Annotated in this window: 89 protein-coding genes and 2 tRNA genes (2 of these 91 running past the window's edge); 37 read left to right on the forward strand and 54 right to left on the reverse strand. The window is 56.2% G+C overall.

What is annotated here, in order from left to right:
* The 9 genes from CFT68_RS02355 to CFT68_RS02395 form a co-directional block, all read left to right on the forward strand.
* Positions 1–1,121 carry the 3' portion of a RagB/SusD family nutrient uptake outer membrane protein gene (locus tag CFT68_RS02355; RefSeq protein ID WP_088841819.1) on the forward strand. Its footprint begins 421 nt before the window's first position, so 1,121 of the gene's 1,542 nt are visible here — the last part of the coding sequence; its start codon lies beyond the left edge, outside the window; the stop codon is at positions 1,119–1,121.
* Between the two features lie 93 nt (positions 1,122–1,214).
* Positions 1,215–2,579, forward strand: coding sequence for a glucoamylase family protein (locus CFT68_RS02360; protein WP_088841820.1), 1,365 nt, complete (start codon positions 1,215–1,217; stop codon positions 2,577–2,579).
* A gap of 238 nt (positions 2,580–2,817) precedes the next feature.
* Positions 2,818–5,133 carry a beta-glucosidase BglX gene (gene bglX, locus CFT68_RS02365; RefSeq protein ID WP_088841821.1) on the forward strand — a complete coding sequence of 772 codons (2,316 nt, stop codon included), beginning with the start codon at positions 2,818–2,820 and terminating at the stop codon, positions 5,131–5,133.
* A gap of 976 nt (positions 5,134–6,109) precedes the next feature.
* Positions 6,110–7,999: a cellulase family glycosylhydrolase gene (locus CFT68_RS02370; protein WP_088841822.1), complete on the forward strand. Its 1,890-nt coding sequence runs from the start codon at positions 6,110–6,112 to the stop codon at positions 7,997–7,999.
* A gap of 39 nt (positions 8,000–8,038) precedes the next feature.
* Positions 8,039–10,075: a 7TM diverse intracellular signaling domain-containing protein gene (locus CFT68_RS02375; RefSeq protein WP_088841823.1), complete on the forward strand. Its 2,037-nt coding sequence runs from the start codon at positions 8,039–8,041 to the stop codon at positions 10,073–10,075.
* Between the two features lie 838 nt (positions 10,076–10,913).
* On the forward strand, positions 10,914–14,045 hold the full coding sequence (locus CFT68_RS02380) for a SusC/RagA family TonB-linked outer membrane protein (protein WP_088841824.1): 3,132 nt from the start codon (positions 10,914–10,916) through the stop codon (positions 14,043–14,045).
* Between the two features lie 27 nt (positions 14,046–14,072).
* Entirely contained in the window at positions 14,073–15,602 is a 1,530-nt protein-coding gene (locus CFT68_RS02385; RefSeq protein ID WP_088841825.1) for a RagB/SusD family nutrient uptake outer membrane protein, read from the forward strand.
* Between the two features lie 32 nt (positions 15,603–15,634).
* Positions 15,635–16,450, forward strand: coding sequence for a PKD domain-containing protein (locus CFT68_RS02390; RefSeq protein ID WP_088841826.1), 816 nt, complete (start codon positions 15,635–15,637; stop codon positions 16,448–16,450).
* 56 nt (positions 16,451–16,506) lie between these two features.
* Entirely contained in the window at positions 16,507–17,385 is an 879-nt protein-coding gene (locus CFT68_RS02395) for a glycoside hydrolase family 16 protein (RefSeq protein WP_088841827.1), read from the forward strand.
* Between the two features lie 604 nt (positions 17,386–17,989).
* Here the strand turns inward: CFT68_RS02395 and CFT68_RS02400 are convergent.
* From CFT68_RS02400 to CFT68_RS02415, 4 genes are all read right to left on the reverse strand, one after another.
* A complete protein-coding gene (locus CFT68_RS02400) occupies positions 17,990–19,258 on the reverse strand; it encodes a sugar MFS transporter (RefSeq protein WP_088841828.1) in 1,269 nt (422 codons plus the stop codon).
* A 556-nt stretch (positions 19,259–19,814) separates the two neighbouring features.
* Positions 19,815–20,159, reverse strand: coding sequence for a low molecular weight protein tyrosine phosphatase family protein (locus CFT68_RS02405; protein WP_088841829.1), 345 nt, complete (start codon positions 20,157–20,159; stop codon positions 19,815–19,817).
* Positions 20,160–20,178: 19 nt separating this feature from the next.
* Positions 20,179–21,573, reverse strand: a complete 1,395-nt coding sequence (locus tag CFT68_RS02410; RefSeq protein ID WP_088841830.1) for a DEAD/DEAH box helicase — start codon at positions 21,571–21,573, stop codon at positions 20,179–20,181.
* Positions 21,574–21,729: 156 nt separating this feature from the next.
* Entirely contained in the window at positions 21,730–22,674 is a 945-nt protein-coding gene (locus tag CFT68_RS02415) for a YihY/virulence factor BrkB family protein (RefSeq protein ID WP_088841831.1), read from the reverse strand.
* 102 nt (positions 22,675–22,776) lie between these two features.
* On the opposite strand from CFT68_RS02415, the gene CFT68_RS02420 reads away from it, so the two are divergent.
* Positions 22,777–23,301: a DUF2062 domain-containing protein gene (locus tag CFT68_RS02420; RefSeq protein ID WP_170934675.1), complete on the forward strand. Its 525-nt coding sequence runs from the start codon at positions 22,777–22,779 to the stop codon at positions 23,299–23,301.
* Positions 23,302–24,813: 1,512 nt separating this feature from the next.
* On the opposite strand, the gene CFT68_RS02430 is transcribed toward CFT68_RS02420, so the two are convergent.
* From CFT68_RS02430 to CFT68_RS21420, 9 genes are all read right to left on the reverse strand, one after another.
* Positions 24,814–25,800 (reverse strand): enhanced serine sensitivity protein SseB C-terminal domain-containing protein, encoded by a 987-nt coding sequence (locus CFT68_RS02430; protein ID WP_088841834.1) that lies wholly within the window; start codon positions 25,798–25,800, stop codon positions 24,814–24,816.
* 267 nt (positions 25,801–26,067) lie between these two features.
* Positions 26,068–26,508: a c-type cytochrome gene (locus CFT68_RS02435; RefSeq protein ID WP_088841835.1), complete on the reverse strand. Its 441-nt coding sequence runs from the start codon at positions 26,506–26,508 to the stop codon at positions 26,068–26,070.
* Complete coding sequence (locus CFT68_RS02440) at positions 26,505–27,200, reverse strand: SCO family protein (protein ID WP_088841836.1); 696 nt, start codon at positions 27,198–27,200, stop codon at positions 26,505–26,507. Before CFT68_RS02440 ends, CFT68_RS02435 begins: the two co-directional genes overlap by 4 nt.
* Complete coding sequence (locus CFT68_RS02445) at positions 27,197–27,634, reverse strand: hypothetical protein (RefSeq protein WP_088841837.1); 438 nt, start codon at positions 27,632–27,634, stop codon at positions 27,197–27,199. Before CFT68_RS02445 ends, CFT68_RS02440 begins: the two co-directional genes overlap by 4 nt.
* Before the next feature lie 84 nt (positions 27,635–27,718).
* The gene (locus CFT68_RS02450) at positions 27,719–28,207 is read right to left on the reverse strand and encodes a DUF4112 domain-containing protein (protein WP_088843642.1); all 489 of its coding nucleotides are present in this window, start codon (positions 28,205–28,207) and stop codon (positions 27,719–27,721) included.
* Between the two features lie 131 nt (positions 28,208–28,338).
* Positions 28,339–30,786 carry a hypothetical protein gene (locus tag CFT68_RS02455; RefSeq protein WP_141106403.1) on the reverse strand — a complete coding sequence of 816 codons (2,448 nt, stop codon included), beginning with the start codon at positions 30,784–30,786 and terminating at the stop codon, positions 28,339–28,341.
* Between the two features lie 35 nt (positions 30,787–30,821).
* Entirely contained in the window at positions 30,822–31,982 is a 1,161-nt protein-coding gene (locus tag CFT68_RS02460) for a DUF4249 domain-containing protein (protein ID WP_088841839.1), read from the reverse strand.
* A 7-nt stretch (positions 31,983–31,989) separates the two neighbouring features.
* Positions 31,990–34,767 (reverse strand): TonB-dependent receptor, encoded by a 2,778-nt coding sequence (locus CFT68_RS02465; RefSeq protein WP_088841840.1) that lies wholly within the window; start codon positions 34,765–34,767, stop codon positions 31,990–31,992.
* A 45-nt stretch (positions 34,768–34,812) separates the two neighbouring features.
* A complete protein-coding gene (locus CFT68_RS21420) occupies positions 34,813–35,589 on the reverse strand; it encodes a hypothetical protein (protein WP_141106404.1) in 777 nt (258 codons plus the stop codon).
* Positions 35,590–36,180: 591 nt separating this feature from the next.
* On the opposite strand from CFT68_RS21420, the gene CFT68_RS02475 reads away from it, so the two are divergent.
* The gene (locus CFT68_RS02475; RefSeq protein WP_088841842.1) at positions 36,181–37,170 is read left to right on the forward strand and encodes an aldo/keto reductase; all 990 of its coding nucleotides are present in this window, start codon (positions 36,181–36,183) and stop codon (positions 37,168–37,170) included.
* Between the two features lie 179 nt (positions 37,171–37,349).
* Here the strand turns inward: CFT68_RS02475 and CFT68_RS02480 are convergent, their stop codons facing one another.
* The gene (locus CFT68_RS02480) at positions 37,350–38,798 is read right to left on the reverse strand and encodes a diadenylate cyclase (protein ID WP_170934676.1); all 1,449 of its coding nucleotides are present in this window, start codon (positions 38,796–38,798) and stop codon (positions 37,350–37,352) included.
* Positions 38,799–38,995: 197 nt separating this feature from the next.
* On the opposite strand from CFT68_RS02480, the gene CFT68_RS02485 reads away from it, so the two are divergent.
* The gene (locus CFT68_RS02485; protein WP_088841844.1) at positions 38,996–39,295 is read left to right on the forward strand and encodes a hypothetical protein; all 300 of its coding nucleotides are present in this window, start codon (positions 38,996–38,998) and stop codon (positions 39,293–39,295) included.
* A 19-nt stretch (positions 39,296–39,314) separates the two neighbouring features.
* On the opposite strand, the gene CFT68_RS02490 is transcribed toward CFT68_RS02485, so the two are convergent.
* Positions 39,315–40,571, reverse strand: coding sequence for a BaiN/RdsA family NAD(P)/FAD-dependent oxidoreductase (locus CFT68_RS02490; RefSeq protein ID WP_088841845.1), 1,257 nt, complete (start codon positions 40,569–40,571; stop codon positions 39,315–39,317).
* Positions 40,572–40,670: 99 nt separating this feature from the next.
* Between CFT68_RS02490 and CFT68_RS02495 the strand changes: the two genes are divergently transcribed.
* On the forward strand, positions 40,671–41,861 hold the full coding sequence (locus CFT68_RS02495; protein WP_088841846.1) for a cation:proton antiporter domain-containing protein: 1,191 nt from the start codon (positions 40,671–40,673) through the stop codon (positions 41,859–41,861).
* 80 nt (positions 41,862–41,941) lie between these two features.
* On the opposite strand, the gene CFT68_RS02500 is transcribed toward CFT68_RS02495, so the two are convergent.
* The 7 genes from CFT68_RS02500 to CFT68_RS02530 all read right to left on the reverse strand — a co-directional run bounded on the left by CFT68_RS02500 (position 41,942) and on the right by CFT68_RS02530 (position 53,767).
* Complete coding sequence (locus tag CFT68_RS02500; protein ID WP_088841847.1) at positions 41,942–43,726, reverse strand: chloride channel protein; 1,785 nt, start codon at positions 43,724–43,726, stop codon at positions 41,942–41,944.
* A 223-nt stretch (positions 43,727–43,949) separates the two neighbouring features.
* On the reverse strand, positions 43,950–44,774 hold the full coding sequence (locus tag CFT68_RS02505; RefSeq protein ID WP_088841848.1) for a mechanosensitive ion channel family protein: 825 nt from the start codon (positions 44,772–44,774) through the stop codon (positions 43,950–43,952).
* Between the two features lie 107 nt (positions 44,775–44,881).
* Entirely contained in the window at positions 44,882–45,271 is a 390-nt protein-coding gene (locus CFT68_RS02510; protein ID WP_088841849.1) for a hypothetical protein, read from the reverse strand.
* Positions 45,268–45,579 carry a hypothetical protein gene (locus CFT68_RS02515; RefSeq protein ID WP_088841850.1) on the reverse strand — a complete coding sequence of 104 codons (312 nt, stop codon included), beginning with the start codon at positions 45,577–45,579 and terminating at the stop codon, positions 45,268–45,270. Before CFT68_RS02515 ends, CFT68_RS02510 begins: the two co-directional genes overlap by 4 nt.
* A gap of 55 nt (positions 45,580–45,634) precedes the next feature.
* On the reverse strand, positions 45,635–50,146 hold the full coding sequence (locus tag CFT68_RS02520) for a DUF7619 domain-containing protein (protein WP_088841851.1): 4,512 nt from the start codon (positions 50,144–50,146) through the stop codon (positions 45,635–45,637).
* A 68-nt stretch (positions 50,147–50,214) separates the two neighbouring features.
* On the reverse strand, positions 50,215–50,649 hold the full coding sequence (locus CFT68_RS02525) for a nucleoside deaminase (RefSeq protein WP_088841852.1): 435 nt from the start codon (positions 50,647–50,649) through the stop codon (positions 50,215–50,217).
* 88 nt (positions 50,650–50,737) lie between these two features.
* Positions 50,738–53,767 (reverse strand): PD-(D/E)XK nuclease family protein, encoded by a 3,030-nt coding sequence (locus tag CFT68_RS02530; protein WP_245815256.1) that lies wholly within the window; start codon positions 53,765–53,767, stop codon positions 50,738–50,740.
* Positions 53,768–53,871: 104 nt separating this feature from the next.
* Here CFT68_RS02530 and CFT68_RS02535 point away from each other — a divergent pair, with 104 nt between their 5' ends.
* Positions 53,872–54,069, forward strand: coding sequence for a GldL-related protein (locus CFT68_RS02535; protein ID WP_088841853.1), 198 nt, complete (start codon positions 53,872–53,874; stop codon positions 54,067–54,069).
* A 75-nt stretch (positions 54,070–54,144) separates the two neighbouring features.
* Complete coding sequence (locus tag CFT68_RS02540; protein ID WP_088841854.1) at positions 54,145–54,648, forward strand: vitamin K epoxide reductase family protein; 504 nt, start codon at positions 54,145–54,147, stop codon at positions 54,646–54,648.
* A 267-nt stretch (positions 54,649–54,915) separates the two neighbouring features.
* On the opposite strand, the gene CFT68_RS02545 is transcribed toward CFT68_RS02540, so the two are convergent.
* The 3 genes from CFT68_RS02545 to CFT68_RS02555 all read right to left on the reverse strand — a co-directional run bounded on the left by CFT68_RS02545 (position 54,916) and on the right by CFT68_RS02555 (position 60,654).
* Positions 54,916–55,764 (reverse strand): hypothetical protein, encoded by an 849-nt coding sequence (locus tag CFT68_RS02545; protein ID WP_088841855.1) that lies wholly within the window; start codon positions 55,762–55,764, stop codon positions 54,916–54,918.
* 55 nt (positions 55,765–55,819) lie between these two features.
* Positions 55,820–57,082 carry a TCR/Tet family MFS transporter gene (locus CFT68_RS02550; protein ID WP_088841856.1) on the reverse strand — a complete coding sequence of 421 codons (1,263 nt, stop codon included), beginning with the start codon at positions 57,080–57,082 and terminating at the stop codon, positions 55,820–55,822.
* A gap of 146 nt (positions 57,083–57,228) precedes the next feature.
* Complete coding sequence (locus CFT68_RS02555; RefSeq protein ID WP_088841857.1) at positions 57,229–60,654, reverse strand: UvrD-helicase domain-containing protein; 3,426 nt, start codon at positions 60,652–60,654, stop codon at positions 57,229–57,231.
* A gap of 108 nt (positions 60,655–60,762) precedes the next feature.
* Here CFT68_RS02555 and CFT68_RS02560 point away from each other — a divergent pair, with 108 nt between their 5' ends.
* Positions 60,763–61,359: an SMI1/KNR4 family protein gene (locus CFT68_RS02560; RefSeq protein ID WP_088841858.1), complete on the forward strand. Its 597-nt coding sequence runs from the start codon at positions 60,763–60,765 to the stop codon at positions 61,357–61,359.
* Between the two features lie 17 nt (positions 61,360–61,376).
* On the opposite strand, the gene CFT68_RS02565 is transcribed toward CFT68_RS02560, so the two are convergent.
* Positions 61,377–61,790, reverse strand: a complete 414-nt coding sequence (locus CFT68_RS02565) for an acyl-CoA thioesterase (RefSeq protein ID WP_088841859.1) — start codon at positions 61,788–61,790, stop codon at positions 61,377–61,379.
* A gap of 314 nt (positions 61,791–62,104) precedes the next feature.
* Between CFT68_RS02565 and CFT68_RS02570 the strand changes: the two genes are divergently transcribed.
* Together CFT68_RS02570 and CFT68_RS02575 are read left to right on the forward strand one after the other, a co-directional pair.
* Positions 62,105–62,296 (forward strand): cold-shock protein, encoded by a 192-nt coding sequence (locus CFT68_RS02570; RefSeq protein WP_088841860.1) that lies wholly within the window; start codon positions 62,105–62,107, stop codon positions 62,294–62,296.
* Between the two features lie 393 nt (positions 62,297–62,689).
* Positions 62,690–64,624, forward strand: a complete 1,935-nt coding sequence (locus CFT68_RS02575) for a DEAD/DEAH box helicase (protein WP_088841861.1) — start codon at positions 62,690–62,692, stop codon at positions 64,622–64,624.
* Between the two features lie 161 nt (positions 64,625–64,785).
* Here CFT68_RS02575 and CFT68_RS02580 read toward each other — a convergent pair whose 3' ends face one another.
* From CFT68_RS02580 to CFT68_RS02590, 3 genes are all read right to left on the reverse strand, one after another.
* Positions 64,786–65,232: a ferritin-like domain-containing protein gene (locus CFT68_RS02580; RefSeq protein WP_088841862.1), complete on the reverse strand. Its 447-nt coding sequence runs from the start codon at positions 65,230–65,232 to the stop codon at positions 64,786–64,788.
* Positions 65,233–65,584: 352 nt separating this feature from the next.
* Entirely contained in the window at positions 65,585–66,832 is a 1,248-nt protein-coding gene (locus CFT68_RS02585; protein ID WP_245815257.1) for a BaiN/RdsA family NAD(P)/FAD-dependent oxidoreductase, read from the reverse strand.
* A gap of 82 nt (positions 66,833–66,914) precedes the next feature.
* Positions 66,915–67,763: a Rossmann-fold NAD(P)-binding domain-containing protein gene (locus CFT68_RS02590; RefSeq protein ID WP_088841864.1), complete on the reverse strand. Its 849-nt coding sequence runs from the start codon at positions 67,761–67,763 to the stop codon at positions 66,915–66,917.
* A gap of 93 nt (positions 67,764–67,856) precedes the next feature.
* Between CFT68_RS02590 and CFT68_RS02595 the strand changes: the two genes are divergently transcribed.
* Positions 67,857–68,258 (forward strand): hypothetical protein, encoded by a 402-nt coding sequence (locus CFT68_RS02595; RefSeq protein ID WP_212590357.1) that lies wholly within the window; start codon positions 67,857–67,859, stop codon positions 68,256–68,258.
* A 44-nt stretch (positions 68,259–68,302) separates the two neighbouring features.
* The gene (locus tag CFT68_RS02600) at positions 68,303–69,184 is read left to right on the forward strand and encodes an SDR family oxidoreductase (protein WP_088841865.1); all 882 of its coding nucleotides are present in this window, start codon (positions 68,303–68,305) and stop codon (positions 69,182–69,184) included.
* A 122-nt stretch (positions 69,185–69,306) separates the two neighbouring features.
* On the opposite strand, the gene CFT68_RS02605 is transcribed toward CFT68_RS02600, so the two are convergent.
* The gene (locus tag CFT68_RS02605) at positions 69,307–70,167 is read right to left on the reverse strand and encodes a LysM peptidoglycan-binding domain-containing protein (protein WP_170934677.1); all 861 of its coding nucleotides are present in this window, start codon (positions 70,165–70,167) and stop codon (positions 69,307–69,309) included.
* A gap of 162 nt (positions 70,168–70,329) precedes the next feature.
* Complete coding sequence (locus CFT68_RS02610; protein ID WP_088841867.1) at positions 70,330–70,629, reverse strand: hypothetical protein; 300 nt, start codon at positions 70,627–70,629, stop codon at positions 70,330–70,332.
* Between the two features lie 100 nt (positions 70,630–70,729).
* Here CFT68_RS02610 and CFT68_RS02615 point away from each other — a divergent pair, with 100 nt between their 5' ends.
* Complete coding sequence (locus tag CFT68_RS02615) at positions 70,730–71,494, forward strand: glycosyltransferase family 2 protein (protein ID WP_088841868.1); 765 nt, start codon at positions 70,730–70,732, stop codon at positions 71,492–71,494.
* A 100-nt stretch (positions 71,495–71,594) separates the two neighbouring features.
* Here CFT68_RS02615 and CFT68_RS02620 read toward each other — a convergent pair whose 3' ends face one another.
* The 5 genes from CFT68_RS02620 to CFT68_RS02635 form a co-directional block, all read right to left on the reverse strand.
* Positions 71,595–72,881 carry a metal-dependent hydrolase family protein gene (locus CFT68_RS02620; RefSeq protein ID WP_088841869.1) on the reverse strand — a complete coding sequence of 429 codons (1,287 nt, stop codon included), beginning with the start codon at positions 72,879–72,881 and terminating at the stop codon, positions 71,595–71,597.
* Between the two features lie 260 nt (positions 72,882–73,141).
* Positions 73,142–73,510 carry a hypothetical protein gene (locus CFT68_RS21425; protein ID WP_141106405.1) on the reverse strand — a complete coding sequence of 123 codons (369 nt, stop codon included), beginning with the start codon at positions 73,508–73,510 and terminating at the stop codon, positions 73,142–73,144.
* A gap of 69 nt (positions 73,511–73,579) precedes the next feature.
* Positions 73,580–75,832 carry a S46 family peptidase gene (locus CFT68_RS02625; protein ID WP_088841870.1) on the reverse strand — a complete coding sequence of 751 codons (2,253 nt, stop codon included), beginning with the start codon at positions 75,830–75,832 and terminating at the stop codon, positions 73,580–73,582.
* 232 nt (positions 75,833–76,064) lie between these two features.
* Positions 76,065–76,586 (reverse strand): YkvA family protein, encoded by a 522-nt coding sequence (locus CFT68_RS02630; RefSeq protein ID WP_141106406.1) that lies wholly within the window; start codon positions 76,584–76,586, stop codon positions 76,065–76,067.
* A 259-nt stretch (positions 76,587–76,845) separates the two neighbouring features.
* The gene (locus tag CFT68_RS02635; protein WP_088841872.1) at positions 76,846–77,988 is read right to left on the reverse strand and encodes a TlpA disulfide reductase family protein; all 1,143 of its coding nucleotides are present in this window, start codon (positions 77,986–77,988) and stop codon (positions 76,846–76,848) included.
* A gap of 257 nt (positions 77,989–78,245) precedes the next feature.
* On the opposite strand from CFT68_RS02635, the gene CFT68_RS02640 reads away from it, so the two are divergent.
* Positions 78,246–78,788, forward strand: a complete 543-nt coding sequence (locus CFT68_RS02640) for a DinB family protein (protein ID WP_088841873.1) — start codon at positions 78,246–78,248, stop codon at positions 78,786–78,788.
* A gap of 274 nt (positions 78,789–79,062) precedes the next feature.
* A complete protein-coding gene (locus CFT68_RS02645) occupies positions 79,063–79,461 on the forward strand; it encodes a VOC family protein (protein WP_088841874.1) in 399 nt (132 codons plus the stop codon).
* Here CFT68_RS02645 and CFT68_RS02650 read toward each other — a convergent pair.
* From CFT68_RS02650 to CFT68_RS02660, 3 genes are all read right to left on the reverse strand, one after another.
* Positions 79,449–80,075, reverse strand: coding sequence for an AlbA family DNA-binding domain-containing protein (locus tag CFT68_RS02650; RefSeq protein WP_088841875.1), 627 nt, complete (start codon positions 80,073–80,075; stop codon positions 79,449–79,451). The two genes, CFT68_RS02645 and CFT68_RS02650, sit on opposite strands and share 13 nt — an antisense overlap.
* Positions 80,076–80,190: 115 nt before the next feature.
* A complete protein-coding gene (locus tag CFT68_RS02655; protein ID WP_088841876.1) occupies positions 80,191–81,060 on the reverse strand; it encodes an SDR family oxidoreductase in 870 nt (289 codons plus the stop codon).
* A 283-nt stretch (positions 81,061–81,343) separates the two neighbouring features.
* Positions 81,344–81,766, reverse strand: a complete 423-nt coding sequence (locus CFT68_RS02660) for a DUF3127 domain-containing protein (protein ID WP_088841877.1) — start codon at positions 81,764–81,766, stop codon at positions 81,344–81,346.
* A gap of 149 nt (positions 81,767–81,915) precedes the next feature.
* Between CFT68_RS02660 and CFT68_RS02665 the strand changes: the two genes are divergently transcribed.
* On the forward strand, positions 81,916–82,902 hold the full coding sequence (locus tag CFT68_RS02665) for an isoaspartyl peptidase/L-asparaginase family protein (RefSeq protein ID WP_088841878.1): 987 nt from the start codon (positions 81,916–81,918) through the stop codon (positions 82,900–82,902).
* A gap of 215 nt (positions 82,903–83,117) precedes the next feature.
* Here CFT68_RS02665 and CFT68_RS02670 read toward each other — a convergent pair whose 3' ends face one another.
* Both CFT68_RS02670 and CFT68_RS02675 read right to left on the reverse strand, forming a co-directional pair.
* Positions 83,118–84,059 (reverse strand): cyanophycinase, encoded by a 942-nt coding sequence (locus CFT68_RS02670; protein ID WP_088841879.1) that lies wholly within the window; start codon positions 84,057–84,059, stop codon positions 83,118–83,120.
* A gap of 192 nt (positions 84,060–84,251) precedes the next feature.
* Complete coding sequence (locus tag CFT68_RS02675) at positions 84,252–86,069, reverse strand: M1 family metallopeptidase (protein WP_088841880.1); 1,818 nt, start codon at positions 86,067–86,069, stop codon at positions 84,252–84,254.
* A gap of 337 nt (positions 86,070–86,406) precedes the next feature.
* On the opposite strand from CFT68_RS02675, the gene CFT68_RS02680 reads away from it, so the two are divergent.
* The 3 genes from CFT68_RS02680 to CFT68_RS21745 all read left to right on the forward strand — a co-directional run bounded on the left by CFT68_RS02680 (position 86,407) and on the right by CFT68_RS21745 (position 90,265).
* Positions 86,407–88,179, forward strand: coding sequence for a L,D-transpeptidase family protein (locus CFT68_RS02680; RefSeq protein ID WP_088841881.1), 1,773 nt, complete (start codon positions 86,407–86,409; stop codon positions 88,177–88,179).
* A gap of 445 nt (positions 88,180–88,624) precedes the next feature.
* On the forward strand, positions 88,625–89,296 hold the full coding sequence (locus tag CFT68_RS02685) for a helix-turn-helix domain-containing protein (protein WP_088841882.1): 672 nt from the start codon (positions 88,625–88,627) through the stop codon (positions 89,294–89,296).
* Positions 89,297–90,094: 798 nt separating this feature from the next.
* On the forward strand, positions 90,095–90,265 hold the full coding sequence (locus CFT68_RS21745) for a hypothetical protein (protein WP_170934678.1): 171 nt from the start codon (positions 90,095–90,097) through the stop codon (positions 90,263–90,265).
* 160 nt (positions 90,266–90,425) lie between these two features.
* On the opposite strand, the gene CFT68_RS02690 is transcribed toward CFT68_RS21745, so the two are convergent.
* Both CFT68_RS02690 and CFT68_RS02695 read right to left on the reverse strand, forming a co-directional pair.
* A complete protein-coding gene (locus tag CFT68_RS02690) occupies positions 90,426–90,920 on the reverse strand; it encodes a hypothetical protein (protein ID WP_088841883.1) in 495 nt (164 codons plus the stop codon).
* Positions 90,921–91,127: 207 nt separating this feature from the next.
* The gene (locus tag CFT68_RS02695) at positions 91,128–92,543 is read right to left on the reverse strand and encodes a DEAD/DEAH box helicase (RefSeq protein ID WP_088841884.1); all 1,416 of its coding nucleotides are present in this window, start codon (positions 92,541–92,543) and stop codon (positions 91,128–91,130) included.
* Between the two features lie 315 nt (positions 92,544–92,858).
* Here CFT68_RS02695 and CFT68_RS02700 point away from each other — a divergent pair, with 315 nt between their 5' ends.
* Positions 92,859–93,374, forward strand: a complete 516-nt coding sequence (locus CFT68_RS02700) for an NUDIX domain-containing protein (RefSeq protein ID WP_088841885.1) — start codon at positions 92,859–92,861, stop codon at positions 93,372–93,374.
* 133 nt (positions 93,375–93,507) lie between these two features.
* Here CFT68_RS02700 and CFT68_RS02705 read toward each other — a convergent pair whose 3' ends face one another.
* The 3 genes from CFT68_RS02705 to CFT68_RS02715 all read right to left on the reverse strand — a co-directional run bounded on the left by CFT68_RS02705 (position 93,508) and on the right by CFT68_RS02715 (position 97,973).
* Positions 93,508–94,068: a hypothetical protein gene (locus CFT68_RS02705; protein ID WP_088841886.1), complete on the reverse strand. Its 561-nt coding sequence runs from the start codon at positions 94,066–94,068 to the stop codon at positions 93,508–93,510.
* A 255-nt stretch (positions 94,069–94,323) separates the two neighbouring features.
* Positions 94,324–96,150, reverse strand: coding sequence for a cytochrome-c peroxidase (locus CFT68_RS02710; protein ID WP_170934679.1), 1,827 nt, complete (start codon positions 96,148–96,150; stop codon positions 94,324–94,326).
* 329 nt (positions 96,151–96,479) lie between these two features.
* A complete protein-coding gene (locus CFT68_RS02715) occupies positions 96,480–97,973 on the reverse strand; it encodes a PhoX family protein (protein WP_088841888.1) in 1,494 nt (497 codons plus the stop codon).
* 296 nt (positions 97,974–98,269) lie between these two features.
* On the opposite strand from CFT68_RS02715, the gene CFT68_RS02720 reads away from it, so the two are divergent.
* From CFT68_RS02720 to CFT68_RS02730, 3 genes are all read left to right on the forward strand, one after another.
* Positions 98,270–99,688, forward strand: a complete 1,419-nt coding sequence (locus tag CFT68_RS02720) for a 3' terminal RNA ribose 2'-O-methyltransferase Hen1 (RefSeq protein ID WP_088841889.1) — start codon at positions 98,270–98,272, stop codon at positions 99,686–99,688.
* Between the two features lie 117 nt (positions 99,689–99,805).
* The gene (locus CFT68_RS02725) at positions 99,806–102,406 is read left to right on the forward strand and encodes a polynucleotide kinase-phosphatase (protein WP_088841890.1); all 2,601 of its coding nucleotides are present in this window, start codon (positions 99,806–99,808) and stop codon (positions 102,404–102,406) included.
* 80 nt (positions 102,407–102,486) lie between these two features.
* The gene (locus CFT68_RS02730) at positions 102,487–103,275 is read left to right on the forward strand and encodes an NIPSNAP family protein (protein WP_088841891.1); all 789 of its coding nucleotides are present in this window, start codon (positions 102,487–102,489) and stop codon (positions 103,273–103,275) included.
* Between the two features lie 257 nt (positions 103,276–103,532).
* Here the strand turns inward: CFT68_RS02730 and CFT68_RS02735 are convergent, their stop codons facing one another.
* From CFT68_RS02735 to CFT68_RS02750, 4 genes are all read right to left on the reverse strand, one after another.
* Positions 103,533–104,573, reverse strand: a complete 1,041-nt coding sequence (locus CFT68_RS02735) for a S41 family peptidase (RefSeq protein WP_088841892.1) — start codon at positions 104,571–104,573, stop codon at positions 103,533–103,535.
* A 49-nt stretch (positions 104,574–104,622) separates the two neighbouring features.
* Positions 104,623–105,288, reverse strand: coding sequence for a HEAT repeat domain-containing protein (locus CFT68_RS02740; RefSeq protein WP_088841893.1), 666 nt, complete (start codon positions 105,286–105,288; stop codon positions 104,623–104,625).
* Positions 105,289–105,306: 18 nt separating this feature from the next.
* Entirely contained in the window at positions 105,307–107,031 is a 1,725-nt protein-coding gene (locus tag CFT68_RS02745) for a M28 family metallopeptidase (protein ID WP_212590358.1), read from the reverse strand.
* 97 nt (positions 107,032–107,128) lie between these two features.
* Positions 107,129–108,073: a gliding motility protein GldB-related protein gene (locus tag CFT68_RS02750; RefSeq protein WP_088841894.1), complete on the reverse strand. Its 945-nt coding sequence runs from the start codon at positions 108,071–108,073 to the stop codon at positions 107,129–107,131.
* 234 nt (positions 108,074–108,307) lie between these two features.
* Here CFT68_RS02750 and CFT68_RS02755 point away from each other — a divergent pair, with 234 nt between their 5' ends.
* Both CFT68_RS02755 and CFT68_RS02760 read left to right on the forward strand, forming a co-directional pair.
* Positions 108,308–109,063 carry a nucleotidyltransferase domain-containing protein gene (locus CFT68_RS02755; protein WP_088841895.1) on the forward strand — a complete coding sequence of 252 codons (756 nt, stop codon included), beginning with the start codon at positions 108,308–108,310 and terminating at the stop codon, positions 109,061–109,063.
* A gap of 84 nt (positions 109,064–109,147) precedes the next feature.
* On the forward strand, positions 109,148–110,227 hold the full coding sequence (locus CFT68_RS02760; RefSeq protein ID WP_088841896.1) for a DNA polymerase beta superfamily protein: 1,080 nt from the start codon (positions 109,148–109,150) through the stop codon (positions 110,225–110,227).
* 63 nt (positions 110,228–110,290) lie between these two features.
* Here the strand turns inward: CFT68_RS02760 and CFT68_RS02765 are convergent, their stop codons facing one another.
* The gene (locus CFT68_RS02765; protein ID WP_088841897.1) at positions 110,291–110,527 is read right to left on the reverse strand and encodes a hypothetical protein; all 237 of its coding nucleotides are present in this window, start codon (positions 110,525–110,527) and stop codon (positions 110,291–110,293) included.
* Between the two features lie 169 nt (positions 110,528–110,696).
* Positions 110,697–110,963 (reverse strand): hypothetical protein, encoded by a 267-nt coding sequence (locus CFT68_RS02770; protein ID WP_141106407.1) that lies wholly within the window; start codon positions 110,961–110,963, stop codon positions 110,697–110,699.
* Positions 110,964–111,402: 439 nt separating this feature from the next.
* On the opposite strand from CFT68_RS02770, the gene CFT68_RS02775 reads away from it, so the two are divergent.
* The gene (locus tag CFT68_RS02775; protein ID WP_245815258.1) at positions 111,403–112,335 is read left to right on the forward strand and encodes an ADP-ribosylglycohydrolase family protein; all 933 of its coding nucleotides are present in this window, start codon (positions 111,403–111,405) and stop codon (positions 112,333–112,335) included.
* 60 nt (positions 112,336–112,395) lie between these two features.
* On the opposite strand, the gene CFT68_RS02780 is transcribed toward CFT68_RS02775, so the two are convergent.
* Positions 112,396–112,469, reverse strand: a tRNA-Asp gene (locus tag CFT68_RS02780).
* Between the two features lie 374 nt (positions 112,470–112,843).
* Positions 112,844–112,917: transfer RNA gene (locus tag CFT68_RS02785), tRNA-Asp, on the reverse strand.
* A 249-nt stretch (positions 112,918–113,166) separates the two neighbouring features.
* Here CFT68_RS02785 and CFT68_RS02790 point away from each other — a divergent pair.
* The 3 genes from CFT68_RS02790 to CFT68_RS02800 all read left to right on the forward strand — a co-directional run.
* Positions 113,167–114,114: an acetyl-CoA carboxylase carboxyltransferase subunit alpha gene (locus CFT68_RS02790; RefSeq protein WP_088841900.1), complete on the forward strand. Its 948-nt coding sequence runs from the start codon at positions 113,167–113,169 to the stop codon at positions 114,112–114,114.
* A gap of 177 nt (positions 114,115–114,291) precedes the next feature.
* Entirely contained in the window at positions 114,292–115,140 is an 849-nt protein-coding gene (locus CFT68_RS02795) for an MBL fold metallo-hydrolase (protein ID WP_088841901.1), read from the forward strand.
* Between the two features lie 94 nt (positions 115,141–115,234).
* Positions 115,235–115,343, forward strand: partial view of a patatin-like phospholipase family protein gene (locus CFT68_RS02800; protein ID WP_088841902.1) — the start only. It continues 665 nt past the right edge of the window; 109 of the gene's 774 nt are visible here — the first part of the coding sequence; the start codon lies at positions 115,235–115,237; its stop codon lies beyond the right edge, outside the window.

Raw genomic sequence — 115,343 nt, forward strand, 5'->3', positions numbered from 1 at the left:
CCCCCGAGGCCACTCGTAACCGGCTACTCGGGGAGTCGCGCTTCCTGCGGGGGTACTTCTACTTCAACATGGTTCGCCTGTTTGGTGGGGTGCCGAAGCTAGATAAGGTGCAGCCTGCCTCGGAAATTAATAACCCCGCTTTGCAGCAGCGTGCTACAGCCGCTGAGATTTATCAGCTGATTATTGATGATCTGCAGTTTGCCGTAGACAATCTGCCGCTGAAAGGAGCCACAGAAACCGGCCGCGCCACCAAAGCTGCAGCCCAGGCCATGCTGGCGAAGGTGTATCTGTATCAGAAGAACTACCAACAGGCCTACGCCCTCACCAACGAAATTATTACAGGTAAGTCGGGCAGTTATGGCCTGTTCCCGAACTACGAGGGTATCTGGCGCGAAGTAGGGGCCAACAGCCAAGAGTCTATTTTTGAGGTGCAAACGGGTGTCAATGCGGCCTGCAATAACTCGGCTGTAGAGCTGTATACCGTCAGCCAGGGGCCGCGCTCTGGCGGCCGGGGCGGCTGGGCCGACTTAGGTTTTGGCTTCAATACGCCTACCCAACAGCTGGCCGATGCCTATGAACCCGGCGACAAGCGCCGGGAGGGAAGCATCATCTTCATTACCACGGCCCGTAAGGGTACGGTACTGTGGGATGGTTTCCGGATTCCCAGCAAAGACTCCGTAGAAGGTTTCCGCTACAGCTATAAGGCGTATCACAGCCGCACGCAGGAAAAAAACTGCGGCAACAACGACTTTCTGCCCAAGAACATCCGGATAATGCGCTACGCCGAGGTGCTGCTGATTAATGCGGAGGCCGCATTGCAGACTGGCAACACGGCCGCGGCGCTGACCAATCTGAACCTGGTTCGCTCCCGGGCAGGCCTACCGGCCCGCACCACCGCTACACTGGCCAACATCTGGCAGGAGCGGCGCGTGGAGCTAGCCCTGGAACACGACCGGTTCTTTGACCTGGTACGCCAGGAAAGCGTGCAACCCGGCCGCATTGTGCCGCTGTTCGCGGCGCAGGGTAAAACCTTCACGAAGGGAAAAAATGAGCTGTTTCCCATTCCGCAGGAGCAAATTGACCTGAGCGGCGGTCAGCTGACGCAAAACCCCGGTTACTAAGTGGCCTAGCAGAGAAAGAACGCCGTGTAGAGTGCCGCAACGCCTCTGCATGGCGTTCTTCTCTTCTGGCTGTCACGGATAAAACACTGCTGTATGAAAGCAAAACTTCTTCTTTTCCTGTGTCTGCTGGTGCCTGGCCTAGTGTGGTCCCAGCAAAAGCCAGCCCCCAAAAAAGCACCTGCTGCTACCGCCAAATTCGACCCGAAACAGCGGCTCAAAAACCTCTCCGATGAGCAACTGCTGGACCTGGTACAGCGCCAAACTTTCCGCTACTTCTGGGACTTTGGGCACCCGGTGTCGGGCATGGCGCGGGAGCGGAGCAATGTGGCCTACGAGTACGGCAACGAGGTAGTAACCACGGGCGGTACGGGCTTCGGCATTATGGCCATTATTGTGGCGGCGGAGCGCAAGTGGATTCCGCGCGAGGAAGCGGCGGCCCGCATCTTTAAAATCGTGAAGTTTCTGGAGAAGTCCGACTCGTTTCACGGCGTGTTTCCGCACTGGCTGAACGGCGCGACGGGCAAAGTAATCCGGTTCAGCCAGAAGGACGATGGCGGCGACCTAGTAGAAACTTCCTTTCTGTTTGAGGGGCTGATATGTGCCCGCCAATACTTCACGGGCGAAAGCAAGACCGAGAAAGATCTGCGCAACCACATTCTCTGGATGTGGGAAGGAGTAGAGTGGAACTGGCACACGCAGGGTGGCCAAAGCGTGCTCTACTGGCACTGGAGCCCCAACAACGGCTGGAGCATGAACCACCAGATTCATGGCTGGAACGAGTGCTTGATAACGTACGTACTGGCCGCTTCCTCGCCCAAATATGCCATTGATAAGAAAGTCTATGACCAAGGCTGGGCAACTGGCGACTACTTTAAAAACGGCAAAGAATTCTACAAGATCAAGCTGCCGCTGGGTTTCGACTACGGCGGGCCGCTGTTCTTCTCCCACTACACATTTCTGGGCCTCGACCCACGCGGACTTAAGGACCAATATGCCGACTACTGGCAGCAAAACCAGGCGCACACCCGCATCAACTACGCCTACTGCGTCGATAATCCTAAGAAGTACAAAGGCTATGGACCCAACAGCTGGGGCCTCACCGCCTCTGATAGCTACCAGGGCTACGCGGCTCACTCGCCCACAGAGGACTTGGGCGTGATTTCGCCTACGGCGGCGTTGTCGGCCATGCCCTACGCGCCTAAAGAGTCGATGGCGGCCATGAAGCACTTCTACAATGACCTTGGCGACAAAATCTGGAGCGAGTACGGCTTCGTGGATGGGTTTAGTGAGCACCACAACTGGTACGCCAAGTCGCACCTTGCCATTGACCAGGGCCCAATTGTGGGCATGATTGAAAACCACCGGACGGGCCTACTGTGGAAGCTGTTCATGAGCAGCACCGATGTGCAGCGTGGCCTCACCAAACTCGGCTTCGAAAGCCCCCAGATAAAAAAGTAAGTAGGTTTGCGGCAGCTGTAAGAGCCGCCTGCTGAGCAGGCGGCGCATCAGGCCAGGCGTCGAACCAGCTTTGCCTCTGGCTACTTACTGGCCTAGACCTCTGCACTGAGGCGGAAGAGTAATGGTCTACGGGCTACTTTCGGTTCTACCACGTTCACGCTCCGCATGACAGCCGGATACTGTTCCCAACCTTACCTATTGATTGCGACTACTCAACTTCTTCCTTTCCTATTCCCACATGAAACGAGTTTTCCGAACCGCCCTGCTCATGTCGTTGGGGCTGCTGACGCCGCAGCTGCAAGCCCGTATATCTGACCCTACCACTACCACTGCTCCGGCTGATGATCAGAAGATGAATAAGTTCATCAGCGACCTGATGCAGAAGATGACGCTGGAGGAGAAAATCGGCCAGTTGAACATGATAACCGTGGGCTTCGATGTGACCGGGCCGGTCGTAAGCAAGGATGTGGACGCCAACATCCGGAAAGGCAATGTGGGCTCGGTGTTAAATACCTTCACGCCCAAAGCTGCCCGCAAGCTCCAGGAAATGGCCGTAAAGGAGTCGCGCCTGCATATCCCGCTCATCTTTGGCTACGATGTTATCCATGGCCACCGCACCATTTTCCCGATTGCACTAGGCCTGGCCTCCAGCTGGGACCTGCAGGCTATGGAGCGTAGCGCCCGGATTGCGGCCGAAGAGGCTTCCGCTGATGGTATCAACTGGGTGTACTCGCCGATGGTGGATATTGCCCGCGACCCGCGTTGGGGACGGATTTCGGAAGGCTCAGGCGAAGACCCGTACCTGGGTTCCCAGATTGCCCGCGTGATGGTGCGCGGCTACCAGGGCACCGACTTAAGCAAAAACAATACGGTAATGGCCTGCGTGAAGCACTTCGCGCTGTACGGCGCCGCCGAGGCCGGCCGCGACTACAACACCACCGATATGAGCCTGGTGCGCATGTACAACGAGTACCTGCCGCCTTACAAAGCTGCTGTAGAAGCTGGCGCGGGCTCCATGATGTCGTCTTTTAATGATATCAACGGCGTGCCGGCTACCGGCAACAAATGGCTGATGACGGAGCTGCTGCGCAACCAGTGGGGCTTCAAGGGCTTCGTGGCCACCGACTACACCGCCATTAATGAGATGACCGCCCACGGGATGGGCGACGACGCACAGGTGTCGGCTCTGGCCCTGAACGCGGGTATTGATCAGGACATGGTAGGCGAGATTTTTTTGAAAAACCTGGCTCAAAACCTGAAAGATGGCACCGTAAAGCAGGAGCAGATTGACCTGGCCTGCCGCCGGATTCTGGAAGCGAAGTGGAAGCTAGGCCTATTCCAGGACCCTTATCTCTACGCCAATGAAAAGCGGGCTAAGGCGACGATGATGAAGAAGGAGTTCATCGCCGATGCCCGCGACATTGCCCGCAAAAGCATGGTGCTGCTGAAAAACAGTAACAACGCACTACCCCTGAAAAAGCAAGGAACCATTGCCCTAGTAGGCCCGCTAGCTACCCGCCAGCGCGATATGATCGGAAGCTGGAGCGGCGCCGGCGACTGGAAACAGGCCGTGTCGTTGGAGCAAGGCATCAAGAACGTAGCCGGGAGCGGCGTGAAGATTGTAACGGCCCAGGGCGCCAACTTCACCGACGACCAGCAAATGATTGACCGCCTGAACGCCCACGGCGGTGAGCTGAACGTGGACAAGCGCAGCTCGGAGGAAATGATTCGCGAAGCTGTGCAGGTTGCCCAGAGCGCCGACGTGATTGTGGCCGCCGTAGGCGAGAGCCAGGGCATGACGGGTGAAGCCGCCAGCCGCGCCGATATTGGCCTGCCGGGTCAGCAACTCGAGCTGCTGAAGGCCCTGAAGAAAACCGGAAAGCCCCTCGTGATTGTGTTGATGAGCGGCCGCCCCCTGACGCTGCCTTGGGAAGACCAAAACGCCGATGCCATTCTGGAAACCTGGTTTGCGGGCACCCAGGCCGGCAATGCCATTGCTGATGTTCTGTTCGGGGCCTACAATCCCTCGGGCAAGCTCACGGCCACTTTCCCGCAACACGTAGGCCAGGTGCCCATTTACTACAACCACAAAAACACCGGCCGCCCATACGCTGGCGTAGCGCTCGATAAGTACAAGTCGCGCTATATGGATGTAAGCAACGACCCATTGTACCCGTTCGGTTATGGCTTGAGCTACACCACGTTCGAGTACGGCAAGCCTGAGCTCAGCACTACTTCACTAGCAATGAACGGCACGCTTGATGTGAAAGTGTCTGTGAAGAATACGGGCAACTACGACGGCGAGGAGGTGGCCCAGCTCTATATCCGCGACATGGTAGGCTCCATCTCTAGGCCAGTAAAAGAGCTGAAGGGATTTCAGAAAGTGATGCTCAAAAAAGGGGAGAGCCGCACCCTCACGTTCCGCCTCACGCCCGAAGACCTGAAGTTCTACAACGCCGACCTGAAGTTCGTGGCCGAACCCGGCGACTTCCAAGTGTTCGTGGGCGGCAACTCCCGCGACGTGCAGATGACTAGCTTCAAGCTAGGCCAGTAGCAGATGTAACAACGGTTTAAGAGATACACCTTGCAAAACGGCGGACCAGTTTGGTCCGCCGTTTTGTTTTATGCCCTAGCCCGGTGGCTACACAGGACAAAATACAATCCTCAAAATACTCTCAGCAAAGGCCCGTTTTGCAGTTGTTTCTTATCCGCGTGGTGCAAGTAAGCCAGCCAGGGATATTGTGAGTTTGGTAATCGTGCCGCTTGGTTGTGCGTGTGTAGTAAGTGTATAAGATGCTTGTTGATTATCCGTAAAAATGCTTTAGGAGTCAGTAGGGTGGCTTTTGAGGCTTGCATTTTAGAAAACAAGGCCTATATATTTGGTAACAGGATGTCAGAAAAAAGCCTCGTTTAAAGCTTAATCTGACGCCCGCCCCCGTGGTTTGGCTTAAGGTGATTTCTTCCAGGCATTTACGGTGCTGTCCTGCTTACCATTCCCTGCTTGGCCTTGTTGGCTAAGAATGGTTCCGCCCCACCCGCAAACCCACCCCGTATGATCCAGCCCTACATCGGCCGTTATGGCGCGCGTTGCCCTTCAGTATAAGCGCAACCAAAAACTGATGGCCGCTGATTCACGCCTGAATACACTATAGCATGGCAACCGCACTCTAGAAGCGGCAACTCCATCTGTAAACTGCTGCCTGATGACTAGGCCAGGAAATGCCCTTACAGAGGCGCATTGCAGCTTACATCTATCCGTCTCTTGTTCCTCCAGAGATGCAGAATATATGAACGTAGCGTTCTAGGCCTGCCTGATGTGTGTGCCCTATTCATTTCCTGTCACCATTCTTTCTTCCACAGAGTGGTATGGAAAAGGTGCCAGAACAATAGCCCAGGTTGACGTTTTCAAAAGTATGCCTGCCCTGTAGTAATTGCTTGTACAACAAGCATTAGTATGGGCGGCTCATAGGCTGAGAATAGCTTTCGCTCCCTGCAGTTAGGCACCTGATTCTTCCTTTTTCTGAGAAATAATGCGCATTAACACCCGACATCGCAGGCTACCGTTGCAGCAGAATACTGCCATCCAGCGCTTAGGCTGGTCTGCTCTGCTGGTAGTAGGGTTGTTGCTAAGTTCCCTCGCCCCTAAGGCCCAAAACCTAACCTGGTTGCGCGCCAATGGCACCAAGATGGTGGATGCCAGCGGCCAGGAGGTAGTGTTGCGTGGTTTCAATGTGGGAGGGTGGCTACTGCAGGAAAGCTATATCCTCAAAACCGACTCTCTGAATAGCCAATGGCGCATCAAGCAGGCCCTGTTGCGCACGATGTCAGAAGCCCAGATGGAAAATTTTTACCGACAGTACCGGGCAAACTTCATCACCAAGGCTGATATCGATTTCATTGCTAAGCAGGGCTTTAATTGCGTACGCCTGCCTTTTCACTACGATCTTTTCCTGACGCCGGCCCAACGCCATGCGCGCACGCAGGCCCTGCGCAATCCGCAAAACGTGGCAGCCTACGTCCAGAACCTCAGCACCTGGTACGAGCAGAACCAGCTATTCACGGATACGAAAAATCTGGAAGGTTTCCGGGCTATTGATGATGTGCTGAAGTGGTGTGCGGCCAACAAGATGTATGTGATTCTGGACCTGCACGCGGCTCCCGGTGGCCAGGGCACCGACCGCAACATCAACGACGCCTTGGTACCGTTGGATCTGTGGAAACGTCGCGATACCAAAGGGCGGCTTATTTATCAGGATATAACCGTGCGGCTCTGGGAAAAACTTTCGGCCCGCTATAAAAACGACCCGCGCGTGGCTATGTATGATTTTATTAATGAGCCACATAACCTGACTGTGGCCAACGGGCTGTCAGGAGACAATAAAGAACTGAGCGCATTGTACGCGAGGCTTATCAATACCGTACGCGCCCAAGGTGACAAGCACTTGGTATTGCTGGAGGGCAACGGCTACGGCAATGAGTACACCAATCTCACGCCCGATAAGCTTGCTATCAAGGATAAAAGCAACTTGGCCTACAATGCCCACCGCTACTGGTGTCCCAATACCCCGGAAGCCGCCGATTCCAATCCTAACCAAATCAATCTGTTGAAGAACCTAGCGGCCTTTCGCGATAAATGGCTAGTACCGGTGTGGGTAGGCGAAACCGGAGAAAACTCCAATGAGTGGTTTGGGGCGGCGGTGCAGGGCCTGAACGCCCAGAACATTGGCTGGTGCCACTGGACCCTCAAGCGCGTAGATGGTCCTACAAGCTTGTTGCGGGTAAAGCCTTACGGTAGCATTCTCACGGCCGAAGGTAGAGCGGCATTGCTGCGCAACGTGCAGTATGCTAATTGCTTGCCTAATAAGGATGTGATAGTTGCTCTCACGAAACCAGCAAATTATACTGCTCCTTTTGCTTCTCTCACCATCCCTGGCACAATTCAGGCAGCTGATTATGATCTGGGCAGAGCAGGAGTGGCCTACCACGACGATTTTTCAGCAAAAATAGATTACCGCGATACGGTAGCCTGGAATCTGGGCGGCGCTTACCGCAACGATGGAGTAGATATCCAAGTGACTACTGACTCACCGGGTAAAAAATATTCCGTAGGCCACTTGGCAGTGGGGGAGTGGATGAACTACACCGTAACAGTGGCTGCTGCGGGTACTTATTCGGTGCAGGTCCGGGTAAAGTCTGCCCCTACACCTGGGAAGCTTTTGCTGAAAATGGATGGCGTGTCCGTAGCCTCACTGCTTGTTAGCCAGGTAGATAGTGCGGGTAAATGGATGACGGCGACCACTAAAACAGCCACGCTGCCAGCTGGCCGCCACACGTTGCAGCTGCAGATAGCGCAACCCGTAGACCAGGTTAGCTGGCTACGATTTACCCCAATTAGTACAGGCTCGGCGGGCGGACAGTAGGCGGGCTGCCCGACAGTTTTTTGTACCTTGTACAGTACCATGAGGCCCATTCTTCGCCACTTTTTCTTGTTTCAAGCCAATCGGCTACCCGGTCTTGTGCTGCTGCTGTTGCTGCTAGTTGTGGGTATGCGCGGTAGTTGTGCTGCATCGGTTAAAGGCCCCGATACCTTGCGGGTTCGGGCTAATCTGGAGGAGCTGTACGTAGGCCCTTATAATTACAGTCTTCTCATAGACCCAACGGGACAGTTAACCCTGGCCGATGTGCAGAAACCTCAGTACGCTGCAGGGTTTGTGCGTGGCGACAAGGTGCCCACCGATATGGAGCAGACAGGAGCGTATTACTGGATGCGGCTGATAGTGAGGGCCGAAGGCCCCCAGGATCAGCACTGGTACCTAGATATGTTTGACTCGCATATCAATGATATTTCCTTCTTTCCCGACCTTGGCTCAGAGCGAAACTCTGTACATACCGGCGCTGATCGGCCACTGGCTACCCGTAAGTTTCCGTACAAAAACTTCCTGTTTCGGCTGTCTTTAGAGCCCAACCAAAGCCACGTGTATTATCTGCGGCTGCGGTCAAACTCTAAAACCAGCTTCCTGAGCCGGCTGCGCACAGAACAACCGCTGTCTGTGCACTTCCAAACTGAGTATGGTCTGTTGGGAGGCTTCTATGGGGTGCTGCTGATCATGGTTATTTACAACCTGTGCCTCTACGCCTTTATCGGCGAACAAACCTACCTGCGCTACGTGCTCTACGTACTTAGTTCAAGCTTAGTGTTTCTGGCGGAGGATGGCCTAGGGTTTCAGTATTTGTGGCCGGCATATCCGACACTCAATCAGTTGGTTATTGCGGGCTCTCCCATACTGCTGCTGCTCACGTTCAGCTATTACGCCCGGCAATTTCTGGATGCCCCGCAGCGGTTGCCCCGCTACGATTCCTGGGTGCGGGCTGTAGTGCTCCTGAGCACTGCTGCTTTGGTTTTAGATACCGTTTGGTTGGATTCCGGCTGGAGTTTCTGGCTGTTTCTGCTGCCCTATGGCATGATTTACTACCTGGCCTTCCGGATTTGGCGCCGAGGGTTTCGCCCGGCTGGCTACTTCCTGCTCGCTCATGCTATGGTGGCAGTGAGTGTGGGCTTCCTTATCCTGCGTAAGCTCGGCATTAACACCTTCACAAACACGGCCACGGTGTATAGCATGAATGCCGCGTTTGTGGTAGAAGTAGTGGTGCTGTCCTATGCCTTAGGAGAAAAGATCAAAGGAATTAAGGATCTGACCATCAAAGCCCAGGCTAAGCTGGTGAAGCAGTTGCGCAAGAAGCACTACGCGCAAGATCAGCTCGTAGAGCAGCTACGTCGCAATCAGGAGCTCAAGGATCAGCTGAACACAGAACTGGAAAGCCTGGTGGCATTGCGCACCGAAGAGTTGCGCAAGCAAAGTGACACGATCAGTGCGCAAAACCGGGAATTGCTGCAGGCCAATGGCCTGCTGGCGTTGCAGTCATCCGCCATCGAAAAACTCAACACAGACTTGCAGCGCGACTTACAGGAGGCAAAAACGGCCCGGGTGATGTCGAAAGAGGTAAACTTTGGAGAGTTCAGCCAGATTTATCCCGACAAGGATGCTTGCCTGGTATACCTGGCTGGCCTGAAGTGGTCCGAGGGGTTTCAGTGTCGCAAATGCGGGCACGAGAAATACTGTGATGGACGCGAACCGCACTCACGCCGCTGCACGCGTTGTCGCTACGTTGAATCAGCTACGGCCTATACACTGCTGCAGAAGTGTAAATTCTCCATTATCAAAGCCTTCTACGCTGTGTTCCTGATCTACACGCACCAGGGAAATTACGCTTCGCAGGAGTTGTCGAGGGTGCTGGACCTGCGCCAGGGCACGTGCTGGAGCTTCAGCCAGAAAGTGCTGGAAGCCATGAAAAGAAGAAGGCAAGCACCTGATTTTGACGAGAATGAGGACTGGACCAACGTACTCCTGGATGCCACCGGAAGTGCAGAAGAAGAGCCCGCAGCAGGGGAGGAAGAACTCCAGAAGAGCATTTCCGGGAAGAAAGTCGTGCTATAGCACAATGCTTGTAATTTATTTTGAAAAAAGGGGGCTTTTGGCCCCTTTTTTTGATTGTTTTTTACGTGTCGACCTAGCAAACTTGAAAGGCTATCTAAAGAAGCTAAGTGCAGATATACTCAATTTTACTTGTGTGTTAAGCGTATAGCAATGTTGTTAATAACGTGCAAAAACGCTTATTCTGAGCAATAGAAGCGTTTTTGCTATTGCGTTTCCTGAACAAGGTCGAATATATTTGGGTACTCCCACCGATCCCATGCTCACTTCTCCCCCTCTTTCCGTGGCCGTTCCGAAAGCTGTTGAGTGTACTGCTCATTTCTGGAACCTGCACAACGTGTTCCTGCAAGCGCAACCCAACCCTCACGAGGTTGGTGCTCCGGTATCCCTTACTGAGGCACCCCTTGTCTGGCCATACTGCTCCGAAAGCATTGCCTTTCCAAATGATAGGACACTCCTTATTACGGCAGAAGTGCTGACTTGTACTTCTCTGCTAGCAGCACTTGGCAATAGAGCCAGCCGTGGACAGCAAGAGCAAGGTGACCCTCATTCCCGCTCGGCAAAATCGTACGGCGGGGCACTGCAAGCAGCCGATGTACCTGCTGGCTCAGGCCAACTCACTCCCCGAACTATGCTAGGCCACTCCACCTGGCCTAGTGAATACTTTAAGTTGCGCTTGGACCAGCAACCCACCGCCGTCCTGACGCCCTACTTAAGATACTTAGCGTCCTGAATTTTGCTTGTCTCTGAGGCTTGTATAAAGCCGTGGTCAACTGTCTAGGCCTGTTCTGGCTCCTTCCAGCTTGCTTTACCTGTTTTATTCCCACAATTCCCACACAGTATGAACCAACCTCTCTACACCAACGCATTGCTGCGCCGGGCCGTTTGGCTGTCAGCAGCGGGTCTGCCATTGCTGGCATCTCCGGCCGCTGCAGAAGGCGCATCTACGCTCGTCAGGCCGGCTCTTAGCCGGGCTACCCTGGCCGATGTACCTGTTTCCGGACGTATCGTTCAGTCAAATGGTGATCCGCTTCCCGGCGTAACCGTTATCGTGAAGGGTACCACCATAGGCACCACCACCGACGCCGACGGCCGCTTTTCCCTCAACGCTCCCGAGGGCTCTACGCTGGTTATCAGCTACGTAGGCTTCTCCCGCAAAGAGGTTGCCGTGTCAGGTGCTACCAGCAACGTCAGCGTAACTCTGGTGGAGGACTCGCGCGCCTTGAGCGAAGTAGTAGTAGTAGGATATGGCACGCAGGAACGCGGCAGCGTAACGGGCGCTATTTCCTCCGTAGGAGCCGCTGACATTGTGCGCCAGCCGGTGCCGGATGTTACGCAAGCCATTCAGGGCAAAGTATCGGGTGTAACCATTACCTCCAACGGGGGAGCTCCAGGCGGTGCGGCAGGTACTTCGGTCCGCGTTCGGGGTATTACTTCGGCCGGCAACAACAACCCGCTGTATGTGGTCGATGGATTTCCGCTGCCCGATGGTGGCGACAACCAGCTGAACGCCATCAGCCCGAATGACATTGAAACGATTGACATCCTGAAGGACGCCTCTGCTACAGCTATTTATGGCGTGCGCGCTGCCAACGGGGTAGTTATTATCACCACCAAGCGGGGCAAAGCCGGCAAGTCTACCTTCAATCTGGATGCTTACCGCGGTATCCAGACCGTAGCCCGCAAGCTTGATCTGCTCAACGCCGAGGAGTACGCTACAATCAACAACGAGTCGTTGCTGGCGGCCGGCAAGCCGATTGCACTGGATAAGCTGCGCAACCCCTCAGCCCTAGGCGAAGGCACCGACTGGCAGGATCTGCTGTTCCGCAAAGCCAAAATTCAGAACTACTCGCTTTCCGCTACGGGTGGCAGCGATAAGTCCCGCTTTGCCGTATCGGCTGGTTATTTCCAGCAGGATGGTATTGTGTTGGGCTCCAACTTCGAGCGCTTTACATTGCGCGCCAACGGCGACGTGCAAGTGGGTAAAATGCTGAAGCTGGGCAACAGCATCTCCCTGACCCACCTCAACGACCGGCAGGTAACCAGCAACAACGGCGAGTACGGTGCTGTGCAGCAGCTGCTGCGCATTCCGCCCACAGTGCAGCCCTACCGCCCCGATGGCTACTGGTACCAGCCTAACAGCGCTTCCGACAACTTCACGGAAGAAAACCCCCTGGCAACTTCGCAGCGAACAAACCAGAAGTTCACGCGTAACAGGGCCATCACTACGTTCTTCGCTGAGCTGGAGCCGGTGAAAGGCCTGCGCTTCCGTTCAAACGTAGGAGCTGACCTGATATTCGACAACTTCAACAGCTTCGCACCCAAAGGTCCCGAGCTGGCTGGCTACACCCAGCGCTATATCACGGCGGGTGCCTCGGCTACTTCCAGCTACGCGCCCACCTACCTGATTGAGAACACAGCCACCTACGACCACCTGTTTGATGGCAAGCACCAGGTGACACTGCTCGTAGGCCAGTCGGCTCAGGAATTCAACTTCAGCAACGTAGAGGCCTACCGCTCGCTGTACCTGCGCAACGACCTGCAAACGATTGGATCAGGCCCGATTAACTCCCAGCTCAACAACAACGGCCGTATTGATCCGCCCCGGCGTCTGGCCAGCTTGTTCAGCCGTCTGAACTACGAATATGCCGGTAAATACATTTTCCAGGCCGTAGTGCGGCGAGATGGCTCCTCGCGCTTCGATACAGGAAAGAAATTTGGTTTCTTCCCCGGTGCCTCGGTGGGCTGGCGTATTTCGGAAGAGGACTTCATGAAAGACAACAGTGTTGTCAGCAACCTGAAGCTGCGGGCAGGCTATGGCCGCGTAGGTAATGAGCTGAACGCCAGAAGATTCGCATATCTCTATACGATTAACTTCGGTGCTACTTACCCACTGGGTCCAGATGGCGCTATCAACACGGGTGGTGCCCCCATTCGTTTGCTGAACCCTGATTTGCGCTGGGAATACAACGACCAGGCTAACCTAGGTCTGGATATGGGCTTCATGGAGAACCGCTTCGAAGCCAGCATTGACCTGTATAGCCGGAATTCGCCTAACCTGATTGCAGATGTGCCCCCATCCCTCGTGTCGGGTACGTACGAGCCTGTGCCACGCAACGCAGCTTCGGCGTATAACCGCGGTATCGACGTAGCCCTGACCTCGCACAACTTCATGGGCGCGGGCCAGGATTTGAACTGGACGACTACGTTCAATGTATCGGCCTTCAAAACCCGTCTGGAGTCATTGGGAGCCGGCGTTCCGTATAACGGCCTGGGTTCTCTGAGCGGTACTATTGTTCGCTACGATATCAACCAGGCCTTTGGCTCCTTCTATGGCTACGAGGCAGATGGCTTGTTCCAGACTCCCGAAGAAGTAAAGAATGCGCCTACGCAGCAGCCTGGTACGGCTCCCGGCGACATTCGCTTCAAGGACATTAACGGAGATGGTGTAATCACCGACCTCGACCGGAAGTTCATCGGCAACCCCAACCCGAACTTCTCATTTGGCCTGACCAACACGCTGAATTTCAAGAATTTCGATCTGAGCTTCTTTATTCAGGGCGTACAGGGAAATGATGTGTACAACCTCAACCGCTACATCACGGAAAGTGCGCTGTACAGCACCACCAATGGTACCACGCGCATCCTGAACCGCTGGACCGGACCGGGTACCAGCAATGATATTCCGCGTGCTATCAACGGCGACCCCAACAACAACCTGCGGGTATCTACGCACTACATCGAGGATGGCTCTTATGTGCGCCTCAAAAACTTGACGTTCGGCTACACGCTCCCCAAAACCGTGATGAGCCGCATTTCAGCTACCCAGATTCGCGTGTACTTCACGGCCCAGAACCTGGCCACGCTGACCAAATACACCGGCTACGACCCCGAGGTAAGTGCCAGCGGCGTTGATTTGGGTATTTACCCACAAGCGCGCGTGTTCATGGGCGGCCTGAACATTGGGTTCTAATCCTTTCCAATTCCCACCGACTACATCATGAAGATTTCAACATATGCTTGCGGCGCCTTCCTGCTCTCCTTGGGGTTGCTGGGTAGCTGCACCGAGAAGTTCCTGGAAGAAGCCCCTTCCGACCAGATAACGGACGCTAATTTTTACCAAACGCAGCAAGACGCTGTTCAGGCCGTAACGGCGGCCTACAGCGAGCTAACCAAGGAAGGCCAGTACAATGCGGCCATGTGGGCTTTTGATATCATGGCCGACAATTCCGTAACCGGCGGCGACGACGGCAACGACGGCATTGAGTACAAGCAGCTCGAAGCATTCAGCATTCCCTCCACCAACACGGTGGTGAACCGCCTGTGGGGTGGTTCCTTCATCGGGATTCAGCGCGCTAACCTGGTGCTCCAGAAAGTGCCTAGCATTTCGGGCATGGACCCCGTAATTCAGAAGCGCTGCCTGGGAGAGGCTCAGTTCCTGCGGGCCAAATATTACTTTGATTTGGTGCGGGTATATGGCGATGTGCCGCTGTTCACGGCTCCTCCGGCCAGCCCCGAAGCGGTGAATATTCCGCGTACGCCGGCTGCCGAAGTATACAAGCAGATTGAGCAGGACCTGATTGACGCCATCGGCAACCTACCTACCTCGTACTCCGGTGCCGACCTGGGCCGGGCCACCAAGTGGGCCGCAACTGGCCTACTGGCCAAAGTGTATATCACGGAAGGTAAAAAGCCTGAAGCAGCTGCGCGGGCTCGGGAGGTGATCAACGGCTCAGGCAAAAGCCTGTGGGCCAACTACGCCGATAACTTCCAGGTGAAAAACGAGAACGGCAAGGAGTCGCTGTTTGAGGTGCAGTACATTAATGGCCGCAATGAGTACGACCGTAACAACGTAGGCTCGGCCATGAACGAGTTCTTCGGGCCGCGTGGTGCCAACCAGACGCCCGGTAGCGGCTACGGCTTCAACGTGCCGGAGCCTGACTTCGTGAATGGCTACGAGGCTGGCGACACGCGCAAAGCAGCCACTATCTGGGTGCCAGGCGATGTGTTTCCGGATGGCGCGAAGCAATCGGCCAAAGCCACCGGCTCGCCGTTTGGCTACAACGTAAAGAAGTGGTTTGTAGGCAAAGTGGGCACCAACATCTGGGATTCGCCCCTCAACGTGCCTGTACTACGCCTGGCTGAGATGTACCTGATTGTTGCGGAGGCCGTAGGGCCAACCACGGAGGGCCTGGAGGCTATCAATAAAGTTCGCCGTCGGGCCTTTGGCCTCGATATCAACACGCCTTCTGCGGCCCACGACCTTACGGCGGGCACTACGGATTGGACGGGTGCCGTACTGCGGGAGCGGAAGTACGAGCTGGCCTTTGAGTTTGACCGCTGGTTTGACTTGAAGCGCTACAACGGTACGCCCTATGGCCTCATTCCGGTAATGACGGCGCAGGCCAACTATCTGCGGACGCTGGGCATTACGCAGCGCGGGATACCCACGGAGAAAAACCTGGTGCTGCCCATTCCGCAAACGGAGCTGGACGCCAACCCTGGCCTGAAGCAAAACCCTGGCTACTAGGCCACTTCCCACCACTTTCGCCCTCAATAATCATGATGCATATTTGGAATAAAACCGCGCTGGTGTTACTGGCCAGTTCACTAGTTTTTACGGCCTGCGATAAGGACGACGACGGTAAGCTGGAAGGGCCCAAGCCTACCGTCAGCTTCGTTGCCTCGGCGCCCAAAGTAGTCGGCCTCACCTCGGAGGTTACTTTCACCAGCACCAGCACCGATGCTTTCCTCTACCAGTGGGACTTCGGTGATGGTACTATCGGCTCCGGCCAAACCGTTACGCACGTCTATACCAAAGGAGGTACATTCAAGGTGCAGGTGGTGGCCGCCGGCCGGGGTGGCTCCAGCACTTCCGAAACCAAGGAAGTAACTATTGTGTCGCCGCTGAGTACGGTGAACAAGCTGCTGACGGGCGGCTCTTCTAAAACCTGGATGCTGGATAATACTGTGGATGCGCCTATTGTTGTAGGTATTGAGGCCGAGCCAACCAAGTATTTTGGCGGCGTAAAAGCTGGCGAACTACCTAAATGCCAGTCGGATGATGAGTACACTTTCTCCGCGTCCAACGTATTCACCTACGATTCTAAGGGCGAGACCTTCTATGCCAACCAGAAAGACTACTCCTGTCAGCCGGGCCTATCAGATACCTCGCCACTGGTATTTGGCGCGGCCGTGGGCAATGGCCTAGGCCAGTTCAGCCTCACGAAAGCCGGCACCTTCATTGGGGCCACTGATGCTTCGCTCACGGAACGGGTGTACCGCATTCTGTCGATAGACGAGAAGAAGATGACCCTCCGTGCCGGCAGCGGCGCCTCGGGCGGGACGGTCTTTACACTCAAACTGGTGGCCAAGTAAGTGAAAATCAGCCTCCAGTATGGTGGTTTCGGTCTGTCTAGGCCAGTCAAAATAGTATGATACATTTTTCTTCGAGTTTCTTCCGGAGTCAGTGGACCGGGGCCAGCGCATTGCTGGCCCTGAGCCTACTGGCCTGCACCGAAACTAAAACCAAGGACATTCCCGCTCCTACGCCCGTAGTTCCGGAAGTAAATGAGGAAGCAAAAGAGCTGAATCAGTACACGGAGCTGAAATGGAACGATGAGTTCGATAGCGGCACGCTGGACGAGAGCAAGTGGGTGCGGGAGCAGGGCGGCGGTGGCTGGGGCAACAACGAGCTGCAGAACTACACCAACTCCCCCGAAAATGCCTTCCTGACGAGCGCGGGCAACCTCGTAATTGAGGCCAAGCGCCAGCAGTCAGGCAATAACGCCTACACCTCGGCCCGCCTCATCACCAAAGGCAAGCAATCCTTTAAGTTTGGCCGCATTGATGTGCGAGCTAAGTTGCCCAAGGGCAAAGGCATATGGCCAGCCATCTGGATGTTGGGCGCCGATATCGACCAGAATAATTGGCCGAAATGCGGTGAAATCGACATCATGGAGCTGCGCGGAAGCCGCCCCAAGGAACTGCTCTCCACCATGCACTATGCCAATAGCTCGGGTGCGCGCGAGCTGAAGGGCACCACCCAGGTACTGGATGCCGACTTGTCAGCGGACTATCATATCTACACCGTGGTGCGGAGTAAGAACATGACTCGCTTTTATCTAGATGGTAGCGCTACGCCGTACTATTCCTTCACGGGCACCGACGCGAGTCCTTACCCATTCAACAACCCGTTTTTCCTCATTCTGAATGTGGCAGTGGGAGGTGATTTCGACGGCAACCCCGACGCCTCCACCACCTTTCCGCAGCAGATGCAGGTAGATTACGTGCGTTACTATCAGTACAAGTAAACCCGGTGCTCGGCCGGCAATTCCGAGTGGGAAATAGTGCGTACCCAGAAAGCTTTTGGGGATTAGCTTTCTGGTCTGGGTGGGCCGGGCTCAGCTAACCAGTTGAGCCCGGTTATCCTGCTCCAGTCAAAGCCCCGCTTGTACCTGGCCTAGGCCACTTTAAAATGAGTTTCTTCTTACCGTCTTGTTCCGCGGAAGGCTGCTAGAACCTTTCACAGAACTACTTAAGACCGATTCGCCTGTTAGGGGGGCGGGTCGGTCTTTGTAGTTTTAGGAAGTGACACCGGTGCCTTGCTGATGCTACTGGCCTAGGCTGTGTGGACAGTAAGACTTTTGGGTAGTAAAAGACCGTCATGCTTCATCTGACGTCCGCTTACCGAAGCATCTCTACCGCTTCTCTAGATCGGTAATTAGTAAGAGGTAAAGATGCTTCGGCAAGCAGACGTCAGATGAAGCATGACGGTCTTTTCACTTACTGTTCACTGAGCTTAGGCCCAGAAGTGTTTCGAGAATATTGAGGTCTAAGATGTGAGATAGAAAAAGCGAGGCCGGAACCATTTACTGGTCCCGGCCTCGCCCGTTGTAATATATCCTGTCTAAGCCTCTAGGCCTGCTGAGGGCGGTGCCCGCGGAGGCCATACCAGAGGATGTAGGCGTAGCACAGCAGCGGTAGCACAAAGGCCCAGCGCAGGGAGCTAGCGTCGGCCACGAGCCCGAAAAGCATGGGTACCAGGGCCCCGCCCACAATGCCCACGTTGAGTAGGCCCGAAGCCTCCTCGGTGTGGCGTCCCAGCCCGGCCACGGCCAGCGTGAAGATGGTAGCGAACATGATCGAGTTCATTAGGCCCACGGCCAGCAAACTCCACATGGCCACCTCGCCGGTGGTGCTGATGGAAATGAGCACCAGGACCACGGCCCCGATGGCATTGAAGGCCAGCAGGCGGCCGGGGTTGAACTTGTTAAGCAAGTAGGCGCCCAGGAAGCGACCCACCATGGCCCCACCCCAGTAGTAGGCCACCTTATCGCCGGCGACCTTTGGGGCCAGGCCCATGATGTCGGCCTGGCCTAGATAGGATACGATGTGGGAGCCAATGGCTACCTCGCCGCCCACGTAGGCGAAAATGCCCAGCACCCCATACACCAAATGCCGGTAATGGTAGGCCCGGCGGCCGGGATCTTCTGCCGTGGGGGCGTGAGCAATAACGGGCAGCTTGAGCACGGCCAACAGCCCGCTGATAACAACCAGCACGGCCCCGATGCCGAGGTAGGGCAGCTGCACGGCTCGCACGTCAATGGCGGCGCTGGCGGCGGCCGAATCCAGCGTGGGCAGGTTCTTCAGAATCAGGGCTGAGCCCAGCAGCGGGGCCACGGTAGTGCCCAAGGAGTTGAAGGCCTGCGTGAGTGTGAGGCGGGCCGGGGCAGAGCGGGCCGGCCCCAGGATGGACACGTAGGGGTTACCAGCCACCTGCAGCAAGACTACGCCCGTGGCCAGCACGAACAGGGCGCCCAGAAACAAGGGATAGGAACGGCTGTCGGCGGCGGGGTAGAACAGAAACGCACCCAGCGCGGCCACCAGAAAGCCCGTGAGCATGCCGCCCTTGTAGCCAATGCGTTGCACCAGTTTGCCGGCCGGAATGCCCATCACGAAATAGGCCCCGAAGAAGCAGAGGTTGATGAAGTTGGCTTGGGTGTAGCTGAGGCGGAAGATGGCCTTCAGGTACGGAATCAGGATGTCGTTCAGACAGGTGATGAAGCCCATCATGAAAAACAAAACCGTAAGCGAGGCCAGGGCCGGGGTGTAGTTGGGCGAGGGGCCGTCGGTGGAGGCGGTCTGCGGGCCGGGAATTGGGGAGGCAGTAATAGGAGCGGCCATAAGGCTAGGAAAAGGGGAAAGGGGGAAATGGGAAATTTCAAGCCACATTGGCCTATACCAGAAGGCAAATTAGCCGATTCTTGGGTTATCGTGGCACTAACAGGCTTCGGTAGAGACACGCCTGCTTCAATACGTAAAGCCGGCTTAGCACCACAATAGCTGATCAGGAAACCAAAAGGCAGCCTCAAGTAGGGGGCTGGATGCTAGTACTACCAAATATATCAGTTGAATAAAGCAGAATACAAGTGCCTTACACGGGCGCACGACACTGTTTTAGTGAGGCTATACGCTTACCACACACCGCCACCCTTGCGTAGCTGTGGTTTTCAGTCCGCCTGGTAAGCGCCGACTACGCCCATCGCAATCAGTTAACAAACAATGAAAAATACGTGCGCTTTTGCGTTACCAGATAGCAGGCAGTGGCCTCAACGGCGCAGTAGCCCTAAAAGGCAACTGCCCGGCAATGGTTGCCGGGCAGTTGAGGTGAATTATCTCTGACTGGATTTGAGGTAGTAGCACGCCTAAATAATGCAGTTTATGAGCCGGTTCGAGTGGCCTAGAGTAAAGGCAGATGCTCCCGTAGTCGCTCACGGAGCAGGTCCAGCAGGATTTGGTCCAGGAACTGAAATTTATCTGGGATACGCAGGTTAACGATAGTTTTGCCAGCCAGGGCCCCGCCAAATTTCTGGCGAAGAATATCCGTGTGCTTTCGCTCCATCACGAAAATAATATCGGCCCAGCCAATGTGCCCAGCCGTGACGCGAACCCGTGCGCCGGGCTCCGTGCCGGCTGAGCGCGCTTCGTAGTGGGCATGGCCATCCAGCAGCCGCTCGGCGGTAAGGCTCCGCCACCGGTTCTGGCTACAAATAAAAAGGAGTTGTTGATGTGGCAGTGCAGGCATTAAAAGCAGAGCAGGCTGATTATTCCACCAAGGACACCCGAATTTTGCGGCCCTTTATTTTGGCCCCCGTCACGCGCTCTGCCACTTCCTGCGCCTGTGGGCGCGGCACGGCCACGTAGCTGTAGTGGTCAAATACTTCAATGTGGCCTACAGCGTCGCGCTCCAGGCCTCCGTGGGCCACGAACGTACCCACCAAGTCGTGGGCACTGACTTTGTCTTTGCGGCCCGCCGAAACGTGCAGCGTAACATTCTCGGGGCGGGGCCCTTTTGGGGCTGCGGGCGGCAATTTGGGGGCGTGCAGTGGCTTCCACTGGATGCCGGCAGCAATAGGCCACTTTTTAACCAGGGCCTGCTCTTTCTCCGTGACCAGAATGTGGGCCGTACCCTCAGCGCCGGCGCGGGCCGTACGGCCGGCCCGGTGCTGAAACGCATCGGCCTTGTCGGGGCTGTCGAACTGCACGACGGTGTCGAGAGCTGTCACGTCGATGCCGCGGGCGGCTACGTCGGTAGCTACCAGCACTTGGCTAGAGCCGTTGCGCAGCTTCATCAGGGCTTTGTCGCGCTCGGGCTGGGGCATTTTGCCGTGCAGCACTTCGGCGGCTACGCCACGACCCTGCAGGAAGCGGGTGAGCTCCGTGCACCGCTCGCGGGTGTTGCAGAACACCAGGGCGCGGCCGGTTTCGGGCTGCTGCAGCAAGTGCAGCAAGGCGGCGGGTTTCTTCTCAACGGGGCCGAAGTGGCCTACTAGCTTCAGGTTTTCGGGCAGCTCATCGGTATCGGCGCCGGCATTCACTACGCGAGGCCGGGTAAGATTCTTGCGAATCAAATCCAGCACCTTATCCGACATGGTAGCCGAGAATAGCAGCGTCTGGCGGCGGCGCGGCAGGCGCTTGATAATCTCCACCAGCTCCTCCTGAAAGCCTAGCTCCAGCAGCTTGTCGGCCTCATCCAGAATCAGCACTTTCAGCTGATTAGGAATAATGCTGCGGCGCTCAAAGTGGTCAAGCAAACGGCCTGGAGTGGCCACTACAATGTGCGGCGCCTGTTGCAGAGAGGCTGTTTCATCGCGAAAGGCGTGGCCACCATAAAAGGCCGCTACGCGCAGATTAGGCAGAAATTTACCGAGTTTCTTGAGGGCGTCGCGGACCTGCAGGGCTAGTTCCCGAGCGGGCACCAGCACAATAATTTGCACTGCATCAAGCTTTACATCTACCTGATGCAGAACGGACAAACCGTATGCTGCCGTTTTGCCCGAGCCGGTTGGGGCCTGGCCTACCACGTCCTGCCCGGCCAGAGCCATGGGTATTACCTGCTCCTGCACGGGAGTAGGTGTAGCAAAGGCCAGCTCTTCCAGCGCCTGTAAAAGTTCGGGAGAGAGGCCTAGATCGGCAAAGGACGGGGTAGTCGGAGTCATAAAACGCAGTATTTACCGCAAAGGTAGCGCTTTGGCAGCCGAGAACCGTAAGGAGGTTTTAGGGGAACTGATCAGTATGACGGGCCGGTGCCTTTACCTATGCGGAAGGCATCGTCTAGGCCAGTTCAAAGCTCAAGTTCCCCGTGCACCATCTCGCTATTTCAACGGCTCCTCTATGTCTACGAGGCGGTAGCGCACGGCCGATTTCTTTGGCCGGATGTCCATGCCCACATAGTGCGCGTAAGCCTTCGTGAAGCAGGCCCCGAAGTAAAAAATCATGGCGCAATAGAACACGAACAGTAGCACGAGCACCATACTGGACGCCGGGCCATAGATAGGGCCTAAGTTGCGCGGTACCAGCAAAAAGCCCAGTGCATTCTCCCCCAGATCAATGAGAACGGCCGTTACCAGGGCACCCCGCAATACGGCCCGGTGCGGCACTTTGGCGCTGCTTAGGTTCCGAAACGTGATGCCAAACCAAGCGGCCAGGATCAGCAGAGAGATAAGCTGGTTAAGAATCTGGAACAGGTAGAAGATAAAGGTGGCGTCGAAGTCGCGCACGTAATCGGCCACAAACGCCAAGGCCGCATCCGAAACAAACGCCACGATAGACAGCAGCATGGTGGCAAACAGAATGCCCAAAGACCGGGCGCGCTCCTTCAGCAGCTTCGTGAAGCGGCCGGTGCTGCGCCGCGTCCGGATTTGCCACAACTGGTTTAGCGAGTTCTGAATGACGCCAAACAGCGTGGTAGATATGAACAGCAGGAAGGCAAACCCCAGCCACGTGACCAGTCGGCTCCGCTCCACATTCGTGACGTTTTGCAGAATCTGCTCCACCAGCCCCGCCGCCGAAGCGCCCAGCAGTTGCGCCAGCTTGGTGAGCAGCAGCCCCCGCACCGCCGATGCCGAATACAGCGACCCGATGATCTGGATCAGAATAATGAGGATGGGGGGGAGGGCAAACGTGGTGAAAAAAGCGGTGGCCGCTCCTAGCCGCAAGGGGTCGTTGGCACCGAACTCGCGGGCCGCGCGGCGCAGCAGAATCAGGAAATCGGTCCAGGCGTTACGGCGGTGGTGGGCCGAGTCGTGTACTTTTGTCATCGGAGGCGCGTACTACTCCTGGCGCTAGGCCAGGCAAAAGCGGTTGGCGAAGGTAACGCGCCGCCGCCCCGATTCCGCCTTACGCCGCCTAATCTTTCCTCCGTGAATCAACCTATCATTCCGCCGCCTGTCACTCCGCCTTCCTCCAGCTGGTGGCGCCGCCGCTTGGTGGAGCCCCTGCGCGACTTGCTGCGGCAGGGCCTCACGCCGCACCAGCTGGCCCTTACCATTGCCTTGGGTACCGTGCTAGGCCTGGTGCCCGTGCTAGGTATCACTACGCTGCTAGCCACCTTCGCGGCGGTACGCTTGCGCCTCAATGTGGCAGCCACGCTGCTCATTGCGCACCTCTGGAGCCCCGTGCAATTGCTGCTGCTCATTCCATTGCTTCGCTGGGGAAATCGGCTGCTGGGCAATGGCGCCGACCCGGAGCTTACCTTGGTTCAACTGCAGCTACAATTCAAGCACGACTGGCTGACGGCGCTGCAGATCCTCTGGAAAGCCTTTGCCGGTGGCCTACTGATCTGGGGCGCCGCCTCGGTGCCGGTGGGGGCGCTCCTGTATTTCCTGCTGCGTCCACTACTGCGCCGTGTAATGGCCCGGCAAGCGGTAGTGGAGAATAATGGGTAATAAAGAGCCGAGAATTCAGGAAGTTGCGCTAAAATAGTAAGGGCCTATAAGTTATGAGGCGCTTATCAGCGCCTTATCCCAGGGTGGAAAGCATTGCTAAAATTTCAGAAAACGTCCTTTTGATAAAAGTGCATGAGTGCTTCCCCCGTTTCCTCATTAGGGGGTGCTTTTCACAGTTCCAAAGCAAGTGGTCTTAATGGAACAAGTGTAAGGGTCAGCGGGAACGTCAACCTCACCTCCTGGAGCCTTGACGGGCTGAATCGTTACGGTGACTCCAATCGGGATAGGATCTCCCATGTAACACAGGTCCAGCACCCGGATAGTGTCAAGCGGGCCGGTCTTCACTAGCGTCACGGAAGCAGTAGGGAAAAGCCCACACAAGTCAGCGGTAGGCTCATAAAACACGACCTTTCCCCTAACGGGGGCGCTGTACTCACGATATACCCATTCGTGCTTACAGTCGCCTTGTACTGATACTCCTGAGGCTATTGGGGCCGTCCGGCACTCTACGCCGCTTGCGACAAGCAGAAGCATCAGAATGGGGGTGAGTATCTTCATCTGTCGGGAGAGGCTACAGTGCTACACTAATGTAACGCCAAAAAGTACCACATCGGGGCATTGGTGCAATAGGGATAGAAACTACCACTTTCCCGAGGCGGGTCCTAGATCAACTCTTATGTTTAGCGACTTTTTCAATATAGAACTAGGCTAGCGTATATCCTTTCGTAATAGACAAAGTGCTATTGCAAGCCCATCTGCTCTTACTGGTTGCTCTGGTATTCCACGTAGCCCCCTGGGTACGCCTTGGCAATTTTCTCTGCTAGGCAAGGCTTGTTTGCTAGCTCTAGCTTCTTTGCCTTGAAAGGCTACTTCCAGTGGCCCAACGCCAAATAGCACAAGCCTTGTCGTGCCATGCTGAAGCCCATTAGCAGTGGAATCAGGTACATAGCCTACCAGCAGTTGAAAAGAGGTGTGAGTACGTTGATTGAGTAACGCATGGTACGCTAATAGTGCTCGCCCGCTATCGGCGGGCTGTACCAGGAATCCCTGCTGTACTAGTATATGGTGTAGGGTCTGGAATGCTTCCGAGTGCGGGTCATGGGTATAGAGCAGTATCGTATTGGCTCCTTTGAAGGGTTGATCACTCGTTCGCTGAGAAAAAGCGGTCACTTGGGTCAACAGCAGCAAGCTAGCGCTGAGCCAAGCACTTCGTAAAAGGCGCAACCCGCAAATCATTTGCATGTGATATAGAATGAAAGAGATATTCCTGAAGGTTTTGTCCTGATTGAGATTGAAAAAAAAGCTACGTAGTCAAGCGGAACGGAGGTAAGATTGTCCGAGAAGTCAAATTATGTTTGAAAGACTCGTTTGGATAGGGAAAAAGAATCACCTACTACAAAGCCGTTCAATATGCCGTAAAGCAAAATCCCAAACACCTGATTAGACTTAGAAAGTCATCGGATGTTTGGGATATGAAAGCGCTACTGCGAGGATGGCAGTAGAATCAGCAGATTATGCGCGCCGATAAACGGGTTCCGTTTGCAGCAGGTACTGGATGAGGGGCTCCTGAGAGTTCGGGTCAATCAGCATGAGGTCCACGAACTGTGCTTCGCCGATGTTGCCCTGGATGATGGGGCCTAGGTCTTGCAGGAATGCGGGGTCCTGGCCCTCCTGATCGGTATGGAACGCCAGCAGCAACCGGCGCTCCTCGGGGTTGTGCTGCATCTGCATTTCGGCCAGATAGATGGCCTGCACATGGTCCTGGCCAGCGGCGTATTCGCGTAGGGCTTCTTTCAAGGCTACAGGCTCTTCGGCGGGCTGATTCAGGGCTACCTGCATGTCCTCGGGGTTCGGCATCTCGAAGAGCTGGCCCGACAGCAATGCCGCAATTTCATCGGCAGCCAGCAGTTTGCCTACCGGGGAGAAGGGGTTTAAGGCGCACTCGGCACCTTGTACCATGGTAAAGAAATCGTGGCCGCGCAGGCGCATGTACGTCACCGACTCGGGAGGAACGGCACCGCTTTCGAAAATACGCTCCACGGAGGTGAAAACCGGAATTTTGCCATCGTGCAGCACCTGGAGCTGAATCTCCATGCCTTCGGTGGGCGTGGTTTCGCCGGGCTCCATGCCTTCCTGAGGGGCCATCACTACAATTACCTCTTCCCCGAGCACAGCCTGGTAGAAGGGGCTGCGGAAAGCTGGGTCGGTAGCGGCCTGCAACAGAAGCTGCTCCAGAATATTAGTAGGCTGGAAGGAGCCCATGTCCGGCATTGGCGGGATGGCGATGGGGGGCGCCTGGGGTATCTGCGGCATGGGAGCCGAGGAAGGAGCCGCCGGCATCTGGTAATTAGAGCCCTTGTAGCGTGGGCCGGAGGGCTTATCCGTCGCTTCTGGTGCAGCAGCCTCTGGAGCCGTAGCCGGGGCGGCAGAAGGAGTAGTCGAAGAAATGGGCGCCGCAGCGTCCTCAGGTTTTTTCTTTAGAAAGTCAAACAGACCCATAACAAAACAAACAGATTAAGCTGCAAGCTAAGGAGGATTGGGGGAAGATACACAGCCTGTTTTCGGGCAAACTCTCCTGAAATCGCAAATCGAATACATTCAGCGCCCGAATGCGGCACTCGTATGCCCGTCAGATCAGCGGGTACTCTAGTAAGTTAACCGTAAAACGGCGCACCTGCAACAGATGGGTGGACCAACGCTGCGCCAAATAGTCAACGCGCTGTTATTCAGGTAACCAGAACTGGCCTAGGCCAGTTCTGGCACCCGTTATTGCCCGTCGCTACCGTTGCAGTGGCCTAGCAGCTCTGAGGCCTCCCGGATGGTGTAAGGCTGGTTTTTGTTGCCCCAGCTCTGCTGCACGAAGTTGAGCAGGTTGGCAATCTGGGAGTCGGTGAGGTCTTCGTGGCCGGGCATCACCTGGTTGTAGTCGATTCCATTGACAACCAGCGGTCCTTTCAGCCCTTTCCGGATCAGGCAGGGCAGCTCGGCCCGATGCTGGGCCACGTAATCGGCAGCCGCTACGGGCGGAATCAGGCGCTTCAGGCCCTGGCCCTGGTCGCCGTGGCAGCTGGAGCAGTGGGTGGCGTAGAGCTGGGCGCCTTCGTTGCGGCGCTCCGTGAAGCAGCCGCTCAGGCTTAGGAGCAGCGTTCCGAAAGCCGCTGCCGTTATTGCCCCGTAGCCCGTCAGAGTCAGCGACTTGTGCTTCATTTGGCCGCAGTTGCCTGCTCCGCCTGTTCTTCTTTCAGCAGCTCGGGCAGCTCCTTTATCAGGCGGTCTACTTCGGTCTTCTCCATGCCGTCATAGAGGCCCCGAATGCGGCGGTGCGAATCGATGAGGGCGAATGTGCCGCTGTGCGCATAGCCGCCCACCACGCCTTTATCTACCTGAGCGGCCGTCATGTAGGCGCGGGCCAAGGAGAAAATGGTGTCGTGGGGGGCCGTAGCAAAGTGCCAACGCGAGGCATCCTTAATGCCCAGGCGCTCGGCATAGTCGCGCAGCACCGGAATAGAGTCGTGGGCCGGGTCGATGGTGTGGCTCAGGAACAGCACGTTGGGGTTGCCCTTAAACTGCTCGTACACGCGCAACAGCTCGCTCTGCATTTTGGGGCAAATGCTGGGACAGGTAGCAAAGAAAAAGTCGGTGACGTACACCTTGCCGGCGAACGTTTGGTTGGTGATGGTTTGCCGGTCTTGGTTGGTGAGCGTGAACGACGGAACCGTGTAAGGAATAGTATCGGGCGCGCCGCCGGCCGCATTGGCTACTACGTTCGGCTCACCGATATAGGGCAGGCGGGTTTCGCCGGCGGGTTTTTCGGTGCAGCCAGGTAGGGTAAAGGTGGCGCTAGCCAGCAAGCAAGCCAAGAGCAAGTGGCCTACGCGGCCTAAAAGGGACTTTTTCATCGGGTAGAGGAGTTGGCGGCGGCAGATTTGAGCAACAGACGGGCAGAATCGAGGCTACTGCGAAACAGGCGGCCCACGGAATCGATGCGCTGCTGCTGAGCCGCGTAATAGGTGAGGCGGCGCGCTACGGTGGCGGTGTCAGCCGGGCGGCGGTACTGGTGCATCCAGTCCATCATGCCGGCATCGGCCGCCAGTAGGGCCTGGCGCTGGCGGCTGGTGGCAGCGGTGTCTGCCGGAGGCGTTTTCTGGAGTTGCTGGCGCAGATCATAGAGCTGGTCCATCTGGGCCATCAACTCATCGTGGCGGGCCAGCACGGCTTTTTCAGCGGCTTCCGCCTTCTGCTCATCGCTCTGCAACGACAGGCAGGAGGTGAGCAGGAGCAACAGCGGGGCAAATCGGAGCATTTTCACGCCGCAAAGGTAAGGCCGGGGCATGAGTAATAGGTGAGCTTAGGCAAGAGAAGCTGCCCTAGGCCAGTAGCAAACCATGAATTTATTCCAACGGCTTTATCTACTGGCCTAGGCCTGTTGCCAGGGTTGCTGGTCGAGGTAGTGCCACACCCACGAGCCCAGCTCCCAGGCACCCCACACCAGTAGCCCACCAAGCACCAGCAACACCAGCAATACGCCCACCATCAGCCCCCGGCCACTGCCCTGGTACCGGCCCTCCTGATAGTGGCGGCGCAGCAGGCGCACGTTCCGGTCGTTGGCTTTATAGGCGAAGTCGAAAATATTGCCCAGCACCGGGATGGCGCCAATCAGGGTATCCAGCACCACATTGATAACCATGCGCATTACCAGATTGCCGCTGGCCCCGTGGCGCATCATCGTCAGGATGAGGACGCCGGAAATGGCCAGCGACGGTAGGCCACCTACCACCGGAATCAGGCCCATGAGCGGGTCGAGGCCAAAGCGCCAGGTGGTGCCGGGTACCCGGAATTGGCTGTCGAGCAGGTGAGATATGCGTTCCACCCACAACAGGCGTTTGTCTTGGTCGAAAGTGCTCATGAACGGGGAAGAGTAAGGGGCTACGAAGGGCATACGGCTATGTGCCGGGAAAGTGGCCTAGAAACACAAAAACGCCTGCCGGCAAGAACACGGTTCTTGCCGGCAGGCGTTTTTTAGGGAGGCAGAGTGGCCTACAAGGCTTGTTTTACTTCAAACGTAAACCGAGCCGTGCCGGCAAGGCCGTTGGGAGAAATGCCCTGGGCCACTATCATGTAGGTGCCGGCCTGGTCGCCGGTGTAGAATTCGAGGGTCTGGCTGCCTGCGGCCGTGGTCGTTACATCGGGGTTCCAGTAGAGCAGGTTGCGCAGATCGGGGAGGCGACGCTGCTTGTCCTCAGGGGTGGCGTAGCTGGGCGAGTAAAACTCCCGCTGCTGCTGAAAGCCTTCGTACTCCTGAATCAGGGCCCGGGAATCTACCGGGAAGCCCGCCAAATCGCCTTTGTAGGTAGTGAAGCTGACAATCCCGCTGTATTGGGCCGAGCCCTGGAAGTAGTTGCTGGTGATGACATCCAGCTTCTGAATCTTCAACGGGTCAAAAGCCATGATTTTGTTGATGTCGAACACGGGCACACCATCAAGCAGAACCATCGGATTTTCCGGGAATATGGCGTTGTTCAGGTGGTCCATATTCATGAAATGGAAACCGTCTTTCCGGATGCGCACCTGCACGCCGGGCACATACTCCCGCATCACTTCCTCCAGCACTTTGAAGCGCGTAAACGCATCCAGCATATAGGCCTCATCGGGCTTGCCATAGAAAGCCATGCTGTCGGTTAGACGGGGCTTGAAAAGCGCCTGCTGCCGGCTGAAATAGGCATTTTGCACCTGCATTTCGAGGCTCCGGTTCACAATGTCCTGCTTATCTGCTTCCGACACCTGTAGCGGCGCCACGCGGCCCGCCCGGTAGCTCAGGGAAAAAGGATTCAACAGCTCAATGCGGTACACACTGTCGCGCGAGGTGTTGGTCTGCACAATCAGGTCGTTGGGGCCATACAGCTCGGACGCTTCAAACTGAATGATGCCCTGCTCGTTGCTCAGCGCATTATACAGCTGGACTCGGCGGCTGGGTGTTGCCATGTAGGCATAAATACCGGGGGCCGGCTGGCCGGTGGTCTTGTTCAGAATCCTGCCCCGCACGGATAAGGCATTCAGCTCCGGAACGTGCTCGAAAGCTGGTGCCTGCTTAGCCAGCACGTCGGTCCAGCGAAAGCGGCTCCAGCCATGCGTCAGCATCAGGTTTTCGCGGGCCTCATCGGCTTCTGGCCCGGCGGCCGTGAGGTAGTAGTCCGGGTTCTCAATGGTGCCTTTCAGGTCCGAGGTGAGCCATAAGTAGCTCAGGATATTCGGGGCATCCAACGTCGCCAGCGAGTCGAGCCGGAACACTGCTACCGACATATTGGCCGCCAGCGGTTGGGCCTGCTGGTTGGCTGTAGTCAGCTGTAAGCTCACTTTTTCGCGGCTGCCGTATGATTTTTGCGCCGTGCTGGCCGAAATCTGGAGCTGCGGAGCCGGACGGGTAAAGTACAGCCGCTCGCACACCGGCTTTTTCTCGTGGTTGAAAACGGTGAGGTGCGTAATGCCTTCGGCCAGCTTGCTCTTATCAAGCAGAAGTACCGCTTTCCCGTCTTGCAGGCGCGTGGCGGCCGACACCGAAACCTGCTGCCGGGAGTGGCCTAGCAGGAAAAGTTCTTCCGTAGGCTGGCCCGCTACCGTCGATTCGATGGCGACACGGAGTTGCTGGGGGCTGGCATCTTCCACGCGCAGCACATAGCCTTGCGCCGCTACCGGGGGCAGCTTGCGGCTGAGGGCCTCCTTGGTTGGCAGCTTCACCACAGCCGTATAGGGGCCGCCTGTTTCCGTGGGGGTGAAGGTGAAGTGGCCTAGGCCATATTTCAGCGTAGTAAACGACTGCAACGCTTTGCCTTGCTGATCGAGCAGGGTGCCCGTAGCCGCCAGACCCCGTCCGGCTTTGTCCGTAATTTTGAAGGCCACTTTGCTGGCTACGCCTTTCACCAGGTTGCCGCCTTCGGGGAAGAACTGAACCGAATAGGCCGCCGAGTCTTTCGCCGTTTTCAGCCCCAATGAGGCCCTCGTGTTGAGAATCGTGATGGTACTGTGGAAGAAATAATCGGCCGGAAAATTCTTCATCCAGCTGGTGTAGGCCCGCACCGTGTAGTTGCCGGAAGCCAACGAAGCTGGCAGAACCAACGAGCCCTGGCCCTTGGCCTGCAGCAGCTGCACCTTGGTTTGCAGTACCGGCCGCTGCTCTTTGTCAAGCACTTCCACGTAGGCCACCTTGCTAAGTGGCAGGGGCTTATGATTCGTGCCATCCACGGCATTGATCTTAAACCATAGAATCTCCCCACTCAAATACAGCGGCCTATCCAGGTGCAAGTATAGTTTTTCCGGCAAGGCCTGCTGGCTATAGGCGTTGAACTGGTGGGCCAGGGTGCTCAGCGAGTCAGACTGCCCGTAGGCCACCTGCGCGCCCAGCAGCAGCGCCACCGACAACCCCACCGCTCGGGTGCCAGTCGCAAACGCTTTTCGATGGAAGAAAGAGGGTAGTGTATAAAAGCCCATTCTAATGAAGGAATAAGTCGTTGTTTGATAAAGGATTATTGCCAGTAAGAAGGCCGCACACTGGTGCCTCGTTTGCGACAGTCCACGCAATCCGTAGTGGAGTACGTGTAGCCAAAAAACACTCCGGTTCCCTTATAAATCTCATTAATGGGCGTATAAAGGGGAGTGTTGAAAAAAGCCACAGGCTTACCTGGAAGCCCAAAGCCTGGGGTACCCCTGGTAAGCGTATCAATGCGGGTGCAGTCTTCATAGCCGGTGAGGGGGCGCCAGACACGGGGTAGCTGGCCGCGCTCAATGAAAATGCGCTGACTGGTTTCGGAGTGCACTCCTACAAACCCAAGAGCCAGATCTTGCGAATCCGTCACGTTCTGCACGTTGCCTGTGAGCTGGGAGGGCAAGGGGTCGAAAAGGGTGCCGAGCGTTTCGGTGTTTTTGCGCAGCAAATCCCAGTATGCAAACTCCTCGGGCGTAAGTGCATACTGTCTGACGAGGATGCTGTACTTGTAGCGCAGCTTCTGAGAATTGGGGGGCAGAAGAGAAAGCGGAAACTGCGAAATAATATTCTGATTCAGACTTACGGTGTTGCTGACGCGGATAGCGGTGGAGTTTTCGCTCCTCCAGCAATGGTAAATATCATCTTTGCGCAAGTCCAGCATGGCCGGTGTATACACGAGCATGGAAAATTCTACCGAAGTAAACTCCCAGGTTTCCTCGTATTCCCAGCGGAAATGGCGTGCTCGGCTGTTGTCATCATGCGTGTTCATGTAAAGTTGCAGACCCTTATCAGAGGCTCTCCACGAAATAGAATCAATGGCAGGAGTAAACTGCGCCGCTATAAAGCCGGAGGCATAATCCTGGCCCGTGCTGGTCCGGATAGCCAGCCGATACCGCGCTGTAGGGGATAGGGTGAGGGGTTGCGATGTGTATGTGCCGGTTTTCGTTTCGCGCAGGGCATAGCGGGGGCCCGCTTCCTGTTCAATAAAAAGAGTCGCTTTAGCTTCTGGGTTAGCTGCTGGCGCTTTTAGCGCCAGCGTGCGAGAAAGCGCAATAGTGGTAATACCGTTGCTGTTAATAAAGCCATCCACTACCAAGTAGCTCTGCTTCGCCTCCTTCACTTCCGGCTCAAACGGCGTGATGCAGCTGCTCAGTAGCCATAGCAGGCTCAAGATCAGGCAATGCTTCGTGAGTGAATGCATCGGCGGCCTAGAATTTAAAGTTGTAGGTAATGCCTGGAATCGGCTTCGCAAATACGGAAAGCTGGTAGCCTTTGATCTGCCCGTTTACTGACTTAAAGTACACCGAGTAAGGGTTCTTGCGGCCCGTCAGGTTATATACCGACAGGGTAACCGAGCTGTGCGCGAGTTTCTTGACCTTATGATTGCCTTCGATGTTGAGGGCGAAGTCGGCGCGGTAATAATCTGGAACGCGGTACTCATTCCGCTCCGAGTAATACACCCGCGTAGAGTTGCCGATGGTATACTTGGCCAGGGGCAGCGTAATGGGGCGGCCGGTGCTGTAGTTGAAGTTAAGCGAAGTGCTGAAGCGGCGGCTAAAACGATAGTTGCCAATCATCGTGACATCGTGTGGCTTATCGAAGTTGCTGGGGTAGTATTTACCACCATTGATGATGTCAGAAGTTGCCGGCGAGTTGATCTGGACCAGCGAGCGGGAATACGTGTAGCTCACCCAGCCATTGACTTTGCCCGTGAGCTTGCGCACCATAAATTCCACTCCGTAGGCCTTGCCCTCGGCATTCACAATATCCGTTTCGATGTGGTGGTTGAGCAGGAGGGTAGCGCCGCTCTTGTAATCCACGAAATCGTGCATGGATTTGTAGTAGGTTTCCACCGATGTCTCAATGGTGTTGTTCTTGAAGTTGCGGTAGTACCCCACCGATACCTGGTCGCCTACCTGCGGGCGGATATTGGCGTCGCTCAGCTTCCACGTATCCGTCGGCGACATGGAGGCCGTGTTGGAGAGCATATGAATGTACTGGCGCATCCGGTTGAAACTGGCTTTCACCGAGGAGTTATCGGAGAGAGCATATTTGGCCGAAAGCCGGTATTCCGGGCCGTGGTACGTGGCCGCCACATCCCCTGATTTATAGGAGAGCGTATCTACTATGGTGTTTTCAGTCTTCGAGACGCCGGGCGCATACTGGTACACATCCCGAGGGCCTAGGGCATTGTAGAGGGAATAGCGCAGGCCTACCGAAAGGGAGAAGCGGGCCGAGAGGTCGATCCGGTCGGAGGCGTACAGGGCGCTTTCCAGTCCCTTTTCATTGGGCAGCACATCCGGCGTGATGAGCGACTCTGCGCCCAGCGGCGTGAGGCTGCCAGGCATGATATTATACAAGATAGAGCTGGCACCGAAGTCGATGGTGTGCTTGGGACTCAGGAAATAACTGAAATCGGCCTGCACATTATTCTGGGCAATTTTATACTGCAGAGTAGAAGCGTTTACAGCATTCTCCTCGCTGGTAATATTGTAGTTATACCGGCTCAGAGCGCCCGTTAATACCCCGTAAAGCTTGTTATTGAAAATGTGCTTCCATTTGAAGCTGCCATTTACATTCTGGTATTTGTACAGCGTGTCGTTGGCTAGCTTAAACTGGTCGTTGCTGCGGTAGCCCGTAATGTATATAGTGTTCTTCTCGTTGATTTCGTGGGTAATGTGCGCGTTCAGGTCGTAGAAAGAAGCTGAGCTTTGCTTTAGCTGGCTGTTGGGGAGTCTTTTCAGCACCCAATCGGAGTAGCTGGTACGGCCGCTCACGATAAAAGAAGTTTTATCCTTGATGATGGGGCCTTCCAGCGTCAGGCGGCTGGTAAGCAGCCCGATACCACCTGAGCCGGAGAACTTCTTGTTGTTGCCGTCGCGGGTAGCAATATCCAGCACCGACGAAAGGCGGCCGCCGTATTTGGCCGGAATGCCGCTCTTGTACAGCTCCACCGACTTAAGAATGTCGGGGTTGAAGGCGGAGAAAAAACCGAACAGGTGCGAAGGATTGTACACCGTGGCATCGTTGAACAGAATCAGGTTCTGGTCGGTGCCACCGCCGCGCACGTTGAGGCCGGTGCTGCCTTCTCCCACCGATTTTACACCTGGCAGCGTAAGTACTACGCGCAGAATATCGGCCTCGCCGAAGGCCGTGGGTACCTGCTTGATGGTTTTGATATCCAGGCGCTCCACGCCCATTTGCATGCTCGACACGTTGCGGTCTTTCTCGGCCTCAATCACCACTTCTTTGAGCGTGGTAATATCTTCTTCCACCTCAATTTCCAGCTTGCCATTGTTGTGCAGCTGAATCAGGCGCCTGCTATTCTTGATGCCAATACCCCGAATTTTGAGCTCGTGGCGGCCAAGCGGCAGCGCGAGAGAATAGTAGCCAAACTGGTCGGTGGTGGTACCGATGTTGGGTGTTTCGATATACACGGAGGCCCCAATCACGGGCTCCCCCGTCTTACTATCGCGCAAGTGGCCGGCCAGAGTGGCGGTTTTGCCCGTTGCCGAGCCCTGAATGCCGATTTCGCTTACCGTAGCTTTCAGCGTGCTGCCCGAGCGGGCCCGGGCTCGGGCGCTTTGCACGGCGGCCGGAGCCGGTTCATCCTCGTAGGCCACATCGGTGCCATCCGGACGGAAGAAATTGATCGGTAGATCGGTGCGGATAGGCGCGCCTGTCGTGACATAGATGCGGTGGCTGGCATCTACCGCAAATTTCAGGTTACGCCCTTTCGCCACTCTGCGCAGGACCGTGTCGAGAGGAACCTCGCTCACCTGCAGCGTAATGGCCATTGAAGTAACCGCCGCCGCATCGAAGTAAAATTTATAGGGGGCCTTGGCTTCTACCTCTTTCGCAAACTGCTCGAAGGGCACTTTGTCAAGGCTTAGGCTAAGTAATGGAGCAGCCCCATTTTGCCCGTAACCAACGGTGCTGAGTAAAAAGAAGAATAACAGTGAAAATAATCGGTAGAGAGTTTTCATGCACAGAAGAATAGTGTAGCGGCGAAAAAGCAGGGAAAGACCAAATTACTTAGGCAATGAGGCAGTATATTGGGCAAGTTTCAGTATGCTGCTTTCCCGACGCTTTTTATTGAATTTTAATTTATTGCTGCGACTATATTTTTGAATGTCGGCTTTCTTTTCAGGAAAAAGGTTGGCAAATGAATTTATGCTGGTGATGGGATAATACGTGCTGTCTTTTGCTACAAAAAATTTGCTGTATTCGATAAATATTAACGTAACGCCATCCTGTTCGGCTTTCTTTTTCATTTCCTTCTCCCTCTTAACCAGAAGCTGAAAGCCATTATCCACTAGCAAATCATAAAACCCTGTACTGACGGGAAGCTTTGCGGCCGGATCGGTAGTGATGCGCACGAACGTATGGCCCTGGGTAGTAAAAGAGCTTACTTTCTCATTTACAAGGCGCAACTTCACGGGGCTGGTAGGAGTAGTTATAACTACTTGTTCCAGATGAAGATCATACAGCATCGGAATATCAGAGAACTTAAATCCGTCGTAGATTATTTCTGATTTTTGATTTTCCGTGGTATTAAAAAACTGATGACCCTGAACAGTCTTGTATAATTTATTATAGAATATATATTCAGGCCCGTTATAAAGGCGAGAATTATTGCCAACGGCTGCTTCATAACGTTTAGTTAAAGGCGAGCCAGCTACCTCTGCAACTGGTGCAGCAGCGTTTGCCGATTGGGCACTACTGGCGTAAGGCAAGCACAGTCCGGAAGCCAAACAGCTAATTATAAATAATCTCTTCATCAACAGGGGTAGGTTATGAAATTTCATAAAAGTGCTAGCCAACAACAACTAGTGGCAGTGACGAGCATATTTTTTTAGGTTTAATCTTTAAGTAATCCCTCCAGAAGAGATGTATGCTACTGCTTTGGGCATTGCCGGAAGCCGCACATGGGTTGCACGCCCTGCCGGTGTTGTCTGCTCAGCCCTTAGATGGGGGATAAGCAAACATTGTTTCGGCAAAGCAGGCTGCCTGGCTAAAATTTGCACACTAGTAAGGGGTACTAGAAGATAAATAAGTGAAGTCACTTGAATTCGTCTCCATTGGTTGTGGAAGGGTGGAGAGACGAGTGGTCTAGGAGCATGAGAGCGGTGCCTAGGCCAGTAGTATAGGTTGCAGAAGCTAAAGAAACGATTTTTAAGCGTAACAGCTGAGGTTGGTAACGGAAAACCTGTTTTGCCGTTTTTGAAGCAAAGAAAAAGTGCTGCTTTCCGGACGCACTTTCTGATAAAGAACTGGGTAGTTGGTTAGCAACGCCCCTACGTAAGGGGGCAACCCGGCAGATTTCTCTGGCAATAAGTAACCTATTGCTGTAGAAATTCTTACATCTTTTCTGTATCACAGTAAACGAGCACCTTATTATGCAAAAGCGCACCTTGGGTCCATCGGGCCCGCAAGTTTCTGCCCTCGGCCTCGGCTGCATGGGCATGTCTGACTTTTATAGTGGCCGCAACGACGCTGAAAGTCTGCGTACGATAGAGCGGGCCCTGGAGCTAGGGGTCACGTTTTTCGATACGGCCGATATGTACGGGCCGTATACCAACGAGGAGTTGTTGGGTAATGCCTTGCAGGGCCGCCGGGAGCAGGTGGTGCTGGCCACCAAATTTGGCATCCAGCGCGACCCCAACGACCCGACTAAGCGCGGCATCAATGGCCGCCCCGAGTACGTACGACAGGCTTGCGAGGACAGCCTGCGCCGCCTGAAAACCGACTACATCGACCTTTACTATCAGCATCGGGTAGATCCGCAGACTCCCATTGAGGAAACTGTGGGCGCCATGAGCCGGCTGGTGGAAGAAGGCAAAGTACGCTTCCTGGGCCTTTCCGAAGCTGCGGCCGACACCGTGCGCCGGGCCCACCTGGTGCACCCCATCACGGCGCTGCAAACCGAGTATTCGCTCTGGAGCCGAGAGCCGGAAGATGGCCTGCTGCAAACCTGCCAGGAACTGGGCATTGGGTTTGTGCCGTATTCGCCGCTGGGCCGCGGGTTCCTGACTGGTCAGATTAAGCGGTTCGAGGATCTGGCCGAAGATGATTACCGGCGACATACACCGCGTTTCCAGGGTGAGAATTTTCAGAAAAATCTGGATCTGGTGGCCCGGATACGAGAAATGGCTGAGGAAAAAGGCATCACGCCGGGCCAGTTGGCGCTGGCTTGGGTGCTGGCCCAAGGCGAATACATTGTGCCTATTCCGGGCACGAAACGCGTACTTTATCTGGAGGAAAACGTAGGGGCGGCAGAAGTTCAGCTTAGCCTGGAAGATCTGGCCCGCATCAACCAGATTGCCCCTCAACAAGCGGCGGCCGGTATGCGCTACCCGGAGCAGATGATGGGTTCTGTTAACGGGTAGAATATCAGATACTAAGCAAGCACATCACCCCCACAGCCGAACGACTGGCCTAGGCGCTCTACGTAGTGCGTCTAGGCCAGTCGTTCGGCTGTGGGGGTGATGTGCTTTACTCGCTGAGAGAGGCAGCGCTAGACTGCGTATAATGTTGCTGGGGACAACAGGCCTAGGCCTGCTGATAATTAGCGTCTTACCGGCGGCAGCAGGTCGATCCAGCCATCCTCACTCACTACAATGGCCAGCACAGGGTAGCGGCTCGACTCTACATAACGGAGAGCCGAATTATAGCGGGAGCCGCGGGAAGAATCGCCCTTTTCGGTGGCTAGGCCGTCCAGAATGGCCCCAATGGCATAGCACGTGCCGGCCGGATTGATGAGCACAGCACCATCGATGTTGGTAACTAGCCGCAGCACTGAGGGCGTCATGAGGCGTGGGGCCACGCGAAAGCACTGCCGCGTGAGGCGGGCCGCTTCCTGCGCGGCACCTTCGGAAATTACCAGAATGGTGCCGTTGGTTTGAGCCGTGGCTTTCAGGGTAAGTTCCCAGAGGTAAGCCACGCCGGCGGCGTCAACATCGGGGAAAACCCGCCGGATGGCCACCGAGAAATTGTCCTCATCCACCGTCCCCTGTGGTAGGCGGGGCGTATTCGAGACCACCTTCATCATGGTGTGCCCATCGTGGCTTAGCTCCCAGCTATAGTGGTTGGTAAAGGCCACGGTAAACAGGGGCTCATACTGCGGGTCGGAGCGTTCTACCAGATAGCCCAGTCCGAAAACATCGGAGGCATCGGTGAGCAGGGCGTTGCGGTCTTCGCTGAGCTCCAGTAGCTTCCGGATGCGGCGGTAGTCGCGCAGCGGAATAGGGGAGTCCAGCGTCAGGATAGGTACCACGGCCGGATGGTTGCGCCGCGAGACAATCATGGTGCCGACGCCTTCATCGCCTTCATGGCGCAGGGCCGCAATGCCATTGCAGGCATCGTAGAGGCCGTGCGTGCCCGCGGCGGCGCCCAGCATAAAGCGGCGGCCGGCGGCCCGCAGCACTTCGTTGTAGTCGCGGTCGAGAACCGGCCGGTCATCGTCGGTATCCGATTCGCGTAGGCCCCGGGAAGCATCCTGGAGAAACTCCTGAATAGTAGCCGCCAGCAGAGAGGTAGAGCGGCTGCCGCCCTTGCCCGGCAAGCAGTAGTAGCCGTGGTAGGCTTCTGCCGAGAGTTGTAATACAATGACTACCTGATAGTTGTAGACGCCTACAGGCAACGAGCAAAAGCTTACGCGGTCTTCCTGGCGTTTAGTTACCAAGTCGTTGAGGGTATGCTCGGTGGCGCGGCGCAACAAGCCGTACCAGCGCTGCTTCTCGTAGCGGTCGTGGTCGAGGGGGTGCAGGTGGTACACCACTTCGCGCGGACCGTCGGGCTCCAAGGCGGCAGCCCGGGCTTTTACAGCAGTAAAATCGGTGGGTAAGTAGCGGTGTGTAACCGGTTCTACCACAACGGCTTCGGGAGCATCTGCCTCTCTGGCCGAGGCTAGGCCTAGCAGAAAAACTTCTGGTTTGAGCGTACGGTCAAGCAGGTTGAATACGCCATCGGCAAAGAGCTGGGCCGAGACGCGGAAAAGACTTTGATTTTCCCACATAGGGTAGGCAAGCGGAAACGAGGGAGGGCAGATGCCAACAAGTACGGAAAAAGCATACGGATGGTGGCCTGCTCCCGGCAACATTCCGGCCAACTTCCCTAAACATCCCGCTAGGCCACTCGTTATACTCTGAGCGCGAATCAATTGCTGGCCAGCTTTGCACTTCTAGCTGACTTTTCGTATTTTAAGATAGTCATATGCTTTCCACCGCCATGATTCCTAACCCCATGCTGCTGCTGGCCCCTCTACTGGTCCTGGCCCTGACGATGGGACTGGCGGTGCTGGCTTTTACCACGGCATATTGCGCTAAAAGCTACGGGCGCTCTTTCTGGCTGTGGTTTGCCCTAAGCTGGGTGTTGCCCCTCGTCTCATTCTGCTTCCTGTTTGTCCTGCTGCTGCGCTACCACCTCAACCACGGCCAGCGCCTGCTCGATGAAGCCAAAGCCATTCTGGCCGCTGCCGAAGCAGCAGAGAAAGTGCGGGAGCAGGGTGCTTAGCTGGCGCTTTTCGCGGCTATCAACCAAAGAAAATTTTGGCATTTTGAGCCAGCCACCTGGCCGCTCCTTGTGCCGCCCAGGCACCGGTGCTGAAGCACCCTTGCAACAGATACCCTCCCGTGGGAGCTTCCCAATCGAGCATTTCGCCGGCCACAAACGTGCCGGGGCGCTGGTGCAACATCAGGTGCTCATTCAATTCCTCCCAAGCTACTCCACCAGCCGTACTGATGGCTTCATCCAGAGGGCGTAGGCCACTCACGGGCAGCGGCAGGTGCGTGAGCAGGTGGGCCAGTTCCTCGGGAGAAGTGGGCAGTGCGGCGGGCCCTACTTCGCGCAAGAGCGTAGGAACGGGTGGCCCCAGCCGAAGCGCACTACTCAGAAAGGAAGCCAGTGTAGTACCCGCGCGCCGTTGGGCTAAGCGTTGGCGCAAGGCCTCCCACGAGAGGTCGGGCTTGAGGTTGAGCAGCAGTGGTGCCGGGTTGGAGTGGCCTAACGCTTCACGCAAGGCAGGCGTGAGGGCGTACACCGGCGTGCCTTCCAGCCCGTATTCGGTCAGCATAATTTCGCCGCGCACTGTGTGCGGGCCGCAGCTGACGGCAATATTCTTCAGCGGGGCTCTGCCTACTTTTTCCCGGAAGAAAGCCGACCAGTTTACTTCGGCGCCACAGTTGGAAGGCTGAAACGGCGTGCAGCGTACGCCAATTTCAGTCAGAGCCGTTGTCCAGAGGCCATCGGAGCCGGTTTTGCGCCAGCTGGCCCCGCCCAACGCCAGGATGGTAACGGCCGGATTGATGCTGATTTCTTCCCCTGTGGCCTCATTCAATATCCGTAGGCCACTAGCCCCCGCAAAACCAAGCCAGCGGTGCCGCGTCCGGATTATAACGCCCAACTGGCCTAGCCGCGCCAGCCAGGCCTTTAGCAACTGAGCGGGCTTGTAGTCGGCCTCCGGAAATACGCGGCCACTGGTGCCCACAAAGGTCGGAATGCCCAGCTGAGTAGTCCATTGGCGCAGATCAGAGGGGGAGAAGTGGCCTAGAAACTCCTGAAAACGCGGCTGGTGCGCCGCATAGCGCGCCGAGAAGGAAGGTAGTGGCTCGGCATTGGTCAGGTTGAAGCCGCCATGGCCCGCCACTAAAAACTTGCGGCCCACCGTGGCCTGCGCTTCGTAAATAGTGACGCGGTGGCCGGCTTCCGCCAGGCGCTGGGCGGCCAGCATTCCTGCCGGGCCACCGCCAATTATGGCTACTTGAGTTCCTGAATCAGCTGCGCTTTGCATGGGGCAAAGGTAGAGGCGAAGTGGCCTACGGCAGTGCAGAGTTCAGTTAAAGCATCATTTTCTACGTATCGTTGAGCTGTTGGACCATTTTTTTGCTGCATGGGCTCCTATTCTATTCTGATTGGCCTGAGCTTGGCCATTATGCTTTCGTACCTGTTTGATCTGGCGGCTCGCGCTACCAAGATTCCATCGGTACTGATGTTGCTGCTCACCGGTATTGCCCTGCGGCAGGCCGCCGATTATTTCGATGTAGTGGTGCCGATTCCGAAGGTGGTGCTGGAAATATTCGGCGTCATTGGGCTAATCATGATTGTGCTAGAGGGCGCACTTGATCTGAAGCTCAGCCGCGACAAAGCGCCTCTGATCCGGCGCTCCTTCTTTGCGGCGGTGCTCATGCTAGTGGTGCAGGCCGCCGCCATTGCTGGTATTCTGCAGCTGTGGCTGGGCGTGAGCTTTCAAACCAGCCTCGTCAATGCGGTGCCATTGGCCGTCATCAGCTCAGCTATTGCCATTCCCAGCGTGGCAAACCTGGTGGGCGAGAAGCAGGAGTTTATCGTCTATGAGAGCACCTTTTCCGATATCCTCGGCATCATGCTCTTCAACTTCGCGCTTCAGCAAAACTTCGCGCAGGGCATGTCCGTCGTCACGTTTGGGCGCGATGTAGTGGCCGTATTGATTGTAGCTGTCCTCAGCACGGCCTTCCTGGCGTTTCTGCTCGGGCGCATTCGGCTGCACGTGAAGTTCTTCCTGATTCTGGCCTTTCTGGTCCTGATGTATAGCGTAGCCAAAAAGCTGCATCTATCCTCTCTGGTGCTGGTGCTCGTCTTTGGGCTGGCCGTAAACAATGCTGAACTGTTCTTGAAAGGACCGCGGATGCGCAAGTGGTTCCAGCCAGAAAAGCTGCAGGAAGAGGTACACCAGCTCCGTAGTATCACCGCCGAATCGGCGTTTCTAATCCGCACGTTCTTCTTTCTGCTGTTCGGCTTCAGCATCACGCTCAGCAGCCTGATAAGTGGTACTCTGCTGCTGCAGGGCGTACTGATTGTGGCCGTACTCACAGCTATCCGCTACTTCTACCTGCGCTACATTGCGCGCACCGATCTGATTCCGGAGTTGTTCATCGCCCCCAAAGGCCTGATTACGGTACTGCTTTTCTACAGCATTCCGGAGCAGCACCACATTGGCGAGGTAGGGGAGAATATCCTGTTCGTGGTTATTCTGCTTACTGGCCTACTGATGATGGCCGGGCTGCTGCTGGCCCGCGAGGAGCCCGAAATAGGAGAGTATTAGCGGTGAATTTGTGAAGTGGTGAATTTACCGTGCAGCTTGCCCAAGATGCGCTAATTATGCCCCTAGGCCACACTTCACCTTCAGCTTTCGCTTTCCCGGATGAGCTGACGACGGTAGCTCGAAAGAATAGTGGACTTCAGAATAAAGCCCTGATACCGTTCATCGGCGCCCACCACGGGCAAGGCCCAGGCGCCCAACTCTTCCATGCAGCGCAGCGTGTCCTGAATGGAATCATCGGGGCGGACGGTAGCTGGTGGCTCGCTCATCAGGTCCTGCACGCGGGTGGTATTGTAGTGCTCATCGTCGAACAGGGCGTCGCGGACCGTATCGAGGCTGATGATGCCGTGGAGGTGGCCCTGGTCATCGACCACCGGAAAGAGGTTGCGGGTTGCGTGGCGGAAGGCGACTACCAACTCTCCCAGCGTATCATCGGGGTGAACCGTAAGGAAATCCGTCTGTACTAACTGATGTAAGTCCAGCTGGGCCAGGAGCCCCCGGTCGCGGTCGTGGTGTACATACACGCCGCGCTGCACCAGCTTGCGAGTGTATACAGAGTAGGGCTCGAAATAGCGCGTAATCAGGTAAGAGCCAGACGTTACCACCATCAAAGGCACGAAAAGCGCATAACCGCCCGTGATTTCCGCAATCAGGAAGATGCCGGTAAGCGGGGCGTGCACTACGCCAGCCAGCGTACCCGCCATGCCCAGCACAATGAAGTGCACCTCCGAAATAGGGTAGATGCCGCTCAGGTTGATCAGGCGGGCAAAAATAAAGCCCATCAGCGCGCCTGCAAACAGCGAGGAACCGAACATGCCCCCGTTACCGCCAGCCCCGATGGTGATGGTGGTGGCCACTACTTTCAGCAGCATACTACCGCCGGCTACCAGCAGCAACAGGCCTACACTCTCGTCGCGGTACACGGCAAACAAGGAGCCGTCCACGAGTTGCTCGGCGTGGCCGCCCAGCAGCAGCTGCACAATGTTGTAGCCCTCGCCATAGAGCGGCGGAAAGACGAAAACCAGCAAACCTAGCCCTAGGCCACCCAGCAGCACCTTGCGGTAGGTGCCAGGCCAGCGCTCAAAAAACTTATCGGCCCAGAAGTATACCCGAATCATGTAGACGGAGAGTAGCGCCGTGAAGCCAGCCAGCATCAGGTAGAAAGGCACCGCATCTACGGGCCAGCTGGTCGTAATCAGCACGAAGGGCTGGCCTGCATAGAGGGCTTTTGAAACCACTGTGGCAGTGGCCGACGAGATGAGCAGCGGTACGAAAAACGCCGCCGACAGCTCCGACAGAATAACCTCCACGGCAAACAGCACGCCCGCAATAGGCGAGTTGAAGATAGCTGCCACACCCGCTGCCGCCCCGCACCCCGTGAGCAGGCGCCGCTCGCGCCGACCGATGCGCAGCACCCGGGCCGTATTGGAGCCAATGGCCGAACCCGTAACCGAAATAGGGGCCTCCAGACCCGCCGACCCGCCAAACGTAACCGTCAGGAACGACGAAACCAGCTGGGAGTACAGCTTGCTGCGGGGCACTATGCTGCCTTGCCGGGCAATATTGTAGATGATAGCCCCAATGCCGCGCCCGAGGTTGCCGCCCAGAAAATAGCGCGTAAACAACACCGTGAGGGCCACCCCAATAATAGGGTAGAGAGACAGGGCAAACACTTGGTATTGCTCTGGCACCCAGGCATACAGCCAATGCTGGGCATCGTGCACGGAGGTTTTAAGCACTACCGCCGCCAACCCGGAAAGCACGCCTACCAAAATACTCACCAGTATCAGGTACACCCGGTCGTTGAGATGACGCAGGCGCCACAACAACAGAGGACTCAGCAGCCGATGAAAAGTATTCTTGGGCATAAGCACGCAACATCAGACACTCGCCCTTGCAGATTTTTCTGCGGCGTTAGGATAGCGCTGTTTAAACTAACGACAAAAGTCGCCGGATAGGCACGCCGCCGCCGGTTTCCTTCTGGCTAGGCGCCGGACAGCACCGCAACGTAGCTGAAGCGTGTTTATTTCCGGCGCCGGAAGAACCTGGGGCAACTTACGCACTTTATACTGGCCTAGGCCACTTGGTAACCTACTGCCCAAGAACAGGTACTCCCACCCCGGCGCCCAGAAGCTCCTGCTTTACCTGCTGCATCAGGCGGCTTTTCTGTTGCAGCACGCCCCGGCGGTAGTCTTCAGAATCGGTCCAGAAGTACACCCGCAGGTCGACGGTGGTGGCCGTGGCTTTCTCCAGATTCACGTAGGGCGTGCGGGGAGCCTGCTGCACCTCCGGCACTGAGCGCAGAAAATTCAGAATAATATGGATAACCGAATCGGGCGTTTCGGTCTCGCCAAGCTCTACACTAACCAGAAACTCCTGCCGCAGATTGCCGTCGCGGGTGTAGTTGATCAGTGGCTCTTTCAAGACCAGGGAGTTCGGCAGGAAAATGTGCTTGCCATCGAAGGTGCGCACCAGTGTAGTCCGCAGATTGAGGGCCTCCACATGGCCAATCAGGTCTTTGATCTGGACTGTATCGTTGATGTGAAACGGGCGGTTAAAGGCCAGAATGACTCCGGCCAGGAAGTTTTCGGCTATATCCTTGAAAGCAAAGCCCACAATAAATGCCGACACCCCCGCCGCGCTCATCAGCCCCGTTACAATGCCGCTGAAACCCAAAATATTGAGGGCCAGTAGTAAGCCTACCAAAATCATGACCCATTTGCCAATGCTGGCCAGAAAGTCGCCGAGCAGCGGGTCGGCGGACCGGTTTCGGAGCCGTCCACCCAGGAAAGCACTCAGGCGGTTGGCCAGAAACACAGCCGCTACCAGCAGCACCAGCGCTACCAGCAGCTTCGGAAGAATAACTAAAAACTGCTGCCAGTAAGCCAGCAGCACACGACTCAAATCCTGCACCATACTCTACCTCTAAAATTGGCCCGCGGGCTAAAACAGAAGCCCCGTTGCACAAGGGCAGCGGGGCTTTAGAGGGGGTATACGAAAAATATGGGGCAGAAGGTTGGGCGCTAGGCCACTGCGGGCCGGTTCAACCAGCGCCAGAAAACCACACCACCCGCCGCGTAAGCCACTATATCGAGCGGATCGGGGGTGGTGCGAGCATCAAAGTGGGGCAGGATGGCTTCAAACCACACCGACATAACAACCCAGGTGCTGAAAATCCAGGACGTAGGCAGCACGAAGCTGGGCCGGTGGAAGTAGAATCGCCGAAAAAACCACAGCAGCATCGTCAGCTCTAGGGGCAGGGCCAGCACATCAGCCACGTACGAGCGCATTGCCGTGGGCAGGGGCCAGTGGGCCGAAAGGGAGCCGCCATGTTTATACACAACGGCCACCACATACACCGCTGTGCCCACCAGAAATAACGGATGCCGTAGCTCGCTAGGCCACTTCTTCATCCGGCCAGCAGCGTCAGGAACCACACCACAAAGGACACCAGGGCCGCAAAGGCCAACTGCCCACCCCGAATGATCTTCTTGAAGAAGCGCACGGTGGGGCTGTCGTCGGGGTTGATCTGGATCTGCAGGAACGAGGGCAGTGGTTCCTCGGCTTGTTTCTGCCGGGCCTGCTCGCTGCGGAGGCGTTGCGGATCCAGGAGCTGCCCGCACCGCTCACACCGGTCCTCTGGGCGTTGCTGCCAGTTGCTCCAGAAGCCACACGCCGGACACTTTTTGGTGGCACTGAGCAGAGAATTGGTGTTGGGCATGGAGAGAGGGGAAGTGCAGGCGAGAACGAGCGAATGGCCTATCTAGAGCGAAGGATTATAGCAGAGAAATACGCTTCGTGATGGTGCCATGGGCCGTGTATACTACAACCAGATAGAGCCCTGGCCGGTTCGGGGCCAGAGTTACGGTTAAGGTACGGGCCGTCTGTTGCCGCAGATTATGTGCAAGAACCAAGTGGCCTAGCGCATCAAAAATCTGCATTTGCTGGACGGCAACATTCGCTTTCTGCCAGTCAAGCGTCAGCTGGCCTGCCGTTGGGTTAGGATACAGCGTAAGAGCGGAGGAAAGTGCTGCATCTGCCGCTGTTGCAACTGGTACCACAAACTTTGTGGCCGACAGGCCGGGGCCACCGGCTCCGGCGACTGAAAGTAAGCCTGAGCGTGCCCCTGTTGGCACTTCAGCCACAATCTGTGTGGGGCTGCTGCTCACAAGCTTGGCGGGCACTCCCTCAAAGTACACGGTGTCGGTCTGGCCATCAGCCAGAAAATTCCGTCCCTCAATCGTAACCAAGGTGCCCGCACTGCCTTCAGCCGGCGAGAAGCTGCTGATGACCGGCGCTGGAATAAACGTAAACTCCGTAGCCGTAGTAGCCTTGCCGCCTGGCGTTTGTACCTCTATCGGCCCAGATGCTGCCAAGGTGGGCACGCGCACGAGCAGCTGGGTGGCAGAGGCCTGCAGCACTACTCCCGAGGTAGCCCCGAACAGCACCGTGTTGCGAGTAGGTACTTCCGAGAAGTTGGTGCCGGTAAGCGTAACAGAGCTGCCAGCTTTGCCTTTTCCTGGGCTGGAAATCGTGAGGGTAGGCGGGTGCCACGTTTTGAAAAGTGACAGGCTTTCTGCCTGGCCACCAAGAGTTTTTATCAGAATATGGCCTACTGGTGCGCCTGGAGGTACCTCTACATCTAGGCGGGAGGAAGTGGCGAGTACTACGCGAGCCGCTAGGCCACCTATCGTAACCGTATCCTGATCAGGCACTGGTGAGAAATGGGCGCCCGTAAGTGTAAGTATGGTGCCTGGAATTCCCTCTTCGGCGGAAAGAGATGTAAGTGTAGGAGGCAGAAAGGCCGTAAAGCTGGCCGTGGAATGGGCAGAACCATCAGGGGTGATAACCTGAATCCGGCCCGGAGTTGCGCCCGCCGGCACCCGCACCGTGAGCGAAGTAGGAGTGACCTGGAGAATTTGGGCTGCCGTGCCCTGGAACCGTACCTGATTACCAGTTGTAGAGGGCGCAAAATGCTGCCCCGTTATGGTAACCAGCGTGCCCGCCCGCCCCTGAGCCGGCGAGAAGCCGCTAATACCGGGAGATACAACGACATCCTTCGCAGCCAGCTCCAAGCCCGGTACCACGGAAGGGGGTACATCGAAAATTCGGTTCAGTGTAGTGTTGGTCCGGACGGGCTCGTTGTAATCAAAGAATATATCAGCGAAGTTTTCTATGCTGGCTTTTGGCGCTAGGCCACTTCGGGGTTGAATGCTGAACTGCACAAACCCATTGCTGCCTAGCAGGTTGTGGCTGCTGTCGGGGAGCAGGATATTATCAAAGGTGAAGGTAAGTACTGGCCTAGCTTGGCCCGTGATGCTCAGGTGGTAGGGGTGGGAGACGGCGCCTACCTGTAGCGTGCTGATATCCAGCCCGGCATCCAGCGTATCTACCACTACCACCCGGTAGGCCACATCGTTGCCGGTGTTCTGAAAGCGCACCTGGTAGCGGAGTGCTGTGTTGGTGGGCGTGTAGTGTTGGGCCGTGAGCCCCGCCGGAAGCACATGCTTGTCATTGGGATCATAGGAGTCCAGAATTGGCTGACAGTCTTCGGCTTTTTCGGGCTCGGCGTCATCGGGCGGGAAGGCCATCATGGCTGCACTAGGCTGCCCATTAGTAACCCTGCCGGGCAGCTCTACATTGGCACTAGCGGTGGCCTTTAGGGGGTGCCCTAGCGGCTGGTCGGCTTCTACCCGCACTACCTGGCCTGTGGCCGGAATCCGCAGCACGAGGCTGTCGGCGGCGGGCAGAGAGTAGCGGTGTATCAAGGCCAGCTGGGCATCCTGGTACACCCGCAGGTTTAGGCTATCGGTAGTAGAGCCTTTGCCGGTATTTCGGATAGTGAAGCGCGCTTGATTCCCTGGCTGAGTGGTGCCAGCCACTGTAATAGAGGCCTCATTCCAGTTGGGTGGAGGAGGGTAAGTGTTAACCGGAGTGATCCAGGCTTTGGTGCATACCGTCAAGCCCCGAATGCTGGCGTCACCACACGCAACCGAATCCAGAATGGTAATGGTGCCGTGCTGGTTTGGCTGCAAGGTGCCGACGTCGAATACATAATTCCCTCGGGCATCTTGGGTATGCGGCATATTTGCCGAAATAAACAACACATGCTGCGGCAACTCTACCATCACCTTGGCATCGGCAACGGCTACAAAGCCCGTGTTGCTGTAGGCCACCGTGGTGGTATTGCGGAAGCAGCGCCGACGCCGGTTAGAGGCCACGCTCACACTTAGATAAGGCATAGCCGAAAGTTGATTACCGAAGTCCGGACCCGGCACGGAACTATCATATTCGGCCAAATGCACAGTAGTGGCCGTGGTACAGGTCTGCAGGATAGTACGGCCGGGCTCCTGGGGTAGCAGCTGCCGAACGGTATAGGTGCCTGTATCCGCGGCAATGGAGTAGTTGCCGTTTTCGTCGCTGTAGCCATAGTAACCACCTGGCTCGGCTATCACGGCTATATTGGGGAGGGCCGGGGCCGTTTTGGGGGCGCAGGCATAATTCAGGTCCTGAAAAATACGCCCGGTTATCAGACCTTTACGCGCTCCAGTAGGGTTTGTAGCAGTGAAAATGTGCACCGCATCCCGGTCATGGTTGAGGGCAAGCAGCCGGGTGCCTTGCAGGTTAATAGAAGGATAGCTGAACGTCCCGGGAATTCGACTGGCAAGGGTGCCAGTAGCGTCATATACCTGCACAAACGCATCGAGCGTAGAGCCGATAAACACCCTGCCGGCCGCATCAACGCTAATGCCCACATAGCATCTAGGGTACGTATCATCAATAGCCGTCAGGTTCTTACTCTCGCGGATAAACTGACCGGTCGAGCTGAATTTTTGGAGTCTGTGCCCATTGATATCGGTTACATACACAAAGCCCCGGGCATCTACCGCAATGGCTTTGGGTGTATCAAACTGACCGGCGCCTCGGCCCTTACTGCCGAAATGCAGCACCGGCCGGCCGTATTGGTCTAGTTTATATATGATGCCAGAGTAACTATCCGTCACATAAATCTCTCCAAGCGGCCCTATACCAAGGGTTGAATAATCTGGCCCGCCCTGTGTAACACTGGGAATAGTAATTTTACTAATGTACTGCCCTAGTGCATTGAATTTCTTGAGAGAGGTGGTCTTAAGGTCATATTGTAGCGCATAAATATTGTTACTCATATCAGTCACTATTCCCAGTACAAAGTCGCTACCCAAAAACTCGCCTGGAGTCCCTGTATTGGGGAAACGATTTATCTTCTGACCATTGGAAGCATACTTTACAAGCTGCCTTTTGATAGCATCATAGACGTAAAAATCGCCTGATTTATCCTGAGTTAAGAAAGTGAAGCCAGTCTGATTTCCCCATTGGCCGACTGGCTGACCGGCAGAATTTAGCTTCCACAGCTGGGCGCCGCCCGTATGATCGTAGCGGGTTTGGACCCGGGCCGTGGAAACATATAAACTGCCCTCTTCGTCAAAATGCAGCGTATTGGTTTCCGTCGTAAACCCGGGCATGAGTATGCTCTGGTAAACGCCGGCAGAGTTGAATTTAGAAATAGCAATACCGTTCAGTGTATAGAAATTCCCGGCGGCATCTAACGCTAAGCTGTAACGGGCCTGCAGGTTATTAGAGCCGGCTTTAATGGAAAACGTCTGTTGCAGTTCCCCCGTGTTGGCACTGAGAGTCATGACGTCATAGGCGCCGTCCAGAATGAAAACGTGTCCCTTTACGTCAGTTACAATATCTTTATAAGCCGAGAGAGTCACTACACTCTCGGTTCGTGATATAATTGGGTCGTAGATCCACTGTAGCTGGGCCTGCGCATTGAATTTTAGTATCCGGAGCGGCTCTACTACATACACATTGCCCGCCGCATCTATCGTTAGGTTCTCGGGGTAGCTGTCTCTGCTGATGGAAGGGTCCGCCGTCCATTTGGCATGGGTGAAAGTTAGCAGCTGCTGGCCCTGAGGGCTGAATTTGCGAACCTCACGGGCGCCTTTATCGGCCACATAAAAGTTGCCGGCTGCATCGGTGCTTATGGCCAGGATATTGGCCAGTTTGGCCTTAGCAGGATCCGGGCTGTTGGGGTCAAGCTGCGCTACAAATCGGCCTTGCTCGTCTAGCTTCGTGACATGCCCATTATCCAGCACATAGACAAAGCTGTGTGCATTTGCGGCCACATCGCGCGGACTCTCAAGCGGCGTACCAATAACACCCTTCAGCTGAAATTCAGCAGATGCTTGCGCCAGGCCAGCGAGCGGCAAGAGCAGCAGGCAGCACCATACATAAAACGTACGCATGTAATAACAAGAATAAAAGTCGGGCAAATAGGATAGGCTAGGAGAATAGAAAAGAAAAAGGAGCTGGGTTACAGCTCCATAATATCTTCGTTCCAGAGCGTAGGCTCGTCGCGGATAAAGTCCGCCATCATCTGCACGCACTCGTCGAGGTCCAGGATTTCTACCTCCACGCCGTGGCTTTCAAGAAAGGCTCGGGACTCGCCAAATGTGCGGTCTTCGCCTACTACCACTTTCGGGATTTTGAACTGCACGATGGTGCCGGCGCACATGTAGCAGGGCATGAGCGTGGTATAGAGCACCGTGTCGCGGTAGGTGCGCTGGCGGCCGGCATTGTAGAGGGCGTCCATTTCGCCGTGCTTAATGGGGTTGTCTTCCTGCACGCGCTTGTTGCGGCCGCGGGCTACAATCTTACCGTCGCGCATGAGTACCGAGCCGATTGGAATGCCGCCTTCCTGGCGGCCCTGGCGCGCCTCATCAATAGCGGCCTGCATAAATTCGTCCATGGTATTTTGGGTAGGGCCTGCGGTGGAAGCTAGGCCAGGTGAATAGGAATAAAAGCTGCAAGCTACGGCTTGCGCTGCACTTACTGGCCTAGCGGGCGCAAATGCTACGATACGCACAATACTGGCACTTATCCAAGTCGTCGGTTTTGCGGATGGGTTCCTGCGGGTCGAGGATGCGGTTTATTATTCGGCCGAGCAGCTGCTCGCTGTGCTGCACAAAGTCCTGGCCGCCTTCCGTCAGAAAGCTCATATCCGCCGACATAGGGCCGGCGCTTAGGTTGCGCAGGGAAATGATAGCGGCATCCGCGGCGGGGCGCCCGCCGTGGGCCAGCATCAGGCGGTAGAGCCAGAGTTGCCGGACCTTATCGGCGCTGGGTGTGGCATCCGTGATGAGGCGCTCCACGGCATCGGTGGGGCCTTCGCCGCGCTTGAGCAGGCGCAGGTCGTAGGCCTGTACGAGGCCGGTTTTGTAGTCTACCACGCGCAGGCGGCCATCGGGCAGCTGATCCACGCGGTCAGCAAACCCTACCAGGCTCACGGGCAACTTCTCGCCGGAAGGAAGCGGCACATAAATGGTGGCCTGCAGCGCTTCTTCCAGGCTCTGCACCTGGAGCGGTAAGCCATCGGGCTGTTCCAGCAAACCCTCGAGGTAGCGGCGCACCAGCTGCGAAGCTACCTGGCCTAGTACGTGGTTAAGGCCTTCGTCGGCGCGGGCGTGGCGGCCTTCCTCCTCCTTGCGCAACGCCTTGGCAATCATGATGGGAGCGAGCTTCACGAGGCCTGGAATATCAGCGGTGGTAATGGGCTGCTTGCGCTGCTGAAAGGGCTGCATCAGTTCCTCCAGCGCCTCGTGCACCACCGTCCCGAAGCCATCGGGACCCAGGACTTCCTCCACTTCGTCGTTTTCGCGGAAGCGGGCTACTCGCTGGAAATAGAACTGCAGGGAGCAGTTCAGGTATTGGTTTAGAGCCGTGGGCGAGAGGCCTTTCACCAGCACTGCGCGAAGAGCCAGCAGCATGCCGGCATCTTTTTCTAGCACAATGTCGCCGGGAGCTTCTCTTTCGCGCTCCACCGTTAGCTCATGGGCCGAAGATGTTTCGGGCAGAGACGCCAAGGGCTTGTGAGGCTCCTCGGCGAGAGAAGTCACGGTCAGGTCGTGCAGGCGTAGGCCAGGGCTTTGGGGCAGCAGGTCGTTTTCAATTTGCAGCAGGAAGCGGCTTCGCTCGCCGGTGCGTGTACCCTCGGCGCCGGGCAGAATGTGGAGCAAATCTACCTGCCGGGCGCGCTGGAGCAGGCGCCAGAACTGGTGAGCCGTGGCGGCTTCGTGGTCGGCGTAGGTGGGTAGCTGGAAGGTGGTTAGTACATCGTACGGGAACAGGGAGCTGTGGCGCTTGGGGGCCGGCAGTACGTTCTCGTTGCAGCTCAGAATGATGATGTGGTCGAAGTCGAGGGCGCGGGTTTCGAGCAAACCCATCACCTGCACATCGGCAATGGGCTCCCCGCTGAACGGCAGGCGCGTGTTCTTCATCTGCTCATAGAGAAACCGCCGGAACGAGCGCACCGACAGTCGCTGCTCTCGGCAGTCAAACACCGAATCAAGCCGCTTCACGAGCGTGAAAAATAAGTATAGGTACTCCGCCTCAATGGCAGAGTGCTGATCCTGATACGCCTTTTTGAGCAGGTCGATGAGCGTGTAGCAGGCCGCAATGATGTCGTCGCAGTTGTTCCACGTCTTGAACAGCGCCCGAATCAGCGGGTGGCCCTGCCCCCAGGTCTGCAGCTCTTCGGCGGTGAGCAGCACGGCGTGACGCTTCACAATGGTGCGGCACACTTTGTCCAGCAGGCCGTGGAAGTTCTCTTCGGGCTGCTTATCGAGCCACTGCTGGTAGCGCCGCAAAAACGGGTGCTGCAGCAGCTTGCTTACAGCCAAGTGGTGATAGCGCGGAATGCCGTAACCGGTTTCCGGCGAGCCTTCCCTTACGCCCGTCAGGTGCACTTCAAACAGCAGATCTACCAAGTTAAACAGGGGAGTGCTCTGGAAGCTTAGACCCATGGTTACGTTGTACTCCGGCACGGCGTCCAGCGGGAGGCCGTGGAGTACGGGCAGCAGCAGTGTTTCGTCGGGAAGCACTACCGCCACCTTGGCGCTGGGGTTCTGGCGCCTCGATTCGGCCAGTAGCTGGCCCGCCACTTTGCCTTGCATGGAGGCATTGGCCACGCCCACAAACCGAATATCGCGCGGCAGACCCCGCAGCAAGTCGGCGGGGCCGCCCAGGTTTTCATTCGGCAGCTCAAAAATATCCTGGTAGCGGCGCAGGTGCTGGCCGGCGCGGTTGGGCGTACCGGGCTCCAAATAGAAGGTGTCGCCATCAAAATGCACCTCGGCCCGGCGCGCCTTCCGCAGCAGCCGAATCAGCTTTTCCTCTGCCTTCGAGAGGGAGCCTAGGCCTATAAAGACGTGCTGGGGCAGTGTTTCGTCGGCTTCCAGCCGCGTCTGGACCTTGTTTACCGCCAGTCGATACGCTAGGCCAGGGTAGGCCAGGTGGGTGCGCTCCATCTGGCGGCGCAGGCGGCGGTATACCTTCTCCAAGTCGTCCCAGAAGCGGAAATAAGCCGCCGTAGTGCTCTGCGGAGCCGGCTCGTTGCTCAGCTCCCAGCGCTCCAGGGCCTTAGCCTCCGAGAGGTACTCAAAGATTTTCTTCGGGGAGGCCAGGTTCTGATCGAGGCTGGAAAAGTCCTGGAGCAGCAACCCCGACCACCCCACAAACTGGTCGAAATCCAGCTTCGGGTCGATTTCGCGCAGAATCTCGAACAGCAGCAGCTGCAAGGCAATGGGCTCCTCCACCTGCACGCCGGCTAGCTCCACCATGTAGTCTTCCATGGCCGCAATGCGCGGGCTCCAAACCGCCTGCCCAGCCTCCGCGGCCAAGCTCAGCTCGTTCTGCAGATACACCACTGCCCGCCGCGTGGGCACTACCACTACCAGATCCGAGAGTTCATCGGTGGGGCCGTAGCGCGCCACCAGCTCCCGCGCCATCCGCGTCAGAAAGGGCGTAGCGGCGGGGAGCGTGGCAGAAGCAGCGGGAGGCGTGGGAGAGGCAACTGGGGAGGCAATCATATAGCAGTAAAGATAACGCTGACAGGGTGAGGATCAGTTTCAGCCAAGAGAAGCCTGAAGGGCTATATTGGAGAAAATTCGCAGCCAATCATCTCCTAGTGCCTATGAAAACCAAGTATTTTCTACTCTTCTTCTTATTGTGGCTGAGCCTCAGTGTCATGGGAGCGTTGTTCAAAATCATGCATTGGCAAGGGGCCGACGAACTGCTGATGAGTGGAATGGCCGGGTCGGTGCTGGGCGCGTTGGGCTTATTTGTAAAGCTCCTCTTCCATCCCAGGGTGAAAGACTTTCTCAACCACTAGCGCAAGCGCCACCTTAACCAAACCCCCTAAGAGCATCGTACCAGTGGCAATAACTTAACTGCAACTGTTCTCTTAATGGATCCTACTCAGCTTAGCCTTGAACTTCGTTACGGTCAGAGTGCTGACCTCAACCGCCGCCGCTGGATTATTGGCCTGTCGTTGCTGGGCGTAGCCGCCGGCCAGATCGTGAGCCTGTACCAGACCGGCATCATCCATCACCTGCCCGACCCGCCAGTTGGCCCTTTCGATTCAGATAAGGTAGATGCCTCCGACTACGGCTACAAGCGCCTGGATACTCCCGACGCCCTGCCCATGATTGTGACCTATGGCCTGACCGCCTGCCTGGCCGGAGCCGGTGGCCTACACCGCGCCAGCAAGCAACCCGCTATTCCGGTGGCTATGGGCCTCAAAACCCTCTTCGATACCTTCACGACAATCAGGCTAGGCCAGGAGGAGTGGCAGGAAAACAAGGCCCTGTGCTTCTACTGCCAGGTGGCGTCGGTGGCCTCAGTCGCCTCGTTGGCCTTGGCCATGCCCGAGGCGCTGAAGGGGCTGCGGAAGCTATTGGGTAAGCGGTAATCTGCTAGGCCTTAGCCCCTCAAATCAACCGCCCCGTAACCGTCCGCTCTGTTACGGGGCGGTTCTACTACCAAGGCTTGGTGGAATGGGAGGTAGAATCCTGTTTTACCTAGACACCGCCTGAGCGGTGCCGTGAGCAAGAGCTATAGTCACTAGCGTTGGCGGAAGGAATGCCTTATTTGTGTGAAGTAGCGGCTAGCTTCCACCCATCAGCCACATCTCACCATAGGTCGTGGCCACCTTCGGAAACACGAGCATGAACAGGTATTAGATCATACCTATGCCTAGCGTCCAGACCGCTCCCCGCAAGGGTGGATACATACGCTGATCAAACGGCTCTGTATGGGGCTGCAGCACTACAGGTGTGGCGTCATCGCGGAAGAAGGAACTGCGCCGGGCGGCCATCTGAAACCTTATGTTGTCATCGGCCTTCGTGATACGGGAGAGGTAACGGTAGCTCGTCAGATTGGCTGCTCGAAACTGCGAGTTGCAATCCCGCACAAACTTCCTGTACTGACGCTCTATTTCGCCTTTAGGTCGTGTGGCATCTAGCTCGATAGACTTACTCCAAGCCAGCCAAAGAGATGCGGTGTGCGCCGCCGAATCTGCTGCCGTGGCCAGCACTGGAGAAGCGATGTAGGCCTGTAGGAGTAGTTGGTTATCGTGCTTGCCAGTAATCGTTTCGGTGATTCTTAATCCTGCGCCTGGCTTGTATGTATAACCTTGACGCAGCGTATAAAACAGGGTAGGTGAATAGTTCTGCACGTCGCTTGGGGAGCCTAAAGACGTGAGCGTGCCAGTAGCCTGAATCAAAAAGCTGGTTAAGAAAATGGAGGCTAAGCCGATAATGCAACAGGGCACCATATAAAAAAGCGTTAACCACCGGGCATCCTGCCCTCTGTGCAGCATATTGATCCGGGGCCGCATTCCCAGAAACACGATGATGCCGCTCAATGCAAAGGGAAGCAAAAGGCGTGTCTCTGAGTAAGGGTTGACGAGCTGCCAGCATAAGGCCAGCAGCCAATAGGCAATGCTATATAGGAAAAGGAAAGCCGCACCTATCACGACAAACGGCAAGAATATATGCCGCAGCTTAAACCCATAATTAGCAAGCATAAACAGATAATGCCCGTTGTAGAAAAAGGGAGATGTATAAAGTAAGGGGCTTTTGTTAGTGCCCCGCGCTAACGACTGGCTCGGCTTCCCCCTCAGCACCAACCGGGGCAACATAGCTTGACAACGAACGAACCGCTAGACCCAGACTGATCAGAATAAGCACTGCTCCCAGCAGGAAAGGCGCGCCAGGGAAATACATAGGCGCTTTAGGGCTGGTATAGTAAGCAAACAGGTTCGTCATCAGCGGTGGGCCGACGATGGAAGTGAGGCTCATTAGGCTGGTGAGGGCGCCCTGCAACTCGCCTTGCTGGTTGGCGGGCACCTGCCCCGAAATGATGCCCTGTAGCGCCGGCCCCGCAATGCCGCCCAGGCAGTAGGGAACCAGGAACGCAAACATCATCCAACCTTTAGTGGCGAAGGCAAACAGCACGAAACCCACCGCGTACAGCAGCATGCCTAGGTACACGGAGCGCTTCTGGCCTAGCGCCGGATTAATGCGCCGGATGAGTACGCCTTGCACCAGCGCCACCAGCAACCCAATGGCACACAGCGAGTAGCCCACCCACGCCTCGTCCCACTTAAACTTCTCCATCACGTAGTACGTCCAGGCCGATTGGGTGGCGTGGGCGGCTACGTAGATGAACAGCAGGGAAGCCACCAGACCCATAATTACGGGGAAGCGCTTCAGCAGCTTTAGCGAGCCGATAGGGTTGGCGCGGCTCCACTCGAAGGGGCGGCGCTTCTCTGCAGGCAATGATTCCGGCATCACGAAATAACCATACAGTACATTCAGGAACGTAAGGCCAGCTGCCACCAGAAACGGCAGCTGCGTTCCGTGCTTGCCCAGCACGCCACCCAGCAGTGGCCCGATGATGAAGCCTAGCCCGAAGGCGGCGCCAATCATTCCGAAGTTTTGAGCACGGGTTTCTGGGGTCGAAATGTCCGCGATATAGGCTGAGGCCGTGGTGAAGCTGGCACCCATCACGCCCGCAATCAGGCGGCCTACAAACAGCCAGGCGAGGCTAGGGGCAAAGGCTACCAGAATATAATCAAACCCGAAACCAAGCAGGGAGAGCAGCAACACCGGCCGCCGGCCAAACCGGTCGGAAAGGTTGCCCAGCACTGGTGAAAACAGAAACTGCATCACCGCAAACGCAAACACCAGCCACCCACCGTAGCGCGCTGCGTCGCTCACGGTGCCGCCCGTGAGGTGTTGAATAAGCCGAGGTACTACCGGAAGGATAATGCCGATGCCGATAACATCAAGCAGCAGCGTCAGGAAGATGAAGCCAAGCGCGGCCTTGCGAGGAGCTGCCATAGAGGGGAGGGCTAGAATAGGCTGCAAAGGTAGGCCACTCAGGGTTGCGCCGCACCTGAAATCTGGCTGCTAGACAATCAGCACGTCATCCTGACGAAGGAAGGATGACGTGCTTTTCAGCGTTGTAAAGTGGCCTAGAATGGGTTTTAGAACTTCACCACTTCCTGTGTATCAAAATAATAGAGCACGCATTGTACGTCCTGGTAGCCAAGCTGCCGAAACAGTCCTGCGTATTTAAGCAGGGGCTGGCGGTGGCTCGGCTCGGCGGGTGGTACCTTGAAGTCGATGAGCGTAACGCGCGGCCGGCCGCCGTTGGGCGCAGCCTCAAACACAATCCGGTCGGGCTTATAATCCTGCTTACGCGTGCCGCCTACCAGAATCTCCCTCTCGGCTTCGGCTTGTACTTCCGGGCTGAAATAATGCGCCATTTCCGGGTGGCCTACTACGCCCTCAAGCTTCTGCAGCAGTTCTTTTTTCTCGCGGGTGCTTACCAGGCCTTCAGCCACAAGCATGGCCGCTACGCGCTCTATATCAGCGGCTAAGTGCGTCCGGCGCAGCGCGTAGTGGAGCTTCCGGTTCCACTCGCGCAACTCCTGCTGATCATCGAAGTCGAACACGGTATTAGCGTGGCGCTTCAGCCGCAGGCGCTCCTCCCAGGGGGTGCTGGTGAGGTTGGTGAGTGGCAGATCGTGGTTGGGCTTGTTAGAAGCCGGGTTGATGGGCGGCACCGTACGCTGCCCGTCGGCTACTACGTAGGCCATCTGCTCATCCTCCCACTGGCTCGTGCTTAGCAGGTACCGATGCAGAATCTCCGCCACCGTTTTAGCTGGCTCGGCGGGGGTTGGTGCTTCCCCTTCTTTAACGGCCTTCACTGGCTTAGGCTTCCGACTAATGGCATAGAGACGGTGCTGAGGGCGGGTGAAAGCCACGTAGAGCATATTCAGGCCTTCAAGGAAGGTTTTTTCCAACTCCTCCGTGTACTGCTGCGCCAGGGGAGTATGAAGCAACGCCTGCGTTTGGGGCAGCACCGCCACGCCCGGCATCAGCGCCACGGGCTTATCTGCTTCTTCCGTGAGGCGGCCCCAGAGCAGCGTACCGCGGTATGGCGTCAGGGACCAGTCGGCAAACGGCACGATAACCACACCGTAGGCCAGTCCCTTGGCTTTGTGCACCGTGGTGATGGTTATGGCGTCGCGGCCGGCGGGGGCATTGATGCTGAGGCTGCTCTTTTTGAGGTCCCAGTAGGCCAGAAAGTTGTTGAGATTGTTGCCGAAGCGCAGGCTGTATTCCAGCGTCAGGTCCAGGAAGCGAAACAAGTACTCACGCTCCGCCGCCCGGTCCAGCAGCCCAAACAGCCCAATCAGGCGCTCGGTCAGCTCATAGAGGCCTAGGTTGCCGGTTTCCCGCTCCCGCACATCGTAGCCCAGGGCGCGCAGCTCATCAAAGAACGGCAGCGCCGAGTCGGCGTTTGCCAGCTCCGCCCAGTGGCGGGCGCGGTCCGGGGTGGGAGCAAGGCCGCGTACTACGCGCTCGGTCAGCAGCAGGGCTTCGGCGCGGGCCAGCGTATCGGCGGGTTGGTTAAGTACCCGAAACAGGGCCACCAGCAGGTTCACCACCTCCGCAAACTCTAGGGAAAGTGAGTCGGCCGAAATGATGTCGTAGCCCCGCTCTTTCAGAAACTTCGCTATGCGCCGGCTATGGTCGCGGCGTCGGCAGAGCACGGCCACGTCCTGCAGCCGGAAACCATCTTCCAGGGCCTGCTCCACAAGTTGCAGCGTCAGGTAGAGGGTGCTTTCCTCGTAATCCAACGTCTGGCCTACGGTGTAGCCGGGCAGCAGGGCGGGCGTATACGTGCCGATGGCGGCATCGTAGCGGCAGGCCGGCGCGTCGTCCTCGGTAAACAACAGCTCAACGTGGCCTAGCCGAGTAGTAGCTTTTGCAGGCGGCGCAATCTGCTGAAACCCCTCATCATAAATGCCTTGCACCAGCGGTAGCATCTGATGCGACTGGCTTACGTGTGCAAACAGCGTGTTATTAAACTCAATAATCTGACTTGCCGAACGGTAATTGGTGTTCAGATTTGCTGCTTCTAGCGTTTGGTCCAGCGTGTAGTAGCGGTCGGCCAGCAGCCCGCGCAACTCGTCGTCGGCAATGCGGCCGTAGAGGTACTCCGTTTGGTTTTGGTAGAGGCGCAGGATCTGCTCCATCTCACCTCCGCGCCAGCGGTAAATGGCCTGTTTCGCGTCGCCCACGGCCAGGCTTAGGCTGCCCGTGGATACGGCATTTTCAACCAGCGGCAGTAAGTTATTCCATTGTAAGACAGATGTATCCTGAAACTCGTCAATCAGCAAGTGCTGGTAACGGTCGCCGAGGCGCTCATAGAGGAACGGCACCGGCTCGCGCAGCACAATCTGGGCAATACGGCGGTTAAACTCGGCAATCAGCACCACGCCCCGCTCGCGGCTCAGCTGATCCACGGCCTTGCTCAGCTCACTCAGCAGCGACACCTGAAAGAGGTAGGGCAGCATACCCGTCACCAATAGGTAATCGGGCAGCAAGTGCTGGCGGAGCTGCTCCATCTGCTCGTAGGCCAGTAGCAATACCGGTTTGGCCGCATCTACACGGGCTTTGTCGGCGGCGGTTTTTACTTTGCTGCTGTACCATTTGTCCTGCTCCACGGTGGCGCGCACGTAGCTGTTGGCCTCCTTATCGGGCAGTAGACGCTCCTCCCACTTGGTCACGTAGCCCAGTAGGCCACTCTTGCCCTGGTACAGGTCTGATTCGGAAATGCCAGCCGTTTCAATAGCCTCCTGCGCCACCTCCGCCACGGTTCGGAAGGCCGTTTCAATCTCGTCGCGGCGCTGGCGCAGGCCTTCGTGCAGGCGGCGGTAATCCTGCATCGAGAGCTTCTGCAGCTGCTCTACGGCCTCGTGCACCGGCTCGCTGAGCAGAAACTGCCCAAAGTCCACCAGCTCGGCGGGCAGGTTATTCCAGCTGCGGCCTTCATCGGCCTTCATCAGGGCAAAATCCGAAATGGTGCGCGAAAGCAATGCCGCATTTGGGTCGCGGTTCACGCGGTCCAGCAGCAAGGCCACGGCGCTTTGCAGCACGGTGGCGCTGTCCAGCTCCACCTCAAACGTGGCAGGCAGGCCTAGCTCCCGCGTAAACGCCGTCACAATTCGCTGCACGAAGGAGTCGATGGTACTGACGCCAAAATCGGCGTAGTGGTACATCACCAGCCGAAACGTTTTGGTAGCTCGTTGGCGCAATTCCCGCTGCCGTTCCTCCGGCGTCGGCAGATATTCTAGCTTGCCCTCGTAGGCCAGTTCTTCCGCAATTTGGGCCAGCAGTTGGTCCTCTTCGCCTTCCACTGGGTACGCAAAGCGCCGTAGCGCTCCAATAATGCGCTCCTTCATCTCGCCCGCCGCATCGTTGGTAAACGTAATGGCCAGAATCCGCTTGAAGTACGCCGCATCCTCAGAGCCCAGCGCCAGCTTCAGGTATTCCTTGGTGAGCTGATACGTTTTGCCAGAGCCGGCAGAAGAGGAGTAGATGCGGAAGGTGGCGGGCATTGTGGGCGGGGAAATGTGGATGCAAAAGTAGACTTTTGTATCACGGAAAAGTAGGATGCTGCAGGAAGCAGCATTTCCTCTATTTGACGCTTAAGGCTTTTAAATCTTATGATAATATTCTCAATGACAGCGTATTGGCAAAGAATTGAGAGTTGGATTAAAAGTAATTATCCAGCTGTACTGGCTACCCTGAATGCGCCAGCTTCAGTTGCGGAATTAGATAAGGTAGAATCTGTGCTTAATGCCAAACTGCCTGAAGATTTTAAATTATTTCTTTCGGTACATAACGGGCAAGCGCAAACGCACTTGAGTCTCTTTGATGGTGATAGTCTGTTAAGCACTGAAGATATAATTGCGGAGTGGGAAAGCTGGAATTCTATATTGCCGTCAATCAATGAAGAGGGAATAAAACTTTCTGGGAAACCCATAACCTCAGAACCAGATCCGGGAGTAAGGAATGACTGGTGGCACACTGGATGGATTCCTTTTACCACTGACGGCTGCGGAAATAGTTATTGTATTGACGTAGCTCCCACCAGCGAGGGAAAGTCAGGACAGATAATCAGAATGTGGCATGATGATGCCAATAGGCCTATCGTTGCTGCTTCCTTAAGCGAGTGGATTGACGCCTACGTTCTTGATCTAGAAAAGGGGGCATATGCGCCTTCCAATAACTTAGGCTGGGGCGGTATTATCAAAAAGTAGCTTTACAAACAATAAGCTTATCCCACCGGCCCCCACAGTCGCTCCACCACATCCGGCTCAATCCGGACTGGCCGTTTGGAGGCTGGATCCAGCAGTACCCACTGCGTTTCCGCTTCGCAAAGCAGTCTATTATCTGAAGCCCGCTCGATGCGCACAAAGCGCTGACACTGGGCGCCGCGCACCTCACCAATCCAGGTGGTGCAGCGCAGCTCTTCGCCCAGCAGGGCCGGGTGGCGGTAGTGTATCCGGTGTTCCCGCACCACCCAGATATACTGCTTCCGCTCGTCGGCAGGGTAGGCCGTTAGCCAATGCTCACCAGCTGTATCCTGCACCCACCGCACGTATTGCACATTATTTACGTGGTCTAGCTCATCAATATCCTGAGGCTGCACGGTGAGCAAGCGAGAGAATCGGGACGCAGGTGTATCCATGGAGTAAATGAACGGGAATCAGAGGTATGAATACTGCTTAAGCCACTATAAATACACTTAAAAACAGGAATGCCGCCGCGGAATGTGGCCTAGAGGGTAAGGAACGTGACGTGCAAACCGTTGAGCTACAGATTTTTTTGGTATAAATTCAGGGCATGATAGCACTGTATATGGCAGATTAGAAAGTATATGCTATATTTGAAGCAGGTTTAAGAGAATGTAGTGACCCAGACCCTGTTGAGTACTTCCGCGAGGAAGGGTAAGCAGCAAGGAAATCTGCTTATCTTAAAAAAATCATCTATCACAAAAGTACCATGCAGACAGGAACTGTAAAATTCTTCAACGAAACCAAAGGTTTTGGTTTCATCAAAGTGGACGAGACCGGCGAGGACATCTTCGTACACGTAAGCGAGCTGATCGACGAAATCCGCGACAAAGACAAAGTTGAGTTCGAAATTGCTCAGGGCCGCAAGGGCTTGAACGCCGTTAAAGTGAAACTAGCTTAGTTTTATCCTTTTTCGGATAGATTTAGAAAAGCAGGTCCTCCAAAGGGCCTGCTTTTTTTGTTGCCTGGGAAAAAGCAGATTACACGGAAGAAAGTACTACCGCTATCAAGCGGTGCCTCTCTTAACCAATGCCCTGCTGCTGCGTATTTATGGAGAATAGCTCTGCGTAGATTAGCAGAAACATGGATTTTCCGATATTTCTCCCTACCTTTGCAGCCGCATTTGAGAACGGCCACGTTCCGCGCAGCTTGAGAGCTGCCTTTAAGAAACTTGTTGGGCCGGCTTTGTCTTCCGTCCGTTGCTTCCGTCACTTGTCGTTGTTGTTGAGTGGGAGAAGAGCGTCGCTGAATCCGCTGTTTTCAGAGCTATTGTCTCCACTCCATCAACATAGAAATGGAAAACGAAACCGAAAAGATGAAATTCAGCGAGCTGACCCTCTCTGAAGAAATGCAGCGTGCCATTGCCGAAGTAGGCTACGAAGAAGCTTCGCCAATTCAGGCCGCTGGTATTCCCGTATTGCTGCAAGGCCGCGACGTAATCGGCCAGGCCCAGACCGGCACCGGCAAAACCGCCGCCTTCTCCATCCCCGCTATTGAGCGCATCGACACCGACTCGCGTGAAGTACAGTGCCTCGTGCTGTGCCCCACTCGTGAGCTGGCGGTGCAGGTTTCCGGCGAAATCCAGAAGCTTGGCAAATACAAGCGTGGCTTGGCCGTAGTGCCAATTTACGGTGGCTCTTCTTACGACCGGCAGTTCCGCGCCCTGGAGCGCGGTGTGCAGATCGTGATTGGTACGCCCGGCCGTGTGATGGACCACATTGAGCGTGGTACGCTGAAGCTGGAGCATTGCAAAATGATCATCCTCGATGAGGCGGACGAAATGCTGGACATGGGCTTCCGCGACGACATCGAGACGGTGTTGAAGAAGATGCCTGAAGAGCGCCAGACGGTATTCTTCTCGGCTACCATGAGCAAGCCGATCATGGACATGACCAAGCGCTACCAGAAAGATCCTCAGATCGTGAAGGTAAACCATCAGGAAATGACGGTTACCAACATCGAGCAGAGCTACTTCGAGGTGCGTGGTCCGCAGAAAAAGGACGTGCTGACGCGTCTCATCGACATGTACAACATCAAGTCGGGCATCGTCTTCGCTAACACGAAGCGCATGGTGGACGAGATTGTGGGCGACCTGCAAGCCAAAGGCTACTTTGCCGAAGGCCTGCACGGCGACATGGGCCAGCAGCAGCGCCAGAACACGCTGGATAAATTTCGCAAAGGCACGCTGGAAATCCTCGTTGCTACCGACGTAGCCGCCCGCGGCATCGACGTGGAGAACGTGGAAGTAGTAGTAAACTACGACCTGCCCGCCGACGAAGAATATTACGTACACCGCATCGGCCGCACCGGCCGCGCTGGTAAACTAGGTAAGGCCTTCACCTTCGTGAGCGGCCGCGACATTTACAAGCTGCGTGATATCATGCGCTTCACCAAAGCCACCATCAAGCAGGAGCGCGTGCCGTCCTTCGAAGATGTATCGGAGGTGAAAACGACGCTGATGCTGAACTCCATTAAGGAGGTGATTGTAAAGGGCAACCTCGACAAGTATATCGCTCGCGTACAGCGTCTTATCGATCAGGATCAGGAAGAGGCCGTAACGTCTTTGGACGTGGCTGCTGCTCTGCTGAAAATGACGATGAAAGAAGACAAGCGTGCTCAGGAAAGCCTCGATGCCAGCCGCACCCAAGGTGCTGCCCGCGCCGGCTTCACGCGCCTGTTCGTAACGATGGGCAAGAAGGATCGTCTGCATCCCCGCGACATCGTAGACCTGATTGCCGAAAACACCAGCCTCACCGCCGGTAAAGTAGGTGACATTGCTCTGTATGACAAGTTCAGCTTCGTTGAGATTCCGAACGAGTTCGTGGAGGAAGTTATCAGCCAGCTTGGCCGTAGCACCATCCAGGGCCGTCCGGTAGCGTTCAACATTGCAACTCCCCGCCAAGAAGGCGATGCCCAGCAGGAAGGCGGTGCCTTCGGTGGTGAGCGTCCGCGCCGTGGCCCAGGTGGCTTTGGTGGTGGTGAGCGTCGCGAAGGCGGCGGTAGCTACGGCGGCAACCGCGGTGGCGGCAGCTACGGTGGAAACCGTGGTGGCGGCTCCTACGGCGGTGGCGACCGTCGGGAAGGTGGCAGCAGCTACGGTGGTAACCGGGGTGGTGGCTCCTACGGCGGCAACCGCGGCGGTGGTAGCTACGGTGGCGGCAGCCGCGACGGTGGCAACCGCGGTGGCAGCAGCTACGGTGGTGGCTACAAAGGCAAGCGCGACGAATAGACCTGCCCTTATGTGCTGAACGCACATGAGCTAACTACTTACAAACAAAAGAGCCGCTTCCCAGGGAGCGGCTCTTTTGTTTGTGGCCTAGGCCATTTAAGAAAGTTGGGTCGGTTCGAAAACAGGCTTTATTTCAGCCAGTCTTCGAACGACACCAGTACTTATTTCGAGGCGTCGCGCAGGTTACGGATTTCGTCGTGGCCCTGCTTGATGCCAGCAGCTTGAGTTTCAATCAGGCTCTTCAGGCCGCCGGGCAAATCCTGCAGCTTCTGAGCCGTTTCATAGGCTTTCTTGGCGTAATCTTCACCACGCTCGCACTCAGCCAGAATACTATGACGATCTTTGCCGGTTACAATGCTTTTCAGGTTGATGAAAGCCCGGTGCACAGTACCTGTAATAGAAGATTCTTCATCAGGATGCAGGTTCAGCTTGTGCATCTGATCTTCCAGCTCCGTGATATATTCGGAGCGCTGCGCTGCGTACTTCTTGAATACCTGTTTCAGATCGGCATCCTCGACGTCGGTCATGGCTTCGGTGTAGCCACGCTGGCCGTCTTTCAGAGTTTCGAGGAGTTCGTTCAGGCCGGCTTGAAGTGCTTTAGCTTCCATGAGGAGAGTAGTTTTGGTGTTTAGGAAAGAAAGATTGTGGTTTCCTTTACTGCCAAAGCTCCTCTAGGGTTGCGGGAGGGGAGGAGGTGAAATTGTGAAGTGGTGAGTATGTCGTCCGACAGGCCTAGAGGTGGCCTAGGCCTGTCTGTCATTGCGAGCGGAGCGAAGCAATCTTTCCTTTTCGATTGCACGAGCCGTTGATACACCACAAAGCCCTTCCCTCCACGGTGGCGGTAAGGGCTTTGTAGTTGGCTACCAGATGGCGCGCTCGGAAGGAAGGATTGCGTCGTCGTGCCTCCTCGCAATGACACGCATAGGCCTAGGCCACTCAAATGCCTACTTCACCACTTCGCTAATTAACCTTCTCCGCCATAGCACGCCCAGCCAGATAGCCCGTCGTCCAGGCGGCTTGGAAGTTGAAGCCGCCCGTGATGCCATCGATATCCAGCACTTCGCCGGCGAAGTGTAGGCCAGGAACTAGCCGGCTTTCCATGGTTTGCATATTGATTTCGCTGAGTACTATGCCGCCGCACGTTACAAATTCGTCTTTATAAGTGGTCTTGCCTCGGACGGGTAAGGAGGTGCGTAACAGGCTCTCAATAAGGCGGTTTTGAAGCTTGACTGGCAGCTCGTTCCAGCGGGTTTCTGTCCCAATTCCGGCCTGCTCAGCGAGCGTGCGCCACAGTCGTTGGGGCAACCCGAAGAGGGGATTGTTCAGGACGCCTTTCTTGCCATGCTGCTCCCGAAATTCCAGAAGCCACTCCCGCAATGACTCCTCCGTATACTGCGGAATCCAGTTGATGAGGGCGGTGCTTTGGTACTGCAACTCGTGCAGCCTCCGGGCTCCCCAGGCCGAAAGTTTCAGGACGGCCGGGCCGCTCAGTCCCCAATGCGTAACAAGCACCGGGCCTTCGTATTCGAGTTTCTCGCCGGCCACCCGCACACGGGCCTGGGGCACGCTCACACCCGGCAGCTCCCGCAGCGGCGAGTTCGGGACGTTGAAGGTAAACAGGCTCGGCACGGGTTCCTGAATGGAGTGGCCTAGCTGCCGAAGCCACGCGTACTGGTCGGTTTTGGGGGCGCCTCCTGTGGCTATAAGCAGCCGCGAAACGACTAGCGTTTGGGCATGCGCGCCGCTTAAAGTAAGGCGTAGGCCACCGTCCGGCTGGGGCTCAATCTGCTCGGCGGTGGTATGCAGCCATATCTGCACTCCGGCGCGACTAGCTGCCTCCAACAAGCATTGCGCAATGGTTTCCGACGAATCGGTGGTGGGAAACATGCGGCCATCGGGCTCGGTCTTGAGCTGTACGCCCCGCCGCTCAAACCACCGCACCGTATCAGGGGCCCCAAACTGCTTGAAGGGTTCTTTGAGTTGCTTCTGACCCCGCGGATAATGCTGCACCAGTTGCGCAGGCGTATCGGCCGCGTGGGTTACGTTGCAACGGCCTCCGCCCGAAATCCGGACTTTACTCAACAGCTTACCGGTTTTTTCAATCAGTAGAACGTTAAGGTCGGGGTTGGCTTCTGCACAGGCAATAGCCCCGAAAAAACCTGCCGCACCTCCGCCCAAAACGGCTACCGTCTTCTTTTCTGCATTCACAAAGCAAAGGTAACGCTCCGCAACTCGACTTGCAGCCTCCCGACGCATTTAGAAACCCACGAAACCGTTGGCCCCAAGTGGCCTAGGCCAGGGCCGCCAGCACATCATCGTGCCGGAAGGTATAGCCCGTAATGCTCCGAACCAGCGTACTGTCAATGATTTTACCACCGGCTGACTCGGAGAGAAAGGTAGGAGGCTCCAACCCCAGCCGGCTGGCCGCAAGCGGGTAAAACTCCCGGCGAGTGGGGTGGTTTGCGGCGCAGGCGTTAAAGGTGTGGCCCCAACTGTTCTCGGCAATAATATGCTGGAGCAGGCCTACGCAGTCATCGAGGTGAATAAGGTTTACGGGTGCGTCGCCCTGGGGCAAATCGTGGCGGCCAGCCAGGAACCGGCCAGCAGAGCGGCCAGGGCCCAGTAGGCCACCCAGGCGCACCACGGTATGGGCCGGGCCCAAGAACAAAGCTTCAGCCCGCAGCATAGGAGTAGTGGCATTGGCAGAAGCTTGCGCATCTGCTTCGTGCATAATGCGCGGCTCATCAGGGTAGACACCGGTAGAGCTGACGTGCAGAATGTGGCGCACGCCCGCAAGCGAGGCAGCATGTACTACCAACTCCAGCAGAGCCGGATAAGCTTCGGCGGAACCGGCTGCACGTGAAGGAGGAATATTGAGCACCAAAACTTCGACATCGTGTAGTAACACACGCAGTGTATCGGCATCAATAGAGGAAAGCCGGGGACTCAGGCGCAGTAGAAACGGCCGAATGCCTGCGTCGCGCAGGGTGAGAAGCTGGCCAGGCGTGGTGGTAGACCCGTTCACCGGATACCCCGCTTTGACCAAGGCGCGCGCCAACGGCAGGCCTAGCCACCCGCAGCCAAGCACGGCAATGGTGGGTAATGAGGCAGGCGGGGAATAGGCAGGGGTTTGGGACATGGACGGGTAAAGGTGGCAAAAAATCTTACTTTGGCAACCCAAACCCGAAAGAATATAGAAAACACTATTTTTGAGGTCTAATAGGAATGCTGCGTGCCTGATCTGCCATCAACTTACCGTTTATATCCTGACCAGCCCGATGATTTTGAGGCCCGTATCCGCATTCTCACTAACGAGGAAGGTGGTCGGTATATGTGGACCTATAACGGAATTCGTTGGGATTTTAGGTATGCTTTCGACCCTAAGAAGCTAACCTATTGGATGCTTTACCCAGATTTTTATGATGCCGAGGGCAACTCCTATCCTCCTGGTCATCCGTTGCCAACAGGGGAGTGGCTCTATGCCAGAATGTATCATTTTGGTATCCAGGAAGGACGCAGGTCTCACCAGGAGCAAGTGCGCCCTGGCACTGGTTTCTACTGTGTTGAGGGCTCCAGAATCGTCGCCGAAGGCACTGTTACCCGAATAACTGGTTTATTTGAGGAGCGGCAGTAGCCGCTGCCTTTTTTGTGTTTCTCAACTTTCCCACCGACCCCACTATGTCTTCCAGCCATCCTTACGCCCAACCCATGCTTCGCGATAATGCCCTGCAGGGCAAAACCATCGTCGTGACGGGCGGCGGCACTGGCCTAGGCCGCGCCATGACCACCTATTTCCTGCAGCTGGGCGCCAACGTTGTCATCAGCTCCCGCAAGCTGGATGTGCTGGAAAAAACGGCCGAAGAACTGCGCGAACAGACCCAGAATGCCAATGTGCTGGCCGTGCAGTGCGATGTGCGCAAGTACGAGGAGGTGGAAGCGCTACTCCAAAAAACCATCGATACGTTTGGCGGGGTAGATGTGCTCCTGAACAATGCCGCCGGCAACTTCATCAGTCCCACGGAGCGCCTGAGCCATAAGGCGTTTGATGTGATTGTGGACATTGTACTGCGCGGCTCCTACAACTGCACCCTGGCTTTTGGCAAGCGCTGGATTGCGGACAAGAAACCCGGCACCATTCTCAATATTGTAACCACCTATGCATCCGTAGGGTCGGCGTACGTGGTGCCTTCAGCGGCAGCTAAAGCGGGTGTGCTGGCCATGACGCGCTCTTTGGCTGTGGAGTGGGCCAAGTACGGCATCCGGTCCAACGCCATAGCGCCCGGTCCATTCCCGACGGAGGGTGCCTGGAGCCGTCTGTTCCCCGAGCCTCTGGCCTCGAAGCTGGATCCAGCTGCCAGCGTGCCCCTCAAGCGAGTGGGCGAACATCAGGAGCTCGCCAACTTGGCAGCTTATATGGTGTCGGACTTCTCCGCTTACATGAACGGTGAAGTAGTGACGCTCGATGGTGGCGAGTGGCTCAACGGGGCCGGCGAGTTTAACAAGCTCGAAGCCATTCCGGCCCCCATGTGGGACCAGATTGAAAAGACGATGCGCCGTTAACAGTACTAAATACATACCCACTGAGTGGCCTAGCACCATAGTTAGGCTGCCCAGAAAGCGCTCATAAAAAAAGCCGCCCATCAGTGGGCGGCTTTTTTTATGAGCGTAAGAAAATACCCGTTCTAGAACTTATAGCCCTTGAAATCCTTGGTGAACTCAGCGGCGGGTATAGGCTGATTGGCCACGATATCGGAGAATTCAAACTTCTCAAATAGCCCTTTATCATCGTGCACCTGCACCACGAGGGGCAGCATGAGTTTCTGGTCTATGCACATCACAATCCGACGGCCATATGCGTTGGGCACCTGCAGCGTGCGGCCGGCTGGCACCGTAGCCCCCGCTGATAAATCATTGCGCTCCAGAATACGGTACTCGCCGCAGCCAAATTTGTCGGAAATGGCGGTAACGGTTTCGGGCTTGGTGGTTTTGTAGGCCACATACCGGAACTGCGGATAGGACGCGCGTAAAATGTAGGCGGGTCTGCCGGCAATGGTGGTGTCGCCGCTGTAGCGGAACGTCTTTTCGAAGGTGTGGTCGAGGCGCTGGCTGGAGCCGTGTAGCATTTCGGCAATGGTGCCGTAGCCGGCATCTAAGGCGCTATGATGCTGGCTTTTGCGCATAAGAGCGCCCAGCGGATCGAGGTTGAGCGTGACGTAAGGGAAGCTGTTGGGGTACACCCACGCATCGCCGTTATTTTGGCCCGTCACCCAGAGCACTTCTACTCCCTTTTGGTTGCGCAAATACACCTTATAAGGAGAGAAGGCCATTTTCATTTGGGTGTGTGCCTTCTGATAGGAGCCCTCGATGCGTTCCTGCGCCCGCACGGTGCAGCGCAGCGTTTTGAGGTTGGTAATGGCCGTACTTAAGCGGGAAATAACCTGGTCGGTGGAGAGTTTTTCGCTCGGCGCTAAGGCGGCCGCAGATGTGGCGACTGTGGCTGCTGCAAGGGCTGCAACGGCGGAGAGTCGGAAAATAGAAATCATACAGGAACTAGCAGCTAAACAGGGATGTGGGAAGGGCATACAATATGCACAAACCGAGCCGAAGAGATGGTAAAGTGAAATGGTAAAAGGTTGATTCTGGCGTTCAGACTGCGCAGCTTGCGCCAATTGCGCTGTCTAGGCCACTCAAACATCAGGCTTCACCTAGTTGAGGCTGATACGAGGAAAGCGACCGGAAGTACTGTCGTAGATGAAGAGCTCGTCAATTTCAACCTCGCGCAAAAAATGATAAAGCGGAAACTGTTCTATTATTGACTTTATAGCCGCCGTGTGCTGCCCGTTCATAGTAACCCAGCCGCGGCTACGGTCGGCGCTGATGGCGTTGGCCTCTATGATGCTGTCCTCGATGAGCCGGTTGATGAAGGCACGGTGGCGAGGAATAAGAACGATAAAGTCCTCATCGAAGGCATCGGGCAAACGAAAACTGACAACAAACCGGGCCATGAAAAAAACAACTAATACGGCCTTAACGCCTCCAGAGCGCGAAAGTTGACTTCTGAGTGGCCTACCGCAACTTTTTTCGGGCTGGGAGAGAATACGGGCTATGCACTTCTCCATTATTACTCCTACCCACAACCGCCGGCAGTTTCTGCCCGAGGCCGTGGCCAGTGTCCGCGCCAGCATATCGGCGCCGCTCGACTTTACGTTTGACCACCTGATCTGCGAAAATGCCAGCACCGACGACACGGCCCAATGGCTGAAGTCGGAAGAACACAACGACGGCGTGCCGCTGCGGGTGCGGCCCCAGAGCACCAAGCTCCTGCCCGGCCCGGCGCGCAACCTGCTCATCCGGCAGGATACTCCCGCCGATGGCTGGCTGGTGCCGCTCGATGATGATGACCTGCTCCTGCAGCGGGCACTTTATCATTATGCCGCTGAGATACAGACGCACGACGGCCAGCCCTGGTTTGTGGCCGATTTCCTGCGTGTTGACCAGGACCGGCGCTACCTGCCCAATGAGGATTACTACGCCTGGAAGTTCGAGACGCCCACCGATATGCTGCGCGCCATTTTCCGGGCCGAGCACTTCATTCAAGGCAATGTGTGCTACAGCCGGGCCTTGTTTGATGAAGTGGGTGGCTACGATGAGGAAATTGAAATGGCCGAAGACTTAGACCTCTATGTGCGGTTTCTGCTGGCCGGACACTTGCCCGTTATTTGCCCGCACATCAGCCACTTACACCGCTTCCATACCAGCAACGTCAGCATCGGGGTAGATGCCGATAAGCACGGTCAGGATTTGCAAGTGATATATGATAAGTATGCCGAACAGCTGAAAGCGCTGGGCATTGAGCGGCCGGGAGCTTGACTGGCCTAGGCCACTAAACCAAGCACCCTGTGCTACGAGAGGAAGTTGGTGTGGCCTAGAGGCCACACCAACTTCCTCTCGTAGCACAGGGTGCTTGGTCTTATTGCTTCACAATCACACCGCCTTTTACCACCAGGCGTACCTGGCGCAAGGCTTTGATGTCCTGCGTTGGGTCGCCGGAAACGGCAATCAGGTCGGCGAGTAGGCCAGGCTGAATGCGGCCGCGGTCGGGAAGCTGAAAAAGGCGGGCGTTCGTGCTGGTGAGGCCGCGCAGTACCTGCAGGGTGGGCAGGCCGAAATCCTGGATTAGTTGCTCGGCTTCGCGCAGGTTGTCGCCGTGGGTAAACACGCCCACATCGCCACCAATGGCCAGCTCTACGCCGCTTTGTTTGGCCGCTTTCATACTCAGGCGCTTCTGCACAAGCCGTTCCGGCTCGGGGTCCTGGCCTTTGCGCCAGCCCCGATACTGAGAAATAGCATCGCCGGCCGCCACAGTGGGGCAGAGGGCCACACCGCGCTGCTTCATCAGCTTGAACACTTCTAGCGTGCCGGCATCACCATGCTCAATGGTTTGCACGCCGGCCAGCGCGGCACGGCGCATACCCTCGGGCGTGCTGGCGTGGGCCACTACAGGCCTACCGGTGCTGCGGGCGGTTTGCACAATCAACGTCAGTTCTTCCTGCGAGAAGGTGGGTCGGCTGGGCTCCCCGGCGCCCCAGCGGTAATCGGCGTACACCTTGATGATATCGGCTCCCTTCCCAATCTGCTCCCGTACGGCCCGAATGATGCCGTCCACACCATCGGCTTCCTGGGCACCCTGGGGCACATCCACCTCGGCGGAAAGCTTGGGGCCGTAGCTGCCTGTGGCCACCAGCGCGCGCGTGGCTACCAGCAGGCGCGGACCCGGAATCAGGCCCTGATCAATGGCTTGCTTGAGGCCTACGTCGGCGTAACCGGCACCTTCGCTGCCCAGGTCGCGGGCCGTAGTAAAGCCGGCTTCCAGGGTACGGCGGGCATGAGCTGTGGCGCGGGCCACGCGCAACGCTGAGGACTCTAGCAGCACCTGGTCGTTCCAAGGCGTTTCGTTGTAGGGGTGGAGCAGCATGTGGCTGTGCCCCTCAATGAGGCCCGGCAGCAGCGTAAGGCCCGGCAGTTCCAGGGTGCGGGCACCGGCTGGGGCGGTGAGCTGCGCCGAGGGGCCTACGGCTTTGATTTTGTCGTTCTCTATCAACACGACCCAACCCGCATGCAGCGTTTCGCCATCGAAAACGGCGGCAGGGCGGAGCAGGAGCGAAGTAGGGGGAAGTGTTGAGGGCGTCGACTGGCCTAGGGCCAATTGTGAGGATACAACAAGCAGTAATATCGCAGAGGCCCCTAAAATGCGCATAGTTGGTGCGTTGAAAAATAATACGACACAAGATAGGTCGCGCTTTAGAATTGCTGCCAAGGCCTGCGGGCCTGTTCCGGCAACCCAATTAGCTGTCGTAGAACATGGGCCATCTGCTGAGCAATATTTTCAGCTTCCACTTCTAAAAGAAACAGCTTGCTTGCATCTGCTAACTCCAGGTACAGAATGCCAGCATATCCTGAAGCTTCTATCCCTACTGCTCGCACTTCATCAAAGGATAATACCCTATCTCTTGCCACCTACTGACGGTATACATCACTGAGGTGTACAACTAAAACTCGTCGAGTTCCAGTATCAATTCGAACGTCATTGTGTAAGCTTAATACATCTAAACCAATAGATTTTCGACGCTTTTCTCCCCAGATCATTAACACAAAAAGTGCTAGCCAAATAAACATTGAGTAGGCTTTTTGTTGGATGCTTATAAATATCCAGATGCTGGCAAATACTCCAAAAGATAGATAGCCCGCTTTTTTTTGCTTTGTTGTAAGAGGGTTCCAGCGAAAACGTAATTCCGTCCGGAAATGCTGACAAGTTACCGAGCTGCCTGATGCAGAGAGTTTTCGACTGATGTGTTGTAAATCCGGAAATAAAGGAACGAGGCTCATGCAGCCATATAAAAAATGCCCGCCGGAAGATAGACTTTCCGGCGGGCATTGTAGATAAAGGAAATGCAATTATGCTTTCTCCTTAGCAGGCTTACGCTTTACTTTGATCTTTTCCAGCTTCTTGCCGGCTGGGGCCACATCATTATGTCCGCCCACCAGCGTCATTTCTTTTACGAGGTGGCCGGCGCCGGCGTATTTATCTATCACAAACAGCATATAGCGCACATCCAGGGTGATGTTGCGTACGCGGTCGGGGTCGAACATGATATCCGACATGGTGCCTTCCCAGTTCCGGTCGAAGTTGATGCCGATGAGCTCGCCGCTGCCGTTGATGACGGGTGAGCCGGAATTGCCGCCGGTCGTGTGGTTGGTAGCAATGAAGGCCACCGGCACCGAGCCCTTGTAGGCGTAGGGGCCATAGTCCTTGTTTTTGTACAGCTCGGCGAGGCGGGCGGGTACTTCAAACTCGGGGTTGGTAGGGTCGGCTTTCGCCATGATGCCGTCGAGGGTGGTATAAAAGTCGTATTTAGTACCGTCGGCGGGCTCATAGCCAGCTACCTGGCCGTAGGCCACTCGCAGGGTAGAGTTAGCATCGGGGTAGAACTTGCGGTCGGTTTGCTGTTGGCGCAGGCCGGCCACGTAGGTGCGCTGGAGCAGGGCAATGTTGTCGGTGGCCGCGTTATACGTGGGCAGCACCTGCTGGCGGTAGTTGTTCACGATGGCTTGTACCAGCTGAATGGCCGGATCCTGGCGCAGAGCCTGGGCGTTGCCTTTTGCCACTTCATCCAGCACTTTCAAAGAGCTTTCCAGCGACGTGAGGCGCGATTTGCCGTAAAGCTGCTCCGCGTAGGCGTTCCAGCCGGTGGTGGCATACTGCTTCTGCAGGCTTTTCACATGGGCCGGTAGCAGGGCGGCGGGCGTGCCGTTGGCATAAAATGGTAGCAAAGCAGCCGCTACTTTCTGGTCAGTTGCTACGCTATAGTTGCGGAAAAAACCCGGAGCGCCTTTCTTAAGCTTTTCCATCGCGGCTGCCAGTTCCTCGGCCGAGGCTTTGTTCTCCAGCATATCCAGCGCCGGCAGCAGACTGTTGGCATAAAACAGCAACTCCACGCCCAGGGCAGCTTCTGTCACGTAGTCGCGGGCCAGGGTGTAGTCGCGGACGGTGGCGTAGCTTTTCTGGAACTGCGGCAGGAGCGCAGCATAAGTCGCTTTGCGGGCTTCGTCGCCGCTTTCGGCCCACTTCTGAAATTGTGCTTCCTGCTGCTGCTTGCGCGTTACGGCATCGAGTTTCTTAAGGCCACGGGTTTCGCCAATCCACTTCTTCCAGTAGTTGGCGATGCTGGCGTACTTGGCCGCATACTGAATCCGCACCTTGTCGGAAGCCTTCATATCGGCATCCAGAATGCGCAGTTTGGCATCGCGTACCTTGATTTTGGCGGGGTTCGAGAGGGAATACACCTCATCGACGCCCCAAGAAGTCAGGTATTCATTGGTCCGACCGGGGAAGCCGAACACCAGCGTAAAGTCGCCGGGCTGCACGCCGCCCAGCGAAATAGGCAGGTGGTGACGGGGCTTGAAGGGCTTATTATCGGGTGAGTACGGCGCGGGTTTGTTATCGGGGCCGGCATAAATGCGGAAGATGCTGAAGTCGCCGGTGTGGCGGGGCCAGGCCCAGTTATCGGTGTCGCCGCCGAATTTGCCGATGCTGCTCGGGGGCGCCCCCACCAGGCGGATGTCCTGGAAAACTTCCGTCACGAACAGGTAATACTCGTTGCCACTGAACATGGGTCGCACAAAGGCCTGGTAGTTGGTGCCCTGTACCGCCGCCTGCGCCACGCGCTGGCTGTTGGCCTGCACCAGCTTCTCGCGGTCGGCCTCCAGGATGCTGGTCGTCGGTATGCCCGTCAGTACCTGACTGGTTACGTCTTCCATGCGCACAATAAAGGTGGCGGTGAGGCCCGGGTTGGGTAGCTCCTGCTCCCGCGACATGGCCCAGTAACCCTTCGTGAGGTAGTCTTTCTCTACCGAAGAATGGCTCTGGATCTGGCTGTAGCCGCAGTGGTGGTTGGTGAGCAACAGGCCTTGGTCGGAAATGATTTCGCCGGTGCAGCCGCCACCAAATTGCACCACGGCATCTTTCAAGCTGCCCTGGTTGATGCTGTAAATCTGCTCGGCCGTGAGCTTGAGGCCTTTCTTCTGCATGTCGGCCTCATTGAGCTGCTTGAGTAGCAGCGGCAGCCACATGCCTTCATCGGCGCGGGCCTGCGGAATCAGGGAAAATAGAGTTATGGCTAGCAGAGCCAGCCGGGAAAGTTGCTTCATAAAAATGGTGGTAGGAGGAACGCTGGTGGGTGGGCCAGAGATAAAAACAAGACACAAAAATAGCAAAGCTGCTGCTGGAAAAGTTCGCTAGGCCACTGTCTAGGCAAGAAATAGCGCTCCAGGCCACCCTGGAAAAGCAGCAGTGCCCACCCGAATTTGGGCAGGCACTGGCAACATGCATCACCGATTCAGGATCGGTTTAGAGCAAAGGAATTAAGGACGTTAACTGCTCCTAGGAGTGGCCTAGCTCAGCTACGGCAGCGGCATTTTGCGCGTTATTCTTGGAAGCGGCCGGTACCATCGAAGCGGCCGGAATATCGTCGGTTTCCTCCGCCGCGTGCGTGGTTTCCCACTCCCGGAAGCGCACGATTTCGCCCTGGAATTTTTCTACAAACCAGCTCAGCAAAGCCAGATCATCCAGAAAACCTACCACCGGAATAAAATCAGGCACCAGATCAACTGGGGAAAGTGTGTAGAGCAGCACGCCCAGCGCCGATACAATGGTGCCGTTATCAACCTGCCGGTAGCTGCCGCTGATGTAGTTGCGCACGAGGCGCACCACCGTGAGGGCTACATCAATGAGTTGTTTGAACTTGTTGTCGCCGCTTTCCTTGCTGGCCAGCTTATTGGCGACTTCATTGAGCACCATCACTACTTTGAACGGGCGCCCGAGAAGCTTGCCGGCGCGGTTCAGGAATACGCTGAATAGCGCATTTTTGGAAATAGAAAGTCCTTTTTCGACAAGGTTTGCCATGTGCTGGTTGAGATTAGAATATGCGCCGTGTACGCGCCAGGCCGGACCGGCGTTGTATGCAGTGCTTCTAGGCCAGTAATTGTACAGCGCAAACAAATCTCAGAGAATAGGAATTGCGGCAATCATGCTATGCAGGTTAGGCACTATAGGAGAAGGTACAGGCTTGGTGGCTGTTATCTCCATTTGTTGGACGGCGTAAGCCCGCTCCTGAGTACAACGGTATCCATATGTGAGCACTCAATTCTTCTCGAATAAGCTCTCACTTCAATTTCTCAGCTAATACGCGTTGCAACTCTTCCCCAAGTAAATTTTTGGCTACTATGTTGCCGGTTGGGTCTAGTAGAAAGTTTTGCGGAATGCTTTCCACCTGATACAGTTTAGCTACGTTACCAGCCCTTGCATTGTCGATCACCTGAGCCCAGGGTAGTTTATCTTCCCGCACAGCCTTTAGCCAATTGCTCCGGTTGTCAGCTGCATCAATTGAGACACTTACCACGTCGAAGTTCTTTCCTTTGTAGGCCTTATAGGCGCGTAACACGTTGGGATTTTCCTTTCGACAAGGACCACACCAACTGGCCCAGAAATCAATGAGTACATAGCGGCCCCGATAGTCGGCGAGTGACACGGACTTGCCGGTTGGAGTATTTAGAGTAAAACTTGGCGCCTTCGATCCTAAGGATATAATTGGGCGACGGTAGTCTGCCAACTTAGTAGCAACTTGCTGGCCCTCCGGGCTATTGCGCAAGGCAGGTGTGAGATGAGCCAATAAATAGCGAACAGTAGCCGTATCAGCCTTTGTATTGCTCATCATGTCTACCGCATCCAGGCTGACGAATGAGGCTGGATTGTTCATTATGAACGCAGAGTCGATGGCTGTACGCTGACGATTAAGGGCAGCTCGCCTTGCGGCTCGTGCTTGTTTAAACTCTACTGAGCTCCGTTGCTCAGCAGTAGCCCGCTTATACTCAGTATCATACTGCTTATAGCCAGCTACAATCGGATGCTCCGCCTGATCAAGCTGCTGCAATTTCGTGGTCAAGGGGCCACCCACCACACGGGCGTACTTCAATGAATCGGAGCTGGTTAGTGTAGTAGTGCCAGGCTCTAAGTAAAATGCTGTGCGAACATCAGCATGTAGAATACCCATGCCCTCCGTTTCGCGCGAGCTGCCTCGCCGACTTAGTAGTATAAAAGCTCTACCAGGCTTGTCAACTTGACCACGCAACGTGAAGCGACCATTATGAACGGCAGCAGAATCAATGTATTTGCCTCCGTAGTACAAAAAGGCTTTGGCCGGTGCATTGATAGCGCGGTTAACTTGACCTTCTATAGTGTAAGATTTATCAGATTGAACGGCGGCAAGCAACGGGAGTGCAAGCAGGCCTAGATAGATAATTTTCATACTGAGATATCAGAGGGAAAGTAGTTTAGGATTACTATGTTTCTATCAAATATACGGTGGCCTTACACGGGTGCAAGTGTACTCCCCGTCGTGTGGCATTTAACTTATTCTAAGACCTCAGTAGAGAAAAACGACTAAAGGATACCGGGGAAATGACTAGAAACGGTTGAAAGCATGAATGTCCGTAACGGCAGTATATAGAGGGATAGTTAAGCGTAAAATTCCGAAGAATAACGGCTTTCTTGTAGTTTAGCCCCATGAGCAACCACCTGACCACCCGTCCCGCATCCGGCGAGTACGCCCCGTACTACGACCTCTACATCCAGAACATTCCCGCAGGCCACAACCCGCTTCAGCATCTGCGGGAGCAGCCGTTGCTGCTAAAGGAGCTGCTCGCCGATTTTACCGAGGAGCAGGGTTTGCTGCGCTACGCCCCCGGCAAGTGGAGCATCAAGGAAATGCTGGTGCACATGATGGATACCGAACGCATTTTTGCCTACCGCGCCCTGCGCATTGCCCGTGGCGACAAGCAGCCCCTGCCCGGCTTCGAACAGGATGACTATGTGCCAGCCTCCGGTGCGGATAAGCGGACTATGGAAAGCATTCTGCACGAGTATGATACGGTGCGCGCCGCTACCTTGAGTTTGTTCGATTCGTTTGAGCCAGAGGCCTACAGCCAGATGGGTACCGCGAGCAACAATCCGGTAAGTGTGCGGGCTCTGGCCTACATTCTGCCTGGCCATGAGGCGCACCATCTGCATATTTTGCAGGATCGATACCTGTCCATGCTGGTCAAATAACGTACTTGCAGACAACACCCTGCCGCGCCGCCGCGTTAGGGGTTTATCCATTCCCTCCAACTACTCATCATCATGGCTAAAGCACAAGAACCCCGCAAGGAAAAGAAAAAGGAGCCTGCCAAAACCACCAAGGAGAAAAAGGCCGCCAAAGAAGAGAAGAAAGCCCTGAAGTCTCGTCAGCAGGACTAATTGGCCCATTAAGAATTTCCTGGAACAGCCGGCTCACTTCAGAGAAGCCGGCTGTTTTGCTTTATGAATTAGTGCCTGACTGCCCGTGAATCAACGAATTGCGCTTGTTACCCTGGTGGTAGCTGATTACGATGAAGCCATTGACTTTTACACTCAGAAGCTAGGCTTTCGGCTGCTAGAAGATACCGTGCTTAGTGCACAGAAACGGTGGGTGCGCGTGGCGCCTCAGGGGTTGGCCGGCGCTGAGCTACTGCTGGCCCGCGCTGCTACGCCCGCGCAAGCTCAGTGCGTTGGCAACCAGACCGGCGGCCGCGTGGCCCTGTTCCTTTACACCGATGATGTAGCCCGCGATTATGCGCAGCTTCAGGCACAGGGCGTGACGATAGTACGCCCGCCAATAGCAGAACCATACGGTAAAGTGCTAGTATTCGCTGATTTGTATGGCAACCAATGGGACTTACTGGAGCCCACTCAGAGCGTATAGTACACTTCCTTCTCCTTATCGTGGTGCTTGATGTAGCCGTGCAGCGTGAGCTTGATGAGCGTGCGGTACGCTCGCCGCTGCCCAATGTTCAGCAGCTTCATGTACTGGCCTAGCGTGATGCGCGGGTGCTGCCGCAGATAGTCCAGCACCGCCACTTCTTCTTTGCTTAGCGGAATGCGCTCAAATGCTGGCGTGGCATCGGAACGCTCCAGCACTTTCTCGGTGAGTTGGCTGGTTTGCACGCTCTCATCGCGTACACGCACATAGGAGCGCCAGTCGTCGGTGGCTACTTGGGCGCGGTGCGGCTTCACTGGGCTTTCGGGTACTGTTACAACCACTACCATCCGGCCATCTTCCTCTATTTCCCGGAACCGAAGCGTCAGGGGCGGGTCTATGTAGTGGGCGGCGGCTTCGCGTAACTGATACATTTCTTCCTCCGCATCGCGCACGCCCACAATCCGGCCATCATCATCCACCCCAACAAGCACGCGTCCGCCATGCGTGTTGGCCAAGGAGGAAAGCGTGCGGGAAATACGATGCGGATGGGTGGTTCGCTTCTTGAACTCCAGCTGTTCTCCTTCGCCCTGCCGAATCAGTTCCTGTAAGTCCGTCATAGAAGTATAAGGAGATGACCCGAAGTATCGCTAGGCCTGTTTCCGATACATAAACACAACAAAACGCAAAATGTAGCCGGGAGTAAGCACAGCAGCTTATTTGCGTGCGTACACTTTACTCAATCCCGGTTTCTTCAGCCGAAATCCGCCACAACCGGCTGGCTTCAATGCTACTCCCTGAGCGGCCGGAACTTCGGGCCGGGCGGCAGTTGGTGAAATAGCGGCCACTCACGTTGGCTACCTCGGGGGAGGAGGCCAGGTAGATACTGGTGCGGGCACCCTGCTCGGGCGCAACCATTACGGGGCGCGCCATCCACCACAGTGCTTTCATCACGGCCGAAGTATCGGGGCGCATAAGAGCGGTATCCACCATGCCCGGGTGCAGGCAGTTAGCCGTGATGCCCGTGAGGTCGAGGCGGTGAGCCAGCTCTTTCGTGAACAGGATGTTGGCGAGCTTGGAATCGGCGTAGGCCGTTAGCCAGCTGTATTTATCAGGAGAGTTGCGGGTTTCGCGGTTGGGTTCAATCTCGCCCACCCAATGCGCCACCGACGATACCGTTACCACGCGCGCCTTGCCGGCGGCATCCAGCAGCGGCAAGAGCAGGTTGGTGAGGGCGTAGGGCGCAAGGTGGTTGGTGGCCCAGCTCAGCTCATGACCTTCTTCCGTGATGCTAAGCGTGCCGGGCATGATGCCGGCATTATTCACCAGAATATCCAGCTGGCTAAGCTCCTGCTGTACCTCATCGGCCAAGGCCCGCACATTGCGCAGCAGCGATAAATCGAAGCATTTCACGTGCACCTCGGCGTCGGGCCCAGCGGCTAGCTGAATGGCGGCCCGGGCTCGTTCGGCCTTCTCGGTATCGCGGCCCACGAGCACAACGCGGGCTCCCTGGCGCGCCAGTTCGCGCGCCGTCACCAGTCCGATGCCGCTTGTAGCCCCCGTGATGAGGGCCGTTTTACCAGAAAGAGGGAGTGCTGCAGCCATAGGTGGCAAAGGTAAAAGCAAAGTCGGGGCTAACGAAGGCGCAGAGTGGCCTAGGTGCGGTAAGAAGCAGCCTCGCTTACGAAAAACGTGGCCAGTCGGGTGAGTCTACAATTGATTTCGGACAGAAGAAGTAGCATCATCAGCAGATGATGCTACTCTATATATATCAATTATAGGCCAGTAGCAGCTCCCTGAAAGCAGGCTGCTGGGCGGGTTGCAAGAAAAAAGCTGCTTCCGATTTCCGGAAGCAGCTTTTGCAACATAACGCAGAAGATAACGCCGCTTAGAAGGGCAGGTCGTTGTCGTCGTCGGAGGCGATGGGAGCGGCCGAAGCGCGCAGGTTCGGGTTCTGGTTGGCAGCCGGAGCAGCAGCACGAGGGGCCGACTGCTGGAAGTTGCCACCACCTTGCGGAGCTGCAGCACCACCGGTGCCAGCCTCAATGCGCCAGGCTTCGAGGTTGGTGAAGTACAGCATCTGGCCGTTCTTGTTAAAGCCACGACCACGCAGGTTGAAGGAAATTTTTACCTCGTCGCCTACTTTGTAGGAGTCGATGAGGGCGGTTTTGTCCTGCACCAATTGGAACTTGATATGCTCAGGATACTGGCCGTCTACGACTTCCAGCACGAACTCGCGCTTGCGGAATTTTTCGCTCACCTGCTGTTCGTCGAATATCTCGTGCAGGCGGCCGGTAGCTTCGTAAGCCATAGGAAAGAATATGTTTGGGGATGTTGAAACAGTTAATCAAACGTACGAAAAAAAACGCGGTTCGGCTAGGTTCGTCGGGCCCTTTCGGGGGCATTTGCCTGCGTACCTTTACCTTGCGTTTTGCCTTTTCTCTGAAATAGTTTTTCCTGATGAATACTACTTTTTCCCTGGCCCTGCACGGTGGCGCCGGCACGATATCCCGGCACCTGATGACGCCGGCACAGGAGCAGCTTTACCTGCAGGCCTTACGCACAGCGCTGGAAATTGGTACGGCTGTGCTCCGCCAGGGAGGCTCCGCGCTGGATGCCGTGGAGCTGACCGTGCGCAGCCTCGAAGACTGCCCACTCTTCAACGCAGGCAAAGGCGCGGTATTCACGCATGATGGCCACCACGAGATGGATGCCGCCATTATGGACGGCCGCGACCGGGCAGCCGGGGCAGTGGCCGGCGCCCGTACCGTACAGAACCCCATCCGGGCGGCACGCCTCGTGATGGAGCAAACCGACCATGTGCTACTGGCCTACCCCGGCGCCGATGAATTGGCTCTGCAACATGGCCTGCCTACGCAGCCCGCTGAGTATTTCTTCACCCAGCACCGCTACGACCAATTGCAGGAAGCCCTCCGCGAAGGCCGCATGCGCCTCGACCACAGTGAGCCCATTGCGGAGTCCGCCCCACTGGAGGAGCCGGTAGCTTTTGTCGAAGACCCCAAAAAGAAGATGGGCACGGTAGGGGCCGTTGCCCGCGACCAGCACGGCAACCTGGCTGCGGCCACCAGCACCGGCGGCATGACCAACAAGCGCTACTCGCGCATCGGCGACTCGCCCATCATTGGCTCCGGTACCTTCGCCGATAACCGGACCTGCGCCATCAGCTGCACCGGGCACGGCGAGTTTTTCCTGCGCGCCGTGGTGGCCCACGACATTAGCTGCCTCGTGGAGTATCGCGGCCTGAGTCTGGCAGAAGCCTGCCGGATTGTGGTGCACGAAAAGCTGGCTCCAGTTGGGGGCGAGGGTGGCCTAGTAGCCGTAGATGCGCTCGGCAACGTATCGCTTCCTTTCAACTCCGACGGCATGTACCGCGCCAGCTTTAGCTCCCAGGATGCGGCGCCTTATTTGGGCATCTACAAAGACTGATTTCTAGGCTAGTTTGTGGAGCTATATATATAAGGAGTAGCCCGAAATTTGATTTAATGGGTTAAGTAATTGATGCACAGGAATTAAACGACTAATTATTGGCTTCTCCTATTGTGTCCCCAAGGTCGTTCTCACTAAGGGCTATTTCATAGAAAAGCGCCGCGTTTCCCAGGAGGAAGCGCGGCGCTTTTGCTAGGCCACTAGGGGCCGCTGAATTACATGCCGGAGGAGGCGGGCTCGTTCGCACCCTGCCCGGCCGTAAGGGCTACAGACTCGCTGGCTTGCAACCGCAGATTTAAACTGGGGTAGAATTCGCGCTCGTGTACATCATACACGTTGCCTTTTACTAGCGCGTGCAACAGCATGTTCTCGATGGAAATAGCAGTGCCTTTGGCCGCCGCTGCCGCATTGTTGTGCTCCAGTTTATGACCATCCATGATGATGACCAGGTTGGAGCCAATGGTTTCCATCAGGTGGCCATCCGTAATCAGAACGCCAGTGTCTTCACCCAGCCCAATACCGATGAGCTTAGGGTGGAGGGCCACCGCCTCAATGAGCCGACCAAAGCGGCCGCGCTTCACAAAGTGGGAGTCGATAACGACACAGTCGATGAGGCCTAGGCCAGTGCCCATCTTCACGGCGCCCTTCATCAGAGCATCCGGCACGCTGCCGCCTTTAATCATGGTTTGCGACATGGCCATAGCCCCGGCACTAGTGCCCGCAATGATGAAGTTCGGCTGCTTGCGATACCGCTCCTTCAGCGTGCGCAGAAACTCCGTGCCCCCGAACATTTCCGTCAGGCGCGACTGGTTGCCGCCGGAGAACATCACCACGTCGGCCACTTTCAGGCGCTCCACATATTCTGGCTGCAGCGCATCTTGCGGCACCCGAATATCCATGATGCCCACGTTGTGGCAGTTGAGCATGTCGAAGGAGGAAACATACACGCGCGCTACTTCCTCCGGAATCATGGAGGCCGTTGTGATTACCTCGATGCGCGGATCGGTTTTGCCCGACTCCAACACAACGCGTTTCAGTATACCCAACTCGAAGAAGTTGAGGTAGTATTTTTTTTTGGTGCGCGGATTAGGGTAAGTGCCCTTGTCTTCATTGCCACCAATGGCAATCAACTTGCCGAGAGGTTTATCTTTTTTCAATTCGGAAAATCAACTTAGTCAACAATTGGAAAGGCCCACCTACTTCCAGCAAGGTTCGGGCCAGCGCTAGGCCAGTAGGAGAGATAAACAGACAGGCCGGCAAATCTGCTTATATTCTACGCCACCTATTTTTAAAGGAACACAATTTGAAGCGCTAGTGCTACTTGTTTGGTTGAAAACTGATATCAGCTACTAAATGGGCTTGCCCAACAGCGCATCAAAAGTAACGGACGCTACAGCGTGGTAGTTCGGACGGGCTTCGGCGTAGATGCGCTGGGCCCGCGCTTTCCCGTTGGGAGTAGCCAGCAAGGCTTTGTAGAGCGGCACCAGAAATTTACGGCGGCCCACCCGAACCAGAAACTGGTGCAGAGCCTCATCGGCGGGGGAGTAGCCGGCCGCGATGGTGTGCGGAAACCAGGCGGCTACTATTTCGGAGTTGCCAGACTTCGTGAAGCCAAATGCAGCATCCAACTCAGCGAGCTTCTCTTGAGTAAGCTTGGACGGCAGTCCGTGCAGGAAGTGTACCCATTCGTGGCTGCTCCACTCTGAGGTGGCTAGGCCCGCCGCGGGTGTGCCCTTCTGCCAACTTTGCAACGCCTCCTCTACCGCCGCAAATCGCGCCGACGAAACCGGCGGCGCCACCGATGGTATACCGGGCTCATTGATCCAGGCATCTAACTGCAACTGCTGCTCTAGGCCAGGGTGGTGAGTAAACAGCTCCTGCCGCAGGTAAGCCACAAACGAATCGGTGTCCATACTCTGGAAACTGTGGCGAGCAAAGTACTCCTTGATAAACGTATCGAGGGCCTCACGACCAATCAAGTGTTCTATCGTGAGCAGGAGGTAGTCGCCTTTTTCGTAGGCAATTTCGTTGAGGCCCTCATCGGGGTCGCGCCCGGCCAGCTGAAGGTGCAGGTGCGTATCGGGGCTGTTGGTACCTAGTTCCTCGATAGTATGGAGTAGGGCGGAGTGGCCTAGCACCTGCAGCATCTCGGCATAGGGGCGGCCGTAAAGCTTCTCCATAATCCGGCGCTCAAAGTATACCGTGAAGCCTTCGTTCAGCCAAAAGTCGTTCCAGGTGGCATTCGTAACCAGGTTGCCGGACCAGGAGTGGGCCAACTCATGCGCCACCAGGCTGGTCAGGCTTCGGTCGCCGGCTAGAATGGTAGGAGTTACAAATGTTAAACGCGGATTTTCCATTCCACCGAAGGGAAAGGAGGGAGGCAGCACCAGCAGATCGTATCGTTCCCAGCGGTAAGGACCGTACAAGTCCTCCGCCGCAACCACCATGTTTTCCAGATCAACAAATTCACTGGTGGCAGTTGGGAGGGTAGTTGGCTCCGCATAAACTCCGGTTCGCGCGCTTAGCGGCTCAAATGCCAGGTGGCCAACAGCCAGCGCCATGAGGTAGGCCGGCACGGGCTGGGTCATGCGAAAGTGGTACTTCCCAGAGGGGGCTAGTTGTTGCGGGTTTTCTGCGCTCATCAGGGCCAGCAACTCGGCAGGCACCTGCACACTGGCATCGTACGTGAAGCGTACACCCGGCGAGTCCTGGCACGGAATCCAGGTGCGGGCCAAAATGGCTTGTGACTGAGTAAAGAGAAAAGGGTGCTGCCGACCGGCGGTTTGTTCGGGAGCAAGCCATTGGAGCGCGGCCGCTCCCGGCGTAGTTTGGTACCTGATAGTAACGGCGGCCGTGTCGGGCCGAATGGCAATGCGCAAGGACTGGCCTAGCACCGGATCGTCTTCTCCCAGTGTGAAGCTAGTCGGTTCGCCCTCTGGCCCGCCCAGCAGTACTGCTTCAATAGCCAACGAGCGGGCATCCAGTAACAGCTCCGTGGCTCCGGCAGCATTGGCCAGTTGCCAAGTGGCATGGCCTGCCAAGGTTTGGGTGGTAAAATCAACCGTTAGGTCGAGGTCCAGGTGGTGCACGCTTACCTCAGCAGGCCGGGCATAGCTGTGCGGGTCGGTGATATAGTGCGGAGTAGTGGGTGCTGGGGTGTGGGGCATGAGAGAAGAACAGAAGGTAAAGCACAACGCAAGTATAGGACAGGATTCACTGCCGTATTCTGGGCACCGGTTGTCGGGCCTGGCCCAAGTGGCCTAGGCCAGCTACTATACGCGTAGGGAAGTTGAAGGTCGGTCCTATAGCTACTTTCTACTCTCGGAGTTTACAAGCGTAAGCCGAAATCTGCTAACTTGCGACAGTAGGAAAGAACCATCGGTCTGACAACTCAACAGCCCGTAAACCAGTAAAACGCCGCAGGCTCGCGTCGGAACTTGGACAGCTTTTTGTCTGCCATCTTCAAGACCCCGCCGTCGTTTTAATTCTTTTCTCACTCCCCGCATGAACGAGACACACCAGTTTTCATATTTCAACACCCTTTGTTGCTGGCTGCTGGGCCTGCTGCTGCTCACCTCCACGGTGTCGTGCAGCCAGGACCAGAAAGACCAGATCAAAGATGCGCTGCCAGGTGGCCTCACCAAGGCTGGCGGCGCGCAGCCCAAGCTCGATAGCGTGTACATTGTAAAGTACATGAGCGCTGAGCCGAAGTTTAAGGACCAGATTGAGTGGGCCAAGAAGTTCTACAAAGAGCGTGACTTCCGATTGGGCTGGTTCCGCAACCACGAAGTGGTACCCCAGGCGCAAACGATGCTCGGTGTCATCAATAAGGCTGCTGATGAGGGCTTAGACCCTAAAGACTATCAGACTAAGGACTTTACAAAGCTTTTTGCCGCCCTAAATGAGGCGCAGTCTGACTCTACCAAGCGCAATGCACTGGAAAAGGAGATTGATGTAGCCCTTTCAGGTACCTACTTCAACTGGGCTTCTGATTTCTATCGGGGTACCGTAAACCCGCGCCAGACCAAGAGCATTGACTGGAATGTGAAGCGCAATAAAATCAAACTTCACAAGGCCCTCATGACCATCCTAAAGGAGCGGGAAAGCACGTATCCTTATTATGAGTTTGAGCCTCTGCACCCGGAATATGACCGTCTGAAAAAGGCGTTAGCCGACTACCGGACTGTTCAGCGTAACGGGGGATGGGCAACCATTCCGGCTGGTACCAAGCTTAAGCCGGGAGCCAGTTCTCCGGCAGTAGCGGCCTTGCGTAGCCGCTTGCTAGGCACTGAGGCCGTAGCTCCAGACGCTTCTGCGATGCCGGTGCAAAGCGTGTCAAACAAGCCAGGCGCTACTATTGCAGCAGGTACTACTGCCGCTCCTGCTCATGTTTATGACGAGCAATTGGTGGCGGCTGTAAAAGAATTCCAAACCTTAAATGGTCAGAAAGCCGATGGAATTGTAGCCGGGGAGACCCTGCGTTTGCTCAACATTCCGGTCTCTCAGCGCATCGACCAGATCGTGCTGAACATGGAGCGGTGGCGTTGGATCCCGAAAAAATTCGAGCCCAGCTACCTCCTAGTGAATATTCCTGACTACACCCTGCACGTGGTTGAGGATGGGAAAGAAGCCTTCAATATGCGTGTAATTGTGGGCAAGACGCTCAATGCAACGCCGGTCTTCAGCGACCAGATGGAGTTTGTGGTGCTGGCTCCCTACTGGAATGTGCCCTTCAGCATCATCGATAAAGAACTGCGTCCGAAGCTAGAAGCCGATGCCCAAGGCACGCTTGACCGCTTAGATATGGAGGTCGTGAAGGGCTGGGGCGCGAAGGCAACCCCCGTTGATGCAAACAGCATTGACTGGGCCAACGTGAACGAAAAGACGTGGAAGTACACCTTGCGTCGTCGCCCCGGACCTAAGAATGACCTCGGCGATGTGAAGTTCATCTTCCCTAATTCTAACGATATCTACCTTCACGATACTCCCCACGATGAGCTGTTCAGCCAGAACAAACGTGGGTTCAGCCATGGTTGTGTGCGGGTAGCAGAGCCAATAAAACTGGCGGAATATCTGTTGCGCAACAAGCCCGGCTGGGACAAAACGGCCATACTGGATACGATTGCCGGACGCCGTGAAAAGTACGTGACCCTTCCCGAGAAGCTCCCGGTTTACTTGGTGTACTTCACCACGTGGGTAGATGAAAACGGAAAAGTCAACTTCCGTGAAGACATTTACGGACACGACAAGTCCCTCGCGAAAGAGTACTTTAACTAGCCCGCGAGACGGTTTTCTTGTAAGCGCCCCGGTCTGTTGCATCAGCAATAGACCGGGGCGCTTTCTTTTTTTTGCTATAGCCACTGGTTGCCTCAGCGTACTCAAACTCCTATGCACAAGCAGAAGAGGAGCCAAGATCATTCATACTGTGACGAAGAGGCAAAAATTAGCGAGTAGAACTCGATGGGGGCTGTTGATATAGAACCTTAAGCAGCCCGCTTGCAAATTGTATAGTATCCTAATGGCTTTTCGAAGGCGTCAAAGTAAACAATAGAGCAAGTATTTACATATGTAATACAATTGTAAACTTGGTATTGAATTGTTTACTGTTGTAAATATAGATTTGCTCCCTTTATCAGCAGTTTACAACTGTGTACTTCGTCCATCATTACGAATTGGCTGAATGATAATGGCTACATTTGTAATCTAGTTATTGGAATGCCATATGGTTGAGCGTATTCGGGAAATATTAACGGGACGGCAGCTTACGCCTACTCAGTTTGCTGATAGTATTGGGGTGGCTAGGCCTATTGTAAGCCATATACTAAGCGGGCGTAATAAGCCTAGTTTGGAAGTGGTCCAGAAGATTATTACGGCCTTCCCGGATCTTTCTATCCCTTGGTTACTAAGTGGCACAGGCGCTATGCTTGCAGCTGCGTCTGACCCGGCTTCCCTTATTCCCGTGCCTTCCGTAGCCGCCGAACGTACCAAGGCCTCCAGTAAGGCTGCAGTAGCGCGTCCGGTGGCTCCAGAGGTACCGGAGGTGCAACGTACTGCCCCAACTCTTTCCAGCCCCCCTGAAATTACCTCTCAGCAGGTAGCCCCCGTTTTTCAAGGTCCAGTAGTTAGACTGTCTAGTGAGCCTAACCCGGCAGCAGTTAACACCCCAGTGAAAGTCGCCGTAGCAGACACAGTAGTTACTAGGCCACCAGCGCAGGATACTCTGCCGTTACCCAGTGCAGTTTCTGTTGCGCAGCAGCCCGTTGCGAAAGCTGACAAAGAAGCTGAAACCATGGCTAAGGCCTTTGCTGAACCCGGTAAAACGATACGCCGCATCGTAATTTTCTATCACGATGGCACATTCTCTGACTTTCAGCCTGAAAAGTCTGACCTGTAAGCTGTTACTGGCGTTGCCATTCTGGGCTTATCATATTGCCGCTCGGAAAGAAGGACATTTATTTTGCTGAACAACCTGTTGTCTGTTGGTGGGTTTGCAGCTGTTCATGAATATTGCTTTCATCGTTATATGCAATTTGTCAGTATGCACTTCGGAGTATGGACAGGGGGCCATTTCCATGCTACTTACGATCTAATTGAAAGCGCATTTCTATTGAAGGTATTGTTGGAGATGTATAAGTATTTTCTTTGCTAAGGCTGTTTGTCAATCGTTGTCAGGCGTATTTTTAATTAAGTGAATTTCAGGTATTTATATCATTGAGTTAAAGCTTTTGTTTTGACTAAAGTTTATATTTAATAAAAGTAATATTATAAAATAATTCATACTTACATTTAATGCTTATTTAGTTGGTGAATAGGAAGGGAGATGTTAACTATTTTGCCTTTCATAGTGGCCGAGAAAAAGTCTATTGTCTGTTAGGCTATTTGCGCTAACAGAATTAGCGAGAATTTTTATACTACCTCAGCGTATTGGGAATGCAAAATTGCTTTTTCTGTCTAAAGCGTAGTAGGCGCGTTGGCGCTCATATAGTGAGGGAAAGGCTTTAGTGGTGAGTAACATTTGTGAAAGTATTCAGCGGTTGAGCCTTTGTATAATTGGCTGCCTCGTAGCTGTGACTGCCCATTTACTTTTGTTGCCTGCCACGCTAGCGCCAACTATTAAAGGAGGCCAGAATTAGGCACTATAGTTAAGTGGGTTCTGCTTGGCTGTTTTCGGGGGGCTGCTTACCTTTGGGCTATGAAAAATTTCCGTCTGTTCGTCCTGTTCGCCGCTGGCGCCTCGTTGTTCCTGTCGTCTTGCTCGCAAGCTCCCGACGCGGAGAAAGATCCTAATGCTGACGCCGCTTATAAGCGCACCCACCGTCCTGAAGGATATCGGGAGGCTCAGCGTAGCAACGTTAACTACTAAGGCATACAGCTAGGCCACCTTGGCCACTCAACGTAGGGCAAGGAGAGACCTAGCGTGAGTAATGTATAGCAGGCCAAAAGCCCATAAGCCCCGCTGCACCTAGGTGCAGCGGGGCTTATGGGCTTTTAAGTTGTAGAACTTGAAGGAAGTGCAGACTGCTTTATTCAGCAACCAGTATGGCAACAGGTTTTTCAGGGGAAGGAGCCACAGAAAGATCAGGAAGCTGAATATCGGCTAGCAGACGGCCTTCTAGCAGGTTTGCCCACGTCCGGAGATACAGCACCACATCATCGCGCTGATTATGGCGCAAGGCATTTCGACGCTCGAAGTGAATGGCAGCGCGAATGGTCGGATCCGCGAGGCGCTCTAGGTGAGTTAGATCTTGGCGCGTGAAGCCCAGGGCCAGCATCTCATCAATGGTTTCGTCGATGGGTAGGCCACTGGTAGGACAGTAGTCAGTAATCTGCCGCTCCCAGTCGCCGTAGCGCTGCATGGCGCGGGCATGAATTTCACCCTTACTCAGCTTAGTGACAGTCTGAGCCAGGTGGCCGCAGTTGCAGCTGCCCATATGGCCCCACTGGTACGGGGCCTGCGTGGCAAGACGCTGAGCGGTGTCGCGAAGGGCTTGAATGACGGAAAGAGTGCTTTTAGCCATAACAGAACAACGTTGGAGCGAAAGTATATCTGCCGGAAGATGGGCATGTACCCACTAATAAGGAACAACGAAGGGGTTTTGTTTCCTTCTGGCCTACCATCTAGCGTAAAGCTGGAAATTTCTTTATAAAACAAGCAGCCCTGCTTACAATGGCCGAAGCCAAAGCAAGCAGGGCTGCTTACAGATAAAGTGCTTACGGAAGGTGGCCTAGCGGTTTCCGCCGCCACCATTGCCACCCCGCGAGCGGCGACGCTGGCCGTCTCCGCCGCTACCACCGCTAGGGCGAGCTGCGGCACCGGCCGGACGTGGGCCACCACCTGTGCGCTGACCATTGCCAGCCGGACGCTCCCCACTGCGGCCCTGGTGCTGTCCCTGCGGACGACCACCTTGCCCCTCACGGCCTGGGCGAGGCGGACGACCTGCCGGACCTTTCGGACGCTTAATAGCCGGCCCGCCGGAGAGCGGCACTGGAGCAATAGCGCTGGAGGAGAAGGGGTGCTTCTCTACCACAGGCACCTGCCGCCGGATGAGTTTCTGAATATCCTGGAGATAGGCGCGCTCCTCATCTTCGCAGAAGGAAAGGGCAATGCCATCGGCGCCGGCCCGGCCAGTGCGGCCGATGCGGTGCACGTAGGTCTCGGGCTCGTTCGGGATTTCGTAGTTGATAACGTGCGTCAGCTCCTCCACATCAATACCGCGGGCCGCAATATCCGTAGCAACCAGAACCCGCGTTTCGCCCGCCTTAAAGTTGTGCAGGGCGCGCTGGCGGTGGTTCTGCGACTTATTGCCGTGGATGGCTTCCGATGGGATGTTCGCCTTGGCCAGGGTCTTTACCACTTTATCAGCACCATGTTTCGTGCGGGTAAAGACCAGTACGCGGCGGATATTTTTATCAGACAGTACGTGCTCCAGGAGCGCGGGCTTGTCGTTCTTATCCACCATGTATACCGCCTGCGTTACTTTCTCCGCAGTGCTGGATACAGGCGTAACGGCCACTTTTACCGGGTTCGGCTTCAGGATGGTATCAGCCAAATCCTGAATCTGGCCGGGCATTGTGGCCGAGAAGAACAAGGTCTGGCGCGAGGCGGGCAGCTTAGGCAGCAGGCGCTTGATGTCATGAATGAAACCCATGTCCAGCATGCGGTCAGCTTCATCCAGCACAAACACCTCCAGGTGGCGCAGGTCTATGAAGCCCTGGTTCATGAGGTCGAGCAGGCGGCCGGGAGTGGCAATGATGATTTCCACGCCCCGCTTGAGCGCGTTTACCTGTGGCGCCTGGCCTACACCCCCGAAAATAACGGTGTGGCGCAGCTTCAGGTGCCGGCCGTAGGAGGCGAAGCTTTCGCCAATTTGAATGGCCAACTCGCGAGTAGGAGTCAGAATAAGGCAACGGATACGGCCGGGAGCGTGGCGCTCAACCTGGGCCGTCTGGTGCAAAATCTGCAGAATGGGGACAGTGAAAGCGGCCGTTTTGCCGGTTCCTGTCTGGGCGACACCTAACAGGTCGCGGCCATCCAACACGTGCGGAATAGCTTGCTCCTGAATGGGTGTAGGAGTTGTGTATCCTTCCTCATGCAGAGCACGCAGGATAGGATCAATAAGGTTTAGTTCGTCGAACGACATCAAAAAGAAAGAAAAACGGCTGCCAAACGGGCAGTAGAAATGGCAAAACAACAATTGCGCCGACAAAGGTCGGCTTTTTTGCGCCGATTGTCGGAATGCCGCTTAAAGGACAAGTGCAACCGTAAGAAAAGAAATGAATAACGACGGAAGGATAGGTTTATAACGATTTGATCCTCAAATATATGAAAATAAATATAAAGCTTTGGCAGGGATGATGAACTGCGCCGGGCTAACGTTTCAGTTTGAGTGACAACACCCAAATCAGTAAAATCCGTTTACTTCTCTGAGAAATAACTTAAACCAGATACCTCTCTTATGCGCATCATCGATCAGAAACTGGCCTACGATGGTCACTATAAGTTACGTCAGTTGCAGCTCCAGGACGGAAAAGATGTACTAAAACGAGAACGGTTTGAGCCCGGCACGGCCGTTGCGGCCTTGGTATTTAATACCAAAGCCCAGCAATATATCCTGACCCGCCAATACCGTATTGGGCCGGAAAGAGAGTTGGTAGAGCTGGCGGCAGGAATGGTAGACGGCACCGAAGAGCCAGAGGAAGCTATCCGGCGAGAGATTCAGGAGGAGCTAGGCTTCGAGGTGGACTATCTGGAGCAAATTGTGCGGTTGCTGCCTTCTCCGGGGACGAGTGCGGAGGTCATTACGGTATTCTATGCCGAAGTAAGCAAGCAAACAGGCGAGGGAGGTGGCCTAGCATCCGAACACGAGAAAATAGAAGCGATGCATTACCGGGCAGAGGAGTTGTGGAAAGCGTCTTTTGAAGATGCCAAAACACTAGTGGCGGTCCAGTGGGCCCAACTGCGAACGAAATGAGCAGGCTACTTCTTGGGGGCCGATAGCTTATGCGAAGCGTAACGCCTGCGCAGTATCTGTTGTGTTGTCCAAATGATAAAGCCTGGCTCTTGCATTAAGAGTCAGGCTTTATCATTTGGGTGATGTTTGTAATCTACTCAGCCTTAATGATATATTCGAAGTTTTGCTTCGTTTTGGCGTCGTTGATTGTCAGGAAAATATCCTGCGGTGTATCGGTTTTTGTAAATGGTAAAGCGCGCTTGCTCATGTACAAGTCGCGGTTCCAGAAGCGGCCCTGCCCAGCTGGCAGCTCCTGTACGTTGAGGACTTCCTTGCCATCTTTGGTTTTAGCAACCAGGCTCAAATAAGCTGGGTCGGCGTTCTGGGCACCGCGGCGGTACATAGTCACGGTGAGCATGCCACCAGCGGGCAATTGGCGGAAACGGCGCTCGTAGGTAGTATCCGCCATGCTGTTCATGCGCTTCAGCTCATTGATTTCGGTGAGCAGCTCGGCGTAGGGGCGGTAGGCCACTCGGGTTACGCAGGCTTCCACTTCCGCATCTTCGTCGGTGTTCTTCGTGACGTTGAGTACGTAGGGGCTTTCCTCGTCCTTCTTGGGGAAGGTGTATTTTTTGCGGGCCTTGCCAGGCATGTACTGAGCTGAGGTAGCCAGTGTGCCGAGCATAAGCGCGGAGAGGAGGATAAATTTCTTCATAGAAGCAGCTGAAAGCAAGTAAGAAAATAGGCCGGATTCCGACGGTGCAAATATAACATTTCGGTGGCGCCGGTTTATATATTTTCGACAGGCTTTGTACAATACCTAGCGAAGCTACCAGCTGCCCCGTCCAAGTTGTAGTGGCCTAGCGAGTAACAGTAGTGTTTTAGCGGCGTTACTGCTTCATTTGTCGTAGCTGGGGCAACTACCTGCCTAATCAATTTCCGAGGCCCTATTTGCGAACTTCAGTGCCTGTTAATAGTGCCCGCCTACTTTTCGGTAGTTTAGGCGTGCCATAGCGGAGGGAAACTGGGGGAGCCTGCGCGGCGCGGAGTGGCCTAGGCCAGCCGTATCGGTGAGAGCATGCAGAAACGACACTAAATCATGCTTTTCCTGAGTGGTGAGATGGAGCTTATCGGCTGGGAGCGTTTGGTTTGGTACATCAAGGCCCAGCCCGGCGCCACCGCCCTGGTCGTAGAAGTCTATTACTTCTTCCAAAGTACGATAGGCACCCTGGTGCATGTAAGGCGCTGTAAGCGCTATGTTGCGCAGTGAGGGCGTTTTGAACGCGTGCTCCTGCCACCGGATTCCGGTAGCGCCGCCCCGGCCCAGGTCGGAATCGAGGGAGCGAGGGCGCCGACTGGCCCGGGCGGGTGTACCCAGTACTTCGGCCTCGGTGCGCTCGAAACCCGGTGGCACAGTGCCATTGAAAAGCGGCAGGAAATGGCAGGTGGCGCACTTGGCTTTACCCAGAAACACGTTGGCACCGCGCCGGGCACTGGGGCTTAGTGCCTCGCGCTGCCCCCGCATGTACTTATCGAGTGGCGCATCGAGGCGAATCAGGGAACGGAGGTAAGCCGCCAAAACGGTTTTTACATGCTGCTCCTGAACGGCAGTTTGCTGGGGCTCGGTGGCGAAAGCCTGCGCGAATGCCGCCCGGTAAGAGGAGTTCCGCGACAACAGGCGGGCGGCGGTGGCCAGTGACCCATGCATTTCAACGGGGCTCGCGACTACAGATGCTACTTGGTCTTCCAGAAAGCTCACGCGCCCATCATAAAACTGGGTGCGCTGCAAGGCTGCGTTGAGCAGGGTAGGTGCATTGCGCAATACCACGCCTCGTCCGCCGTAGGCCACACTTTTCGCCTGGCCATCGGTAAAGGCGCGGGTGGGCTGGTGGCAGCTGGCGCAACTACGGCTGCCATTGCCCGACAGCACCGGATCAAAAAACAACTGCCGGCCTAGCGCCGCTTGCGCAACGGTGGGACGCACGGTGGAAGTAGGCGCGAAACCAACGGCATCAAACGCCCCAACTTCAAACAGGGAACCGGCATCGGGCCGCAGGGCCCTCACTTCCTTAAACGCCGGAATCCCTAAAGTCTGCTGCATTGCCCAAAGCTGCTGACTCAGTGGATTGGCGTAGGCAACCAGAAACTCGAGCCGGTCAAAATGAGCAGCGCTAGAGTGGCCTAGGTAAGCCTGTACTGCGCGGAAAGTGCTGTCTAGCCGAACGGCGAGGCTAGGGTGGCGGGTGCGCAACTGCGGTTGATAGGGCGCAATAGTTGCCTGCACAGCGGCCAGGGCTTCGGCAGCCTCGGGCACGGCCCCCGGCGAGGCGGGAGTATCGAAGCCCGGGATACCCAGCGTCATCACCCGAAAGACCTCCAGCCGCGCAGCATCAAACAGGTGGCGGTCGGTGGGAGAAAGCGTTTCGGCCGCATGGTGCAGGCCTAGCAGGCTGCTCTGCACGAAGGCCACTTGTTCCAGCACTTCTTCCCGTTGTGCGGGCTTGTAGAGGGCAGGGTAGAAGTACGTTTCCAGAACCTGCAAGCCCTCTGGTGCATGCACGCGTTGTTGCTGGTCGAACTCTTCTACTTCGCCCAGCGCGGGCCCGTTCAGAAGCTTGGCGGTGGAGGGACTGTAGTATTCGGCCAGTAGTTCTACCCGCTTCCAGGCTCGGCGAGCAGCCAGAAAAGCCTGGCGCTGCCGCTCTGCCTGCTGTCCAGTAGCCACGGCATGGCGTAAGCGAGCTACAGCAGAATCTAGTTGCGTCAGATCCTGCCCATACTGCCGAAGGACCTGCATGGCCAGGCTGGCAGGGGAGAGTTTATATGCAAGGCTGGTAGTCGATGAAGACCATTGGCAGCTTATCAGAGATAGAGCCATGCCTACCAGAATGACAAGGGAAATCCGGAAGTAAATCATTGGTGATGAAATGAATACCAAATGAGTAAAATGTTTTTTAAGCATTTGGGTATATCGTAAAAGCAAATAAACAGGATGGTTCTGATCCTTTTTATTCTCCGAACTTCCGCGTGAAAAGCCCCGCTTCCAGAAGTAGAAGCGGGGCTCAATAGCTCACATGAATGGATGTAGTAACCTAACCATAGAGGGCCTAATGATAGGTAAATACGCTAGCGTGGCAGGCCGCTCAGGACCACTACCTGGCTGGCCTGGTCGTTGCCATTGTTGGGCTTAGCGCCGCCGTCCTTGTACTTCTGTGCCCGCCAGGAATGGGGCTGAATGCAGAGTGTGAAAGTGTTTGGCTGGCCTACCACATCCGATACATCTACTAGCGCGCCGTATTCCCAGCTGCCTTTCGTGGAGGGGGCGGGCGTGTAGGCTGAGCCTGTCACGTTGTACTTGTCTTTGTCGGTTTCCGTGCGGTGGTGGTCCAGCTCCATTACCTTCTTCAGCTCACCGGTGGCAATGTTGTACTGGTAGAGGTAGGCATCGTGGGTTTCGGTGCCGTAGCCGTTGGAGTCTTCCTGAATGTAGACGTAGTTCTGGGTTACGCAAATGTTGTCGGGGTTCTGGAAGTCCTTGGCTTTGCCGTTGCGGTCGTCGCCATCCAGCACTACTTCCAGCGTGCCTTGCAGTGGGTTTTGCTCATTGAGCAGGAGGCGGTAGGTCCGGCCCCATTTGGTGCGGCTTTGGTCGGCATTTACGCCCGTAAAATCCTGGCCCGTTACGTTGAAGTAGACTTCGCGGCCGTTGGCCCCGCCGCCTTTGCGGTAATCGAGGTCTTCTACCCGGCCAAACTTAATGGCTTTAAGCGGATCTACCTGAGCCTGCATTTGGGTGCCGGTCAGGTTTTTATAATCCGGAATGGCCACGAACTCTACCTCGTATTTCTGGCCTAGGGTTATGTCTTTCTCCTTTTGGTTCAGGTCTTTGCGGCGGAGCATGTACTGCTGACCACCCTCTAAGTCGCCTACCGCATTGCTGACGTAGAGCGCCACTTGCCCGCCGCTGGCATCGGAAGCATCCTCGCCGGTCAGGATAACGGTTTTGCCGGTGTAGGCCGTTTTGGGCAGAGGCACGGCGTTTTCGGCGCTCCAGTAGCCCAGGCCTTTGATGCCTTTCGGGGTGCTTTGCGTGTTATTATCGGCGAAAGGCTGGATGAGGTGGGTCTGAGCATCTACGGCGCTTTCACCGGCGCTCAGGAAGTAGGGACCGAAGCCGTGCTCCTCGGGCGTTACCAGCGTGGCGGAGCACAGGCGCCAGCGGCCTCCGTCGGAGTTCAGCACGTACTCGCCGCGCACGGGGCGAAGCGTCTCATCGAACTGCACCCGCGAAATGGCCATGTTGTCCTCGTTGTTCACCAGCATGGTAAACCCCTTTCCGTCGGGGTTGCGCAGCAGGCCGGCCCCATCGGCCGAGCCCCCGAACATGAAGTCGGGCGAGGCGGCCAGCTTGTCGTCGGAACTGATAAGCGAGTACATCTTCACGCTCTCAAACCCAGCCTGCATCTTCGCCAGCACCGGCGTAGTGGAGTAGTTATCGAGCTTTACCGTGCTGGGTGTTTCCGCTGGGGTATTGCTGTCGTTGTCGTTGGAGCAAGCCGCTAGGCCAGTCGAGAAAGCCAGGCCGAGCAATAAGCGCGCTGAGAGGGTAGGAGTGTGCATAAACACGGAGAAAAACAGTGGGCGAAAGGGTGTCGTGAAAGGATGCCCAAAAGTATTTTGACCGTGTTATCACACTGTTGGCAGCTGGTTATGAAGCTGTGTCCAAATGATGAAGGTGAAATGACCTACCCGTTATGGTAGTGTTAGCAGCTGCTTCTGGCGCTTATGCTGCGAGACAGCACTCATGGCATAGGAGAGCCGTTCCACTGCCTCGGCTTAACCAAGCAAACCAGTATCTTGCCAGCTGCCCGCCTCGTTTGGCGGTGCCGTGTACTATCTGCGCTGCTATATATCAGATGCTTCTTACGATTACCACCACTCACCAGCCCGCTACTGACCTGGGCTATCTGCTGCACAAAAATCCGGCTCGTCTGCAAACGCTGGAAGTGGCCTACGGGCAGGCGCACATCTTTTATCCCGAGGCTACGCCGGAACGGTGCACGGCGGCCCTCCTACTTGATATCGACCCTATTGCCCTGGTGCGCAACCACCGTGGCCCGGCCGGCGACGGCTTTGCCCTGGAGCAATACGTCAACGACCGGCCCTATGCTGCTTCTTCGTTTTTGAGTTCGGCTCTGTCCAAAGCGTTTAACACGGCCATGAACGGCACCTGCAAAGACCGCCCGGAACTGCCAGAGCTCCTGCTGCCCTTTGAGGCGACTGTGGCCGTGATGCCGGCCGCCAGCGTGGAGCAGCTGGAGCACCTGTTCGGGCCCCTGGGCTACGAGGTAGATGCGCAGGCCCACCCCCTGGACCCCACCATGCCGGAATGGGGAAACAGCCGCTACTTTACGCTGCGGTTGCGCCATGCGGCCCTGCGCCTGCGTGATCTGCTGACGCATCTCTACGTGCTCATACCCGTCCTCGACAACAACAAACACTACTGGCTAGACCAGTCGGAGGCCGAAAAGCTGTTGCACCGGGGAGGGGAGTGGTTGCCGCAGCATCCGGAGCGAGAGTACATTACCCGCCGCTACCTGCGGTTTGCGGAGCTGGTAAACCCCACGCTGGAGCGGCTACTGGCCTACGATGAGCTGGCCCCGGACGATCAGACGTCAATGGAGCTGGCGGAAACGGCTGAAACCGAACCGGACGATGCGCAGGCAGCGGGCAAGCAACACCTGCACGACCTGCGCCTGGAACGCGTAGCCGAAGAAATCCGGCGCATAGGGGCGAAGCGGGTGCTGGACCTGGGCTGCGGGGAAGGTAAGCTGGTGCGCCGGTTGCTGAAGGTGGCGCACATCGAGCATATCCTGGCCCTGGATGTATCGTGGCGGGAGCTGGAGCGGGCCCAGCAGCGGCTGCACGTAAGAGAGATGCCTCCGCGCCAGCGCGAGCGGCTCACGCTTACCCAGGGCTCCCTGCTCTACCACGACCCGCGCCTGGCGGGCTACGATGCGGCCGCCGTAGTCGAGGTAATTGAGCACCTGGATGAAACCCGACTGGCGGCTTTCGAGCAGGTCGTATTTGCGCGAGCCCAGCCCGGCGCCGTACTCGTGACGACGCCAAACGCCGACTACAATCAGCGGTACGAAACCCTTTCCGCCGGCCAGTTCCGCCACTCCGACCACCGCTTTGAGTGGACGCGGGCCCAGTTTATCGAGTGGGCCACTGGTGTGGCTGCGCGCCACGGGTACCGGGTGCGAGTGGAGCCATTAGGCCCGGAAGCCGCGGAGGTAGGCGCGCCCTCGCAATTAGCGGTATTTGAGCGGTAGAGCAGCAGCTGGCGCAATGCTTCCCCGGGAACAAGTGCTGAAAGGCGTGGCCTAGGCCTGTTCGGGTGCGTGCGCAATCCACTGTATCTGCCCGTTTTCTTTCCTGATTATACGATTATGTCTTTGCATACTCTTAAGCTGCCCGAACTCTCGCTGGTGCTTCTCATTGGCACATCCGGAGCCGGTAAATCTACCTTTGCCCGACGGCTGTTTCAGGCCACCGAAATAGTATCCTCGGACCAGTGCCGGGCGCTGGTGGCCGATGACGAGAACGACCAATCGGCCACGCCCGAGGCATTTGCCCTGCTGCACTACCTGGTAGGCCTACGCCTTAAGCGCGGCCTGCTCACGGTGGTTGATGCCACCAACGTGCAGGCTAAGGCCCGCAAAACCCTCGTGCAGCTGGCCCGCGACTACCACGTGCTGCCCACCGCCATCATTCTGGATGTGCCCGACCGCCTGGCCGAAGACCGCAACCGCCAGCGCATTGAGCGCCAGCACATGGGCCGCCACGTGGTGCCGCAGCAGCGCCAGCAGCTGCGCCGCTCTCTCAAAACGCTGAAGCAGGAAGGTTTCAGGCACGTTTACCACCTGCACGGCTCCGAGGAAATTGATGCGGTACAAACTATCATTAGGGACCCACTCTACAGCAACCGCAAGCAGGATAGCGGTCCTTTTGACATCATCGGCGACGTGCACGGCTGCTACGAGGAGCTGGTCCAGCTGCTGACTGGCCTAGGCTATGCGGTGGAGACCGAAGAGCGGAAGGATCTGCGCGACCTGGGAGTGCGCGTGACGGCACCTGTGGGCCGCCGGGCGCTGTTCCTGGGCGACCTGGTAGACCGTGGCCCCGCCTCGCCGCAGGTGCTGCGCCTAGTGATGCACATGGTGCAGAGTGGCCTAGCGCTGTGCGTGCCCGGCAATCACGATATCAAACTGCTGCGCTACCTCAACGGCAAAACCGTAAATGAGCAGCATGGCTTTGCGGAAACAGTAGCGCAGCTTGCTACCGAGCCCGACTCGTTCAAGAGCCAGGTGCGGCAGTTTCTGGACGGCCTCGTGAGCCACTACGTGCTGGATGGCGGTAAGCTGGTGGTGGCCCACGCCGGCATGCGCGAAGAAATGCAGGGCCGCGGCTCCGGCGCCGTGCGGGCCTTTGCGCTGTTCGGGGAAACAACCGGCGAAATCGATGAGTTTGGCTTGCCGGTGCGCTACAACTGGGCCTCGGAGTACCGGGGGCGCGCTATGGTGGTGTATGGCCACACGCCCGTACCGGACCCCGAGTGGCTCAACAATACGATTGATATTGATACCGGCTGCGTATTCGGGGGCCGCCTCACGGCCCTGCGCTACCCCGAGCGGGAACTGATTTCCGTGCCCGCCACACAGGTGTACTGCGAGCCCGTCCGCCCGCTGCGCCCCGCAGAAGTGGCCGCAGATGCCGCCCAACTCACGGCCCAGCAGCAGCACGACGATCTGCTCGACATTCGGGACGTAACCGGCAAACAGATTATCAAGACGCGCCTGCTGCCCTCCGTGACCATTCGGGAGGAAAACGCCACGGCGGCGCTGGAGGTCATGAGCCGCTTCGCCCTGAACCCGAAGTGGCTGCTCTACCTGCCGCCCACCATGAGCCCCTCCGAAACCAGCGCCCTCCCCGATATGCTGGAGCACCCCACCGAAGCCTTCGACTACTTCCGTCGGCAAGGCCTGGAACGGGTGGTCTGTGAGGAAAAGCATATGGGCAGCCGCGTGGTAGTGGTGCTGGCCAGGGATAAGGACACTGCGCGCCGCCGCTTTGGGGTGGTAGGCGAGGGGCCGGGCAAGTGCTATACCCGCACTGGCCGCAACTTCTTCACGGATACTGGCCTAGAAGCCGCTTTCCTGACGCGCCTGCAGGAGGCCCTGACCACGGCTGGCTTCTGGGAGAAGTTCCACACCGACTGGATCTGCCTGGATGCCGAGCTGCTGCCGTGGTCGGCGAAGGCGCAGGAGCTGATCAAGAATCAATACGCCGCCGTAGCCGCTGCCGCCACGGCCGCCCTGCCTGAGGTTGCGGCTGTGCTCACGCAAGCCACCGCACGTGGCCTAGAGGGCGTAGAGGCGCTGTTGGCGCGTACCTCGGCCCGCCAAGCCGCCGCTCAGCACTACGCCGAGGCCTACCGCCGCTACTGCTGGCCCGTAGAAAGCCTTGCGGATTTGCGGCTGGCGCCCTTCCACCTGCTTGCTACGGAGGGCCGCACTTACTTCGATAAGGACCACGCCTGGCACATGGAAACCCTGCGTGCCATTTGCCTCGCCGATGAAGGCCTGCTCCGCGCCACGCCCTACCGGGTGGTGCATCTGCAGGATATAGCCGATGTGGAAGCTGCCACCCAGTGGTGGACCGACCTCACCGCGGCCGGCGGCGAAGGCATGGTAGTCAAGCCCTATGATTTCATCCCGGGGGGCCGCCAAAATCTGGTGCAGCCGGCTCTGAAGTGCCGCGGCCGGGAATATCTGCGCATCATCTACGGCCCCGACTACCTGCTGCCCGGCAACCTGGAGCGCCTGCGCGAGCGGGCCGTGAAAAGCAAGCGTAACCTGGCCCTGCGCGAATTTGCCCTCGGCGTAGAAGGCCTGGAGCGGTTTGTGGCCGGCGCCCCGCTACGGGAAGTGCACCAATGCGTATTCGGGGTGCTGGCCCTGGAAAGCGAGGCCGTGGACCCGCGGTTGTAAGGCATGAGCCCGTCCGGATTTAGTTGGGCTTAATTACCAGAGTATGCTTTCCTTGTAGTCATTCATTACTTTGCCCCTATATGAAACAGCTTCACCTTGTGGTTCTTACCATTCTCGTAGCGTTTGGGTTAAGTAAAGGACCTGCTGCGGCCGGCACCCTGGCGGCGCGGCCCGCCTATATGGAGCTTAAGGTATATCACCTCAAAACCAGCCGGCAGGAAGCGGTAATTGACAGTTTCTTACAGCACCAGTATATGCCGGCGCTGCGCGCCGCTGGTATTGCTACTATTGGCGTATTCAAACCCATTGGCAACGATACGGCCGCTGACAGACGGATCTACGTTCTGACTCCTTACTCATCCTGGAAGCAGTGGGAGAACGTGGCCAAGGAAACTACCACGAAACTGGTGGCCGCCGGGGGCGCTTACGTAAATACCGCCCACAACAATCCGGCCTACAGCCGCCTGGAAACGGTTTTCATCAAGCCTTTCGAGCAGATGACCAGCTTAATGACCCCGCGGCTCAATGCCCCCAAGAACGAACGCGTGTATGAATTGCGGAGCTACGAAGGAGCCAGCGAGAAGATATTCCGCAATAAAGTCCAGATGTTTAATGCAGGCGGGGAAATCAAGCTATTCGCTCGACTAGACTTCAACGCCGTTTTCTACGGAGAAGTAATCTTCGGCTCGAAAATGCCGAACCTGTTATACATGACCACTTTTGCTAACATGCAAGCCCGCGAAGCGCATTGGAAAGCCTTCGGTAGCGACCCTGAGTGGAAAAAGCTGTCCAGCCTGCCCGAGTACCAGAACAACGTGTCACACATCGACATCGTTTTTCTGCGCCAAACTGAGTATTCGGGCCTTTAGAGTAAGGGAGGGATAATTCCTTCTGTCATAGCCTGATTCATGCTTAGCAGCTTCGGGCGTGCTCTAGGCCACTGGAATGCCGAGCTGGGCCTGAGGCCAGTTTGCCGTCTTGGTAGAATCCCTGGAATGGTTTGTGGCCAGCACGCCGCTAAGGGGGTACACCACTTCGTGTGCGGGGTACTGGCGCTGGAGAAATAGAACTTGGGCCGACGGTTGTAGGTAATCAGAAAGGGCAGGTAGCTAGCCCCGTGGCATTACTACCTGCCCTTAGGTTTCTTCAGCCACTTCAGCGCCGCAGCTACTTTGGTGTCTTTGTTGAGGTCCGTGAAATTGTCACCGCCGCTGATGAGCACATCGGGGGTAAGGTGGGACTTGTAAGCCACTTGGTTGCGGTCGGCGTCTTGCAGGCCGGCAATGGTGAGGTACGACGTGCCGCTGATGCGGTAGCTTTCATTGGCGGTGGTAGCGCCGTAGGTAGGCTCACCGAAAAAGCGGGTATTGGGCCTCCCTTTCAGACTTATGGCTACAATTTCACCGGAGCTGGCCGTTCGGCCGCTGAGCAGCACGGCAATGGGTTTATCGGTGCGCTGGGCAGGGCAGCGGTTCTGCAGGGTAGTCACGCGCATAGTATCCATATAGAAGTTGCCCTGCCGGAGGTACCACTGCTGATCGGGCTTGCCATCCTTGTCCACGAAGCCGCCCAGGTGGCCATCACCCAGCAACGGCGCAATGCCGGCCAACATGGGCGCCATGGCACCGCCGTCGTTCAGGCGCAGGTCAATAATCCAGGACTTGGCTTTGTCGGGGTTGATGCGGCAGAGAGAATCCTGCACCACTTTGGCTGCGTCGCGCATAGCTTGCAGGCTGCCTCCGGCATTTATGCCCGGCAGCTGAATGTAGCCCACATTGCCGGGCAGCATCTTCACCAGCACACCGGGCTTTTTGGCCAGTGCTTCTTTCACGGCCACATTGGAGTAGGCCGGGCGCGCTGTATTACGCCACTTGTAGGTTTTGCCTTGGTAGGTCAGCCAGCCGTGGTCATCCTTCAGCTGTTCAAATACATACGGATAAATTGGCAGCAACTCCCGCACCGACTGCGCCCCTTGAGCTTTCTGGTACACCGTCTGGCGCAGCTGCGGCCAGTCTACAGTGCCACGCTCCAGCGAATACATCTCCAGCAACGCCAGGCTCTTATCCAGGAAGGTTTTAACGGAATCGGGGAGCGAGGCCGGTACTGTTTGGCAATGGGCCGTGTGGGTAGCAACGAATAGCAGCACGAGTAATCCTGGTTTCTTCATGCCGGGAAGATGCAGGTTACTGACAAATGGTTGGTTGCAAGGTTAATGTTTAAAGTTTATTTCGATTGTCGAGCAATTCCAGATATCGACCAAGCCACTCTTTTCCCTCTCTCGTGGTTTCTAATTCCAAGAAGTCCTGAGCTACTACTTGCAGTTCCCCATAAACGGGTTCAAAATTATAGGATTCAGCATCTAATCGATGAAAGGGTCTGAGAGGACACATACCCATCAATGCGTTCAATGCAGCATTCCGAATTTGAGGGTTGATATTGCTGAGTTGAGCGCGTACGGTATCAACTACCAAGGCCGGATATTGGCGAATGTGTGCATTCTTGCCCAGCGCCCAAATACCCATTTCCAGGTGATTGTCATCCGTACTTTGAAGGATATACTCAATCAATATCCGCACTGAATCTGGTCCGGTAATGCTAAGTCCCCAGATAGCTCTGTCGACTATAGGCCCATGATTAGTGGTAAGCAGAGCTACAAGTTGAGGCGTAAGCAATACTGCGTCCTGGTGCACTGCGTGTGGATATTTCTTCACCAGAATGTCAAGGCTAAGGAACACCACACTATCATCTTGGCTGGTCAGATTTGCCAGCAAAAGCGGATAGACCTCGGGTGAGGGGGCCTCGCTTAGCAAATTTCTCAAAACGGCTAATTGCTCTTCTATGGTCTTGGAAGACAAGCGGCGTATTACTTCCTGTGTATCCATGCAATAAGGTGTACGCGTCTACTTGCGACCCATACTCTTAGCCCGAGCGCCCTTGAACTCCGAGCCGGCGCGCCACTGCGGGAACGTGGTTTCGCTGGCCAGGCGCTGGCCTACGCGGAAGTAGAGCTGGGCATCCTGGGCAATGCCGCTCAGGTCCCAGCTGGGGTCGAACTGGTCGGCGGGCTTGTGGTACATGTTGGTGGTGTAGTTCTGGCGCTGTTTGGCAATGGCTTCCTTGCCGCCGGTGCGGCTCTCGAAACCGCCGCTGGCGTAGAGCGAGGGCACGCCCACGTGGGCAAAGCTGAAGTGGTCGGAGCGGTAGAACATGCCCGTTTCGGGCGTTTGGTCGGGCAGCACGTAGCGGTCCTGTTCCTTGGCGGCGGCGCGGGCGTAGTCCTCCAGCTCCGACTGTCCGTAGCCGATAACGGTGAGGTCCTTCATCTGGCCGTAGGGCCAGAGCATGTCCATATTCAGGTCCGCTACAGTCTTGTTGAGCGGGAAGGGCGGGTGCTGGACGTAGTAGGCCGAGCCCAGCAGGCCTTGCTCTTCGCCGGTTACCGCCAGAAACACGATGCTGCGCTGGGGCTTCTCTTTGGCCTGCTGGAAGGCTTCCGCAATGCTGAGCAGCGCCGCTAGGCCAGTACCATCATCCACGGCCCCGTTATAGATAGAGTCGCCGGCAATGGCTTTGCCTACCCCAAAATGGTCCCAGTGGGCTGAGTAGATGATATATTCCTCGGGGCGAGTGGTGCCGGGCAGTACGGCCAGCACGTTGCGCGAAGTCTGGCGCCGCAGCTTGTTCTGGATGCTGCCCGTGAGCGTAAGCCCACCGAGTGACCTAGCCCGGAAGCCCTTGGTGTTCGCGGCGGCGTAGAGCTGGTCGTAGTTCTGGCCGGCCGCCTGAAACAGCTTTTTAGCCGCATCTAGAGTCAGCCAGCCTTCCAGGGCACACTTGTCGGCGCCTTTGTTGGCGGTTTGGGCGCGCAGCTTGGGGCTGACGGCCCCGCTCAGCACCACCGACCATGGGTAAGCTGCGGGCTTCGTATCGTGCACGATGAGCAGGCCGGCGGCACCGTGGCGGGCGGCTTCCTCGTATTTGTAGGTCCAGCGGCCGTAGTAGGTCATGGCCTTGCCGTTGAACAGGGTCGTGTCGTTGCCCGCATTGCCGGGGTCATTCACCAGCACTACCACAGTTTTGCCTTTCACATCGAGGCCGGCGTAGTCATCCCAGCCGTATTCGGGCGCTACTACGCCGTAGCCAGCAAACACCAGCTCGGAGTTCGTGACGGCTACCTGGGGCTGCTCCCGTTGGGTGAAGGCCACAAAATCGGTCTTGTACTGGAAACTCAACATCTGTCCTTTGCCTTTGATTTGCAGAGTGGGGCTGGGTGTGCCTGTGATTTCTACCAGCGGCACCGGCTGGAAGTAAGAGCCATCGGGGCCGGACTTCAGGCCCAGGCGCTTGAACTCATCGGCCAGATACTTCGTGCTCCGCTCTTCGCCCACAGTAAACGGCTTGCGACCCAACATCTCATCCGAGGAAATAGCCTGCAGATACTTACTGATGCTGGCCGCCGTGATGGCTGGCGCAGCTGCGGAAGATGCCGCCGTTGTCTCGGGCGTGTTGTCAGAAGTGGAAGCAGCTGTGTTGTCCGACTGAGATTGACAGCCCGACAGGCCTAGGCCTAGCATGAAAGCCGCCGCTAGCGGGCGGGCAGGAGAGGGCAAGAAGGGGAGAACCATCAGGAAATTCTGGTTTCTGGTGGAGCCGTCACCGGCAATGGAGTAGCGAGGAGTGGCCTAGGATGCCGGTAATGTAAGGCATTGAGCGGTTGCAGCGCTACTGTTCGCTCCACTTTTGTGCGTAGCCGCTCTGCTGCAGAAAGTTGCTGAAATCTGTAGTGGAGAGCATATCGGCCACAGCTTGTTGCTTGTTGGTGGCTTTGGCGTAGTAGCTCTCACAGATTTTGTAGCCCACGTAATAGCCCAGGTCGCAGGGCTTATCCGGGGTTTCCTGGGGTGCATTAGCCAGCCAGTTTTGGATATGGCTGCCACGCATTTCCCGCCGAAAAGCAGCCCAAAGTTGCTGCTCGTGGGCGTTGCCATAGGTGTGTAGTCGGGCATTGGTGCCCAGGGAGCCCGTTACCAGTTCGGCTATAAAATCGGCCATGCCCTCGCGGGTAGCATAGCTCAGCAGATTGTCTTGCGCGCGTTGCTGCACGTTGTGGATCATTTCGTGGGTTACCACATACGGTATGTCCGTTACCAGACCACTGCGGTTGCGCTCTACCTGGGTCAGTTCCGAGGTGTCCACTCCTGGGCCGTAGGCCACATGCTCAGTCCCGATCAGGAGGCCAGGGGGTTGGGCGGTGCTTCCGGAAAAGCCACCTGCCAGAAAGTAGATGTTGCTGAAGCGGGCGGCCGGGTATAGCGCCTGCAGCCGCCGAAAAGCTGCCAGTATCTGCGGCTTCTGTCCGGCTACGTCCAGCATGTGGTTCCGGATGGAGGCGTAGTAACGCGGACGTTTCGTGATGCGGCGGGCAAAGAGCACCGGGTTTTTCTTGAACCGACGCTCGTAGTAATCCAGTAGGCCAGGGGAGCCCTTTGCGAAATACTGTTGCTCGAATACGCGGTAGGCCTGCGCCGTATCGCGCATGGCAGCGGGGTAGGCCGCCCAGAAGTTGTCAAGGTCGGTGGTGACCAGTTGTACCTCTTCTACCTGCGCAAGCTGGGTGTTGGTGCAAGCTATAGTGAGCAATAAGCAGAAGAGCAGCAAACGGCGCATACGATAGAGCTATACCTGATTTGATAGTTAGCAGGAAGAGTGGCCTAGGAGTGTGGATAGCAAGGATTTTGAGACTATAAAGCACGTCATGCTTTACGGCGCTCTGCACAGCACTTCAGCCAAATATACACGCGCTGGTGTGTTTCCGAAGCCGCCTAGCCGGCAGTTGTTGCGGCCGCAACGGGAGCTGGTGCTACCTTTCGGGCTATTAGCCGCAGTTGCCTTTTTTATTCTATGCTCGCTCGTATCCAGTCGGCTCTCACTGAGCTCGAAGCCCGCCACCATATTCGTGTTCTATACGCCTGCGAGTCGGGTAGCCGCGCCTGGGGCTTTCCATCGCCGGATTCCGACTTCGACGTGCGCTTTATCTACGCTCACCCAGGCGATTGGTACCTGACGCTGGATGAAGGCGCGGATACGCTCAACTTCCCCGTCGATGAGGAGCTGGACCTGGCCGGCTGGGAACTGCGCAAATCGCTGAAACTGCTGCGCGGCTCCAATGCGGCCCTCTTCGAGTGGCTACAGTCGCCGGTGGTGTATGCAGAGGCGGCCGGGTTTCGGGAAGCACTACAACCACACCTAGCCAACTGCTGGAATTCGCGGGCCGGCCTCAACCATTATGCGGGCTTGGTGCGCCGAGGCGTAGAGGACGACTTGGTAGGCGAAGAAGTGCGGCTGAAGCGGCTGTTCTACGCCCTTCGCTCGGCGCTGGCCGCCCGCTGGATTCGGGAGCGGCCTACATCGGTACCGCCGATGGAGTTGCGGGAGTTACACGAACTGCTGCCACTGGAACTGCATGCCGAAGTGGCGGAATTGCTGGCCCGCAAAGCCACCGCCAACGAGAAAACGACCGTAGCGCGCCCAACGGCTCTGGTTGCCTTTCTACAGGAGGAGTACCGGGCTATACTCTCAGCCCGCGAGAAGCTGCCCCTAGTGCGAAGCACCGACCCCACCCAAAAGCTAAACGACCTATTCCGGGCATGGCTGTAGCGCCGGCAAGGTAGTTCGCGCTTAGCCCATTGATTTCAACTACTTCGTCGATACGCGCATTGCCCAGTCCGCGCTACCTCTATTATGACTATTTCCGACCTGCGCCAACGTGGCTTGATTCTCTTTGAAGCTATCAGTGGCAGCCGCGCTTACGGCACTCATCTGCCTCATTCCGATACTGACCTAAAAGGTGTGTTTATTCTGCCTGAAGCGGATTTCTACGGGCTCGACTATGTGCCCCAGATAGCCAATGAGACCAACGACGAAGTGTTTTATGAGCTACGGCGCTTCGTAGAACTGCTGCTCAAAAACAACCCTACTGTGTTGGAGCTGCTGGGCACTCCCGCCGACTGCGTGGTGTATCGGCATCCGTTATTTGAAGGGTTTCGGGCGGAGAATTTTCTATCCAAGCTCTGTCGGCAGAGTTTCGCGGAGTATGCCGTGGCCCAGATTCGAAAGGCGCGGGGCCTGAACAAGAAAATCAACCACCCAGAGCCGCCCAGCCGCAAGTCGGTGCTGGATTTCTGCTACGTAACGGTAGGGGCCGGTGCGCAGCCCGTAGGCCAGTGGCTGACGCGGCAGGACCTGGCAGCGGCACAATGTGGCCTGGCGAAGGTGCCGCACCTCACCGATTTATATGCGCTATTCGTAGATGAGCCGGCGGGCTCCCTCGGTTACCGCGGCCTCGTCCGCGACGCCGAAACGTCGCAGGATGTGCAGCTATCGGCCGTGCCGAAAGGGGAGGTGCCAGTGGCCTACCTTAGCTTCAACCGCAACGGCTACAGTACCTACTGCCGCGTGTACCGCGAGTACCATGAGTGGGTGCAGAAACGCAACGCCGAGCGCTACCAGAATACGGTGCAGCACGGCAAAAACTACGATGCCAAGAACATGCTGCACGTGTTTCGGCTGCTGCGCATGGCGGAGGAAATAGCCACCTCTGGCCAGCTCCAGGTGCGGCGGCCAGACCGGGAGTTTCTGCTGCAAATCCGGCGGGGCGAGTTTGAGTACGAACAATTAGTGAGCGAAGCCGACGCCTTGGTAGAGCGGGTAGAAGCCGCTTTCGCCACCTCCGCGCTACCCGAAACACCGGACAAACAAGCCACGGAACAACTGCTGATTCAGGTGCGGCGGGCATTCTACCAGCAAGCAGCAGGTCACTAAAAAGCCGGTCAGATGGCGCTAGGCCACCCGACCGGCTTTTATTACTTCTTCGAAGAAACAGCGCTACCGGGTAGAGTGGCCTACGCGGTACGTGGATTTAGAGGAAGTAGCTTTTTTGCCGAACAGACCACGGCGCTTTTTGCTGGATTTGCTGCCCTTGTACTTTTTGTAAAACGGGCGGTGCGTATAGGAGTGGCCTTTCATCTTGGCGCGTGCATAGGCGGTAGGGCGGGCCGCTTCTGCTGGTTCGGCGGCGCCTACCATGAGCAAGGCGAAGAAGAGAATTAGGATTCTGGTCATGGTGCAGGAAAATGGTTAGCACCTATCTAACTTATTATCAGGGGTGAAAATTGTGCACCTCAACAATAAGATGATTCTGCAGTCCGCTGCAGCCTGCGCAAAAACAAGAATGGCGTCTCTCTCCAAAGCTGGAAAGAGACGCCATTTGCTTATGGGCTAACGCGAAAACCTAGTTTGCGCCGATGGTCGTGTTGCGCGAGGGCCGCTTGGGCGCCGGCGTAGTTTTCTTGGCTTTGCGACGCTTCCAGAACTGATACCAGCGACGGCTGTGCTTGGTACGCTTCTTACGCGAGTAGTACTTGTAATTGGGGCGATGCACGTAGGTTTTGCCCCGCATCTTCGCGCGGGCTGCGGGACCACCCTGATCGGCCAGAGCCGGGCTGATGTCGACGAGCGCCATCAGGAATACCCAGAGGAGAAGAAAAAATCTTGCCATAAAAAAATAGTGAAATGCGCGAGGGGTGCGGAACTAAAAAGAAAGCAGGCAAAAGTCTGGCCATATTCCGAGATAATAGAAAAAAAAGCAGACCAAAAAGCGGAATTAATTTCGCTACCAAACGTACGCGGCTACGGAGCGTTAGCGTCCGCCAGATACAGTCGGTTTATTAGTCCTTGGTTTTCTTCTATTTATACTTGGAGGAGTGGCCCTACTAACTGTAGTCTGGCAGAGCCGGCACGCGCCCGTCAACGCAATAGCCGCACCAAGGTTTTCTTGCTACTGAGAAGAACTGTTCCTTTGACCGACTTTATCCCCGTTTTAGCGCTGCTAAACTACATTTCGCAAGTCTAGCAGTAATGCAGTCATCCGATAAATCTGAAGCGTCCCAATGTCAGATCACCAGAACACGTATCCTCCAATTACTTGTACTGCTCAGTTGCGAGCCGCATTGCTGGGCCTGGCTGTAGGCGATGCGCTGGGCGTTCCGGTTGAGTTTAAGAGCCGTGCTGCCCGCCTCCAAGACCCTGTGGTGCACATGCGGGCCTATGGCACCCACCATCAGCCTGCCGGAACCTGGTCCGATGATGCCTCGCTTACTTTCTGCCTGGCCGAAACCATTGCCAATGGCTTCACACTGCGTAAGTTGGCGCAAACAAGTTGCCGCTGGTACTTCGAACAACTCTGGACGCCACACGGCGCTGTTTTCGATATAGGCATAACCACGCGTGAGGCCTTGGATAAGCTTCGCTTAAACCCGGAAGGCTCGCCGCTGGCTGGCGGCACCGATGAATATAGCAACGGCAATGGCTCCTTGATGCGGATTTTGCCTCTGGCTTTTTATCAACCCGAAATGCCCCTGGCAAGCCGATTTCTACTGATTTCCCAGGTATCAGCCATCACGCACGGGCATATCCGCTCCGCAGTGGCCTGCTTTCTGTATCTGGAAATGGCCCGTCATCTGCGGGCAGGGCTAACCCCGGCAGAGGCCTATGCTAAGCTATGTGCGGAGGTCCCGGCTCAGCTGTATGCGCTTAATATTCCGGCGCGGGAAGCTGATCAGTTTGAGCGCATTCTGAGCGGCCGCCTGCCCGATATAGCTGCTGCGGCCATAAATAGCGGCGGCTACGTGCTGCATACTCTGGAGGCGGCCCTATGGTGCCTGCTGCGCTATAGTACCTATGCCGAAACGGTGCTGGCCGCTGTCAACCTCGGCGACGACACGGATACTACCGGAGCCGTAACTGGTGGCCTAGCAGGGCTGAATTACGGAGAAGCAGCTATTCCTGCCGAGTGGTTGCGGGTGCTGGCCCGCCGCCAGGATATTGAGGACTTAGCCCATCGGATGTCGCTCGGAGATGGTGTGCGCTAGGCCAGTAGGTGAGGGGCGGAAAAAGCAAAAGGCCCTTCAGATTTCTCTGAAGGGCCTTTGCGGTCCGGACGGGACTCGAACCCGCGACCTCCGCCGTGACAGGGCGGCATTCTAACCAACTGAACTACCGAACCGGTTATCGCAACTGGTCAGACCGTGTGTCCTTCCGTTTTGATGATGCAAATATAGAAGGCCTATTTTGACTGTGCAAACAAAAATATGCGATACCAGGCTCTATAGGCCGGTTTTTGCGCTTACTGCTCTGTTACTAAACAGGATAGAGTTGAAAAATAATTTTCACTCGTCGCTTCATCAGCCCATTCCTCTGCCCACAGAAGAAAACGATGTGAAATAAGTCTGCCCGAGCAGGTTGCTTAAGCAGTGTATTTCTAAGATGCCGGCTACAGCAACACATGTTCTGCAGAGTAAGCAGGCGAGTGTGCGCTAGGCCAGTAGGTGAGGGGCGGAAAAAGCAAAAGGCCCTTCAGATTTCTCTGAAGGGCCTTTGCGGTCCGGACGGGACTCGAACCCGCGACCTCCGCCGTGACAGGGCGGCATTCTAACCAACTGAACTACCGAACCGGTTATCGCAACTGGTCAGACCGTGTGTCCTTCCGTTTTGATGATGCAAAAGTAGAGGACTGGTTCCGGCTGTGCAACAGTACGGGCAAAAAAGACATAAAAAAGAAGCGGTGCAGATTGTTTGCGCCTGTATTTCAGGGAGAAAAATTTTAGAAAAATCGTCGGGGGTAGAGCGTGCGCCGTGTGCATGGCTTCGCTTACCTTTGCTTTCTTCTCTCACCCCGCAACCAGACCCTCCCTGCCGTGGCAATGCTCCTCGATTTTGAACAACCTATTGCCGCTCTCGAAGGCAAGCTCCGTGAAATGCAGCAACTGGCCCTCGATAGCCAGGTAGATGTTTCGGAAGCCGTAGTGGCCCTTGAGAACAAGATTAAAGCCCTCAAAAAGGAAACATATGCCAACCTGACCCGCTGGCAGCGCGTGCAACTCTCCCGCCACCCCGATCGGCCTTATACCTTAGACTATATCGAGGGTATGTCCGAAAAGTTTATCGAGCTGCACGGCGACCGTACCGTGGCCGACGATAAGGCCATGGTGGGCGGTTTCGCGGAGCTTGATGGCCGTTCTATTATGTTTATTGGCCAGCAAAAGGGCCGCAACACCAAGCAGCGGCAGCTCCGCAACTTCGGGATGCCCAACCCCGAAGGATACCGCAAAGCGCTGCGCCTGATGAAGATGGCCGAAAAGTTCGGGAAGCCTATCGTCACGCTTATTGATACCCCCGGTGCTTTTCCTGGCCTAGAGGCAGAGGAACGGGGGCAGGGCGAGGCCATTGCCCGCAACCTGAAGGAAATGTTCCTGCTGAAGGTGCCCGTGATTTGCATCGTGATTGGGGAAGGAGCTTCGGGTGGTGCTTTGGGCATTGCCATCGGCGACCGGGTGCTGATGCTGGAGAATACCTGGTATTCCGTGATTTCGCCTGAAAACTGCTCTACCATCCTGTGGCGCTCCTGGGATTATAAAGAACAGGCCGCTGAGGCCATGAAGCCTACCGCTACCGATATGTTGAAGGCTGGCCTGGTTGATGGCATTGTGAAGGAGCCTCTCGGTGGTGCTCACACAGATTCGGCCACCATGATCAAAACCCTGAAAAAGACCATCCTCAAAACCCTCGACGAACTGGAGGCGCTGTCTCACGAAGAGCGTGTAAACCAGCGTATTGAGAAGTTTTCGAATATGGGCGTGGTGCTGGAATAAAGCACCTGCCAGAGCTACCCTGAAAGCGTCATCCTAACGCCGGAAGGATCTTTTCACCGCGGAACGGTTTGCTAGGCCAGTCGTTTAGCGTTGAAAAGATTCTTCCGGCATCAGGATGACGTTCTTTTTTATTCCTTTACAGTCTGCTTTTCTATTCATTCCGCAAAACTCCCACCCATGACCCTTCACACCCTCGACACCGGTTTGTTTAAGCTTGATGGCGGCGCCATGTTTGGCGTGGTGCCCAAGAGCATGTGGCACAAGCTGAACCCCGCTGACGAGAACAATATGTGCACTTGGGCCATGCGCTGCCTGCTGGTGGAGGATGGGGGGCGGCTGGTGCTGGTGGATAATGGTATTGGGGCTAAGCAGGATGAGAAGTTCCGGGGGCATTTCTACCTGCACGGTGAGGATACGCTGGAAAAGTCGCTGCGGAAGCTGGGCTTTACCTCCTCCGATATTACCGACGTATTCCTGACCCACTTACACTTCGACCATTGCGGCGGTTCGGTGGTGCGCACGCCGGATGGTAAGCTGGACCTGGCCTTCCCGAATGCCACCTATTGGAGCAATGAACAGCATTGGAACTGGGCCGTGACGCCTAACCCGCGCGAAAAGGCCAGCTTCCTGCGGGAAAATATTCTTCCTATTCAGGAAAGCGGCCATCTGCAGTTTATCAGCTCCTCTGCCGCAATACCCGATGCGCTGCCCAGCTTCCGGGAAATCGTTTTGGCTGATGGCCACACCGAAAAAATGATGCTGCCCGTGCTGGAATACAAAGGCCGCACCGTGGCTTTTATGGCCGATTTGCTCCCAAGCGCCGGGCACGTGCCGCTGCCTTATGTGATGAGCTACGATGTGCGCCCCCTCGTAACGATGGACGAAAAGGAGCGAGTGCTGCGGCGGGCTGCTGATGAAAACTGGGTGCTGGTGCTGGAGCACGACCCCAACGTGGAATGCATAACGGTACAACACACCGACAAGGGAGTTCGGCTGGCGGATTCCTTTCGATTAAGCGAGCTGTAAGCCAGGTGTTTGGATGGAGTTCGGCCTGAAAGCATGAGGTAATTCATCGAATTTGCGTTTAAGCTCCAAACCACTTTTCTACCACGAGCTTTCTATGTTAGGGTTGGCACTTTCCGGCGGCGGCGCCCGGGGCATTGCGCATTTGGGGGTCCTGGCCGCGCTCGATGAGCTGGGCCTGCCTATTGGGCGTCTGGCCGGCGTAT

This window comes from Hymenobacter gelipurpurascens (assembly GCF_900187375.1).
Taxonomy (GTDB): Bacteria; Bacteroidota; Bacteroidia; order Cytophagales; family Hymenobacteraceae; genus Hymenobacter; species Hymenobacter gelipurpurascens.

What these genes read in the sequence shown, in the direction of transcription:
- CFT68_RS02360 (WP_088841820.1), top strand. Translation starts at nt 1,215, where the DNA reads ATGAAAGCAAAACTTCTTCTTTTCCTGTGTCTGCTGGTGCCTGGCCTA.
- bglX (WP_088841821.1), top strand. Translation starts at nt 2,818, where the DNA reads ATGAAACGAGTTTTCCGAACCGCCCTGCTCATGTCGTTGGGGCTGCTG.
- CFT68_RS02370 (WP_088841822.1), top strand. Translation starts at nt 6,110, where the DNA reads ATGCGCATTAACACCCGACATCGCAGGCTACCGTTGCAGCAGAATACT.
- CFT68_RS02375 (WP_088841823.1), top strand. Translation starts at nt 8,039, where the DNA reads ATGAGGCCCATTCTTCGCCACTTTTTCTTGTTTCAAGCCAATCGGCTA.
- CFT68_RS02380 (WP_088841824.1), top strand. Translation starts at nt 10,914, where the DNA reads ATGAACCAACCTCTCTACACCAACGCATTGCTGCGCCGGGCCGTTTGG.
- CFT68_RS02385 (WP_088841825.1), top strand. Translation starts at nt 14,073, where the DNA reads ATGAAGATTTCAACATATGCTTGCGGCGCCTTCCTGCTCTCCTTGGGG.
- CFT68_RS02390 (WP_088841826.1), top strand. Translation starts at nt 15,635, where the DNA reads ATGATGCATATTTGGAATAAAACCGCGCTGGTGTTACTGGCCAGTTCA.
- CFT68_RS02395 (WP_088841827.1), top strand. Translation starts at nt 16,507, where the DNA reads ATGATACATTTTTCTTCGAGTTTCTTCCGGAGTCAGTGGACCGGGGCC.
- CFT68_RS02400 (WP_088841828.1), bottom strand. Translation starts at nt 19,258, where the DNA reads ATGGCCGCTCCTATTACTGCCTCCCCAATTCCCGGCCCGCAGACCGCC.
- CFT68_RS02405 (WP_088841829.1), bottom strand. Translation starts at nt 20,159, where the DNA reads ATGCCTGCACTGCCACATCAACAACTCCTTTTTATTTGTAGCCAGAAC.
- CFT68_RS02410 (WP_088841830.1), bottom strand. Translation starts at nt 21,573, where the DNA reads ATGACTCCGACTACCCCGTCCTTTGCCGATCTAGGCCTCTCTCCCGAA.
- CFT68_RS02415 (WP_088841831.1), bottom strand. Translation starts at nt 22,674, where the DNA reads ATGACAAAAGTACACGACTCGGCCCACCACCGCCGTAACGCCTGGACC.
- CFT68_RS02430 (WP_088841834.1), bottom strand. Translation starts at nt 25,800, where the DNA reads ATGGGTCTGTTTGACTTTCTAAAGAAAAAACCTGAGGACGCTGCGGCG.
- CFT68_RS02435 (WP_088841835.1), bottom strand. Translation starts at nt 26,508, where the DNA reads ATGAAGCACAAGTCGCTGACTCTGACGGGCTACGGGGCAATAACGGCA.
- CFT68_RS02440 (WP_088841836.1), bottom strand. Translation starts at nt 27,200, where the DNA reads ATGAAAAAGTCCCTTTTAGGCCGCGTAGGCCACTTGCTCTTGGCTTGC.
- CFT68_RS02445 (WP_088841837.1), bottom strand. Translation starts at nt 27,634, where the DNA reads ATGCCCCGGCCTTACCTTTGCGGCGTGAAAATGCTCCGATTTGCCCCG.
- CFT68_RS02450 (WP_088843642.1), bottom strand. Translation starts at nt 28,207, where the DNA reads ATGAGCACTTTCGACCAAGACAAACGCCTGTTGTGGGTGGAACGCATA.
- CFT68_RS02455 (WP_141106403.1), bottom strand. Translation starts at nt 30,786, where the DNA reads ATGGGCTTTTATACACTACCCTCTTTCTTCCATCGAAAAGCGTTTGCG.
- CFT68_RS02460 (WP_088841839.1), bottom strand. Translation starts at nt 31,982, where the DNA reads ATGCATTCACTCACGAAGCATTGCCTGATCTTGAGCCTGCTATGGCTA.
- CFT68_RS02465 (WP_088841840.1), bottom strand. Translation starts at nt 34,767, where the DNA reads ATGAAAACTCTCTACCGATTATTTTCACTGTTATTCTTCTTTTTACTC.
- CFT68_RS21420 (WP_141106404.1), bottom strand. Translation starts at nt 35,589, where the DNA reads ATGAAATTTCATAACCTACCCCTGTTGATGAAGAGATTATTTATAATT.
- CFT68_RS02475 (WP_088841842.1), top strand. Translation starts at nt 36,181, where the DNA reads ATGCAAAAGCGCACCTTGGGTCCATCGGGCCCGCAAGTTTCTGCCCTC.
- CFT68_RS02480 (WP_170934676.1), bottom strand. Translation starts at nt 38,798, where the DNA reads ATGTGGGAAAATCAAAGTCTTTTCCGCGTCTCGGCCCAGCTCTTTGCC.
- CFT68_RS02485 (WP_088841844.1), top strand. Translation starts at nt 38,996, where the DNA reads ATGCTTTCCACCGCCATGATTCCTAACCCCATGCTGCTGCTGGCCCCT.
- CFT68_RS02490 (WP_088841845.1), bottom strand. Translation starts at nt 40,571, where the DNA reads ATGCAAAGCGCAGCTGATTCAGGAACTCAAGTAGCCATAATTGGCGGT.
- CFT68_RS02495 (WP_088841846.1), top strand. Translation starts at nt 40,671, where the DNA reads ATGGGCTCCTATTCTATTCTGATTGGCCTGAGCTTGGCCATTATGCTT.
- CFT68_RS02500 (WP_088841847.1), bottom strand. Translation starts at nt 43,726, where the DNA reads ATGCCCAAGAATACTTTTCATCGGCTGCTGAGTCCTCTGTTGTTGTGG.
- CFT68_RS02505 (WP_088841848.1), bottom strand. Translation starts at nt 44,774, where the DNA reads ATGGTGCAGGATTTGAGTCGTGTGCTGCTGGCTTACTGGCAGCAGTTT.
- CFT68_RS02510 (WP_088841849.1), bottom strand. Translation starts at nt 45,271, where the DNA reads ATGAAGAAGTGGCCTAGCGAGCTACGGCATCCGTTATTTCTGGTGGGC.
- CFT68_RS02515 (WP_088841850.1), bottom strand. Translation starts at nt 45,579, where the DNA reads ATGCCCAACACCAATTCTCTGCTCAGTGCCACCAAAAAGTGTCCGGCG.
- CFT68_RS02520 (WP_088841851.1), bottom strand. Translation starts at nt 50,146, where the DNA reads ATGCGTACGTTTTATGTATGGTGCTGCCTGCTGCTCTTGCCGCTCGCT.
- CFT68_RS02525 (WP_088841852.1), bottom strand. Translation starts at nt 50,649, where the DNA reads ATGGACGAATTTATGCAGGCCGCTATTGATGAGGCGCGCCAGGGCCGC.
- CFT68_RS02530 (WP_245815256.1), bottom strand. Translation starts at nt 53,767, where the DNA reads ATGATTGCCTCCCCAGTTGCCTCTCCCACGCCTCCCGCTGCTTCTGCC.
- CFT68_RS02535 (WP_088841853.1), top strand. Translation starts at nt 53,872, where the DNA reads ATGAAAACCAAGTATTTTCTACTCTTCTTCTTATTGTGGCTGAGCCTC.
- CFT68_RS02540 (WP_088841854.1), top strand. Translation starts at nt 54,145, where the DNA reads ATGGATCCTACTCAGCTTAGCCTTGAACTTCGTTACGGTCAGAGTGCT.
- CFT68_RS02545 (WP_088841855.1), bottom strand. Translation starts at nt 55,764, where the DNA reads ATGCTTGCTAATTATGGGTTTAAGCTGCGGCATATATTCTTGCCGTTT.
- CFT68_RS02550 (WP_088841856.1), bottom strand. Translation starts at nt 57,082, where the DNA reads ATGGCAGCTCCTCGCAAGGCCGCGCTTGGCTTCATCTTCCTGACGCTG.
- CFT68_RS02555 (WP_088841857.1), bottom strand. Translation starts at nt 60,654, where the DNA reads ATGCCCGCCACCTTCCGCATCTACTCCTCTTCTGCCGGCTCTGGCAAA.
- CFT68_RS02560 (WP_088841858.1), top strand. Translation starts at nt 60,763, where the DNA reads ATGATAATATTCTCAATGACAGCGTATTGGCAAAGAATTGAGAGTTGG.
- CFT68_RS02565 (WP_088841859.1), bottom strand. Translation starts at nt 61,790, where the DNA reads ATGGATACACCTGCGTCCCGATTCTCTCGCTTGCTCACCGTGCAGCCT.
- CFT68_RS02570 (WP_088841860.1), top strand. Translation starts at nt 62,105, where the DNA reads ATGCAGACAGGAACTGTAAAATTCTTCAACGAAACCAAAGGTTTTGGT.
- CFT68_RS02575 (WP_088841861.1), top strand. Translation starts at nt 62,690, where the DNA reads ATGGAAAACGAAACCGAAAAGATGAAATTCAGCGAGCTGACCCTCTCT.
- CFT68_RS02580 (WP_088841862.1), bottom strand. Translation starts at nt 65,232, where the DNA reads ATGGAAGCTAAAGCACTTCAAGCCGGCCTGAACGAACTCCTCGAAACT.
- CFT68_RS02590 (WP_088841864.1), bottom strand. Translation starts at nt 67,763, where the DNA reads ATGTCCCAAACCCCTGCCTATTCCCCGCCTGCCTCATTACCCACCATT.
- CFT68_RS02600 (WP_088841865.1), top strand. Translation starts at nt 68,303, where the DNA reads ATGTCTTCCAGCCATCCTTACGCCCAACCCATGCTTCGCGATAATGCC.
- CFT68_RS02605 (WP_170934677.1), bottom strand. Translation starts at nt 70,167, where the DNA reads ATGATTTCTATTTTCCGACTCTCCGCCGTTGCAGCCCTTGCAGCAGCC.
- CFT68_RS02610 (WP_088841867.1), bottom strand. Translation starts at nt 70,629, where the DNA reads ATGGCCCGGTTTGTTGTCAGTTTTCGTTTGCCCGATGCCTTCGATGAG.
- CFT68_RS02615 (WP_088841868.1), top strand. Translation starts at nt 70,730, where the DNA reads ATGCACTTCTCCATTATTACTCCTACCCACAACCGCCGGCAGTTTCTG.
- CFT68_RS02620 (WP_088841869.1), bottom strand. Translation starts at nt 72,881, where the DNA reads ATGCGCATTTTAGGGGCCTCTGCGATATTACTGCTTGTTGTATCCTCA.
- CFT68_RS21425 (WP_141106405.1), bottom strand. Translation starts at nt 73,510, where the DNA reads ATGAGCCTCGTTCCTTTATTTCCGGATTTACAACACATCAGTCGAAAA.
- CFT68_RS02625 (WP_088841870.1), bottom strand. Translation starts at nt 75,832, where the DNA reads ATGAAGCAACTTTCCCGGCTGGCTCTGCTAGCCATAACTCTATTTTCC.
- CFT68_RS02630 (WP_141106406.1), bottom strand. Translation starts at nt 76,586, where the DNA reads ATGGCAAACCTTGTCGAAAAAGGACTTTCTATTTCCAAAAATGCGCTA.
- CFT68_RS02635 (WP_088841872.1), bottom strand. Translation starts at nt 77,988, where the DNA reads ATGAAAATTATCTATCTAGGCCTGCTTGCACTCCCGTTGCTTGCCGCC.
- CFT68_RS02640 (WP_088841873.1), top strand. Translation starts at nt 78,246, where the DNA reads ATGAGCAACCACCTGACCACCCGTCCCGCATCCGGCGAGTACGCCCCG.
- CFT68_RS02650 (WP_088841875.1), bottom strand. Translation starts at nt 80,075, where the DNA reads ATGACGGACTTACAGGAACTGATTCGGCAGGGCGAAGGAGAACAGCTG.
- CFT68_RS02655 (WP_088841876.1), bottom strand. Translation starts at nt 81,060, where the DNA reads ATGGCTGCAGCACTCCCTCTTTCTGGTAAAACGGCCCTCATCACGGGG.
- CFT68_RS02660 (WP_088841877.1), bottom strand. Translation starts at nt 81,766, where the DNA reads ATGGCTTACGAAGCTACCGGCCGCCTGCACGAGATATTCGACGAACAG.
- CFT68_RS02665 (WP_088841878.1), top strand. Translation starts at nt 81,916, where the DNA reads ATGAATACTACTTTTTCCCTGGCCCTGCACGGTGGCGCCGGCACGATA.
- CFT68_RS02675 (WP_088841880.1), bottom strand. Translation starts at nt 86,069, where the DNA reads ATGCCCCACACCCCAGCACCCACTACTCCGCACTATATCACCGACCCG.
- CFT68_RS02680 (WP_088841881.1), top strand. Translation starts at nt 86,407, where the DNA reads ATGAACGAGACACACCAGTTTTCATATTTCAACACCCTTTGTTGCTGG.
- CFT68_RS02685 (WP_088841882.1), top strand. Translation starts at nt 88,625, where the DNA reads ATGGTTGAGCGTATTCGGGAAATATTAACGGGACGGCAGCTTACGCCT.
- CFT68_RS21745 (WP_170934678.1), top strand. Translation starts at nt 90,095, where the DNA reads ATGAAAAATTTCCGTCTGTTCGTCCTGTTCGCCGCTGGCGCCTCGTTG.
- CFT68_RS02690 (WP_088841883.1), bottom strand. Translation starts at nt 90,920, where the DNA reads ATGGCTAAAAGCACTCTTTCCGTCATTCAAGCCCTTCGCGACACCGCT.
- CFT68_RS02695 (WP_088841884.1), bottom strand. Translation starts at nt 92,543, where the DNA reads ATGTCGTTCGACGAACTAAACCTTATTGATCCTATCCTGCGTGCTCTG.
- CFT68_RS02700 (WP_088841885.1), top strand. Translation starts at nt 92,859, where the DNA reads ATGCGCATCATCGATCAGAAACTGGCCTACGATGGTCACTATAAGTTA.
- CFT68_RS02705 (WP_088841886.1), bottom strand. Translation starts at nt 94,068, where the DNA reads ATGAAGAAATTTATCCTCCTCTCCGCGCTTATGCTCGGCACACTGGCT.
- CFT68_RS02710 (WP_170934679.1), bottom strand. Translation starts at nt 96,150, where the DNA reads ATGCAGGTCCTTCGGCAGTATGGGCAGGATCTGACGCAACTAGATTCT.
- CFT68_RS02715 (WP_088841888.1), bottom strand. Translation starts at nt 97,973, where the DNA reads ATGCACACTCCTACCCTCTCAGCGCGCTTATTGCTCGGCCTGGCTTTC.
- CFT68_RS02720 (WP_088841889.1), top strand. Translation starts at nt 98,270, where the DNA reads ATGCTTCTTACGATTACCACCACTCACCAGCCCGCTACTGACCTGGGC.
- CFT68_RS02725 (WP_088841890.1), top strand. Translation starts at nt 99,806, where the DNA reads ATGTCTTTGCATACTCTTAAGCTGCCCGAACTCTCGCTGGTGCTTCTC.
- CFT68_RS02730 (WP_088841891.1), top strand. Translation starts at nt 102,487, where the DNA reads ATGAAACAGCTTCACCTTGTGGTTCTTACCATTCTCGTAGCGTTTGGG.
- CFT68_RS02735 (WP_088841892.1), bottom strand. Translation starts at nt 104,573, where the DNA reads ATGAAGAAACCAGGATTACTCGTGCTGCTATTCGTTGCTACCCACACG.
- CFT68_RS02740 (WP_088841893.1), bottom strand. Translation starts at nt 105,288, where the DNA reads ATGGATACACAGGAAGTAATACGCCGCTTGTCTTCCAAGACCATAGAA.
- CFT68_RS02745 (WP_212590358.1), bottom strand. Translation starts at nt 107,031, where the DNA reads ATGGTTCTCCCCTTCTTGCCCTCTCCTGCCCGCCCGCTAGCGGCGGCT.
- CFT68_RS02750 (WP_088841894.1), bottom strand. Translation starts at nt 108,073, where the DNA reads ATGCGCCGTTTGCTGCTCTTCTGCTTATTGCTCACTATAGCTTGCACC.
- CFT68_RS02755 (WP_088841895.1), top strand. Translation starts at nt 108,308, where the DNA reads ATGCTCGCTCGTATCCAGTCGGCTCTCACTGAGCTCGAAGCCCGCCAC.
- CFT68_RS02760 (WP_088841896.1), top strand. Translation starts at nt 109,148, where the DNA reads ATGACTATTTCCGACCTGCGCCAACGTGGCTTGATTCTCTTTGAAGCT.
- CFT68_RS02765 (WP_088841897.1), bottom strand. Translation starts at nt 110,527, where the DNA reads ATGACCAGAATCCTAATTCTCTTCTTCGCCTTGCTCATGGTAGGCGCC.
- CFT68_RS02770 (WP_141106407.1), bottom strand. Translation starts at nt 110,963, where the DNA reads ATGGCAAGATTTTTTCTTCTCCTCTGGGTATTCCTGATGGCGCTCGTC.
- CFT68_RS02790 (WP_088841900.1), top strand. Translation starts at nt 113,167, where the DNA reads ATGCTCCTCGATTTTGAACAACCTATTGCCGCTCTCGAAGGCAAGCTC.
- CFT68_RS02795 (WP_088841901.1), top strand. Translation starts at nt 114,292, where the DNA reads ATGACCCTTCACACCCTCGACACCGGTTTGTTTAAGCTTGATGGCGGC.